This window comes from Halioglobus sp. HI00S01 (genome assembly GCF_001635445.1).
Lineage (GTDB): Bacteria > Pseudomonadota > Gammaproteobacteria > Pseudomonadales > Halieaceae > Halioglobus > Halioglobus japonicus.
Map to the genome: position 1 here is coordinate 1 of NZ_LWEE01000322.1, position 115,343 is coordinate 115,343.

Here is a 115,343-nt window from a genome sequence, read left to right on the forward strand (position 1 = left end):
TGCCCTCGCGGTCGGCGATCCCTATATTCTCAGCATCGCCGACCGCGAGGGCACTCTGGGGCTGGATCTGGGGGTCTACGGCGCCCCTGAAACCTACCTGGTGGATGCCGCCGGTGTTGTGCGTTATCGCCATGTGGGCGTGGTTGATGAGCGGGTCTGGACCACGATTCTGGCGCCCATTTACCGGGAGCTGGGTGGACAGGGAGGCCCTCAGTAATGCGTTTTGTCATCGCCTTGTTGGTGTTTGTCAGTATTGCTGCCCAGGCGGTGATAGAAACCTATGAGTTCAGCGATCCGGCGTTGGAAGAACGCTATCGGCAGCTCAGTGCCGAATTGCGCTGCCCCAAGTGTCAGAACCAGAATATTGCCGATTCCAATGCGCCGATTTCCCAGGACTTGCGCCGGCTGCTCTATGAGCAACTGGAGGCGGGCGCATCCGACGAGGAAATTCTTGAGTACATGGTCGCGCGCTACGGCGAGTTTGTGCGCTATCGGCCCAGCTACGATGGCGCCACCCTGATTCTGTGGCTGGCCCCCTTGGGGTTGCTGGTGCTCGCGCTGGTGGGTGTGGTGGCGACCCTGCGTGGGCGCCGCAGCACGAGTGAGGAAGCGCTGCTTGACCCCGGTCAGCAGCAGCGACTGGATGAACTGCTGGAGCAAGCAGGGCAGGATAAATGACGCTGTTTTTGGCGGGCTGTGTTGCCCTGGTCTTGTTTTCGGGGCTGTTCTACCTGCGCCCGCGCGCCGTTGAGAGCAGTGCCGAGGACCTGCAGCAGGCCAATCTCGAAGCGTATCGCCTGCGCCAGCAGGAGCTGGCCGAAGAGGGTGCTAGCGACCTTTTGGACGACGCCAGGTTGCGCCTGCTGGAAGACGATGAGTCTGCCATCGGCGAGACTGCTACCGCGCCGGACGTTGGGCGTTTTCCCGCCTGGGTCCTACTGCTGGCCCTCGCGGTATTCAGCGGCGGTGTTTATCTCCAGCTGGGTGCCATTGAGGATGTGCAGATCACTAGCGAATTGCGCGGTCTGGGCGATCAGAGTTCGCCGGAGCAAATGCAGGCGCTGATACGCTCCATCGAATCTCGCGCTGCTTCGCGCCCGCAAAATCTGCACTACCGGGCTTTGCTGGGCCGTTATTACATGGGACAGCAGGACTACCCCAAGGCAGCTGAGGTCTACGACGCGCTGTCGATGGCGGCACCCGAGGATGCCCAGGCGCTGGCCTACGCGGCCCAGGCACACTATCTGGCGGCGAATCGACAGCTCGACGACAGCGCACGGATGCGCGCCGAGCGTGCGCTGGCCATAGACCCGCACAATCGCACGGCGCTGGGGCTGTTGGGGATGGCCTCTTACGAACAGGCGCAATACCGTGCTGCCGTGGAGTATTGGCAACGATTGATCGCTGTAGAGCCGCCCGGTTCGGAAACAGCCCGCATGATCGAGGGCATTATCAATCAGGCCCGTGCCAAGCTGGGTGAGCCGGTACTGGAATTGCCTGAGCCAGAGGTCGCGGCAGTATCGGGTGCAGGCGTATCGGTGCGGGTGGTTGCTCCGGAGGGGGCCGGCATTGCCCCCGGTGACAGCGTGTTTGTGCTGGCGCGCAACGCGGAGTCTGACAGCCGTATGCCAATTGCAGTACAGCGTCGCAGTGGCGCTGAATTGCCACTTGAATTGCGCCTGGACGATGGCAGTTCCATGGCTGGACAGAAGCTGTCAGAAGCTGCTTCGGTCGTGGTTGTCGTCCAGGTGTCGCCCTCGGGCCAGCCCGGTGAGGCCAATGCAAGCTGGATCGGGCAGGCCGGACCCCTGGCGCCCAGTGAAGCGGCCGATATGGTCGATATCGTGCTCGCACCCCGGGGCTAGCCCCTGTAGCTATCGCTAAATTTCAGCCTTTTTGCCCTCTGGGCGTAGTGTTGTACCAGCAAAGCCTATACACTATATCTTGTGTTTCCAGGGAAGGGTGCATTTATCCAATTCCCCGGGAAAAGTTATAAAAAACAGCAAGATAGGGCGGGCACCTAAAGTTCTATGAGACTCAAGTCGATCAAGCTGGCAGGGTTCAAGTCTTTCGTCGATCCCACGACGGTGAATTTCCCCAGCAATATGTGCGCTGTCGTAGGCCCGAATGGCTGCGGAAAATCCAACGTAATTGACGCCGTGCGGTGGGTGATGGGCGAGAGCTCCGCCAAGAACCTGCGCGGCGAATCGATGACGGACGTTATTTTCAACGGCTCCGTGAATCGCCAGCCGGTGGGCCAGGCGTCCATCGAACTGGTTTTCGACAATACCGATGGTGGCGTGGGCGGCGAATATGCCAGCTATGCGGAAATTTCCATCAAGCGCCAGGTCAGCCGTGAGGGCCAGTCCGAGTACTTCCTCAACGGCACCAAATGCCGTCGCCGCGATATTACGGACATCTTCCTCGGTACCGGTCTCGGACCCCGCAGTTACGCGATTATTGAACAGGGCATGATCTCGCGCCTGATTGAGTCCAAGCCCGAAGAACTGCGGATTTTCATCGAAGAGGCGGCGGGCATCTCCAAGTACAAGGAGCGTCGCAAGGAAACCGAGAGCCGGATGCGGCGTACCCTCGAGAACCTGGAACGTCTCACCGACCTGCGCGAGGAGCTGGAACGCCAGCTTTCACACCTGAAGCGCCAGGCAGCGGCCGCCGAGAAATACGCTGAATACAAGGAAGAGGAACGCAGCTACAAGGCGCAGCTGCAGGCCCTGCAATGGCAGGAACTTGACGGCCAGGTTCGCGAGATCACCCAGGCGATCGGCGAGTTGGAGGTCAAGCTTGAGGCGGTGCACGCGGAACACCAGAACGTCGATACCTCAATCGAACAGTATCGCGTGGAGCACACCGATCGCACCGACGCCTTTAACAAGGTGCAGGGCAATTACTATGCGCTGGGCTCAGAAGTGGCACGTATAGAGCAGACGATCAAGCACCAGCAGGAACGCAGCAGCCAGTTGCAGGAAGATTTGCAGCAAACGTCCACGAGTTTGCAGCAGGCCGAAGGGCACCTCGGCGAAGACCGCGACAAGCTGGTGGTCTGGGAAGAGGAAATCGAAACACTCAGCCCGGAACTGGAAATGCTCCAGGAAGTGGAAGAGGCCTCAGCCGAGGCCCTGGTGCAGGCCGAGGAGGCCATGCACACCTGGCAGAACCAGTGGGATCAGTTTAACCACACCGCCGCGGCCCCGCGCCAGCAGGCAGAAGTACAGCAATCACGCATTCAGCATCTGGAGCAGGTTTTGCAGCGGCTCCAGGATCGCACCCGTCAGCTTGAGCAGGAGAGGGAGGCGCTCGCCCCGGGCCCTGCGGACGACGAGATCGAGACTCTGGGCGAGCAGATCGCCGAGATCGAGCTGGTCATGGCGGAGCATGAAAACAGCAGCGACACCGTGGTGGAGCAGATTAACAGTAACCGCCAGCGCAGCGGCGAGCTGTCTGGCGAATTGAATGATATTCGCTCCAGCTTGCAGCAGCTGCGCGGCCGCCAGGCTTCCCTGGAAGCACTGCAACAAGCGGCGATGGAAGACGGTAGCGTCGACGTCGGCGAATGGCTGCAGGCCCAACAGGTGGCGGACAAACCCCGCCTGCTGGAGCAGTTGCAGGTCGATGATGGTTGGCAGCTGGCAGTAGAAACCGTGCTGGGCGACTACCTGCAGGCTGTTTGTGTCGACGACCTGGGTGCGCTGGGAACGATGTTGGGCTCACTCGAGCAGGGTCAGCTGGCCCTGGTGGAAGGGGGTGCAGAGGCACCTGCGGGCGGTGACTACCTAATGTCCAAGGTACGCAGCAGTGGCGCGGCCTGGGCCTTGCTTGCCGGCGTGAAGGTCGCCGATGACCTGGCGCAAGCCATGGCTATGCGCGCTGCTTTGACTGCCCAGGAATCTATTATTACCCGCGATGGCGTCTGGGTCGGACCGAACTGGTTGCGTGTCACGCGCCTGAGTGACCAGCAGGGCGGGGTGATTGCCCGCCAGCAGGAGCTGGAAGAACTAGAGCAGCAGATCGCTGCCTCCGATGCGCGCGAAGAACAGGTACAAGCGGAGCTGGCGCGCTGCCAGGAAGAGCAGAAACGCTGCGAAGAACAGCGCGAGAACAGCCAGCGCGAATTGCAGGTGGCCACCCGTCAGCACGCTGAGTTGGGTTCGCAGCTGTCCGCCATGCAGGCCAAAGTAGAGCAGATAAGTGCCCGGCGCGAGCGGCTCAACGCGGATATCGATGACGCCCGCGAGCAGTTTCGCAACGAGCAGGAATCCATTGCCGAGGCGAGGCAATTGCTGTCTGAAGCCATTGAAAGCATGGAGTCAGATTCACAGCGGCGAGAAGACTTGTTGTCGGTTCGCGATGAAACCCGAGGCACCCTGGATACCTGTCGCCAGAAAGCGCGGCATGACAAGGACGCCTCGCATCAGGCGGCCATGCGTCATCAATCCTTGCGCACGCAACTGGATTCCATGCGCGACTCTATCGACCGCACCAATCGGCAGGTGGCCCAGCTGCGTGAGCGGCGCGACCAGCTGCAACAGACCATGCGCGACAATGACAACCCCTTGGACGAACTGCAGGAGCAGCTCGAGGCGCAACTGGAATTGCGCCTGCAATCAGAGGGCGAGCTGACCGAAGCCCGCCAGGCTGTGTCGGAGGTGGAGCACAAACTGCGCGAAGCCGAGCAGCAGCGCGCTGGTATCGAGCACCGCGCCGAGTCGGTGCGGAGCCAGTTGGAGAAGCAGCGCCTGAGCAACCAAAGCCTACAGGTGCAGCGCGAGAACATTCACCAGCAGCTGCGTGATGCCGAGCAGGATCTGGAGGCCGTGCTCAGCGGTATGCCGGAGGAGGCCAATCAGGAAGCCTGGCAGCGCGAGCTGGAGCGCATTGCTAATCGGATTGCGCGTCTCGGCCCGATTAACCTGGCAGCGATTGATGAGTACAACCTGCAGTCAGAGCGCAAGAACTATCTCGACGCGCAGAACGACGATCTAGAAACCGCGTTGAATACCCTGGAAAATGCCATTCGCAAGATCGACAAGGAAACGCGCAACCGTTTCCAGGAAACGTTCGACAAGGTGAATACGGGGCTTCAGGAACTCTTCCCCCGCGTGTTTGGCGGCGGTAGTGCCTACCTGGAGATGACGGGCGAGGATCTGCTCGACACGGGTATCTCCATCATGGCCAGACCACCGGGTAAGAAAAACAGCACTATTCACCTGCTGTCCGGTGGCGAGAAAGCACTGACAGCTATCGCCCTGGTATTCTCCATCTTCCAGCTGAACCCGGCACCTTTCTGTATGCTGGATGAGGTTGATGCACCGCTGGATGATGCCAACACCGGTCGCTATGCGCGAATGGTGAAAGAGATGTCAGAGAAGGTGCAGTTTATTTACATTACCCATAACAAGATCTCCATGGAACAGGCGGATCAACTCATGGGTGTCACCATGCACGAGCCGGGGGTTTCGCGCCTGGTGACTGTAGACGTAGAAGAAGCAGCAGAACTGGCAGCGAGCTGATAAAGCATGGCGATAACTGAACTCACCGTTAGGGACTGGATGGTCATCATTGGCGTACTGCTGATTGTGGCCGTATTGCTGGATGCATGGCGCAGGGTGCGCAGCGAACGTTATTCGCGAGTGACCATGAATCTCGCGGATTCGGAAGACGAAGGCGATGCTCGCGACGAAGAGCTGGCCTGGCTGAAGGAGCTGCCCAATGGCGGTGCCCGGGTCGTGGAGCGGGGAGACTTGTTGCGCGCCGCTGGTCGCCGTGAACCGGAACCGGAGCCTGAATCAGAACCCGTTGCAGAAGCACAGCCCTCGCAGGCAGCAGAGGAGGTCGTCGACGCGCCTGAGGAAGAGGTGCCGTTTATGGCGGGCATGGCAGCCGAAGATGCTATTGCTGAGCCTGAAAATGTGGATTGGCTGGACGATATTGCCGCCCAGGAGCCGCTCATTGAACCGGTTGCACAAGAGGCCCCCGGTGTTTTGCCGAGAGACATCGACCCCGAAGTGTTCATGCTTAATGTTGTAGCGCGTGACCCGCGAGGCTTTCGCGGCGAGGACATTCTGCACATCCTCCTCGCCTGCGATCTGCGTTTTGGCGATATGAACTTTTTCCATCGCCACGAGTTCGAAGCAGGCCGCGGCGCGATTCAATTCAGCGTGGCCAATATGATGCAACCCGGTGTTTTCGATATCGACAACATGGCCGACTTCAATACCCCCGGCCTGGTGTTTTTCCTGACCCTGCCAGGTCCCGAGGACATGATGAAAGCGTTCGACTACATGCTGGAGACTGCCCAGGCGGTGTCCCGTAATCTCGGCGGCGACGTGCTCGATGAATCGCGCAGTGTGCTAACCAAGCAAACCCTGGAACACTGCCGCCAGCAAATCCGTGACCTCGAGCGTCGCATGCTCGCCAGGGCGCGATAGCCGCAGTGTCTACACAGGATTTGCGGGCGGAGCTCGACAGGCTGCGCAGCGAACTGCGCGACTGGAATCATCGCTACTATGTCCTCGACGATCCCAGCGTGCCGGACGCAGAATACGATCGCAGCATGCGGCGTCTGCAGTCGATTGAAGCTGAAAACCCCGACTGGGTCACCCCCGATTCACCTTCACAGCGTGTTGGCGACAAACCCCTCGATCAGTTCTCGCAAGTGGCACATGAAGTGCCCATGCTGTCACTGGATAATGCCTTCGACGCCGCTGAACTCGCAGATTTTGAACGCCGCTGTCTGGACAGGTTGGGTGTCGACGCAGCGCCGCTCACCTATAACTGCGAGCCCAAGCTCGATGGCATCGCGGTCAGTCTGCTTTATCGCGATGGCCTGCTGGAGCGCGGGGCAACCCGCGGTGACGGTACCACCGGTGAGGACATTACCCACAACGTGCGCACCATTGGCTCCATTCCCCTGCGTCTGAGGGGCGAAGGTTACCCAGCCGTACTCGAGGTGCGCGGTGAAATCTATATGCCCCGGGCCGGCTTTGAAGCACTCAATGCACGTGCGCGGGAGCGCGGTGACAAACCTTTTGTGAATCCCCGCAACGCCGCCGCGGGCAGTCTGCGTCAACTCGATGCCAGGCTTACCGCGGAGCGCCCGCTGGAAATGTGCAGCTATGGTGTGGGCCTGGTGGAAGGTGGCGAACTTCCCGAACATCACTCGGCCATCCTCGCGTGTCTCGGCCAGTGGGGTTTACGCACCAACACTGAGACGGATGTCGTGCAGGGCATTGAGGCCTGCGAAGCCTATTACGAGCAGTTGGCCGCCAAGCGTGATCAGCTTCCCTATGACATCGACGGCATTGTCTACAAGGTCGATAGTATTGAGCTGCAAGCGCAGCTGGGTTTTGTTTCGCGGGCGCCGCGCTGGGCCATTGCCCGGAAATTCCCTGCTCAGGAAGAGGTAACGCGTTTGCTCGATGTCGAGTTTCAGGTGGGGCGCACCGGCGCGATAACCCCTGTGGCACGACTTGAGCCGGTGTTTGTTGGCGGTGTCACGGTGAGTAACGCGACACTGCACAACCAGGATGAGATCGAACGGCTCGGAGCAATGATTGGCGATACCGTCGTTGTGCGCCGGGCAGGGGATGTGATTCCACAGGTGGTTTCCGTGGTGACCGAGCGTCGCCCGGACGATGCCGCGGCTATCCGCTTTCCCGATGCCTGTCCGGTGTGTGGTTCGGCGGTAGAGCGCGAAGCGGACGAGGCGGTGCTGCGATGCCTGGGCGGGCTGGTGTGCGCTGCCCAGCAGAAAGCCGCGATTCGGCATTTCGCGTCGCGACGGGCAATGGATGTCGACGGCCTGGGTGACAAATTGGTCGATCAGATGGTTGACGAGGGTCTGGTGGAAAATGTGGCGGGCCTGTACCAGCTCACCTTTGATCAACTGGTGGGGCTGGAGCGCATGGGGCAGAAATCTGCCGACAAGCTCCTCAAAGCGCTTGAGCAGAGCAAGCAAACGACCTTGCCGCGGTTTATTTTCGCGCTGGGTATCCGCGAGGTAGGCGAGGCCACCGCATTGAATCTGGCGAATCATTTCGGCTCCTGGGCTGATCTGGTAGCCGCCCCGGAAGAAGCTCTGTTGGAGGTCGATGATGTGGGGCCGGTAGTGGCCGACCACCTGCGCCAGTTTTTTGATTCTGAAGGCAGTATGGCAGTAGCGAAGGCGCTGTTGGACGCCGGCGTTGAATGGCCGGCCATCGAAGTAAAGAGCGCTGCCGAATTGCCGTTTGCCGGCCAGACCTGGGTGGTGACGGGCAAGCTCGAAGCGGTGGGCCGCAACGAGGCAAAAAGCCTGCTGCAGTCTCTGGGTGCCAAGGTGGCTGGCAGTGTTTCCGCTAAAACCCACTGTGTTGTCGCTGGCCCAGGCGCCGGGTCGAAACTCGCCAAGGCCTCGGAGCTTGGCATTGATGTTATTGATGAGGAGGCATTTCTCGCTTTGCTAGCCAATCACGGAGTTTCCCCATGATACGGATTGTCGCTTTAGTGCTGCTGTTGATACTGTCCGGCTGCGCCACCAGCCCGCCCTCGAATCAAAACAATCTATGTGAGATTTTTCGCGAGAAAAAGGGCTGGTACGACGACGCCGCCGACGCGCGCAAGGAATGGGGTAGTCCCATCTCCGTCATGATGGCCATCATGTACCAGGAGTCGCGGTTTGTGGCGAAGGCCAAGCCGCCGCGCAAGAAGATCTTTGGCTTCATTCCAGGGCCGCGTCCCTCGGACGCCTACGGTTACAGCCAGGCCAAGAAATCGACCTGGAAGGACTACAAACGTAGTTCCGGTAACTACGGGGCCGATCGCGACGATTTCGCCGATGCCATCGATTTCATTGGCTGGTACAACCATCAATCCAACCGCCGCAATGGTATTAGCAAGTCCGACCCCTATCGCCTGTACCTGGCGTATCACGAGGGCCACGGTGGATACAGCCGGGGCAGCTATCGAAGCAAGGACTGGCTGCAGAGTGTCGCACGAAAGGTGCAGAAAAAGACAGATACCTATGGCGCCCAACTACGCTCGTGTGAAGAAGACCTCAAGGACGACGGCTGGTTCTTCGGCTGGTTCTGAATCAGCTGATGATCGCCCTGTCATCTCCCCTTGCTGCGAATCGTTCGCAATAGCTAACAATCTGTGGCGAAAGTTCGCATAAGTAACCGAAAAGTAACGAATATCAGACCGCTTGCGTGGTGAAATAGCGCCGCAGCTGTGCCACACTCTTAGCGCTTTAGGCGCAGCGGACCAAAAGCGCCCAATAACCACACAGAGCTGCTCACGTGAAACAAACTGATACTCAGAACCCGGAGTACTTCCACAAGGTTGTGGATTGCCAGTACGCCTGCCCCGCGCACACCCCAGTGCCTGAATACATTCGCCTGATTGCTGCAGAACGCTATACCGACGCCTACATGGTCAACTGGGAATCCAACGTGTTTCCCGGTGTCCTGGGCCGCACCTGCGATCGCCCCTGTGAACCCGCCTGTCGGCGTGGCCGGGTCGAAGAGGAGCCGGTAGCGATTTGCCGATTGAAGCGGGTGGCTGCGGATAACAAGGAAGATATCTCTGATCGCCTGCCGAAAATTCCCAGCAAGAAGAACGGCAAGCGCATAGCGCTGATTGGCGCCGGTCCCGCGTCGTTAACGGTGGCACGTGGTCTGGCCCCCCTCGGTTACAGTATCGACATCTACGATAACCAGTTTGCTGGCGGTGGTATGATGCGCAGCCAGATTCCCTCGTTCCGCCTGCCGGCGGAAGTGCTTGATGAGGAAGTGAACTACATCCTGGATATGGGTATTAACGCGACCTTTGATACCTACGTTGACAGCCTCAAGAGCATTCTCGATAAAGATTACGACGCGGTATTCGTCGGCACCGGTGCACCCAAAGGCCGCGGTCTGAACCTGCCAGGCCTTGAAGATGCTAGCGAGCACGTTCACCTTGGTATTGACTGGTTGGCGAGTGTTGCTTTCGAGCACCGTGACAGTGTCGACAAGAAAGTCTTGGTGCTGGGCGGTGGTAATACCGCCATGGATTGCTGCCGAACTTCCAAGCGCCTCGGTGGTGAGGACGTTCGCGTGGTTGTTCGAAGTCCCTTTGAAGATATGAAGGCCTCTCCCTGGGAGAAAGAGGATGCCATGCATGAGGGCATTCCCATCTACAACAACCATGTCCCCAAAGAGTTCGTCATCAAGGACGGCAAGTTCTTGGGCATGCATTTTGAAAAAGTAGAGGCCGTTTACGACGAGGCAGGCAAGCGTTCGCTGGTACCTACTGATGAGCCGCTTGTCTTTATGGAAGCGGATACCGTGCTCATGGCGATCGGCCAGGATAACGCCTTCCCCTGGGTGGAGCGTGACCTCGGTATTGAATTTGGCAAATGGGATATGCCGGTGGTTGATCCGGTGACTTTCCAGTCCACCAACCCCAAGGTGTTTTTTGGTGGCGACGCGGCCTTTGGTCCTGAGAACGTGATTACCGCCGTGGCCCATGGGCACCAGGCAGCGATTTCCATCGACCTTTTTTGCCAGGGTAAGGATGTTACCCAGCGCCCGGCGCCGGGCGTGACGCTGTCCAGCCAGAAGATGGGTGTGCACGAGTGGAGCTACGATAACTCGGTAGAGTCTGACCAACGCCACGTTGTACCGCTGGCACCGCTGGAAGTAGCACTGTCTGATCGCAAGGTGGAAGCCGAACTGGGTTTCGACAGGCCCACCGGGTTCAAGGAAGCCGAGCGCTGCCTGAACTGCGATGTGCAGACGGTGTTCGACGCGCCGCGATGCATCGAGTGCGATGCCTGCGTGGATATCTGTCCGACGGACTGTATTACGTTCACTGACAATGGTGAAGAAACCGACCTGCGTGCACGCCTGACGGGCCCGGCCGGTAACCTGGCCCAGGACTTGTACGTGTCCGCCGATCTGCCGACCGCGCGGGTCATGGTCAAGGATGAGGATGTTTGTCTGCACTGTGGCCTGTGTGCCGAGCGTTGTCCCACTTCCGCCTGGGATATGCAGAAGTTCCTCTACAATGTCATGAAGGCGGGGCAGTAATTATGAAACGATTAGAATCCGTTAATGACTTCGTCATCAAGTTTGCGAACGTCAACGGCACCGGCTCCGCCAGCGCCAACAATATGTTCGCCAAGGCCTTGTTCCGCATGGGCCTGCCCGTGTCGCCCAAGAACATCTTCCCCTCGAATATTCAGGGTCTGCCCACCTGGTACGAGGTGCGAGTCAGCGAGAAGGGTTACCTCGGTCGCCGCGGTGGGGTGGATATCGCCCTGTCGGTGAATCCGCAGAGCATGGCCCAGGACATTCAGGAAGTGGAAGAGGGCGGTTACTTCATTTATGACAATACCAAGCCCCTCGATCTGCGTTTGGTGCGCAACGATGTCAATATCATCGGCATTCCTCTGACGCGTATCTGCAACGATGAGTACTCCGATCCTCGCCAGCGCCAGCTGTTCAAGAACGTCATTTATGTCGGCGCGCTCGCCGCGTTGCTCGATATGGACTTCAAGGTGCTGACCGATCTGGTGAAGGACCAATTCAAGGGCAAGGAGAAACTGATCCTGCCCAATATCCATGCCCTAGAACTCGGCCATCAGTACGCGAAGGCGAATCTCGATTGTCCCATTGGCATTCGGGTGAAAACGTCCGACAAGGTCGGCGACAAAATTTTGCTCGACGGCAATACGGCGCTTGGCCTGGGCGCGATATACGGCGGCGCCACCGTGGCGGCCTGGTATCCTATTACGCCTTCGACATCCGTCGTCGATGCCTATGAAAAGTACGTTCGTCGTGTTCGGATTGATCCAGGTACCGGCGAAAAGAACTACGCCATTGTTCAGGCCGAGGATGAACTGTCGGCGATTGGTATGGTGATTGGCGCGAGCTGGAACGGTGCTCGTGCGTTTACTGCCACCAGTGGCCCGGGTGTATCACTGATGAGTGAATTCCTGGGGCTGGCATACTTTGCTGAGATTCCCACGGTGCTGTTTGACGTACAGCGTGCCGGCCCCTCCACCGGTATGCCGACGCGCACTCAGCAATCCGATATTCTGTCGGCGGCCTATGCGTCGCACGGGGATACCAAGCAAGTGTTGCTGTTTCCCTCTACGCCGAAAGAATGTTTCGATTTTGGCGCCCAGTCATTTGACCTGGCCGAACGGCTCCAGACGCCGATCATTCTGATGACAGATCTAGACCTGGGCATGAATGACAATATGTCCGAGCCGCTGGAGTGGGATGATGCACGCCAGTACGATCGCGGCAAAGTCATGACGGCAGAGCAACTCGAGGAGGGCATTGAGTTCGGTCGCTACCTGGATGTGGATGGCGATGCCATCTGCTATCGCACCTATCCCGGCACCCACCCCAAGCGCGGCGCCTTCTTTACGCGCGGTACTTCGCGTGATGAGTACGCGGTGTATACCGAGAAGGGCGAAGAGTATGAGAAGAACATGCTGCGCCTTATGCGCAAGTGGGACACCATCAAGGAATATGTCCCGCAGCCGGAAGTTGTCGAGGCCTCCGAGAAGACCGACGTCGCGGTGCTTTATTACGGCACCAGTGAAGAATCGTCCCGCGAGTCACTCGATCATCTCGCCGGAGAAGGCATTCACCTGAATGCCATGCGCGTGCGGGCTTTTCCGTTCAACGACGATGTGAAAGCGTTCATCGAAGACCACGAGCAGGTGTTTGTGATCGAGCAGAATCGCGATGCACAGCTGCGCACATTGCTAATGGCAGAGTTTGAGTTTGGTCCGGACAAGCTCAAGTCGGTGCTGTGTTTCGATGGCACGCCAATCAGTGCACGTAACATCAGCAAGCAGATTAAGCAGCATCTCAGCGGAGGGGCGATTGAGCCTCTGCACCGCACCAAGATTGCCAGCCAGGCGGGAGAGTCAGCATGAGTTATCAAATTCCGAAGTTTCGCCACCCGGAACTGCCCGTCAACGACCTCGGTTATACCAAGGCCGATTACGAGGGCTCCATTTCCACGCTGTGCGCCGGCTGCGGTCACGATTCGATTTCCGGTGCTATCGTCAAGGCCTGTCACGAGCTCTCTATCGAACCGCACAAGATTGCCAAGATGTCCGGTATTGGCTGCTCGTCCAAGTCGCCCACGTACTTCCTGGGTAAGTCCCACGGCTTCAATTCGGTGCACGGGCGCATGCCGTCCGTGGTTACCGGTGCCGCTATGGCTAATCGCGACCTGATCTACCTGGGTGTGTCCGGTGACGGTGATACCGCCTCCATTGGCATGGGGCAGTTCGCCCATGTCGCGCGCCGCAACCTGAATATGGTGTATATCGTCATGAACAACGGTTGCTACGGTCTGACAAAAGGCCAGGATTCTGCCACCGCGGACGAGGGTTCCGTCAGCAAGAAGGGCGATGCCAACGTATTCAGTGCGATCGACCTGTGTTCCACCGCGCTGCAAATGGGCGCGACTTTCGTCGCTCGCAGCTTCTCTGGGGACAAGGAGCAGCTGGTGCCGCTAATCAAGGCAGCGATCAGTCATCGCGGTTTTGCGCTGATTGACGTGGTGTCTCCCTGTGTGACGTTTAACAACAACGCCGGCTCGACCAAAAGCTACGAGTTTGTGCGCGAACACGCAGAGGCTACAGGCACGGTCGACTTTGTGCCTATGCAGAAGGAAATCACCACCGACTACGCGCCCGGCTCCAGTCATGAGGTGACTCTGCACGATGGCTCTTCCATTCATCTTTACAAGATGAGCGAAGACCTGGATCCCTTTGACCGTACTTCCGCCCTGATGAATATGGAGAAGCACCGTACCGCCGGCGATATCCTGACGGGGCTGATCTATATGGACAAGGATTCCCGCGACCTGCACGACGTTCTGGAGACCTCCAGACGTCCTCTCAACACCCTGGATGCCGAGGATCTTTGCCCCGGCAACCAGATGCTCAAGAACATTAACGCAAGCCTGCGTTAATTCGACACCCGGTGCCCTGTTTAGCCAAAAGCGGGGCAACTGGGCGATTTTATGGCCCTGTTTGTAATTCTTTGGCCGATTGTCATTTTGTTGTCATAATTTCATCATCTAATACTTCCACTCAGGTGAATGAAGGAAATGGGCTGTGATTGGCGAACGTACTGTTCTGGTTGTCGATGATGAATTTGCGATCCGCGATATGCTGCGCATGGCGCTCGAGATCGCTGAATTTCGTTGCCTGGAAGCGCCTAATATTCAGGAAGCGTATGCCGCTGTGGTCGATCATCGCCCCGACATTATCCTGCTCGACTGGATGCTGCCCGGCGGTAGTGGCCTGGAGCTGCTGCGCAGGCTCAAGCGCGACGACACGTTCCGTGAGATACCGGTGATTATGCTGACCGCCAAGACAGCGGAGGATAACGTCATTCAGGGGCTTGATGTTGGCGCCGATGATTACATCACCAAGCCGTTTGCCCCCCGTGAGTTAATTGCCCGGATCAAGGCGCTGCTGCGCCGTACGGTGGGCGGTGAGGAAAATGCCCGGATGGAGGTCAACGGCCTGATTTTGGATGGGGAAAGTCGCAGGGTGTTCGTGGGCGACGACTCCGTCGATATGGGGCCAACGGAATTCAAGCTGCTGCAGTTTTTTATGTCGCATCCGGAGCGCGCCTATACCCGGGGCCAACTTCTGGACCAGGTATGGGGAGCCAATGTGTATGTGGAAGAGCGCACCGTGGACGTCCACATTCGCCGGTTGCGCAAAGCTTTGCAGGGCGCGGATGCCGACCACAGTAATTTGATCCAGACCGTGCGCGGCACGGGCTATCGTTTTTCATCACGCGGGATATAGGGGGCAACGCCGGAACCTATGGAGTGGTTGGCATCGGTATTTCGGCTGATAGGCACGATCGCACTCGCGGCCTTGGCGGGCTTTTACTTCGGTAATCCACTGGTATGGGCGCTGCTTGCTGCAATTGGTCTCCTGCTGTTCTGGTCGCTGCAGTTGTGGCGGCTCCAGGAATGGCTCGCTGACATTAGTAAGGCGCCGCCAGACCTGTTTGGTGTGTGGGGCGAGGTTGTCGCCCGCGTCTACAAGGGTCAGCGCAAGGCAACTGCCACTGAAGAGCGACTGCAGTCGACGGTGGATTATCTCCTGGATTCATTTGCCGCGATGCGCGATGGCGTGGTGATTATTGATAGTCAGGGAGCGCTGCGCTGGTGTAACGATGCTGCCCAGGGCTTGCTGACGCTGCGCTATCCGGACGATATTGGCCAGGCCATATCCAATATCGTGCGCCAGCCTGAGTTTGCCGAGTATCTTACGGAGGGCGACTATGGCGATCCGCTGGTATTTGAGACCAGCGGGCCTATCAAGTTTCACCTGCAGCTGGTGGTTACCCAGTTTGCAGAGGGCGATACCTTGTTGTTCGTCCGGGATGTAACCAATGTGGTGCGCACAGAGCAGATGCGGCGCGACTTTGTCGGCAACGTTTCGCACGAATTGCGTACCCCACTGACGGTGATAAGCGGTTACCTGGGAACGTTCATCGCTGACCCTGGCAACATTCCGCAGCAGTATGTGCGCGCCATGAAACAAATGGCCGGGCAGGCAGATCGGATGGAAAACCTGCTCAAGGATTTGCTCTGGCTGTCGCGTATTGAGAGCACCGAGAGCCAGGCCAAGGGAGAGACTGTCGACGTGGCCACATTGCTGGAGGAGTTGAAGGAAGAGGTGAGCAACACGCATCCGGACAATCCGCTACAATTGGACATACAGAGTCAGGGCAAGGTCTCCGGCGATTATCGGGAATTGTATAGCGCTGTCTCTAATCTGGTGTTCAACGCCTTTAAGTACAGTGATGAGGGTGTTCCTGTCACGGCTCGTTGGCGCCAGGATGAGAATAATTTGATACTGGACATCGTCGATCAGGGGATTGGTATTGATCCCCGTCATTTTGCCCGGTTAACAGAGCGCTTTTATCGTGTGGACGATAGTCGCTCTTCCGAGACGGGGGGTACCGGTCTCGGCCTGGCCATTGTGAAACACGTGGCCGCAGCGCATGGTGCGCAATTGGATATTGATAGCAAACTGGGGTCGGGGAGTACCTTCTCTCTTGTATTCCCTTCGCAAGACTAGAGCCCCGAGGAACAGGATATGCTTAAGCAGGACGATTACAAACAGCACATTTCCGAGAAGTTCAATACTGAACTTGAGGCCATCAAAAATCACTTGCTGGAAATGGGCGGCAAGGTAGAGCAGCAGCTCAGCGAGGCGGTAGAGGCGCTGGTCTCTCGTGACACGGGTGAGGCCGAGACCATTGTGCAGCGCGATCACGAGGTCAACGAAATGGAGATGGCCATCGATGACGAGTGCGCCACTATCCTGGCCCGGCGTCAGCCTGCGGCCAGCGATTTGCGCCTGGTTGTGGCGGTTATGAAGGTAAATACCGACGTTGAGCGCATTGGTGATGAGGCAGCCAAAATCGCCCGCCAGGCCATTCGCCTCGCAGAGGAAAACATCTCGCCGAGCAACTACGTCGAGATTCGCCATATTGGGAGTCATGTGGCCTCTATGCTGCGCAAATCGCTCGACGCCTTTGCTCGCCTGGACCTGGAGCTTGCGGTAGAGGTGGTTAAGGAAGACCGGGCGGTCGACAAGGAGTACGACAGTGCCATGCGCGCCCTGATGACCTTTATGATGGAGGATCCGCGCGATATCGGGCCGATTCTCAACGAAATGTGGGCACTGCGCAGTCTGGAGCGCATCGGCGATCACGCGGCCAATATTGCCGAGCACGTGGTCTATCTGGTGCGCGGACAGGATGTGCGTCATCGCAGCCTGGAAGATTTCATCGAGCAGGTTGGCGATATTTGATTTATCAGGGTAGCTGTCACTGCCAGGCCGTGCGGTTTCAGGTTGAAACCCCGGCAGCGGTGGAAATTGAGCGCTGTAATTGCTCTGTTTGCCGCAAGTCCGGCTACCTGCACCTGATTGTCCCCCGCTCGCGTTTCACCCTGTTGGCGGGCGAGGAGCACATCACCACATACACGTTTAACAGTGGCGTAGCGCAACATACCTTTTGCAAGATTTGCGGTATCAAACCCTTCTATACGCCGCGTTCCAATCCCGATGGCATCGACGTTAACCTGAATTGTCTCGACGAAATGCCGGCGCAGGTGAATATTGTCGAGTTCGATGGCCAGGACTGGGAAAACAACGCTCACAAGCTTGCCCACAAGTCGGTCGAGATTTGACATGAAAGCCCGCCCCAGTAGCCCTTGTTGCCGCTAATTTTCCATATAAAACAATAGGATACGACTGTAATATTCCCGTAACATTTTCGCCATAGACTGCTCCCGAATCCCTGCCAGTTGGCGGGGAAATATCGCCAAGACTCAGGGAGTTCTCAGCAAGTGAAAAAGCAAATTGCAAGTGTCATTGCACTGGCCGCGGCCATCGGGGTTGTGTCAAATGTGCAAGCCCAAGGACGCGATACCGTCAGTATCGTCGGTTCATCCACGGTCTATCCGTTCGCCACCGTCGTCGCAGAGCGCTTTGGTCGTTCCACAGACTTCAAGACTCCCAAAATCGAGTCGACAGGTTCCGGTGGCGGACTGAAGCTTTTCTGTAAGGGCCTCGGTGCCGGTACCCCCGACATTACCAATGCATCGCGCCGCATCAAGAAGAGCGAGTTTGATGATTGCCAGCAGAACGGCGTGACCGATATTCTGGAAGTCCTGGTAGGCTACGATGGCATTGCCATTGCCAACAGCCGCAAGGCCGATCAGATGGAACTTAGCCTGAAAGATATCTACATGGCGCTGGCCAAGGATATTCCCGGCCCCGACGGCAAGCTGATGCCCAACCCATATACCACCTGGAAGGATGTGAACCCCGCACTGCCGGCTATCAAGATTGAAGTGCTTGGTCCGCCCCCCACATCAGGTACCCGTGATGCGTTTGCTGAGCTTGCCCTGGGCGGCGGTGCTCAGGCAGTACCGGCTCTCAAGACCCTGCGTGGCATGGGTGCTGACGATGCGGTAGCCCTCAGGGCAGCCATGGCATCGTTGGGCATTCCTGCCGGTGTTTACGATTCCTATCTTGAGAAGAAAGGCAAAGCACCCAAGGGTAAGGACATCTTCAAGACAGTGGCCTACGCGGTGCGTGAAGATGGTGCCTACATCGAAGCTGGAGAGAACGACAACCTGATCGTGCAGAAGCTGGAAGCCAATCCCAATGCCTTGGGCATCTTCGGCTTCAGTTTCCTGGATGAGAACGGAGACAAGGTTCAGGGCTCGCTGATCGATGGCGTAGCACCTTCCTTCGACACCATCGCGGATGGCGACTATCCGGTGTCTCGCCCCCTGTACTTCTATGTCAAAGCTGCCCACGTAGGTAAGATTCCAGGTATTCAGGAGTACGCTGCTGAGTTCGCTTCCAACAAAGCGATGGGCGAAGACGGCTACCTTCCTGAGCGCGGCCTGATCCCCCTGGGTGATGAGGAATTGGCCCAGGCTCAAAAGGACGTTGCGAGTCTGAAATTGCTGAAGATGTAACGAGGAAATCCGTTACACATGCTGTAAACTAGTGCGCCGCCCTTGAGCGGCGCACGTTATTTTTGAAAGGCCCGTAATGCCCACATCGACCGTTTTTATCACCCTGGTAGCGCTGTGCCTTGTCAGCTTTCTGGTAGGACGGCAGCGCTCCCGAATCGTTGCTACCGCCGCGGGGGGTATGCAAAGCCTGCACTCGCTTCCCAAGCACTATGGATATATGACCGCATTGTGGGCTGGGCTGCCGGCCATGCTGGTGTTGATTTTCTGGGTGGCGCTGGAGGGCTCGGCTATTCGCGGCCTGATCGTTGCAGAGTTCCCTGCAGAAATTCGCGCGCTAAGCGAGAATGAAATCGGTCTTTATTACAACCAGATCGTCAGCTTTGCTGTCAGTGGTGGCGATGCAAGTATGCTTGAGCCGACACAAGTTGCCGCGGCAGACTTTTACAACGAGCTGCTGGTGAGCAGTGGCAAGCTGAAGTTGTTGCTAGTGGTGGTTGTTGCGGTGCTGGGTGGCGCGCTCACGGTGCTTCGGATCCGTCCGGTATTGCGCGCAAGAAACTCGGTAGAGTCAACGTTTACCTGGATTCTGTTTGGCTGTTCCTCGATCGCGGTTCTGACCACACTGGGCATCGTGCTGTCGGTATTGTTCGAAGCGCTGCGCTTTTTCCAGACGATTCCTGTTCAGGAATTTCTGTTTGGCTTGAAGTGGAGCCCGCAGATGGCTATTCGTCTAGATCAGGTCGGAGCGTCGGGATCTTTCGGCTTCGTACCGCTGCTGGTGGGCACGTTGTTAATCTCTGCAGTGGCTATGCTGATCGCGGTGCCGGTAGGGCTTATGTCTGCCATTTACCTGTCTGAATACTCGACACGCCGCTTTCGCGCTGTGACCAAGCCAGTGCTGGAAATTCTCGCGGGTGTTCCCACGGTCGTTTACGGATTCTTTGCCGCCCTGACCGTGGCGCCGTTTATTCGCAATCTCGGTGAGAGTCTCGGCCTGACCGTAGCCTCGGAGAGTGCGCTCGCGGCCGGCCTGGTGATGGGCATTATGATTATCCCGTTCGTGATGTCGCTGTCTGACGATATTATCAACGCGGTGCCGGACAGTATGCGAGAGGCTTCGCTGGGTATGGGCGCCACGATGAGTGAAACCATCCGCAAGGTGCTTCTCCCTGCGGCCTTGCCCGGTATTGTGGGCGGTATTCTGCTTGCCGTATCGCGTGCCATTGGCGAGACCATGATTGTAGTAATGGCGGCGGGCTTGTCCGCAAAGCTGACGGCCAATCCACTGGAGGCCGTGACAACCATTACCGTACAGATCGTCACTCTGCTGGTCGGTGACCAGGAGTTCGACAGCCCGAAGACGCTCGCGGCATTTGCGCTGGGTCTGGTGCTGTTCTTCGTCACCCTGTTACTGAACATTATCGCGCTGTATGTCGTGCGCCGTTACCGAGAGCAATATGAGTAAGCGAAGCTTCAAAAACACCGAGCTGATACAGGCGTCACTGAAGAAACGCTACGCCCGCGAAAAGCGCTTTCAGTGGTACGGCCGCTTGGCGGTAATGCTTGGTTTCGTATTTCTGTTTATTTTGTTGTTCGATATCGTCAGCAAAGGCACGCCCGCATTCACCCAGAAATATCTGTTGGTGCCAGTCCATTTTGATGCCGACAGGATTGGGGTAACACCGGAGTCTGATGCCAAGCAGCTCAGGGCAGGGGACTATGCTGGTCTAGCGAAGGCCTCGATGCGCGATTTGTTTCCCGATGTCACCGGGCGCAAGGACAAACGCCAGCTCTATCGCTTGCTCAGCCTCGGCGCGGAGTATCAGTTGCAGGATATGGTGATGACCGATCCCAGCCTGCTGGGCCAGACTAAGGATGTATGGCTGCTGGCACACTCGGAAGCGGCCAGTTATCTGAAAGGGCAGGTGACCCGGGATCAGCCCGAGGATGAGCGGCGTGTTAAGAACCTGCAAATGGACTGGCTCGATCGGCTCGATAGCGAGGATCGGACGCAAACCCGCTTTAACGTGCTGTTCTTCACCGAAGGTGATTCGCGCGAGCCTGAACTCGCCGGTATTCGCGCCGCTCTGCACGGCTCTTTCTTTACCTTGATAGTGACCTTTGTGCTCGCGTTTCCAATTGGTGTATTTGCCGCGGTATACCTTGAGGAGTTCGCCCCCAAGAATCGTATTACCGACTTAATCGAGATTAATATCAATAATCTCGCGGCCGTGCCCTCGATTGTCTTTGGTCTGTTGGGCCTGGCGGTATTTATCAACTTTTTTGAGCTGCCGCGCTCGGCGCCGCTGGTAGGTGGTATCGTATTGTCGCTGATGACGCTGCCGACCATTATCATTACCTCCAGGGCCGCTATTCAGGCCGTGTCGCCATCCATTCGTGAAGCCGCCATGGGTGTGGGTGCCTCAAAGCTGCAAACCGTGTTTCACCATGTCCTGCCCGTGGCTATGCCCGGCATTCTGACAGGTTCGATTATCGGTATGGCGCAGGCACTGGGCGAGTCAGCGCCCCTGCTGATGATTGGCATGGTGGCGTTTATTATGGATGTGCCCGGTGGGGTCACCGATCCCGCAACGGTATTACCGGTGCAGATCTTCCTGTGGGCTGACAGCCCGGAGCGAGGTTTCACTGAAAAGACATCAGCCGCCATTATGGTGCTGATGGGCTTCCTGATTATTATGAACGCGCTGGCTATTTACCTTCGCAAGCGCTTCGAACTGAAATAGAAAGAGCATTAAACATGGAAGAGTCTGCGAAAATGACTGCAATTCCTGAAGCGGCCGGCAGCGACACGCCGGCGTTGGATATTCACCAGCACAGCGATGTCAGCGGCTACGAAACAGTCGGCGAGCCGTTTGTCGAGAACGCCAAAATGTCAGCGCGCAATGTCAATGTCTATTACGGCGACAAGCACGCGATTATGGATGTGTCGCTGGATATTGCCGAGAACGAGGTGATCGCCATGATCGGCCCCTCTGGCTGTGGCAAGTCGACTTTTCTGCGCACACTCAACCGGATGAATGACATCATTCCCATTTGTCGGGTGGAGGGGGATTTCTCTCTGGACGGGGAAGATATTTACGGTGCCAGCCAGGACACCGTTTTGCTGCGCGCCCGGGTCGGTATGGTGTTCCAGAAGCCTAACCCGTTCCCCAAATCGATCTATGAGAACGTCGCCTATGGGCCGCGTATCCACGGCCTGGCCCACAGCAAAGCTGAGCTTGATGAGATTGTCGAGAAGAGCCTAAAGCGTGCAAGCCTCTGGTCGGAAGTAAAAGACGTGTTGGACAAGCCGGGTACGGGTCTGTCGGGTGGTCAGCAGCAGCGTCTGTGTATTGCCAGGGCCATTGCCGTTAGCCCCGAGGTCATCCTCATGGACGAACCCTGTTCGGCGCTGGATCCGATTGCCACCGCGCGCATTGAAGAGTTGATCGATGAGCTTAAGGCCCGCTACACCATTGCCATTGTGACCCACTCCATGCAGCAGGCTGCCCGGGTATCCGATCGCACGGCGTATTTCCATCTGGGCAAATTGATCGAAGTAGGGGATACCAAAGAGGTGTTCACGATGCCGAAACACACCTTGACCGAGAACTATATTACCGGACGCTTCGGTTAATCTGATAAGCGATGGCTGCCTGCTACGGCGGCCGTCGTTACTTGCAAGCGTAGGCAACCCTGTCAGGGGCGCCTTTTCACCGCTGGATTAAGCCTCCTCATCCTTGTCGTCGAACTGCCCCTGCTTCTCAGCGGCTTTGACGGTGTCCTTAATCAGCTTTGTCACCCAGTTGGACAGTGAACGGCCGTCGGCTTCGGCGAGCTTTTTCGCCTTTTTCTTCAAATCGGGGTCGATACGGACGTTGAGAATCTTGGTTTTTGACATTCGAGAAAAGCTTAAATGCGACAAAGAAGCGGTACTTTAGCACAGCCTTCCGGCTTGGCCACGGCTCATTTATTGTCTATTATATGTATATACAAATGATGTCGATTGAGTGGAGGGTGTGTGTGAACTTGCGTGCGGCAAAAAATGAACTGCGTAAACCGCCCAGGGTAGGGCTCCCGTTGCTGTTGGCAGAGGCCTGCGGTCTGTTGCTGGTCAGCTACCTTTGGGTGGGCTGGATCGCCTGAATCTACACCCCTGTCATAAAGCTGCCACAATCGCAGTTCGATTGTGGCAATAGTGCCTTTTTTTCCGCGTAATTCTCCGTCTCCTGTAACACAACTGTCACATTAACTTCGTATTCTGCGCCCGAACACGACAAAACGGCCATTTGGTGGCCAAATTCGAGGCTAGGAAATATGAACAAATTGTTAAGTGTTGCAGTGGCTGGTGTGCTCGCAAGTGGTGCAAGCATCAGTGCCCAGGCTGCTATTCCGGAGGCTGAGTGGGAGCAGTTCAAGGCCCAGTTTGCCGCGATGGCTGCCCGAGTAGAGGCTCTGGAAGCAGAGAACGCAGCGCTGAAATCCGGCGCGACGGTCCCCGAGGAAGATCTCTCAGTTCTGCAATCGGACATAGCCAGCCTCAAGGCGCAGAACGAGTCCAGCGCCTGGGCCGAGAAGCTCTTCTGGAAGGGCGATTTCCGCTACCGCTACGAAGACATTGACGATGGTGGCAACGACCGCCAGCGCAGCCGTATTCGCGCGCGCGCCGAACTTGGCGCCAACGTGAGCGATGCCATTACCATTGGCCTGGGTATTGCGACAGGTGGCGACGACCCTGTGTCCACTAACCAGACCCTGGGCGGCGGCGGTTCCACCAAGGACGTGCGCCTGGACAAAGCCTACTTCCGCTATCAGCCTAACGAATTCTGGCTGTCTGGCGGTAAGGTCAGCAACCCGTTCTACAACCCCGCCAAGAGTGGATTGATCTGGGATGGTGATTACCGTCCTGAAGGTCTGTTTGCCGGCTACGAGGGCAAGCACTTCTTTGCAAACGCATCCTACTCTCACCTGGAGAGTGATACCCGCAACGGCCTGGACGAGTCGTTCTGGGGTGCCCAGATCGGCAGCGAGTTTGGTCCTGTGACAGTAGCCGCAGGTTATCTGGATTTCCCGATCAAGGGGCTCCCGGCGTTCTACGATGACGCGCTGTTCGGTAACTCCGCCGACGAGATGGGTAACTATCTCTACAATTACGAGTTGGTTTTCGTAGGTGCGGACGCCAGCTTTAACATCGGCGACATGCCACTGTCTGTGTACGGTGATGTCGTGCAGAACCGGGACGCAGATGATTTCGATACGGGTTACATCGTCGGCGCCAAGCTTGGCAAGGCCAAGGCTCAGGGTACCTGGCAACTCCAATACCAGTACCAGGACCTGGAAGCGGACGCGACTGTGGGTCTGTTGACAGACTCGGACTTCATGGGTGGCGGTACCGATGGCAAGGGTCATAAGTTTAGCGGCGCCTATACCATTGTCGACAAGTGGGTGCTGGGCTTCACTTACTTCGACGGTGAGAAGTGCACCGACAGCCTGAAGTGTGATGTGCGCGACTACGATCGCCTGATGATCGACGCCAAGTTCAAGTACTAGGCCTGGCGAGTAGGAGAGGGCGCTTCGGCGCCCTTTTTTATGCCTGTATGACAGAGATGCAGCGAAACTGAACAAGGAATAATCAGTGTGAACTTTTTATGTCGAATTCGCCCTCAGGGTGTTGCAATGCCCGGCCTGTTCCTTATAATGCGCGTCGTCTGGTCGAGGCCAGTACAACGTCCCGTTCGTCTAGTGGTCTAGGACCCCGCCCTTTCACGGCGGTAACAGGGGTTCGAACCCCCTACGGGATGCCAACACCAAAAGCCCGGCTCTTTGAGCCGGGCTTTTTTTATGCCTGCGCCGTCTGTCCTGTTATTGACCTGAACGGCACTGTCGCGATCGCGCCTGCGCTGCTCGATATCAGGCGGCGATATTGGCGACACCTCTGCGCAGCTCGGTTACACTGCCTGTGATTTGTTTGGAGAGTCAGATTTTATATGAGCCGTTTTTGGAGTGACCTCGCCAGCCAGTTGACCCCGTATGTGCCCGGGGAGCAGCCTAAAGCAGAGCGCCTGGTTAAACTGAATACCAATGAGAATCCCTATGGCCCGTCACCGGCGGTGCTGGAGGCGATTGCTGGCACCTCTGCGTCGGAATTGAAGCGCTACCCGGATCCCGATTCCAGCGCGCTCAAAGCGGCTTTCGCCGAGCGTGAGGGGCTTACCCCGGAACAGGTGTTCCTGGGTAACGGCTCAGATGAGGTGCTTGCTCACACGTTTCAGGCGCTGCTGAAGCACGACAAGCCGCTGTTATTTCCCGATATCAGTTACAGCTTCTACCCTGTATGGAGTGAACTGTATCAGGTGAACTATCAGCCGGTGCCGCTGTGCGACGATTTCACTATCGACGTAGACGCCTATAGCGCGCCTAATAGCGGGATTCTCATTCCCAATCCCAATGCTCCCACCGGTGTGCTGTTGCCGCGAGAGGACATTGTACGGCTGCTTGGCGCACACCCGGAGTCGGTTGTGGTCATTGATGAGGCTTATATCGACTTTGGCGGCGAATCTGCCACGGCACTGATTGCCGAACATGACAACCTGCTGGTGATTCAGACGGTGTCAAAGTCGCGTTCCCTGGCGGGCATGCGGGTAGGCGCTGCGTTTGGACAGGCGCCGCTTATTGAGGGCTTGGTGCGGGTGAAGGACTCATTTAACTCCTACCCCATCGATGTAGTTGCCCAGCGCGCGACACTGGCGTCGCTGGCTGATGAGGCGTGGTTCAGGCAGTGTTGTGACAAGGTTGTGGCGACCAGGGAGCGCACCGATAAGGTGTTGCGCGATCTGGGATTTGCAGTACTGCCTTCGGCGGCCAATTTCGTATTTGCCCGCCATCCGGGGCACGACGCGGCGCAGATCGTTGCCGCCTTACGCCAGCGGGGCATTATCGTGCGCTATTTCAGTAAGCCGCGAATCGACCAGTTTCTGCGCATTAGTATCGGCACGGACGAAGAAATGGACGAGCTCTTTGCCGCACTGACAGAGATTCTGGCCATGTAGCCACTACCTTTTCGCAGGCCAAAAAAAGCCCCGGACATGGGGCTTTTTTTGGGGGGTGAGGTGCCTACACCTTCTTCAGCACTACGCTGCCGATTGAGTAGCCGGCCCCAAAGGAACACAGCACGCCAAGCTCACCAGCGGCAAAGTCACTGCGATGCTTGTGAAAGGCGATAACGGAGCCCGCTGAGCTGGTATTGGCGTATTCGTCCAGAATCGTCGGCGCCTCCTCAGGACTCGCCTCGCGGCCCAGCACGCGCTTGGAAATCAGTTGGTTCATGCTCAGGTTGGCCTGATGTAGCCACATGCGCTTGAGCTGGTCAGCGGGGATGCCCAGAGCGTCGAGCTGGGTGCTGATCTGCTTGGCAACGGCTGGGCACACTTCTTTGAATACTTTGCGTCCCTCCTGCACGAACAGCTTGTCGGCCTGGTTGATGCCGGATTCGTCGCCGCGATTGAGAAAGCCAAAGTTGTTGCGGATATTGTTGGAGTAAATGGTCTGCAGGACGCTGTCGACGATCAGGTACTGGTGGGCGCTGCTGGCCTGTTCGGCCCGTTCAACAATCACCGCCGTGCACACATCACCGAAAATGAAATGGGAATCGCGATCGCGGAAATTCAGGTGTCCACTGCAGATCTCCGGATTCAGCATTAGCACGCAACCGGCGCTGCCCGCGGCGACCATGTCCCGGGCCTGCTGGATGCCGAAGGTGGCTGAGGAGCAGGCTACGTTCATGTCAAAGCCGAAGCCGGTGATGCCCAGGGCATCCTGGATTTCGACCGCCATGGCGGGGTAGGGGCGCTGCATGTTCGAAGCGGCGACGATGACAGCGTCGATATCAGCAGCGGTTTTGCCGGCCTGTTCCATGGCTTCACGAGCCGCTGCGATAGCCATTTCGCACTGTATGGACGGTGCATCGTCCGGGCGCTCAGGCAGCGAAGGCACCATGCGTTGGGGGTCCAGGATGCCGGATTTGTTCATTACATAGCGCGACTTGATGCCGGACGCCTTGTGGATGAATTCTGCCGAGGAGGGCTGCAGAGGCGCCAGTTCGCCGGCTTCAATGGCAGCGGCGTTGGCGGCGTTATTCGCCTCAACATAGGCATTAAAGGAAGCAACGAGTTCGTCATTGCTAATGGATTCTTGCGGGGTGTAGAGGCCGGTGCCGCTGATGACAATATCGGTCATGCTTCAGGTCCAAAAATTATTGATTGCATATTCTACTCACAAAAAAAGCCGCAGTGCGGCTTTCTTGTTTGGTAATTGTGGGTGCGATTTGCTGTCGCGCTCGCCCCCACATGCCTTAGCGGTCCTCGAGGGGTACGAAGTCGCGCTTGTCGTGGCCGGTGTACAGCTGGCGGGGGCGACCGATGCGGTAGCTGCCGCTGATCATCTCGTGCCAGTGGGCAATCCAGCCAATGGTGCGGCCGACGGCAAAGATCACGGTGAACATGCTGGTGGGAATGCCTATCGCCTTGAGGATGATGCCAGAATAGAAGTCGACGTTGGGGTAGAGCTTCTTCTCAATGAAGTACTCGTCTTCCAGGGCGATTTCTTCCAGGCGCTTGGCGATAGCCAGCAGCGGATCGTTTTCCAGGCCCAGTTCCGCAAGCACTTCGTCGGCGGCTTTCTTCATTACCTTGGCACGCGGGTCGAAATTCTTGTATACGCGGTGGCCAAAGCCCATCAGGCGGAACGGATCACTCTTGTCTTTGGCGCGAGCTACGAATTCGTCGATGCGCGAGACATCGCCGATTTCCTGCAGCATATCCAGTACCGCTTCGTTGGCGCCGCCGTGCGAGGGGCCCCACAGCGCAGCAATACCTGCAGCAATACAGGCGAAGGGGTTGGCGCCAGAGGAGCCGGCCAGGCGTACAGTGGAGGTGGACGCGTTCTGTTCATGGTCGGCGTGGAGCAGGAAAATCTTGTCCATGGCATCGGCCAGTACCGGGCTGATGTTGCTCTTTTCACAGGGTACGCCAAACATCATGTGCAGGAAGTTCTCTGCATAACCCATGCTGTTATCGGGGTACATGAAGGGCTGGCCGATGGAGAACTTGTAGCTCATGGCGGCCAGGGTAGGCATCTTGGCGATCAGGCGGAACGCCGCTACTTGACGGTGCTGCTCATCGGAAATGTCAAGTGAGTCGTGATAAAAGGCGGACAGGGCGCCGACAACACCACACATAATGGCCATGGGGTGGGAGTCGCGACGGAAGCCGTTGAAGAAGTGAGCCAGCTGCTCGTGCACCATGGTGTGGTTGGTGACAGTGTTGACAAACTGTTCCTTCTGTTCTTTCGTGGGGAGCTCTCCGTACAGCAGCAGGTAGCAGGTCTCGAGGTAGTCTGAGTGCTCGGCCAGCTGCTCGATGGGGTAGCCGCGGTGCAGCAGAACGCCCTTACCACCGTCGATGTAGGTGATCTGGGATTCACAGGAAGCGGTTGAAACGAAGCCAGGATCGTAGGTGAACATGCCTTTGCCAGTGAGGCTGCCAACGTCCACAACGTCCGGACCGATGGTTCCGGAGTAGATGGGCAACTCGACTGCCTCATCCATTCCATCGATCGTGAGGGTGGCTTTTTTGTCGCTCATAAGGAAGTCCTGCATTGAGATATCAGTAGGGTGGCCCACTATAGTGATTCAGCACTTTTTGTCAATCAATCAAGGACTAATGTCGCCTATCGTGTGCGCAGTTTGGGCGTAAAATCGGCAAACGGGTTTTTCGATGATCGACGCAGATAGGCGCAAATCGTGAAATTGCCCCACGGGGGGCGACGGGTTTGTAATTGGCGCCCTAAGTCCATATAATTTCGCGCGTTTTGGGCTTGCTGACTGTCTGGGTGGGCGTCCAAAGCTGGCTTCACGCCGTACACATTAATCGTCTTGTGGCGCAACAATGGTATTCAATGTGAAAGACAATCGTCCTGTTAGTCTGGACACCGGTAACCAGCGGATTGCTATCTCCTCCGCGCAACCGTCCTTTTTACTTCGCGTCTATGGCGCTGCTCACCCCGTTCAGGGGACCCAGATCCTCAAGGGTTAAACACTATGTCCGGAATTCGCACAATCTCTTTTGACGGCGTTATCGTCGGCGGCGGCGGCGCTGGTATGCGCGCTGCTCTGCAACTTGCCCAGTCTGGTTACAAGACTGCGGTGATCTCCAAAGTATTTCCCACGCGCTCTCACACGGTGTCCGCCCAGGGCGGCATTACCTGTTCCATCGCCTCGTCTGACCCCAATGACGATTGGCGCTGGCATATGTATGACACTGTCAAGGGCTCAGACTATATCGGTGACCAGGACGCCATTGAGTATATGTGCTCCGTCGGACCCGAGGCCATTTTTGAGCTTGAGCACATGGGCCTGCCGTTCTCACGCACCGAGGAAGGCCGTATCTACCAGCGTCCTTTCGGTGGCCAGTCAAAGAATTTCGGTGAGGGCGGTCAGGCTGCCCGCACCTGTGCTGCGGCCGACCGCACCGGTCACGCGCTGTTGCACACCCTTTACCAGGGCAACATGAAGAACAATACCGTGTTCTTCAACGAGTGGTACGCCACCGATCTGGTGAAGAACCAGGACGGCGCGGTAGTGGGTGTCATCGCTATCTGCATGGAAACCGGCGAAACCGTCTACGTAAAATCCAAGGCGACCGTCTTTGCTACCGGTGGTGCCGGGCGTATCTATGCCTCTACCACTAACGCCCACATTAATACTGGTGACGGTATTGGTATGGCCCTGCGCGCCGGTTACCCCGTGCAGGATATCGAAATGTGGCAGTTCCACCCCACCGGCATTGCCGGCGCGGGTGTATTGGTCACCGAAGGCTGTCGCGGTGAAGGTGGCTATCTGGTGAATAAAGATGGCGAGCGCTTTATGGAGCGTTATGCCCCGAATGCCAAAGACCTGGCCGGCCGCGATGTGGTGGCCCGCTCCATGGTCATGGAAATTATTGAAGGCCGCGGTTGTGGGCCCGAGGGTGATCACGTGTTCCTAAAGCTCGATCACCTCGGCGAAGAGGTGCTTGAGTCGCGTCTGCCCGGTATCTGTGAGTTGTCGCGCACCTTTGCCCACGCAGACCCGGTGAAAGAACCCGTACCCGTGGTACCTACCTGTCACTATATGATGGGCGGTATCCCGACCAATGTTCACGGCCAGGCCCTGACCCAAGACGCCAACGGCAACGACGTGATCATTCCGGGCCTTTACGCCTGTGGCGAAGTGGCCTGTGTATCAGTGCACGGTGCCAACCGTCTTGGCGGCAACTCGCTGCTAGACCTAGTGGTGTTCGGCCGCGCCTCTGGCCTGTTTATCGAGAATGCCCTCAAAGACGGCATTGAGATGAGCGACGCCTCCGAGACCGATATTGAGCAGGCCATGTCCCGCCTCGATAAGCTGAACAATTCCACCGGTGGCGAGAAGGTCGCCGACCTTCGCAAAGAATTGCAAAGCACCATGCAGAACCACTTCGGCGTGTTCCGCAACGGTGAATTCATGGCTGAAGGCATTGAGAAGCTGGCTGACCTGCGCGGCCGCATCGAAAATATTCACCTCGAGGACAAGAGTCAGGCCTATAACACGGCCCGCATCGAAGCCCTGGAGCTGCACAACCTGTTTGAAGTGGCAGAAGCGACCGCGATTACTGCTGAGGGGCGCAAGGAGAGCCGCGGAGCGCATGCTCGCGACGACTTCCAGGAGCGCGATGATGAGAACTGGCTGTGTCACTCCATGTACTACCCCGGCGATAAGCGTGTGGGTAAGCGTGATGTGAACTTTGAACCCGAGACCGTTGAAGCATTCCCGCCCAAGGCACGGACTTACTAGGAGTTTTGATCGATGTTGAATGTAAGTATCTACCGCTATAACCCTGAAGCCGACTCAGAGCCAAAAATGGAGGAGTTCCTGGTAGAGACCGGTGGTAAAGACCTGATGGTGCTCGACGTACTGGAACTGATTAAGTCCCAGGACACGTCGGTTGCCTACCGCCGCTCCTGTCGTGAAGGTGTTTGTGGCTCTGACGGCCTTAACATGAACGGCAAGAATGGGTTGGCGTGCATTACGCCGCTATCTGAGACTGTGAAGAACAACAAACTTGTTATTCGCCCGCTGCCCGGCCTGCCGGTGGTTCGCGACCTGGTGGTCGATATGACGCTGTTCTACAGCCAGTACGAAAAGGTTCAGCCCTACCTGCTGAATGAAACTGAAGCACCTGGTATTGAGCGCCTGCAATCACCCGAAGAGCGCGAGAAGCTCGACGGTCTGTACGAGTGTATTCTGTGCGCCTGTTGTTCTACCTCCTGCCCCTCATTCTGGTGGAACCCCGACAAGTTTGTGGGCCCCTCCGGCCTGCTGCAGGCTTATCGTTTCCTGGCGGACAGCCGCGATACCGCTACCCGTGATCGCTTGGCCAACCTGGACGATCCGTTCAGTGTATTCCGCTGCCACGGCATTCAGAACTGTGTAAACGTGTGTCCCAAGGGTCTGAACCCGACCCGCGCCATCGGGCATATCAAACATATGCTGCTCTCTCGCAACCGCGCATCCTGATATCGCGCCAATCAGTGACCGCCTTTGTGGCATAAGTCACTGTAATAGAGAGCTATTTGTGTTTTAGTGTGCCGCTGCCGATGCAGCGGCACATTTTTTTATGGGGCTGGACCTTGGGTCTTATCGGCGACCTTGGTCAGTCACTGCTAAACTCTGGATATATCTGCCCAATGACGGGCATTAACCTCCTCTCCGGAAGGGCTGAAATGCAAGAGAGCTCAATGGAACTCCTATGGCGGAGTTCTCATATTGCTGGTGGCAATGCCACCTATGTAGAAGACCTTTACGAGTCCTATCTCAAGGACCCGAACGGCGTGCCTGAACAGTGGCGCGAATATTTTGACAAGTTGCCCCGGGTGGAATCCGATCACACCCAGATTGAGGACATACCCCACTCAGTCGTGCGCGATCGTTTTGCCCAGATCAGCAAGATGCGTGTACGCACCGAAGCCACCGTGCAGCACGATTCCCAGGCCACCGAATACGAGCGCAAGCAGGTTCGCGTGGTGCAGCTGATTTCCGCCTACCGTCAGCGCGGTCACCAGAAGGCGGACCTCGACCCACTGGGTATTGCGGAACGCGAACATGTGCGCGACCTCGAGCTGTCCTTCCACGAGCTGTCTGAAGCCGACTTCGATACGGTCTTCCAGACCGGCAGCCTGCACATCGGCAAAGCGGATGCCACCCTCGGTGAAATCCACGATGCCCTTGAACGCACCTACTGTAAGTCCATCGGGGCTGAGTTTATGCACATCGTTAACACCGATGAGCGCCACTGGATTATGACCCGCATGGAGTCAGTGCGCAGCGCGCCTGATTTTGGCGCCGAGGTTCAGCTCACGCTGCTGCGTCGCCTGATCAAGGCAGAGGGCCTGGAGAAGTCACTGGGGTCGAAATATCCCGGCACCAAGCGCTTTGGCCTAGAAGGCGGCGAGAGCCTGATTCCCATGCTGGCCGAGATGATCCAGCGCTCCGGCAGCTACGGTGTGCAGGAAATTGTGATCGGCATGGCCCACCGCGGGCGCCTGAATGTACTCGTAAACACCTTCGGTAAGAACCCGGCAGACCTGTTTGACGAATTCGAAGGTAAAGCCGAGTACGAGAGCTCTGGCGACGTGAAGTACCACCAGGGTTTCTCCTCCAACGTGATGACCTCTGGCGGCGAGGTGCACCTGGCCCTGGCCTTTAACCCCTCACACCTGGAGATTGTATCTCCGGTAGTGGAGGGCAGTGTGCGAGCACGCCAGGAGCGTCGCAACGATACCGACGGCGACAAGGTCGTGCCGATTGTGATTCACGGCGACGCTGCATTCGCCGGCCAGGGTGTGGTCATGGAAACCTTCCAGATGTCCCAGACCCGCGCTTACAAGACCGGTGGCACGATTCATATCGTACTGAATAACCAGGTGGGCTTTACCACCAACCGTCGCGAAGATGCACGCTCTACTGAGTACTGCACCGACGTAGCGAAGATGGTTCAGGCGCCGATTTTCCACGTTAACGCGGACGACCCCGAGGCGGTGCTGTTTGTCACCCAGATGGCGGTGGATTATCGCACCGAGTTCCAGAAGGACGTGGTCATCGATCTTATCTGTTACCGCCGTCGCGGTCACAACGAAGCGGATGAGCCCTCGGTGACCCAGCCGCTCATGTACCAGACCATTCGCAAGCACAAGACCACTCGCGACCTGTATGCCGCCAAGTTGATTGGCCAGGGTGTTTTGAGCAAGGAAGAAGACGATTATCTCGTCAACGGCTTCCGCGATTCACTCGACCGGGGCGAGCCGCTGGTCAGTAGCCTGGTGTCAGAGCCTAACAAGACCCTGTTTGTCGACTGGTCGCCCTATATCGGCCACACCTGGACCGATGAGGCAGATACTACAGTGGATATGCAGCGGCTGCAGACCCTGGGTCAGGAGATCAACGCAGCGCCGGAGAATTTTCCGCTACAGCGCACCGTCAACAAGATTATTGAAGACCGGCGCAAGATGGCCGCCGGCGCAGCGCCTGTTAACTGGGGTTTTGCGGAAACCATGGCCTATGCAACGCTGCTCGAGGACGGCTATCCGGTTCGCTTGACGGGCCAGGATGTGGGGCGCGGCACGTTCTCGCACCGCCACGCAGTACTGCACAATCAGAAGGATGAAAGCTGCCACGTGCCGCTGCAGCATATCGATGAATCCCAGGCGCCTTTTGTGATTCACGATTCACTGCTGTCTGAAGAGGCGGTGCTGGCTTTNGAATATGGCTATGCCACCACCATGCCCAAGGGCCTGGTCATTTGGGAGGCGCAGTTTGGTGACTTCGCCAACGGCGCCCAGGTAGTAATTGACCAGTTCATTACCTCTGGCGAACATAAATGGCAGCGCCTGTGCGGCCTGACCATGCTGCTGCCTCACGGCTATGAGGGGCAGGGCCCCGAGCATTCGTCGGCGCGTCTTGAGCGATTCCTGCAGCTGTGTGCGGAACACAATATTCAGGTGTGTGTGCCCAGTACGCCAGCCCAGGTATTCCATATGCTGCGCCGCCAGGCCATCCGCCCGCTGCGCAAGCCGCTCATCGTCATGTCGCCGAAGAGCCTCCTGCGGCACAAGGAAGCGATCTCCACCCTGGAAGATCTGGCCGAGGGCTACTTCCATAACGTGCTGGACGAGACCGATGATCTGGACAAATCCAAGGTAGAGCGCGTGATTATGTGCAGCGGCAAGGTTTATTACGACCTGCGCGCAGCGCGTCGCGAGCGCGAAATCGACAATATTGCGATCATCCGCATTGAGCAACTGTACCCGTTCCCTGAGCAGGACCTCGTAGAAGTACTGGCGCAGTACCCGAACATCAAGGACGCGGTCTGGTGTCAGGAAGAGCCCATGAACCAGGGTGCCTGGTACTCCAGCCAGCACCACATGCGCCGAGCCATGTTCAAGCACAAGCAAGACGTGTACCTGCACTACGTCGGTCGCGACAGTTCAGCGTCACCGGCGGCGGGTTACATGGCCCTGCACCTGGAACAATTGGAAGCATTTATCAACAAAGCCCTGGCGCCCGAGACGCCCTGGGAACACTAAGCGCGAAGGAAAAGAGATGGCGATTGAAATCAAGGCACCGGCCTTTCCCGAATCCGTAGCAGACGGCGAAGTAGCCGCCTGGCACAAGCAGGAGGGTGAGGCTGTTTCTCGCGACGAGCTGATTGTCGAGATCGAGACAGACAAGGTAGTCATGGAGGTGGTAGCACCGGAGGACGGTGTTATTACCAAGATCCACGCTCAGGAAGGCGATACCATCGAGTCTGAGCAATTGCTGGCGAGCCTGGAGCAGGGTGCTGCTGCGTCCGCGCCTGCGGCCGCCGCGAGCGACGCACCTGCCGAAGCTGCCGCGCCGGCGGAAGCTGTCGAAGACCTCGCTGCGCTGCTGGGCCCGGCTGCGAGGCAGCTGGTTGAAGAGCATAAGCTCGATATCTCCCGCATAACTGGTACCGGCAAGAACGGCCGTATTACTAAAGAAGATATTCTCATGTACATAAAAAGTGGCGATGCCGCTGCTGCCAGTGCGCCTGCCCCGGCCGCTGCTCCTGCGCCTGCCGCAGTNCCCGCCACGCCTGTTGCGCCCACAGGCGAGCGGATCGAGAAGCGCGTGCCGATGACCCGCATGCGCGCCAAGATTGCCGAGCGCCTGCTCAATGCCACTCAGGAAACCGCGATGCTGACCACCTTTAACGAGGTGAACATGGCGCCGATGATGGCTCTGCGCAGCAAGTACAAGGAGCAGTTCGAAAAGACCCATAACGGTACGCGCCTTGGCTTTATGGGCATGTTTGTGAAGGCCGCCTGTGAGGCGCTGAAGCGATTCCCCGAGGTCAATGCGTCGATTGACGGTAACGACATTGTTTATCACGGCTACCAGGATATCGGTGTAGCGGTATCCACCGAGGGTGGCCTGGTGGTACCGGTGCTGCGAGACGCTGACTTTATGAGCGTGGCTGACGTGGAAGCAGCCGTCAAGGATCTTGGACTGCGCGCACGCGACAACAAGCTGACGATTGAAGATATGACCGGTGGCACCTTCACCGTGACCAACGGTGGCGTGTTCGGCTCATTGATGTCGACGCCTATTCTCAATCCGCCGCAGACCGGCATTCTCGGTATGCACAAGATCCAGGAGCGCCCCATGGCAGTTAATGGCGAAGTGGTGATTCTGCCCATGATGTATCTGGCACTGTCTTACGATCATCGTCTGATCGACGGCAAGACAGCGGTACAGTTCCTGGTGGCGATCAAGGATTTGATTGAAGATCCTGCGCGTATCCTGCTGCAACTGTAATTCTAATGATTAAATGGCCCCGCCGCGGCGGGGCCTGACCTGGACTTGATACGAGAAAACAAATGTCTGAGAAATTCGATGTAGTGGTAATTGGCGCGGGCCCCGCAGGCTATGTGGCTGCAATCAAGGCGGCGCAACTGGGGATGTCCACCGCCTGTGTCGAGCAGTGGCTCGATGACAAAGGCAAGATCAAGCTGGGCGGAACCTGCCTGAACGTCGGCTGTATTCCCTCCAAGGCACTGCTGGACTCCAGCCACAAGTTCCACGAAGCAAAAGCTGACTTTGGCCTGCACGGCATTTCCGTGGGTGAAACGGCGATCGATGTGCCCGCCATGCTGGCGCGTAAGGAAAAGATCGTCGGCCAGCTGACCGGCGGTGTGGCCGGCCTGTTTAAGCACAATGGCGTTACCACCCTGCAGGGCACCGGCAAGCTGCTCGCCGGTACCAAGGTTGAGGTGACGGACAAGGACGGTAACGTCCAGGTCGTAGAAGCGAGCAATGTGATCATCGCGGCCGGTTCACTGCCCATCAACATCCCCCCTGCGCCGGTAGACGGTGACGTCATCGTAGATTCTACCGGTGCTCTGGAATTCTCCGAAGTACCCAAGCGCCTCGGTGTCATCGGCGCCGGTGTGATCGGCCTGGAGCTGGGCTCGGTCTGGGGCCGCCTCGGCGCCGAGGTTGTGGTACTGGAAGCGCTGGACGATTTCCTGCCCATGATGGACCAGCAGATTTCCAAGGAAACGGCCAAGATTTTCAAGAAGCAGGGCATGGATATTCGCCTGGGTGCGCGAGTGACCGGCACCGAGGTCAAGGGCAAAGAAGTGGTCGTGTCATACAGCACTGCCGATGGTGAGCACAGCGAAACATTCGACAAGCTTATTGTCGCAGTCGGTCGTCGCCCGCGTTCAGAAGAGCTGTTCAGCTCCGATTCCGGCATTACACTCGATGAGCGTGGCTTTATTTTCGTCAACGACTTCTGTGAGACAGAAGCCCCCAACGTCTACGCGGTAGGCGATGTCGTGCGCGGCCCGATGCTGGCGCACAAGGGATCGGAAGAGGGCATCATGGTCGCCGAGCGTATTCACGGCAAGCCAGCCCAGATGAACTACGATTGCATTCCGTCGGTGATTTACACCCACCCTGAGGTTGCTGCCGTCGGTAAGACCGAGCAGGAACTCAAGGCCGAAGGTGTACCTTACAAGGCGGGCACCTTCCCGTTCGTGGCCAATGGTCGCGCACTGGCCTCCAACGACTCCGATGGTCTGGTCAAGCTCCTGGCCCACGAAGAGACCGACCGTATCCTGGGTTGCCATATTGTCGGCCCTTCAGCGGCTGATCTGGTCCAGCAGGTGGTCATCGCCATGGAATTCGGCTCCAGCGCAGAAGATCTGGCGCTGACGGTGTTTGGTCACCCGACCCTGTCAGAGGCGGTACACGAAGCTGCACTGGCTGTGGATGGTGGGGCGATTCATATCGCCAACAGGAAGAAACGCAAGTAGAATTCGCCCGCGCACGTAACAATAAGACCAATCGCCGTCGTGCACAGGTACACAGGGGGCTTGATGGGGAAACTCATTGGGCCCGTTAATTAAGCAGCAATAGCTATTTAGAGAAAAGCAGGACAGCACATGAATCTTCATGAGTATCAGGGCAAGCAACTGTTTGCCGAATACGGACTGCCGGTATCCAAGGGGTACGCAGTAGACTCCCCTGAGGATGCGGCAGAAGCGGCGGATCTGATTGGCGGTGATATGTGGGTGGTTAAAGCCCAGGTACACGCAGGTGGTCGCGGCAAGGCCGGCGGCGTAAAGTTGGTCGAGTCCAAGGATGAGATCAAGGACTTCGCCTCCAACTGGCTCGGCAAAAATCTGGTGACCTACCAGACTGATGAAAATGGTCAGCCGGTAAGCAAGATCCTGGTGGAATCCTGCACTGATATTGCCGAAGAACTGTACCTCGGTGCAGTGGTGGATCGCTCCACACGTCGTATCGTGTTTATGGCGTCTACCGAAGGCGGTGTTGAAATCGAGAAGGTGGCCGAGGAAACTCCCGAGAAAATCCTCAAGGCGACCATCGATCCTCTCGCGGGTCCGCAGCCCTACCAGGGCCGTGACCTGGCGTTCAAGCTCGGCCTGACCGGTGTTCAGATCAAGCAGTTCGTTAAAATCTTCATGGGCCTGGCCCAGATGTTCATCGAAAAGGACCTGGCGCTGATCGAGATCAACCCGCTGGTGATCACCGATGAAGGCAACCTGCACTGCCTGGACGCCAAGATCGGCGTCGACAGTAACGCCCTGTACCGTCAGGCGGATCTGCGTGAAATGCACGATCCCTCACAGGAAGACGAGCGCGAAGCGCACGCTGCCCAGTGGGAACTGAACTATGTGGCCCTGGACGGCAACATCGGCTGCATGGTCAACGGTGCTGGTCTGGCCATGGGCACCATGGACATCGTTGCACTGCACGGTGGTTTCCCGGCCAACTTCCTGGACGTGGGTGGCGGCGCTACCAAGGAACGTGTTTCCGAGGCGTTCAAGATCATTCTGTCTGACGACAACGTAAAAGCGGTACTGATCAACATCTTCGGCGGTATCGTACGCTGTGACCTGATCGCAGAAGGCGTGATCGGCGCGGTCGAAGAAGTTGGCGTGGAAGTGCCCGTCGTTGTGCGTCTGGAAGGCAACAACGCCGAACTGGGCAAGAAAGTACTGGCTGAGTCCGGTCTGAACATCATCGCTGCAGAGAGCCTCACTGACGCTGCTCAGCAGGCAGTTAAAGCAGCAGGAGGAGCGGCATAATGAGCGTTCTGATTAACAAGGATACCAAGGTTATCTGTCAGGGCTTCACTGGCTCCCAGGGTACTTTCCACTCTGAGCAGGCGATTGAGTACGGTACTAAAATGGTTGGCGGTGTGACCCCCGGTAAGGGCGGTCAGGAACACCTGGGCCTGCCGGTATTCAACACGGTTGCCGAAGCGGTAAAAGCCACAGGCGCAGAAGCGTCCGTTATCTATGTGCCTGCACCGTTCTGTAAGGACTCCATCCTTGAAGCAGCCAACGGCGGCATCAAGCTGATCGTATGCATTACCGAAGGCATTCCCACGCTGGATATGCTCGATGCGAAAGTAAAATGTGACGAGCTGGGCGTACGCCTGATCGGCCCCAACTGCCCGGGCGTTATCACACCGGGAGAGTGCAAAATCGGCATCATGCCGGGTCACATTCACCTGCCGGGTAAGGTAGGCATTGTGTCTCGCTCCGGTACCCTGACCTACGAAGCGGTCAAGCAGACCACAGACGCGGGCTACGGCCAGTCTACCTGTGTCGGCATCGGCGGCGACCCGATCCCTGGCTCCAACTTCATCGACATTCTGGAGATGTTCCAGAACGATCCTGCGACTGAAGCAATTGTGATGATCGGTGAAATCGGCGGTACTGCGGAAGAGGAAGCGGCAGCCTACATCAAGGCGAATGTCACCAAGCCGGTCGTATCCTACATTGCCGGTGTTACTGCACCGAAAGGCAAGCGTATGGGACACGCGGGCGCCATCATCTCTGGCGGCAAGGGCACAGCGGACGAGAAATTCGCTGCTCTGGAAGACGCTGGTGTTAAGACAGTTCGCTCTCTGGCGGACATCGGCAAGGCACTGGCGGAGATTACTGGCTGGTAATCTTGTTGGCTTACGCTGATCTAGAGGGGCTCATCATTTGATGGGCCCTTTTTTGTTGTATCTGGCTCGGGTTGCTATATCGGCGGTTCCGTGCATCTGTGTGCCGTCTATGTTGGGTTCACAGCTATACCGATATCTGTTCGACTGACAGTCCTGACGGGGACCGCCAAACGGTGTCGTCAGGGACAGGCTTGGGCTGCGCCATCCATGGCTCCGCACATCCCCGTCAGGGCTGTCAGTCGTGCAGATATCTTTGTTGGACTCTTGAAATCGATTGTTTTTGCCCCATATCTGAGGGAAGCATTTTTTTTTAGTCAGTTAGCACTCGAGGAAACGTAATGACTGCCGACGCCAACAAGGAAACCCTGGGCTTCCAGACCGAGGCGAAGCAACTGCTTCACCTGATGATTCACTCCCTGTACTCCAACAAGGAAATCTTCCTGCGGGAGCTGATTTCCAATGCCTCTGATGCGATCGACAAGCTGCGTTTCGCCGCGCTGTCCGATGACGGCCTGCTTGAAGGGCAGGGCGATTATCAGGTGCAGGTCGATGTCGATAAGCACGCCAACACGATCACTATTTCCGATAATGGCATTGGCATGAATCGCGACGAGGTAATTGAGCATCTGGGAACGATTGCCAAGTCTGGCACCGCGGCATTCCTTGAGAGCCTGACGGGTGATCAACAGAAAGATTCGCAGCTGATTGGTCAGTTTGGTGTGGGCTTTTACTCGGCATTCATCGTGGCCGATCGAGTTGCAGTCCATACCCGTAAGGCGGGCGAGGCGGCCGATACGGGCGTTGTCTGGGAATCCGCGGGCGAGTCTGAGTTCTCGGTGGAAGCGCGTGACAAGGCGGATCGTGGCACGAGCATTACCCTGTTCCTGAAAGAGGGCTGTGAGGAGTTTGCTGAGGACTTCCGCGTGCGCAGCGTGATCAAGAAGTACTCAGACCACATCGCTGTGCCGGTCATGATGCTTAAGCCGGCCATGCCTGCGGCTGAAGATGAAGAAGAGACGGTTGTCGAGGCGCCTGAGTACGAGGCGGTCAACGAAGCGACGGCGCTGTGGACTCGCAGCCGCGCGGAAGTGTCGGATGAGGAATACAAGGAATTCTACAAGCACATCTCCCACGACTTTGAAGAGCCCCAGACCTGGAGCCATAACAAGGTCGAGGGCAAGCTGGAATACACCAGCCTGTTGTACATCCCCAAGAAGGCGCCCTTTGATATGTGGAACCGCGACATGGCGCGCGGTCTCAAGCTCTATGTCCAGCGCACCTTTATCATGGATGAGGCTGAGCAGTTCCTGCCGCTGTACCTGCGCTTTGTAAAGGGTGTTATCGATTCAAACGATCTGCCGCTAAACGTTTCGCGTGAGATTTTGCAGCAGGAAGGATCGGTGGATTCCATGCGCAGTGCGCTGACCAAGCGCGTGCTGGATATGCTGGGTAAGCTGGCCAAGAAAGAGGGCGACGACTACGCCCAGTTCTGGACTGAGTTTGGCCAGGTGATCAAGGAAGGTCCGGCGGAAGATTTTGCCAACAAGGAAAAAATTGCCAAGTTGCTGCGCTTTGCCACCACTCACACTGACGCGGAGGCGCAGGACCAGTCTCTGGAAGATTACGTGTCTCGGATGCCCGAAGGGCAGGACAAGATCTTCTACGTGGTAGCGGAGAACTTCAATACTGCCAAGAGCAGCCCCCACCTGGAGGTGTTCCGTAAGAAGGGTATTGAAGTGCTGCTGCTGTCTGATCGCGTAGACGATTGGCTGATGAATCACCTGCAGGACTTTGACGGCAAGGCGTTTCAGGATGTGGCGCGCGGCGCGCTGGATCTGGCCACGGATTCCGAGGAAGAGAAAGCCGAGCAGGAGAAGGTTCAGAAGGAAGCGGAAGGCTTGGTTGAGCGTCTGTCAAAGGTGCTCGACGACAAGGTTGCCGAGGTTCGCGCCACGTCGCGTCTGACCGATTCACCGGCCTGTCTGGTTGTGGGTGACTTCGATATGGGTGCGCAGATGAAGCGAATCATGGAAGCGGCGGGGCAGGCGGTGCCCGAGTCCAAGCCTATTCTGGAGGTCAATCCATCGCATCCGATGCTGGAGATGCTCGATAGTGAGCAGGACGAGGATCGTTTCGCTGATTTGGCGGGCATTGTCTTCGACCAGGCGAACCTCGCAGAGGGCGGTCAACTCGACGACCCTGCGGCGTATGTCTCCAAACTCAATAAATTGCTACTGGCCCTCGCGGGTCGCTAGCAACAGCGCTACACGGGAAAGCGGGCTTTATAGCCCGCTTTTTTGTTAGACTGCGGCGCTGCCTATAAAAGCATAACAGGATATATATGGATCGAATGTACCGGGTTGCCGTTCTCGGCGGTGGTAGTTTCGGAACCGTCATCGGCAACATGATTGCCGAGAACGGTCACGAGGTACGTCTCTGGCTGCGCAATACCGCGCGCGCGGCACAAATAAACGCTGAACGTGAGAACCGGGAGTATCTTCCGGGCTATACGCTGAGCGATTACCTGCAGGCTTATGCGGAACTGGAGCAGGCGGTAGAGAACGTAGATCTGGTTTTTGTTGCGGTACCCAGTGCATCGTTTCGCGAGGTGGTGGCGGACCTGCAGCACCGGGTGACGCCCGACACGGTCATTATCAGCCTGACCAAAGGTATCGAAGCTTACGGCTTCAAGCTAATGAGCCAGGTCCTGCGCGAGGAAATGCCCGGGCATCCGATCGGAGTTCTGTCCGGCCCGAATCTGGCTCGTGAAATTGCTGCCGGGCATATATCAGGTTCAGTTATCGCCAGCGAGCTGCCAGAGGTGACCCGGCTTGTACATGATCTGCTGCATTGTCGCTCATTCTTGATTTTCAGCTCACATGACATGTTCGGTGTGGAGCTGGGCGGCGCCCTCAAAAATGTCTATGCGATTCTCGCGGGCATCGGCGCGTCACTGTCGTTTGGCGAAAATACAGTGGGTATGTTGCTCACCCGCTCACTCGCGGAAATGTCACGTTTTGCTGTGCACATGGGGGCGAACCCAATGACCTTCCTGGGTCTTTCCGGTGTAGGCGATCTGGTGGTGACCTGTTCATCGCCTTTGTCACGTAACTACCGTGTGGGCATGGCGCTTGCCGAGGGCCAGGGCCTTGAGTCCGTGCTCGCTGGTATGGATCAGGTGGCAGAGGGCATTAATACCCTGGCGCTGTTAAAGCGTGAAGCCGACCGCCGTGAAGTGGAGATGCCGCTGGTTCAAGGGCTGTACCAGATGCTGCATGAGAAGCAGCCGGTCGAAGCGGTGTTCAATGCTATGATGAGCACAGAAGAAGCGCAGGACGTTGAGTTCGTAGTGCGCTGAGATAGAGGTTAAGCATGTACCTGACGATAATGCGCCACGGTGAAGCTGGAATGGCTGTTACCGATCGCATGCGCGAGCTGACCGAGCGCGGTGTTGCGGACGTTGGTCTCGGGGGGACGCTGCTGCTGCTCTATTGCACGCAGCGACAGCTGCCGCCGCCACAGGTGTTGCTCTACAGTGAATGGGTGCGCACTGCCCAGACGGCGATGATCGTCGCTGAGGCGCTTCCTGGGTCTCAGCTCGCTGCCGAGCAGGCATTGATACCCGGCCGGCAGCCTGGCGATATAGAGCCGGCGCTGGCCCAGCGTTTCGGTGCCGAACTGCCCGAACATGTGCTGCTGATTTCTCACCAGCCGCTGGTCTCGCGGCTGGTCGACGCTTATCTCGGTGTTCCGGGGCGTCTGCCGGGATTGGTGCCGGGTGGATTTGCAATACTGGAAATGGCCTACCCGGGTCCCGATGGCGCTACCCCGGTAATGTGTGCCCAGCCACCGGATTACGAGGTTTTGATGTGAGCGGAGAAGCGCTGAACTGGCAACTGCATGGGTTAAATTATGCAGGGCTCGCCTGGGGCGACCCCACCCATCCGCCGCTGTTGGCCCTGCATGGCTGGCTCGATAACGCCACCAGCTTCGAGCGCCTGGCGGAGCAATTGGCGAGCGGCTACTACGTTGTCGCCCCTGATCTGTCTGGACACGGTCTTTCTGACTGGCGTTCCGCCGATGCCACCTATCATATTTACGACGATGTGCCGCAGTTACATGCGTTGGTCGAGCACATGCAGTGGGATAGCTTCACTCTGATGGGCCACTCTCGCGGCGCGGCGATCAGCGTAATGTATGCCGCTGCATTTCCAGAGCAGATTACGCGTCTGATATTGCTTGATGGGGCGACGCCCACGCCACTGGACGCCAGTGAATTTGCGCATCAGCTGCGCAACTTCGTCCTGGAGAAGCGGCGCCTGCAGGGACGTCAGACCCGGGTGTATAGCGATCGTGAAGCGGCAATTACGGCTCGTGAAGAGCAGGGTCTGGATCGCGAGGAGGCCGAGTTGATAGCAAGCCGCAACCTACATGCCTGCGAAGGTGGCTATACCTGGCACACCGATCCACGCCTGCGCGGCGGGTCTGCCATTAAACTGACCTGGGGCCACATCGAGGCCGCGCTTGGAGCCTTGTCGATGCCCACGTTGCTGCTCCAGGCAGAACGCGGCATGATGACAAGACACGAGGGCTATAGTGAGAAAATTCGCGCTATGATTCCAAGACCGACCCTTGCCCAATTTCCAGGCGGCCACCACTTTCACATGGAGGCCGGTGCGGAGCACTTAGGTACCGAGATTATCCGATTTTCCACCGAGGAGGGGGCCAATGCGTAGTTCAGCAGGGGGCGTCCATTGGTCGCTGTTGGCAGTGTTGTTACTGATGACCTTGCAGGCGAGGGCGGAGCCACCTCACACACTGCTGGAGACATTGGACGCGTCGCCGCATATGCAGCAGGTCAGTCATAGCAGCGATGCGGTGATCGAACACGAGATCGGGCTCGGCGCCATGCAGAAAATTCGCGGCAGTTGGCGCTTCAAGGGCAGCGAGCGTGTCACTGGCGAGCGAGTACGCTACACCTGGCAAGTGCGCGATGGCTTTACGTCCAATGAAGTGCTGGATGGGCTTGAAGCGCAGTTGAACAGTGAAGGTGTGCTGTTTGCGTGCGAGGGGCGCAGCTGCGGTCAGGGTGTACAGTGGGCTAACAGGGTGTTTGGCGAACGGGTGCTGTACGGCCGCGATGATTTACAGCGTTATCGTGTATACGATCTTGCTGACGCCGATCAGTCATATCGGTTGGTCTTGTTCAGCTCTGCGCGTACGGCCGATCGCCAGTATCTGCACGCGGAGCTATATCGCATCGTGACGCCATAGCGCACCTGTCCTAGGTGCTTAATCGCAACAGTTGCAGAAATTCCTCGCGAGTCACCTGGGATTTCCTGAAACTGCCCAGCATGGCAGAGGTTTTCATGACGGAATTCTGTTTCTCTACGCCGCGCATCATCATGCACATGTGACGTGCCTCGATAATAACGCCGACACCTTCAGCGCCGGTGACTTCCATGATCGTCTCGGCGATCTGGGTGGTCAGGGACTCCTGAATTTGTAAGCGGCGGGCAAATACATCGACGATACGCGCCACCTTGGAAAGCCCCAGAACCTGCCCGGTGGGTATATAGGCGACATGGCATTTGCCGATGAATGGCAACAGGTGATGCTCGCACAGGGAGTAAAGTTCGATATCCTGCACCAGCACCATTTCGCTCGAGTCTGAAGGGAATAGGGCGTTATTGACCACTTCCTCGACGGATTGGTGGTAGCCCCGGGTGAGGAATTCAAAGGCCTTGGCGGCCCGTTTGGGTGTGTCTACAAGTCCGGGGCGATTGAGGTCCTCGCCAATCGCTTCGATGATGCTAGCCCAGTTTTTTTCCACGGAATATTCCTCAAATTGGGGCCAGCGATAGTAACAATCGGCCCATTGCATGGCAAACAAGCGCCGGCGCACCTACACTTGGTGCATGACTGATATGACTGATATGACTGTAGGGCAGGCCATCGACCACTGCCATGATGCGCTGTTGGCGAGTACCGTATTTTATGGGCATGGAACGGACAATCCCTGGGATGAAGCCGTGCAGCTGGTGCTGGCTGTCGCCGACCTGCCTGCGGATGCTGACGAGAGTCATCTTCCGCATCCCGTCAGTGACGCTCAGTGGCGGCAGATCAGCCAATTGCTGAAACGGCGTATCGACGAGCAGATACCGTTGCCTTACCTGCTTGGTCGAGCCTGGTTCGCGGGCCTTGAATTTATCTGTGATCATCGCGCGTTGGTCCCGCGATCACCGCTGGCAGAGTTAATCCTGCACGATTACCAGCCCTGGTACAGTGGGCCCGCTCCAAAGCGCATTCTCGATTTGTGTTGTGGTGGTGGCTGTATTGGGCTGGCGGCTGCCTACTACACACCGGGTGCCAGTGTGGATTTACTCGATCTGGACCACGATGCGCTGGCGCTGGCGAAAGAGAATATTGATTACATGGGATTCGGAAACCGTGTCCGGGCGCTTGAGTCAGATTTGTTTACCGCTGCCGACGGTCAACAATATGACCTGATCCTCAGTAATCCTCCTTACGTCGATGCCAACGATCTTGCCGCCATGCCGGTAGAGTTCAGTCACGAACCCGCTATTGCCCTGGGTAGTGGCGCCGACGGCCTCGATCTGACCCGACAGATTCTGGCCCAGGCGGCCAATTTTCTGACCCCTTCAGGGCTGCTTGTGGTGGAAGTTGGCAATAGTTGGCCAGCGCTGGAGCACGCCTATCCGCGAGTCCCGTTTACCTGGCTTGAATTCGAACACGGTGGCCATGGCGTTTTTGCCCTGACTGCGCAGGAATTACAGGAATATGCCGCCAGTTTGCGCCCAGAATCGGTATAATGCCCCGGTTTTAATCCTCAGGCGCAGCTGCACATGTCCGGCAATACCATAGGTAAACTGTTTACCGTCACCACCTTTGGCGAAAGCCATGGCCCGGCTCTGGGCTGTATTGTCGATGGGTGTCCTCCCGGACTGGCGCTGGATGCTTCAGATCTGCAGCGTGACCTTGATCGACGCAAACCCGGCACGTCGCGGTTCACGACGCAGCGCCGCGAAGCCGATGAGGTACGTATTCTGTCGGGCGTGTTTGAAGGACAAACCACCGGTACATCTATTGGCATGCTGATTGAGAACACGGATCAGCGCTCCAAGGACTACTCCAATATTGCGAATACTTTCCGCCCGGCGCACGCCGATTACAGCTACAACCAGAAATACGGGTTTCGCGACTATCGTGGTGGTGGCCGCTCATCTGCGCGGGAAACGGCCATGCGCGTTGCAGCGGGCGCTATCGCCAAGAAGTATCTGCTGACCCGATACGGAATTGAAGTGCGCGGCTACCTGTCCCAGCTTGGTCCTATTCGTGCCCAGACGTTGAATTGGGATGTGGTCGAGACCAACCCATTTTTCTGCCCCGATCCGAATGCCGTACCGGAGATGGAAGCCTATATGGCGGCGCTCAATAAGGAGGGTAACTCCATTGGCGCACGCATTAACGTGGTTGCCAGTAATGTTATGCCCGGCCTCGGAGAGCCAGTGTTCGATCGACTCGACGCGGATATCGCCCACGCGATGATGGGCATTAATGCGGTCAAAGGCGTGGAGATCGGCGCCGGATTCGATAGTGTGGAACAAAAAGGCACGGAACATCGCGATGAACTGACTCCGGAAGGATTTATCAGTAATCACGCCGGCGGTGTGCTGGGCGGTATTTCCAGCGGTCAGGATATTTTGGTGAGTATTGCGCTGAAGCCGACCTCCAGTATTCGTCAGCCTGGCGCGACGATTGATACCGAGGGTAATCCTATGGATATGGTGACTCACGGTCGACACGATCCCTGTGTGGGTATTCGCGCCACGCCAATCGCCGAGGCCATGCTGGCGATTGTGCTCATGGATCATCTGCTCAGGCATCGTGGCCAGAATGCGGATGTGCAGTGTGATACCCCCGTTATCTCCGCTAGTCGTCCTGAGTAAGCCTTGAAGAAAGCCAATCGAAAGTACTACCGCACCATCTTTCTAGGGGTGGCCGCTATGGCAACCCTTATCTGGGCGGCGGTGGATCAGTTTGGCATTCCCTGGGAGGATATGCTTGACCTGCTGTTGGCGTCGCTGCTGATGATGCTCGCGATTATCGTCGCAGCCGCCGTCTGCTTTGGACTGGTTGTGGGTCTGCGAAGGTTGATTCGCGGGCCCCGGGAGTAGTTGGGGCCCCAGGCCCCATGATTAGTCGAGATCGATGTCCAGGGTCATCTTATTGGCGACAGATTCAAGCGCACTTTCGAGTGCATCCCGGTCGGTCTTTTCAGGAATTTCCGCGTCGATTTTTGCCCGGAACATGGGTTCGCCGCTCATTGCCGCGCTTTCTACCTGGCTGTCCATCTCCACGACGTTAATGTCATGGGAGGCAAGTTCACGGGAAATTTCTTTGATGATGCCGGGCCGGTCGGGTCCCAGCACTGAAAGCGCAATGGGTTTGCCGTGGGCGGTGTCCGCAGCGCTGGCGGGCGAGACTCGTACACTCAGACCACTGCTGGAAAGCGCTTTAAGCTCCGCCTGGAGCGTGTCCGCAGCAGATTCAGGCAGGCTGACCAGAATGAGACCGGCAAACTTGCCACCCAACTGCGAGAGCCTGCTCTCCTGCCAGTTACCCTGGTTCTTCTCGATAGTGCTCGCGAGTGCCTCCACGAGGCCGGGGCGATCATCGCCAATAAAGGTGATGATGAAAGAGGTTTCCACGATGGTGTCTCCACTTTGGGCTAAGCAACGCTTATATTAACCCGCATCGCGTCAATGCAGAAGGAACAGGGTGCAAATGTCTGGCTATTTAGAAGTCCCCCCCGGTCGATTGTCTCAGGAGGTGTTACAGGCCGTGCTGGAAGAATTTGCCAGCCGGGATGGCACAGACTACGGCGAGCGGGAGTTGACCCTGGATGAGAAGGTAGGCAACCTGCGCCGCCTGTTGGATACGGGAGAATTGTGTATCCTGTTTCATTCTGAAAGTGAGGCCTGGGACCTGGTGAGTCGGGAGCAGGCGGAAATCCTATTGAGCGAATAATGGCATGTCACTAGAGCCTGATCACATTCTCGACGCCAGCGGGTTGTTCTGCCCGGAGCCTGTCATGTTGCTGCACAACCAGGTGCGCGATATGCAGGTGGGCGAGGTGGTGCAGGTGTTGGCTACCGATCCCTCCACACAGCGTGACATTCCCAAGTTCTGCACCTTTCTCGGCCACGAACTGTTGCAGCAGGACGAGCAGGATGGCCAGTATCGCTACTGGTTGCGAAAACAGGGCGACACCTGAATGAATGTGGCGCTGCAGTTTACTGCATATGAGTGCAGCAGGCTTGAACACGTTTTTGCGCGATGTTTTGAGGCCACTGAACAAACGCTGCTCGCGGGAGGAGCCAGCGAGCCCTACTACCGGCCCGCCGACTCCGCACAATCTCAACACCTGCTGTATTACCGGGAAGATTTCTTCGCGAGCGCATTACATGAAATTTCCCACTGGTGCCTCGCCGGCATCGAGCGGCGCCAGCTGCCCGATTTTGGCTATTGGTATGCGCCGGAGGGTCGCACTCCCGAGCAACAGCGTGCATTCGAGCAGGTCGAGATAAAACCTCAGTCTATTGAGTGGTGCCTCTCCCGGGCCTGTGGCTACCCGTTTCGTGTCAGTGTCGATAATTTCACGCCGGACGGCACACTCCCGGATACGCGCTGGTTCCGCGCGCAGGTGTTGGCCCAGGCCCAGCATTGGCAGTTGCACGGGCTTCCCACTCGGGCACAGCAAATCTATGCAGCGCTGTGTGATGAGTTCGGTACCACCACGGCGCTCCCGGATCAGCGTTTCACAGCAGCAGATCTGGATTGACCATGGAGCGGCGTAGCTGGCTTGTAGACGCGAGCATTTATATTTTCCGGGCCTGGTTTTCCATGCCCGATCGTTGGCATACCGATGCGGGGATGCCGCTTAATGCCGTGTATGGCTACGCCGGGTTCCTTGTTGACCTGTTGTCCCGGGTGCAATATGGCGACGCCGTGGCAGCCGCCTTTGATGAGAGTCTCGGCAGCTGTTTTCGCAATGAGGTGTATCCCGACTATAAGTCAAGCAGGGCACTGCCTGACGAAGCCCTGGCGTTTCAGTTGCAGGCCTGTCGCGAATTGACCGAATGTGCGGGCATTGCCTGTTTTGCCAGTGAGCGCTACGAAGCCGATGACTTCCTGGCAACCCTGGCAAGGCTGTCCGCAGAGCAGTCGACCCCATTTTCCGTGGTCACCAGAGACAAGGATTTGGGGCAGCTGCTGTTGCACGAAGGCGCACTGTGGTGGGATTTTGCCGCCGATCAGCAGCTGGGCGCAGCGGATTTTTTCGAGCGATTTGGCGTGCGTCCATGCCAGTTCGCAGATTACCTGGCCCTGGTCGGGGATACGGTGGATGACATTCCGGGGGTACCTGGGGTCGGCCCAAAAACGGCTGCCGCGTTACTGGCAGAGTTCGGTTCCCTGGAAGCTATTGCCGCTCGTTTTGAGGCAGTGGCTGATTTACCTGTGCGCGGCGCGAAAAAACTGGCAGAAAGGCTTCCCGCTCACTGGGAGCAGGTGAGGGTTTCACACCAGCTGGCCACCCTGGAAGACAGGGTGCCGGGCGTCGATGCACTGCCGAAATATACGTTGCTACGCGAGCATGTTGCTGCGGTCTGTGAGTATCTGGATGCGCTGGGCCTGGCTGGCCCGATGCAGCGACGCTGGCAGCAGCTGCCCACAGGGGGCTTGCAATGACACTGAGCGTTGTCGCCGACGAGAATATCCCTGGAGTAGAGGCGCTGCTGGGGGCGGGCGCTGAAGTAACCCGGGTCAACGGCAGGTCGCTTCAGCCAGAGCAGCTGCGTACGGCCGACGCGCTGTTGGTGCGTTCGGTGACTCGCGTCGACGCAGCGCTTATCGCGAACACCAAGGTGCGTTTTGTTGGCACGGCAACCGCTGGTACGGACCACATCGACCAGCAAGCGCTGGCGTCGCTGGGCGTGCGTTTTTGCAGTGCCCCAGGGTCCAATGCCAATGCTGTGGTTGAGTATGTACTGGCCGCCATAGCGCAGTCTGAACAGTTTCTGGAGTGCCTGCTCAGCGGCGGTGTCGCCGGAATAGTCGGCTTCGGTCATGTTGGCCGTCTGCTGGCCAGGCGATTCGAGGCTCTGGGTATTCGCTGGCAGGCCTACGATCCCTGGCTGGACGAGAGCGATATCCCAGCAGCGGCGGGCTTTGCTGAGATTCTTCACAGCGACGTGATCTGTGTCCATGCTGAGCTCACCGATGCACAGCCATGGCCGAGTCGCCACTTGTTTGATCAAGCGGCATTAGCGGGGTTGACGTCGAGCCAGTTGCTGATTAACGCAAGCAGGGGGCCGGTGGTGGACAATCAGGCGTTACTGCGACGTTTGCTTGAAGACGCAGCTCCCCATGTTGTGCTCGATGTCTGGGAGCGGGAGCCGCAGGTGGATCCGCAGCTGCTGGCGAACGTGGCTTTCGGCACCGCACACATTGCCGGCTATAGTCTCGATGGCAAACTGCTGGCTACCCGGATGCTCCTCGATGCCATGGCCGATGAATTTCATATTGAGTTGTCTGGCGGGCCCGGGACGGCGGCACCATCGCTGCCCCTCGTCGCTCCCATTGCGCCAGAACGCGCTGCGGCTGTGCGTGAACTGTTGGCACAGGTTTACCGTATCGAAGAGGACGACACACTGCTGCGCAAAGCCGTGGCCGAGGCACCCGAAGCGATAGCCACTGCTTTTGATGGGCTGCGCCGCAGCTATCGTGTGCGACGCGAACTGACCTCAGCCACGCTGCAACTGCTGCAGCATGATGCGCTGGTTGCGACGACCGCCAGGGCTTTAGGAATCACATGCACATAGGATTACTGATCAACCCCCTGGCAGGATTGGGTGGTAGTCGCGGCCTCAAGGGCAGTGACGGCAGCGCTTTACGTGAGCTGGCGCTTGCCCTGACCCCCGAGGAATTGCGTCGCTCCCAGGAAAGAGCCGAGCGCGCCCTGAAGCTCATTGCAGGGCTCCCGAATCTGATCGTTAGCACCTATGGTGGGGCCATGGGCGCGCAGGTATGTGAGCAGTTGGGGTTGAGCGCACGCACGCTGGGTGAGCCCGAGGATTATCCGAGTGCGCCTCAGGATACGCGTCGTGCCGCGACACTGCTGCGCGACGCGGGTGTCGATGTGCTGGTGTTTGCGGGTGGGGACGGAACAGCGCGGGATGTGTATGACGCCGTGGGTGCCAGCCTGCCTGTGCTCGGCATTCCCGCCGGGGTGAAAATGCACTCAGGCGTGTTTGCGGTGTCCCCCGAAGCCGCCGGTGAGCTGTTGCGTGAACTGGGGCAGGGCGGCCTGGTGGGGCTTCGCACCCAGGAAGTGCGGGATATAGACGAGGAAGCTTTCCGCGAGGACGTGGTGCGCAGCCGTTTTTACGGCGAGATGCAGGTGCCCGGGGAAGGCCGGTTTCTGCAACACACCAAGATAGGCGGTCGCGAAAGCCAGGAGCTGGTGGCGGCAGAAATTGCCGAGTGGGTTGTGGAACAGCTCGATCCTGACACGCTGTATTTCATAGGCCCGGGCTCAACCACGGCGGCAATCATGGATACCCTGGGTCTTGAGAACACGCTGTTGGGCGTCGACGCGTTGCGAGCGGGACAGTTGCTGGGCAGCGATCTGGACGAATCAGCGATACTGGCGTTACTTGAGCGTGAGCAGGCATCTGCCAGTATTTTCGTCACTGCCATTGGTGGCCAGGGGCATATTATTGGTCGCGGCAACCAGCAGCTCAGCCCCGCCGTGTTGCGCAGGGTGGGTCTTGAGAATCTGAAGATTGTTGCGGCAAAATCCAAAATAACGGCGCTGCAGGGACGTCCGTTGCTGGTGGACAGCAACGACCCGCTGCTAGACAAACAAATCAGCGGTTACCGCGAGGTAATAACCGGCTATGATGATCGAATTCTGTATCTTGTAGCCACATCGGTAGAAGGAATAAATGCATGAAAGATGACGAGTATTGGCGCGACAAACTGACGGCCGAGGAATACGAGGTGTGCCGCGAGAAGGGCACCGAGCGCCCCTTTACCGGTGAGTACTGGAATACCACTGACGAGGGCGTATACAACTGCCGCTGCTGTGGAGAGCCGCTGTTTCTCTCTGACAGCAAATTTGACGCAGGCTGCGGCTGGCCGAGCTTTTTCCAACCCGCTGACGGTGGCGCTATCGAAGAGGCCCCGGACCACACCCTGGGCATGACACGCACGGAAATCATGTGCAAGAAGTGCGGCTCGCACCTCGGGCACGTCTTCGAAGATGGCCCTAATCCCACAGGCCTGCGCTACTGCGTGAACAGCCTTTCGGTCAAGCTGGAGAAGGCCGACTGATCACGATTGCACTGTGACTGCCGGAGCAGAGTGCTGCTTCGGTGGCGCGTGGGTGGAAAGGAAATTGGAGCGGGAAACGGCCGGGGTGGCGACCCACTTCGAGCATCTCAATCTTCAAGACTGAGGAAATCGGAAAGATTCTGAGAGAAATTGGAGCGGGAAACCGGGTTCGAACCGGCGACCTCAACCTTGGCAAGGTTGCGCTCTACCAACTGAGCTATTCCCGCTTAGGAATGTACGTTTTACCACCGCCGTGGCGCCGTGCTTGGCGATACTCGCACTGAGTGGCGTCCCCTGGGGGGTTCGAACCCCCGTTACCGCCGTGAAAGGGCGGTGTCCTAGGCCACTAGACGAAGGGGACAAAGCCGGTCTCAATCGAGAAGGCGCGCATTTTAGGGACCGCGCTGCAGGGCGTCAAGCCCGCGGGGAAGATTTTTTCCCGCTGTTTTTTGCTGTAACTTCAGCAGCTTAGTAAGGCTTCTCGGAAGGAGTGACAGGTGAAGATTTACGGTGACCGGCGGTCGGGCAATTGCTACAAATTGCAGCTCGCAGCGAGTCTTCTGGGTATCGACTACCAGTGGGTGGATGTCGATATTCTGTCCGGCGATACACAGGCGCCAGCGTTTGCGCAGCTTAATCCCAATCGCAAAATTCCGGTGATGGAGCTCCATGATGGCCGCTGTCTGACGGAGTCCAATGCCATTCTCAATTACCTTGCACATGGTTCGGCCTTGCTGCCGGAGGACCCTTATGCCCGGGCCCTGGTTGAGCAGTGGCAGTTCTTTGAGCAATACAGTCATGAACCGTATATTGCAGTGGCGAGGTTTATCGCCGTGTACCAGGGTATGCCAGCAGAGCGAGCGAAAGAGTTCAGGGCCAAACAAGCAGGTGGACACAAGGCGCTGGCGGTCATGGAGCAACAATTGGCTCGTACGCCGTTTCTGGTCGGTGAGCAACTCAGTACGGCCGATGTGGCACTGTATGCCTACACCCATGTCGCCCCGGAAGGCGGTTTTGAGCTGGAGCAATATCCGGCCATAGGCGCATGGCTGGCCCGAATTGAAGCGCTACCGAATTTCGCAGCAATGGATAAAGTCTGAGCCTGATAATGCACTTGAAACGTGTATCGGCCCGTGCAGTTACGACAATAACAAGGAGAAGATCATGAAAAAGACATTGCTCACCTGCCTGCTGCTGGCGGCCAGCGCTAGCCATGCCGAACCCATTCTCAAGGCGACCACCTCCTGGGATGACGGCGCGATCGCCTATCCGGATGGCCAGGCAGAAATCACGTCGATTATTTTGCGTATTGAGGAGGGGCAGGAACCTCCGTTCCACTGTCATCCGGTACCTACCATGGGCTACATGCTCAAGGGCAAAGTGCGCGTCGATACGGTGGAAGGCAAGAGTGTCGTGCTGACGGCCGGCGATCCGCTGGTAGAGGTGATGAATACCGTGCACAGGGGGATCGCTCTGGAGGGGCCAGCTGAAATCGTGGTGTTCTATGCCGGCGCTGAGGGTGTGCCGGTAACCGTCAAGCCGGAGGACGATCCCGACGGCAAGTACTGCAAGCAGTAAATCGCCCTGGCGCTACTGCAAGCGCCCCAGGCTCTCGCGAGCCTGTTGTATATCCAGCACTTTGCCCTGCTCGGCGGCTTCATGGCGCAGCTCGTCCAGTTGCTGGTAGCGATTGATTTCTTCATCGGGCATGTAGTGCAGGCATTCGCCGCCGAGAAACCACAGCAGGTCGCGCGGCAGGGTGGGCGCGAAATCAGGGTAGGTTGTGAACAGGCGGGACACCAGCCCCGGACCATCGCTGTACAGGTCCCTCTCTCCGTTCGCCAGCGCTGTGAAAGCAGCGGCAAGTTCCCTGAGACTATCGTTTTCACCCAGATCGGCGGTGCGCTTTTCAAGCGTTGCGGCGAACTGAGCCATCTGGTCGCGGCAGTAAGTGGCGTATTGAGTATCGTCCATGGTGTCTATCGTCTGGCAACAAGAATGCGGTTACAATAACGCGCCTTTCTGACAGCGCATTGAGCCCGCATGATACCAGCACTTTACATCGAAAATCTCTCGAAGGTTTACGGCAATGGCTTCGAGGCCCTCAAGGGCGTGAGCCTTACCGTGGAGCAGGGCGACTTCTATGCCTTGCTGGGCCCCAACGGGGCTGGTAAGTCGACGACCATCGGTATTATCTGCTCTCTGGTCGCCAAGAGCGGCGGTCGCGTGCAGGTGTTCGATGCAGATATCGATAGCGATTTCGCGGCGGCGAAGAAGTACATCGGCATCGTGCCCCAGGAATTCAACTTCAACATGTTTGAACGCGTGCTGGATATTGTCGTTAACCAGGGCGGTTACTACGGCATGTCGCGTGCGCTGTCTGCAGAGCGGGCTGAAAAGTATCTTAAGGCGCTCGGCCTGTGGGAAAAGCGCGACGATGCGGCGCGCAATCTGTCCGGTGGGATGAAACGCCGGCTGATGATTGCCCGCGCCCTGGTGCACGAGCCGCGGCTGTTGATTCTCGACGAACCCACCGCCGGCGTCGATATCGAGATGCGCCGGGCGATGTGGGAGTTTCTGCAGAAAATTAATGCCGAAGGCACGACGATTATCCTCACCACACACTACCTGGAAGAGGCGGAGGCCCTGTGTCGGCACATCGGTATCATTAACCATGGTGAGATCGTAGAGAACACCTCGATCAAGGAACTGTTACGGCGCCTGCATCGCGAGGTCTTCATTCTCGACAGCGTGGAGGACCTGCCCGAGCAATTGGACGTGCCAGGGTTTGTGGTCAGGCGCATGGACCTGCACAGCATGGAGGTAGAGGTGGAGAAGGGGCAGCACATTAACGACGTCTTTGCCGCCCTCGATCAGCAGGGTATTCACGTGAGCAGTATGCGCAATCGAGCAAATAGACTGGAAGAAATGTTTGTCAATCTGGTGGAGGCTGCATCGTGAACGCACAGGAACAGTATCGCGCTTTCATGACTATCCTGCGCAAGGAAGTGCGCCGCTACATGCGCATTTGGACGCAGACACTGCTGCCCTCGGCCATTACCATGTCGCTGTATTTTGTTATTTTTGGCTCACTCATCGGTTCGCGTATCGGCGATATGGGTGGGTTCAGCTACATGCAGTTTGTGGTGCCGGGCCTGATTATGATGGCGATTGTCACCAACTCCTATGCCAATGTGGTCTCGTCATTTTTCGGTTCCAAGTTTAATCACAGCGTCGAAGAGCTACTGGTATCCCCCACGCCCAACTACATTATACTCATGGGCTATGTCGTGGGCGGTGTAACCCGTGGTTTGCTCGTGGCGCTGGTGGTCACGATCGTCTCGTTCTTCTTCACTGGCATGCAGATTCACAGTGTTCCGATCGTGATTGCCATCGTGTTAATGACCTCGACCTTGTTCGCGTTGGCTGGGTTTATCAATGCAGTGTATGCAAACAGCTTCGATGATATTTCGATTGTTCCCACGTTCGTACTCACACCCCTGACGTATCTGGGGGGCGTGTTTTACTCGATGGACCTGTTGCCTGAGTTCTGGGCAAATGTGTCCAAGCTGAACCCGTTGGTGTATGTGGTTAATGCATTCCGCTATGGCGTGCTTGGAGTCTCTGATGTGAGTGTTGGATTCGCTTTTGGCATGATCGCGGTGTTCACAGTGCTGGCATTTGCCTACTGCATGCACTTGTTGAACACTGGCAAGCGCTTGAGGCAGTGACCGATGGCTGATGAATTGGAAGGCCTGTTGTTGGGCAAGACCACGCCTGTTGTCGATACCTACAGCCCCGAATTACTTTTCCCGATACCGCGCAGCCAGGGCAGGGCGGCGATTGGCGTGGCCACCCCGTTGCCGTTCCACGGTGCGGATATCTGGCATGCTTACGAGGTTTCCTGGCTTAACGATCGCGGTGTGCCCCAGGTCCGGGTGGGCAAGTTCAGGATTCCCGGTGAATCGCCTAACCTGGTGGAATCGAAGTCCTTCAAGCTTTACCTGAATTCGCTCAACAGTACCCGTTACGCGTCTGAGGAGGCCGTGTGTGAAGTGATAGTGCGCGATGTCAGCGCAGCCGCAGGTGCCCGCGTTTATCTGGAGCTTCTGGGTCCCGATAACCACGCGCTTGCCGGGACAAGTCTTGAGGGCAGCTGTATCGATGATTCCCCGATTGACGTGGTCGCCGGCGAACCCGATCCGACCCGATTGAAGGTAGGGCAGTGCGTCATTGAAGAACGTCTCTACAGCCACTTGCTGCGTTCACTGTGCCCAGTCACCGGACAGCCCGACTGGGCGACCGTCTGGATCGACTATACAGGGCCAACTCTGGATCGCACAGCGCTGCTTGAGTACATCGTGGCGTATCGCAATCACCAGGAATTTCACGAGCAGTGTGTTGAGCGTATGTTCATCGATATTCTGGCCCATTGCCGGCCGCAGCGGCTACAAATACAGGCGTTTTACACCCGCCGCGGCGGTCTGGATATCAACCCGTTTCGCAGCACTGAAGCCGGCGCTCAGCCCCTGCCCAGGCTCAACCGCCAGTAGCCCAAAATTTCGTTTGCCAGGGACTGGAAACTGCCACGGCTTGTGTTATGATGCGCGCCCTCAACGGTGAGGTGGCCGAGTGGTCGAAGGCGCACGCCTGGAAAGTGTGTAACGGGAAACCGTTCGAGGGTTCAAATCCCTCCCTCACCGCCATATCCTGAAGGAGCCTATTCGGCTCCTTTTTTATTGCCTGGAATTTGACCGTGAAAAAAATTCTCGTTATCGCCCTGGTACTCTTCGCATTGCCACTCATTGCTCTGCATCGTTTGGGCATAAGCCCGCTCGGCCTCGGCGAGGCCATGACCATGGGTACGGGCATGACGGCCAAGCTTGGGTGCTCTGGAATACATCTGTCCGGCTTCAGTGACGATGAAATTCTCTATGACCTGGCGAGCTATTCACCGGCGGCCAAAGCGATTTCTTTGCGACGCATTGATGCGACAACGGTAGAGGCGGATATTAACGGTATGAGTGTTACGCGGGCCCGGTATATTCCCGGTCTCGGGTGTGCGCTTGAGCTACCGGGTATGATTGATCGAGACGCTCTTGCCGTTCCTGTTATAGCAGCTACTGAAGGGCCGAAGCAGGCCGTTGATACGCAACTGCAGTCTATTGTGGATGCGGTTATGGCCGAGGACAACGTTGCAGGCCTGGATACCCGTGCGCTCTATGTGCTGCGTGATGGCGAGCTGGTGGCCGAGGCCTACCGTGATGGCATTAGCGCGGCAACGCCGCTGCTGGGGTGGTCCATGGCCAAGAGCGTGACCGCGATGATGCTGGCTAGAATGGAAGCGCTGGGGCTGGCGGCGACCTCATCCGCAAACCTCTTTCCCGAGTGGCGCGACGACGAGCGGCGCGACATTACCTTGCTCAATCTCCTGCAGATGTCTTCCGGCCTCGCCTTTGAGGAGGTTTATGGGCCGGGTTCTGACGCCACTCGCATGCTATTTACCGTGGTCGACGCGTCGGCTGTTCCCCTGGCTCAGCCGCAGGAGCATCCCCCGGCAAGCCATTTCGCTTATTCCTCGGGCACCACCAATCTTCTGGCGCGCTATGCCCAACTCCAATTGGGGGCAGACCCCCAGGCTGCTATTGATTTCTGGTCAACGCAACTGGCCGGGCCTCTGGGGCTGGCAGGGACTACCTTTGAAATGGACCCCTCGGGTGTTTTTGTGGGCAGTTCCTACCTGTACGCACCTGCGCGGGATTGGGCGCGCCTGGGGCAGCTGATGCTGGATGATGGCAGGCTGGGCGATCAACAATTATTGCCCGCGGACTGGGTGGCCAGAGCCACGGCGCCTAACAGCAGCAGCAATGATCCTCGTTATGGCTACCAGTTCTGGCTTAATCGCGGTACCAAGGAGCCTCGCTGGCCCGCACTGGAGCCCGGCGCTTACGCCATGATGGGTAATCGCGGCCAGGTTGTCATGATGCTGCCTGAGCACAACGCGGTGGTAGTGCGGCTGGGTTGGAGCGCCACCGAATATCCCTACAGTCAGCAACTTGGGCGTATTCAGGCGGCGCTCTGAGGCGCGTTAGAGTGCGAGTTCGGCCATCTCGCGCAGGAAGTTCACATCGCCGTTTACGAGCATGGTGGTCACCGGGGAGTTTTCCCAGTCCACCAGTCGCTCCTTGATCCGGTCTTTCGGGCCGGCCAGGGAAATGTCGTCGGCGAACTGGTCCGGGACAGCGGCGATAGCTTCGTCTCGCTTACCTTCCAGGAACAGGCGCTGAACCTCGTCAGCCTCATCTGGAAAGCCCATTCTCGCCATCAGTTCTTTGTGGAAATTGCGTTTGGCTGAGCCCATACCGCCGATGTAGAAGCCGAGCATGGCTTTAACCGGATACAGGGCCTGTTCCATATCGTCGTTGATGTTCACCAACACCGTGGGGCAGATTTCGAAGCCCGGCTTAGCCGCGGTCAGCTGATCGGCGTAGACATCCTGGCGATAGGGCGAGTAGTACAGGGGCAGCCAGCCGTCGGCAATTTCGGCGGTCTGGGTGACGTTCTTCGGGCCCTCAGCGCCAATGAAAATTGGTACGTCCTTGCGAATCGGGTGGGTAATCGGTTTCAGCGGTTTGCCCATGCCCCAGGAACCAGGTCCATCATAGGGGAGCGGATAGAACTCGCCATCGCTGGTCACGGGCGCTTCGCGCGCAAGAATCTTACGGACAATGTCGACATACTCGCGGGTGCGGGTGACAGGCTTCGAGTAGGGCTGGCCATACCAGCCTTCAACCACCTGCGGGCCGGAAACACCCAGACCGAGGCTAAATCGGCCACCAGACAAAGCATCAATTGCCAGGGTTGCCATGGCGCAGGCCGCGGGCGTGCGCGCGGAGAGCTGGGCGATCGACGTGCCCAGACGAATGGTTGAAGTCTGGGCACCAATCCATGCCAGAGGCGTAAAGCAGTCGTTGCCCCAGCTCTCGGCCATCCAAACTGAATCGTAGCCGAGGCGCTCGGCCTCCTGAGCCATAACGGTGTGGTTTTCGCCGGGGCACAATGCACCCCAGTAGCCGAGGTTAAGTCCTAGAGAGATTTTTGCCATGTTCGGTGCTCCTTTTGAGAAATGCCACTGTATGCGATACGCGCTCAAAGTTATAAGTATTTCGAGGCCAAATTGCATGGTCTAAATGCTCAAGGGGCTGGTAGACTCTGCCGTCGGCTCGCTTCTGGAATAATTATGGTAAATCTTACCCACATCAATGATCAGGGTGCCGCTCACATGGTAGATGTGGGTGACAAGCGCGAGACCCAGCGGGTGGCCGTCGCCAGCGGCCGCGTGCTGATGTCTGCCGAGACGCTGGGCCTGCTGCGCGACAACAGTTTTGCCAAGGGGGATGTACTCGCAGTTGCGCGCATCGCCGGTATCCAGGCGGCCAAGAAATGTGCCGATCTGATTCCGCTGTGCCATCCATTGATGTTGAACGCCGTCGAGGTCAGCTTTGAACTCGACGAGGCCGCAGGCGCAGTGAATATCGAAGGGCGCTGCAAGGTGTCCGGTAAAACCGGGGTGGAAATGGAAGCCCTGACGGCAGTCTCAGTCGCGGCACTGACGATATACGACATGTGTAAAGCCGTCGACAAGGCCATGATCATCGATAGCGTTTGCCTCCAGGAGAAGCAGGGCGGTAAATCCGGCGACTGGATCCGACAGCATGATTAAAGTGCTTTTCTTTGGTCGCGTGCGTGAATCCCTCGATTGTGCAGAGCAAGCGGTGCCGTTTACGTCGGGTCTCGATCTGGATGCGCTGCAGCAGGCGCTGATTGAGAAAGGTGGCCCCAGCTGGGGCGACGTGCTGACGGAAGAAAACATGATTCGCGCGATTAATCACGAGGTTGTCGATGGCAATCCCGAGCTGGCCGAAGGCGATGAAGTAGCCTTCTTTCCACCGGTAACCGGGGGGTAATGGCGTGCCTCACTTGAGTGTGTCAGTCCAAACTGACGACTTTGATGTCCGCCAGCTGCAGCGTGACCTGTTGGCCGGCGCCAATGCGGAGGGTGCTGTCGCGACATTTACCGGCTATGTGCGCGCAGAGAATGTTGCCAGGGATGTGCACGCCATGGAGCTCGAACACTATCCAGGTATGACAGAAAAAAGCATTCGCGACATTCTCGAGCAGTCCTGTAAGCGCTGGCCAGTGATGTCGGCGAGTGTGGTACACCGGGTGGGCAAACTGATGCCTGGGGAGCAAATAGTGTGGGTGGGTATTAGTTCGGCACACCGTGAAGCCTCGTTTGCGGCCTGCGAATTTGCCATGGATTATTTGAAGACCAGAGCTCCGTTCTGGAAACGGGAGCTGGGTCCCGATGGGGCGACCTGGGTTGAGGCACGAGCGTCCGATAGTGCCCGGGCAGGGCGCTGGTAACCGAAACAGGGGATGCGGTTGGGCGGCGACTGCGTTCCAATAGTGACTTTTATTACACAATATCGACATTAAGGAGCAGTGGATGAGCCTGGACGGACGAGAACTGAGAAATGCACTGGGGCGCTTTGCAACCGGAGTGACCGTGGTGACGGCACTGGATGCACAGGGCAGGGCGGTGGGCATGACCGCCAATTCGTTTTCGTCAGTATCGCTGGATCCGGCACTGGTACTTTGGAGCCTGCAGAACAACTCCGACATGTATGACACCTTCGCCAATCCGGGTAGCTTTGCGATCAATGTCCTGGCGCTGGACCAGGAGGGGCTATCTAATCAATACGCCAAAAAAGGCGACCACCTGATGGATGAGGCGCACTATTATATGGGCCGTAACGGGGCACCGATTCTGCGTGGCGCGCTGGTCAGCTTTGAATGCACACTCCACCAGACGCACGAAGGCGGCGATCACCTGATCATTGTCGGTAAGGTCGAAGACGTCGTAAGCCGGCCAACCGGAGAGCCACTGTTGTTCCACGCCGGGCGCTACGCGGAAATTCGCTGATACCTCGCCCCCACTGCGGATAAGCTCTATACTCCTCGGCGTTTATCGAAGCTAATGGCCCAGGGGCGGTCAATATTATGAATTTCTGTACCAGTTGTGGCAGCAAGGTAGCGCTGAAGATCCCCGAAGGGGACGACCGCGAGCGCTTTGTCTGTGTCAGCTGTGAAACAATCCATTATGTTAATCCGCGCGTAATCGTAGGCTGTGTGCCGGTCTATCAGGGCAAGGTGCTGCTCTGCAAGCGCGCCATTGAACCGCGCTATGGCTACTGGACGCTGCCCGCAGGCTTCATGGAAAACGGTGAGACTACCCCCGAGGGCGCCGCCAGAGAAACCTGGGAAGAGGCCCGGGCACGTGTCAGTGGGCTTGAGCTCTACCGCGTTTTTGATGTGCCCTACATCAGTCAGGTCTATATGTTTTACCGCTGTGAGATCGATGACGGCGCGTTTGGCGTAGGTCCGGAGAGCCTGGAGTCGGCACTGTATAGCGAGGCTGAAATTCCCTGGGATGAAATCGCTTTTCCCGCGGTGAAGGAAACCCTTCGTGAGTATTTTCAAGATGTGGCCGAGGGCCGCTTTCCGGTGCGCGTGTCGGCTATCGAATACAAGCGCCGTAACAAGGAGTAATTCATGGCATTCCCTAAAATCGGCAACATGGCGCCGGCGTTCACCCTGTTGGACCAGGATGGCAACAAGGTCAGTCTTAAGCAATTTCGCGATGAAAAGAACGTCGTGGTGTATTTCTACCCCAAGGCCATGACCCCGGGCTGTACAGTCCAGGCCTGTGGTATTCGCGACAGCAAGAAGGCGCTGGCAAAGCTCGATACGGTGGTACTGGGCGTGAGTCCTGATCCTGTGGCCCGATTGGGGCGTTTTATCGATAAGCAGGATCTCAATTTCACACTGCTGTCGGATGAAGATCATGCCATTACCGAAAAATACGGCGCCTGGGGGCTCAAGAAATTCATGGGTCGCGAGTTCATGGGTGTACTGCGCACCACATTTATTATTGGCAAGGACGGCAGGCTGAAGCACGTTATGGACAAGGTGAAGACCAAAACCCACCACGATGACGTCATGGCGCTTATCCAGGAACTCGGTCTGTGAGTTACGACCCGTGCTGAGTTACCCGTTTGAGGCCGCGCCCGAGCATGGCGAGCTGTGCGAAGTCGCCCCCGGTGTTTATTGGCTGCGCATGCCGCTGCCACTGGCTCTGGATCACATCAATCTCTACCTGTTGGAAGACGAGGACGGGTGGTGGATTATTGATTCCGGCATAGCCCTGGGCCCCACCGAAGAAATCTGGGAGCAGATTTTTACCAACCAGCTGGGCGACAAGCCGGTTAAGGCGGTGGTTGCCACGCACTGGCATCCCGATCACACCGGCATGGCGGGTTGGCTGTGCGATCGCTGGCAGGTGCCTTTCTACTGCACCCAGGGCGAATATCTCACTGGCCTCGTGTATACCCGAGCCACCTCGGAGCACTTCGGCTGGACGAATGAACAGCATCAGATTCGGGCCGGAAGAGGGCAAGTTGGCGCCGATGCCGCGCGCAAGAGCATGGGCGGTGCCGGGCACATTACCCGTTCCCTGCCCACCTCATATCGTCGTCTGGAAGAGGGCACACGGCTGACGATTAACGGTCAGCGCTGGCGCGTCGTGGTTGGTAGTGGCCACTCCCCGGAGCACGCCTGCCTGTATGGCGAATCCCTCAATGTCCTTATCTCGGGTGACCAAGTTATCCCGCGTATCACTTCCAATATCAGTGTTTCCGGTATTGAGCCCGAGGGGAATCCGCTGCGCGAATGGCTGCAGTCCCACGAGCGGTTCCTCCAGGTGTTGCCGGATGATGTCCTGGTGCTGCCCGCACACAATTTGCCGTTCTATGGTTTGCATCATCGCCTGCGCTACCTGATCGAGCACCATGAAGATCACTTGCTCGCGCTGGAAGAAGCCTGCTCCGACATCGCGCAGACGGCTGTCGAATTGCTGCCAGTGCTGTTCAAGCGGGAGTTAAGTGACAGCCAGATCGGGCTCGCCCTCGGAGAGTGTATTGCGCATCTCAATTATCTCTATCACCGCGGTCAGCTGGAGCGCAGTGTCGATGATGAAGGTCGTTATCGCTATCTGGCGGTGGATGACACACTGCCGATGCGCCTGCGCAAACGCCAGCACCAGGCGGATATCGAGCTTCCTTTTCAGGTTTAACAATTAAAACAGATATTTAGGCGCGATATTTAAAGTGATATCGCGGTTCTACTGTGCCCGACGAGAAGACTTTGCCCATTGCAAACGGCCGCTCTGGACACCTCTACCCGTTGATCTTTGATTTAGACTAATTACTATTAGCCTGTAGCTCACAGCGGATAACTAAAAAGGAGTACTGTCGTGACCGGTTGCCCTCATATTAACCTCACAAACCCCGAGACATTTCAGGGAGGCCTGCCTCGCGAGGTCTTTCGCTACCTACGCAGCGACGAGCCTGTGTACTGGCACGAAGGTGAAGACGGTGCCAGCGGTTACTGGGTGGTCAGCCGCCAGCAGGAGCTCGATTACGTTTCCAAGAACCCCATGTTGTTTTCCTCTGCAGAGCGATCCTGCCTGCTCAATGAAATGGAAGGTGACGAACTCGCCATGGTGCGCACCCAGCTCATCAACATGGACCCGCCCCAGCATCTCAAGTACCGCCGGATTGTGCGCAAGGCGTTCACTCCCAAAATGGTCGATAGCTATGAGGCTCGTTTCCGTGAGATTGCTCGGGAGCTCGTTGAAGCGTCCATTGAGGGCGGGAAGTGTGAATTTGTGCAGGATGTCGCGGTGGATCTGCCCCTGGTGGCAATCTGTGAACTCATGGGTGTGCCTCTCGAGAAGCGCCAGCGCCTGTTCGAACTGACCAATATCATGCTCGGCATGGACGACCCGGATCTTTCGACCTCCAAGGAAGACGGCGTTAATGCGGCCGCCGAGATGTTCATGATGGCTATGGAGATCGCCGCCGATCACAAGGCTAATCCACAAAACGACATCGTCAATGTACTGTTAAGTGGCACCGTGGAAGATGAACCTCTCAGCGAGGAAGATTTCTGCAACTTTTTCCTGATGCTGATTGTGGCGGGGAATGAAACCACCCGGACAGTTACCAGCCACGGTATGCGTTTGTTGATGGAACACCCGGCACAGTACCAGGCACTGGTTGACGATCCCTCGCTCATCGATGACGCCATCGAGGAGTTCTTGCGCTACAACCCGGCGGTCATTGCCTTCAATCGTACGGCCATGGAAGACCTGGAGCTGGCGGGCGCGCAGATCAAGAAGGGCGACCGGGTGCACTTGTACTATGGATCGGCTTGTTCCGACGAGGCAGTGTTCAACGACCCGGATACCTTTGATATCACTCGTAACCAGCGTGAAGACGTGCGCAACGAGCACCGTGCGTTTGGGATTGGCCAGCATTTTTGCCTGGGATCACACCTTGCACGGCTTGAATTGCGGGTGATTTTCGAGGAAATTACCCGTCGTATTCGTAACCCTCAGATGGATGGCGAGATTCAGTGGCTGCGTTCCAACTTTATCAGTGGCATTAAATCCATGCCCATCAAGTTCGAGGTGGCAAACGGCTAACACCAGCGGAGGCCCTGGCCGTATGAGTGACGATTGTATTTTCTGCAAGATTCTCAGCGGCGAGGCGCCCTGTTACTCGGTGCATGAAACCCGGTACACGAAAACCTTTCTGGATATCTTTCCCGCTGAACCCGGGCACTGTCTGATCGTGACCAAGGAACACTTCACTGACATCTTTGAAGCGACGCCGGAGGCTGTGGGGATGGTGGGGCATGTATCCACACTCATCGCCCACACGCTGCGCGAGGAGCTGGGCTGCGATGGCGTGGGCATTTACCAGCTCAACGGAGATTCTGCCGGGCAGAGTGTGTTCCACTACCATATGCATGTCATCCCCCGCTGGAAAGGTACAGAGCTGAACATTCACTCGCGCGTACCCGGCGATCCCGCTGAATTGGAGGCGCTGGCACAGCGCCTGCATGAGCGGGCCTATTCCATGCGAATCGACGACTGAACCAAGGACAAATAATGCTCTCCCAGCAAGAAATTTCCGATCGCTTTGAGATCCAGGACCTTCTCTATCACTACGCGGATCTTATCGATAAACAGCAGATTGATGAGCTGCGAAACAGTGTTTTCACGGCAGATGCGCAGGTCGACTATTCTGCAGTCGGTGGCAGCGTGGGCGACCTGGACATCACGCTTGAGTTTCTCAAGGCATCCCTGACCCGCGAGCTGTTCCCCAATTCGCAGCACCTCAATGCCAATCTCCAGATTCGTGTGGACGGCGACACCGGTCAAGGCCGTGTTATGTGCTTCAACCCTATGGAAATGCGGCTTTCTGAGAGCGAGACGCAAACCTACTTTATCGGTGTCTGGTACGTCGATGAGTATCGCCGCACCGAGGCGGGGTGGCGCATTTGCAGCCGGCGCGAGGAGAAAAGCTGGGTATTTAACGCCCCGGACTTTATGAACCTCTAGTCCTGTTCGGCGGTCCAGGATTCGGGCAGGTATTCCAGCTCCAGTTTGTCCACCACCTGGCGTAGCTGAGTTTCCAGCGCGGTGAGTTCCTCGGCGCCGACACGCTCGCGGTAGTGGGCGTACACCTCATCCACAATTTTCATGCTGTCGACCGCCAGCTGGATGCCCTTATCGGTGAGGCGAATCTCTTTGGCACGCTTGTCGGCGCTGTCGATGTCGCGGGCGATAAAGTCCAGTCTCTCCAGCTCCTTGAGCATTTTTCCCATGGCTTGCTGCGTCACCTGTGCTCGCTCAGCGAGATCCGACACACGCACAGAGCCCATACCGAGGTTGGCGAACACCTGGACGTGCGCGGGGCGGATTTCCGGGTAGCCCTGCTCGTTGAGTTGTCGCCATATGCGTCGCTCAAAGTCCTTGCTGAATTCGCGCAGTAACCGCGCCAGATTGTTGGAGAGGCGATAGGCGATATCCTTGTTGGCCTCAGCCGTGGACTTGCTCACAGTGAACTCCTGAGTGGGGCGTCCGGCCCCTGTACTTATAATTGGCCGGATATTCTAGCGTAAGCTGACCATTTGAATAGGCTTGCAGGTCTAACAAACTGTGCAATTCGCCACAAAATTGGATACTCGTCAGGTGGCGCGTTACACTTCGGCGCCTTACCTGAGGGAGTCGAATTTTGGCCAAGATTATTACTGTAAATACCAACGGGATTCGCGCTGCTGCGCGCAAGGGTTTTTTCGACTGGCTGCCCAAGCAGGATGCGGATGTGGTCTGCATTCAGGAGACCAAGGCCCAGGTGGATCAGCTGGAAGATCCCGTGTTTCATCCCCAGGGCTATCATTGCTATTACAACGATGCGATTAAAAAAGGCTATAGCGGCACTGCTGTTTATAGCCGCGTGAAGCCGCGCAAGGTCATATCAAGCCTCGGTTGGGACCCGGCTGACTCCGAAGGGCGCTATCTGCAAGCTGATTACGACGGCCTCAGTGTTATTTCCCTGTACATGCCCTCCGGTTCCAGCAGTGAGGCGGTGCAGGCCAAGAAGGATCGTTTCCTGGAGCTATTCCTCGACCATCTCAAAGTGCTGCGTCGCAAGCGCCGCGAGTTTGTGATCTGCGCCGACTGGAATATCTGCCACCGCGAAATCGACCTCAGAAACTGGAAGAGTAACCAGAAGAATTCCGGCTTTCTGCCCCACGAACGGGCCTGGCTGGATACACTCTATGACGAGGTGGGCTATATCGATTCGTTCCGGCTGATCAACCAGGATCCCGACCAGTACACCTGGTGGTCGAACCGTGGCCAGGCCTGGGCAAATAATGTGGGTTGGCGCCTGGACTACCAGGTCATTACCCCGAAGCTGGCTGATAAAGTGCTTTCCGCGGATATTTACAAGGACGAGCGTTTTTCAGACCACGCGCCGCAAATCATGGAGTATGACTTCGACATTAAAGGCTGAACGCACTTCATTGCGGGGGATGCGGAAACCGGTTACATTAGCGCGGCCTCACGCTCCCGCAGGGAGCACCATGAAAACAGGAATTTTTTGCATGAGTTTGTTTATTGCCAGCGCCCACGCCCAGACGGCGGGCGGTCAGCCTCCCGCCGGTGGCGAGTTGTTCCAGATCGGCTTTCTTGTACTGCTGTTCGTTCTCTTCTACTTCATTGCTATCCGGCCCCAGCGCAAGCGCCAGAAAGAGCACGCGGAAATGGTCGGTGCGCTCTCCAAGGGCGATGAGGTCGTTACCAGCTCGGGCATTCTCGGCAAGGTGACCTCGCTGGATGACAACTACATGGTGCTGAATGTGGCCAATAATGTGGAAATGAAGTTCCAGCGTATCCATGTGCACGCCGTGCTGCCCAAGGGCACGCTGAAGTCCATCAGCTGATACTCTCCGGGCCAGGCCATTGCTGAACTATCCGCGCAAAAATGACCTGGCCCAGATTCCCACGCCGCTCGTTCCCATGCACCGCGCCAGTGAGCGCTGGGGCAGTGGCCATCGTTTGTGGGTTAAACGCGACGNCCTTACCGGCAGTACCCTAAGCGGCAATAAGGTTCGCAAGCTCGAATACATCACCGCCTATGCTCAGGATCACGGCTACGACACGCTAATCACCTGTGGTGGTATCCAGAGTAATCACTGCCGGGCCACGGCATTTGCCGGTGCGCAGCTTGGCATGCCGGTCCATCTCATTCTGCGTGGTACCGATGAGGGGCCTCGTCAGGGCAATTTATTGCTCGATTACCTTGCGGGCGCCGCGGTCAGCTGTTATCCCGTGCGCGAATATGTCACCGGGCTTGAGTCGCTGTTTGAGCATTGGCAACAGCACTACGCATCCCAAGGGCGCAAGGCGCTGGCGATTCCCACCGGCGGCAGTGACGGTATTGGTCTTTGGGGCTATATTGCCGCCTGCGAGGAATTGCGGTCAGACTTTGCCGCAGCCGAGATTGGGCAGGCGCATATTGTGAGCGCGACAGGTTCTGGCGGCACCCAGGCAGGGCTCACCCTGGGTGCGGCATTACACCAGCTGGATGCCCAGATCTGGGGTGTCAATGTCTGTGATGACGAGCAGTATTTTCTCGATAAAGTCGACCAGGATATCGCGCATTGGTATGCGCTCTATCCCGATGCCCCGCCCGTGGACTACACCACACGTGTGCTCGATGGCCATGTCGGAGAGGGCTATGGTCGGGCTAGCGAGGCGGTATTTGATACCATTGCCGAACTCGCGACCCTGGAGGGTCTGGCCCTCGACCCGGTCTATACTGGCAAGGCTTTCCACGGCATGGTGCAGGAAATACAGGCGGGCCGCTTCGCCGGCTGTCAAGATATCGTATTCATGCATACAGGCGGAATTTTTGGTCTGTTCCCCCAAGGGGAAGGGTTCCGCTGGTAAACTTTCGTCTTTTGAATAAAAGGATTTTGCACACATGGTAGACCTGATTAATACCGTTAATGGGTGGGCATGGGGGCCAGTGACCCTGGTGCTCTTGCTGGGTACGGGCCTGTACCTCAGTGCAGGCCTGAAGTTCGCCACGATTCGCAAAATTCCCGCTGGCGTGCGCCTGTTACTGTCCGGTCGCAAAGGCGAAGGTAAGGGCGATATCTCACCGTTCAGTGCCTTGATGACATCGCTGTCAGCCACGATAGGTACCGGCAACATTGCCGGTGTAGCCACGGCCGTCGCCCTCGGCGGGCCGGGGGCGCTGTTCTGGATGTGGATTACCGCGCTGGTGGGCATGGCGACCAAATTTGCCGAGGCGGTGTGCGCCGTGCATTTCCGCGAGCGGGATGACAAAGGCAATTTCAGTGGCGGCCCGATGTACTACATCAAGAACGGCCTGCACAAACGCTGGCACTGGCTGGCCTACGCATTTGCCCTGTTTGGCTCCCTGGCGGGCTTTGGCATTGCTAACACCGTGCAGTCGAACTCTGTCTCCCAGGTATTACACGATGCTTTCAGCGTGCCGCCACTGGCCACCGGTCTGGTACTTATGGTGCTGGTCGGGGCAGTCGTGCTTGGCGGGATCAAGCGGATATCCAGTGTGGCGAGCCTGTTAGTGCCCATGATGGCACTTGCCTACATCATGCTTAGCCTTGTGGTGATCCTGCTCAATATCACGGCGGTGCCGGCTGCTATTGCCACTATCGTTGATAGCGCGCTGACTGGCTCAGCGGCCGCGGGCGGTTTCGCAGGCGCAACCGTCTGGGCAGCGCTGCGCTTTGGTGTAGCGCGGGGGATCTTCTCCAACGAGGCTGGCCTGGGTAGCGCGCCGATTGCTCACGCAGCGGCCAAGACAGATCAGCCAGTGGAGCAGGGTATGATTGCTATGCTGGGAACCTTTATCGATACCCTGATTGTGTGCACCATGACCGGTCTCGTCATCGTCATCATGGACGTGCTGCCCACAGGCATCTCCGGTGCCAGCCTCACGTCGCTGGCCTTTGGAAATGCCTTCCCGGGTGGCGAGTACATCGTCACGCTGGGCCTGTGCCTGTTTGCATTTACGACCATGATTGGCTGGTCGTTCTACGGCGAGCGCTGTGTGGTGTTCCTGTTGGGTACCCGCGGTATTGTGCCATTTCGGATCTTGTGGGTTGTCGCCATCCCGCTAGGCACCGTGGTGCAGCTGGACCTGGTGTGGTTGATCGCCGATACACTCAACGCATTTATGGCGATTCCCAACCTGGTCGCCTTGCTGCTGCTCGGGCCGCTGGTGTTCAAGCTGACCCGCGACTATTTCAATAAGCGCGCCTGATGCCTGTCGTGCAGTCGGCTCACCGGGGGCTGGCTGCGCTACGCTAGTCAGTCAGCCCCCGGTGAGCCCAGTCTAGAGGGACGTTGAGTGAGCCAGATTGTTGCCAGTGTAGAGGAGTGTGTTGATCAGGCGATTGCCCGGGTCGGCAAGCACATTGTGCTGGGTGCGCCGCTGGGTCTGGGCAAGCCGGTGCAACTGATCAATGCATTCTACCAGCGGGCAGTGGACGACCCCTCACTGTCGCTCAGTATCTACACCGCGCTGTGCCTGGAGGTGCCGACGCCCGCAAGCCATATCGAGAAGGGGCTGGCGGGTCCTATTGTTGCGCGCCTGTTCGGCGACTATGAAGAGCTGTCTTTTATGCAGCCGCTGCGCCGCGGCGAGCTGCCCCCGAATGTTTCTGTCTCCGAGCTGTATTTCAAAGCGGGCGCCATGAAGAATGTGCCTGAGGCACAGCAGAACTATATTTCGAGCAACTACACGCATATTGCCCGGGATATGCTCGGCGCTGGCGTTAACGTTATGGCCCAGATGGTGGCCGCGCGCGATATCGATGGTGAGTTGCAACTCAGCCTGTCCAGTAATCCCGACATTACCCTGGAGGTGTTTGACCGCATTGAGGCAGAGTCACTCGATGTGTTCTGTGCCGCACAGATTCACGCTGATATGCCGTTCATGGAGCACGACGCGCAGGTCAGTGCAGACCGATTCGACAGCATTGTCCGCAATGGCAGGTATGACCGGTGCCTGTTTGCCGTGCCCAATGCCGCGGTACCGGTGCAGGATTATGCCGCCGCGATCCATGCCAGTTCTCTGGTGTGCGACGGCGGCACACTGCAAATTGGGATTGGCGCGCTGGGTGATGCGCTCGCTCATGCCTGTATTCTTCGCGATCAGAACAACAGCGCCTACCGTGCTCTGCTGGCGGATGTGACCCGGTTGCCGCACAGTCCGGCAGGCGATCCTGCGCCTTTTCAGCAGGGCTTGTACGTCTCTACCGAGATGTTCGTCAACGGCATGATGGCGCTGATTGATGCTGGTATCGTCAAGCGCCGGGTCTATGATCACCTGGAGTTGCAGCAAGGTCTCAACAGTGGCGAGATGAGCGAGCAGGTGGACACGGCGATGTATACCTATTTGCGCCGGCGCGATATTATGCCGCGCAATCTCGACACTGCGTCCATTAGTGATTTCAAGTATTGGGGGATCTTGCCCGCAGAGCTTGAGATAGATGAGGATGGGCTGAAGCTGGCGGACGTTACCCTGGCAAATGACCTGGATGAGCCGCAGACCCGCGCCGCCTTGCTTACCCGGGTCGAGGGTGGCCAACTGCGTCATGGCCGCGTGCTCCACGGTGGTTTTTTCCTGGGGCCACGCAGCTTTTACCAGCGGCTTAGGGAGATGCCTTCGGATCTGCATGCACAGATTTGCATGACCGGCGTGCGGCGCACCAATCAACTCCTGCTGGATTATCCGTTGTACTGCGCCCAACGCACCCAGGCACGTTTTATCAACACCGGCATGATTGCGTCACTCAATGGCGCCGTCGCTTCGGATGCCCTCGAGGACGGCACGCAAATCAGCGGTGTTGGCGGGCAGTACAACTTTGTGGCCATGGCGCATGATTTGCCCGGTGCTCGCTCCGTGCTGTGTGTGCGCAGCACCCGCGGCCAGGGCAAAAAGCTCAAGTCTAATATAGTGGCCGCTTATGGCTACACCACCATACCCAAGCATTTGCGCGACATTATCGTCACCGAATACGGTATTGCTGATCTGCGCGGCAAGAGCGACGCCGAGGTGGCAAAGCAGATGCTCAACGTCGCCGACTCGCGTTTTCAGCGGGAGCTGCTTGAAGCGGCCAAACGCCAGGGCAAACTGCCGGCCGACTACGAGATTCCCGCTCACGCGCGCGACAACACGCCTGAGCACCTGGCGGAGCGACTTAAGCCCTACCTGGAGGCCGGTCTGCTGCCGGATTACCCATTTGGTACAGACTTGACGGAGCAGGAAATTGCTCTCGGTGCCAGCCTGCGCAAAATCAAAGCGCTCAGTGAAGAACCGACGCAATTCATTTCTTCGGCCTTCAAGGCCTTGCTCCACCACGCTGATGAAGAAGCCGCCAGGCCGCTATTGGAACGGGTCCATCTCGATCATCCAGAAACGCCGCGGGAATTCATTGTGCAGCAATTACTGATGATGGAGCTGGAGGAGCGGGGGCTGTTAAAAGTCAGCTGAGTCTGTATTCTGTCACCATGCCATCTACGCTTGAAGACAAACTCGTTATCGCGATATCTTCCCGGGCCCTGTTTAACCTCGACGACAGTCATCGGGTTTATCAGGAGGAGGGATTAGAAGCATACTCTGCCTATCAGGTCGAGCGTGAGGAGCAACCCCTCGAGCCGGGTGAGGCGTTTCCGCTGGTGCACAAGCTGCTGCGACTCAACGAGCAGTTGGGCGGCGACCAACAGGTGGAAGTGGTGTTGTTGTCACGCAACAGCGCCGACACCGGTTTGCGGGTATTTAACTCCATTAAACACTACGACCTGGCGATCTCGCGGGCGGCGTTTTGCGGCGGCGAAAGTCCCTGGCGATATATCAACGCCTTTGGCTGTCAGCTGTTTCTGTCCAGCGAAGCCGAGGATGTGCGCTACGCGCTCGATTGCGGCGTAGCTGCCGCAACGCTGGTGTCGAATAAGGGCGGTGCAGGCAAGGCGGGGGAGCAACTGCGTTTTGCGTTTGATGGCGATGCGGNGATTTTCTCGGATGAAGCCGAACAGGTCTACAAGAGTGAGGGCCTGGATGCTTTCACTGCCAGCGAGGTCGCCGCTGCCAAGCGACCACTGGCCGGCGGACCATTCAAGCCGTTTCTTGCGGCGCTGCATCGATTGCAGCAGGCTTTCCCTGCCACAGAAGCACCTATTCGCACGGCCCTTGTCACCGCGCGCTCAGCGCCCGCTCACGAGCGCGTCATTCGCACGCTGCGCGCCTGGGATATCCGTATTGATGAGTCGATCTTTCTCGGCGGCCTGAATAAGACCGATTTCCTGAGAGCCTACCAGGCGGACGTTTTCTTTGACGATCAGCAGTCTCATTGTGAATCCGCCAGTCCGCATATCGCCACCGGCCATGTGCCCCACGGGGTCGCAAATCCACCCACCTGAGTGGGATTAATCGCCCGTACAGGGTTATTCCTTTTTAATTTGGCATAACCTCGGGTTAATGGCTATTCTTCATAAGAGTTGGGGCCCATTCGGCGCCTGAAATAGCCTGGAGCCACCGGAGGCAGGGATGAAGCTGCAGCAATTGCGCTATATCTGGGAAGTCGCCCATCACGATCTCAATGTGTCGGCCACTGCCCAGAGTTTGTACACATCGCAGCCCGGTATCAGCAAGCAAATTCGCCTGTTAGAGGACGAATTGGGCGTTGAGGTCTTCGCCCGCAGCGGTAAACATCTCACCCATGTGACCCCGGCCGGTGAGGCTATTCTCGAGGCCGCCGGCGAGGTGCTGCGCAAGGTTGAGAGCATCAAGCAGGTTGCCCAGGAGTATTCCAACGAGCGCAAAGGCAGCCTCTCGATCGCCACGACACACACCCAGGCCCGATATGCCTTGCCCGCGACGATTAAAGCCTTCATTGAACGCTATCCTGAAGTGTCCCTGCATATGCATCAGGGTACACCTGTCCAGATCTCCGAAATGGCCGCTGACGGTTCAGTGGACTTTGCCATTGCCACCGAGGCCCTGGAGCTGTATTCAGACCTGATCATGATGCCGTGCTATCGCTGGAATCGCTGTATTCTGGTGCCTCGCGATCACGCTTTGACCCAGGTGTCTGAGCTGACACTTGAGGATGTGGCCGAGCATCCGATAGTCACTTACGTGTTTGGTTTTACCGGGCGTTCCAAACTCGACGAGGCCTTTGTCGAACGCGGCCTGGTGCCGCGGGTGGTCTTCACTGCTGCCGATGCCGACGTCATTAAAACCTATGTGCGGCTCGGGCTGGGTATTGGCATTGTCGCGGGAATGGCCCACGACGAGGAGGTGGACCCGGACCTGGTGGCCCTGGATGCCAGCCATCTGTTCGCCAGTAGTGTCACCCGCATCGGCTGTCGCAAGGGGACGTTCCTGCGTGGCTATATGTATGAGTTCATAGAGGATTTCGCCCCCCACCTGACGCGCGATGTGGTCACCGAGGCCTTCTCCTGCAATACCAAGGCGGAACTCGAGGAATTGTTTTCGCACCTGGAGCTGCCGGTCTACTGATTTTTACTCCTGGGGCTTGTCTCGCCAGGGCCAGGTGGTTAGATTGTTGCGCTCTCGCTCAGCCACCTAAGGAGTAGAACATTGGAACTGGCCTGCCTGGACCTGGAAGGGGTCCTTGTCCCTGAAATCTGGATTGCGTTTGCCGAGAAAACCGGCATCGAAGAATTGCGCGCAACCACCCGCGATATCCCCGATTACAACGTGCTCATGAAGCAGCGTCTCGATATTCTCGATCAGCACGGACTGAAGATCGATGATATCCAGGAGGTGATTGCCACCCTCGAGCCACTGCCCGGTGCAATCGATTTCGTCAACTGGCTGCGGGAGCGCTTCCAGCTGATTATCCTCTCAGATACCTTTTACGAATTTTCCGAGCCGCTGATGCGTCAGTTGGGGTGGCCCACGCTATTCTGTCACCGTTTGGTAACAGACGATGAGGGCAGGGTGGTCGACTACAAGCTGCGCCAGGAAGATCCCAAGCGCGCTTCGGTGAAGGCGCTGCACACTCTGAACTACCGGGTGATTGCCGCCGGCGATTCCTATAACGACACCACTATGCTGGGAGAGGCGGATGTGGGCATTCTTATTCACGCACCGCAGAACGTGAAAGATGAATTCCCCCAATTCCGTTCGGTGGATTCTCTGGCCGATCTCAAAGTGGCCTTCCTCGAGGCGTCCAATCGAGAGCTGAGTCTCTAGTAGCGAGGCGGGCCCTGGTGTCGAGCACCCGGGCCTGCAACGTAAGCCTCACAGTGCTTCCAGTGCTGTGAGGAATTTCCCCACCTTGTCGAAGGTTTCCTGGTATTCCTGCTGCCACTGCGAGTCAGCGACAATGCCGCCACCACCCCAGCAGCGTATCTGATTGTCACTGCACAGCAGGCTGCGAATGGCGATATTGCTGTCCATGCGTCCATCGGCGCTGATATACATCAGAGAGCCGCAGTAGGCTTCCCGCGGATCCGGTTCCAGTTCGGTAATGATCTCCATGGCGCGGCGTTTCGGCGCGCCGGTGATCGAGCCTCCTGGAAAAGAGTCGCGCAGTAACTGGTAGGCCGTACGCTCCGGGCTCAGCTCCCCACTAATGGTACTGACCAGGTGGTGTACGGTGGGAAAACTCTGTACCTCAAACAGCGCGTCCACGTGAATGCTGCCCGGCACACAGCTGCGCCCCAGGTCGTTGCGCAACAAGTCCACAATCATCAGGTTTTCCGCACGATCTTTTTCGGCGCGGCGCAGTTCCGCGGCAGCGAGTTGATCAGCCGCCGGGTCGTGGTGCCGTGGGCGCGTGCCTTTAATGGGTGAGGTCTGTACATGGTGTCCCTGTAACGACAGAAACCGTTCCGGAGACAGGCATAGCAGTGCGTCTTCATCGCCCAGGGTCAGGAAGCCGGAGAACGGCGCTGCGGCGACCAGGCGCAATTGTCGGTAAGCCTGCCAGGGGTCGCCCTCGTAGGTGCTTTGGAAGCGCTGGGCGAGATTGACCTGGTAGCAGTCCCCGGCCTGAATATAGGCCTGGATGCGATGAAATGCCTCGCGATATTCCGTCTCGGAGAGGTTGGATTTGAATGGCGCCTTCAGTCTGAATGCGCTGCCGGGCGTATCACTGCGCCGGCGCAGTCGGCTCAGGATATCGCGCTGGGTGGCGGCGGACACAGTGCGCTGGGTAACTACCACTGCACGCTGCAGCAAATGATCCTGAATAACCGCCCAGTCATAGGCGGCCAACCCTGCACTTGAGTAGTCGCCCGTGGAACCCTCGACCTGGTTGAGGGGATTACCCAGGTCATAGGCCAGGTAGCCCAGTATCCCGCCACAGAAGGGGAGGTCCTGGGCCACGCCCTGGCTGGCGCCGTAACGATCGCGGTGAAAGTCAGCCAGGTCATCGAAAAAGTTGCGCCAAGTGGCGCTATTGGTACCTGTTGGCGGAAGCGGAGCGGCGCAAGCTGGGTTTGCTGCCAGAATGTCGTACCGGCCGCTCTGGGTGTAGGGATAACTCGAATCGAGCAGCGCGGCACCGGGCAGATCGCGCAGACACTCAAACAGCTCGCAGCTGTCGGGAGAGTAGCTAATTTCTTCGATCGAGACGGTTTTGTTCATGTGCGGGCGTGCGGCCTTATTTCGCTGGGCTGCGAAGTGACAAATGTTGACACCGATAACACCGCAAAGCAAATGTCTTGGAAAGTCTATTCGGTTGTTCGGTATTGTAAACTAATGTCCTAAACCGTGCTTCAGGTCGGTTTATTTGCTGTGAAAACATAGTCTTACGCGTTTCGCTTAATTGACTTTGACCAACCCGGCACTTAATGTAACACGCCGAAATTCTGGTGAGTGCGCTGTTTGGACGCTGCTCGCCTGTCACGTCTTGCACACGAAATCTCTGAGAAGATTCCGCAAGCTCTCCCAGGCCCGCGGGCCTATTATTGGATCAAGGATTATGACAAAGAACAGCAGCAATGATCTGATTGCATCTCTGGACAACCCGTTCTCGACGAATGAAGAGCAGGAGTTCAAGGTGCCGGGCCAGGTCGCCGCAGAGCCAGGTCTTTATGAAGAAGCTCTGAAAGCGGGTTGGGAACTGCAGCAGCGCCCTTATCGCGCCGCGGGCGTCAAAAATACCCAGCGCCAGCACCAGAAGAAACGGATGACCATCTGGGAGCGCATCGACTGCCTGGCCGATGACGAGCCCACGGTATTGTTTCAGAACTGGGGCCCCAACCTGGATGGTGCTTCACTGGTCACTGCCCTTATCAAGGTCAACGGCCGCGATGTGGCGATTTACGGCCACGACTTCACCGTGCGTGCTGGCTCAATGGATGCCACCAACGGTAAGAAACTTGCGCGCCTATTTGAGCTTGCCGCCAAGCGCAAGATTCCTCTCGTAGGCCTCAACGATTCCGCGGGCGCCTATATTCCCGCCGGTGTGGGCGGCCTCGACGGCTATGCCGATGCCTTTACCGCTCTGCGCAAGATCTCCGGTGTCGTGCCCAGCATTATGTGTATGTTTGGTTTCAATGCGGGCGGCGGCTCTTACCTGCCTCGTCAGGGCTCTTTCCTGATCCAGCCCAATGAGACCTTCTTTGGCCTGACCGGCCCCGGCGTGGTCAAGTCGGTGCTGGGCGAAGATGTGACCCCCGACGAGCTGGGCGGCCCCGGCGTGCACAGCCAGAGCGGTGTGACTGACTTCGTGGTACCCGATGAAGTGGCAGCGCTGCGCAAGGTGCGCGAGCTGCTGAACTACCTGCCGGCGCATAACGGTGAGCTTGCCCCTCACCAGCCGTCGTCCGACCCGGTAAACCGCAAAACCTGGGACATCGACATTCTGCTGAAGAAAGCCTTTAACTCACCGACCGGTTTTAACACCCCGGTTGATATCAGTATTCTGATCCAGCAGTTGTGCGACCACGGCGACTTCCTGGAGATCCAGCCCGAGCGCGCCAGGAATACCATTACTGCATTGGGACGTATGGGCGGCAATGTTGTGGGCTTTGTAGCCAACAACTCAGCCGTGGCGTCCGGCCAGATTGACATTGACGCGGCGTATAAGAACGCCCGCTTTATTCGTTTCTGCAACCTGTACAACATTCCGATTATCTTCCTCGAGGACACTACGGGCTTCCTGCCGGGGCGCGAGCAGGAGCGCAGGGGAATTGTGCAGGCCGGACGAGCTATGCTGGATGCGATCGTCGATCTGCGCACACCGCGCTTCCTGGTGCTGGTGCGCAACGCCTTTGGCGGCGCCTATGCCTCCTACAACAACTACCCCACGGGTGCCGACTTCGTGGTGGCGCTGCCCACTACACGCGTGGCTGTTATGGGCCCGGCGGGTGTTGAGTACGTCTACAAAGACGAGCTCAAGAAAATTCGCGGTTCGGTCAAGGCCAAGGTGGCCAAGGAAACCGAAGCACAGCTGGCCGCAGGTCTCTCTGAGGAGGCCGCTGTTGAAGCCGCAGAAACATTGGTAGCAGATTGGGTGAAAGCGGAAGAGCAACTTCTCGCCCAGCGCTATGAGCGCGAGCTGATGAATCCGAATGAGGCGCTTAGCCTCGGTTCGATTTCACAGATTGTCATGCCATCAGATCTGCGCCAGGTACTGGCCGAGCAGATGGATTTCTGTCTGCGTCACTACGAGCCCAGCCCGCTGCAGTCCGTGCAGCGCGAGTTCCACTAAGCCCCGGCCAAAAGAATTACAGAGGAATTTCCCGTGTCCAACGAACACTATCTGCACAACCCGCTGATCCACCGCGACCGTCGTCTGGGGCGTCGCCACACTGAATGGGTCAACCAGTTCGACTGCACCCATATTCGTCCGCTCATTATCTGCCGTGGTCCTATCCGTAAGGAGGCCATGGACGTGTTCAGCGAAATGGGCATTACCGATTTCGGTATTCTGCTGTCCGAGAAAGACTCCATTGTCTATCAGGATGCACTTGCCCCCGAACTGCGCTCACTGACCGATCCTAATCGCGTTCACCGCGTGCCTGATTACACCGGCGCAAACAAGGAAGAGCGCGATCAGCGCATAGCCCAGATTATCAATATAGCCCGCGAGAACGGCTACAACTCTATTTTCGCCGGCTACGGATTTATGGCCGAGGACGAAACCATGGTCGCCGCCATGGAAAAAGCCGGCCTGAATTTCATCGGCCCCTGCTCGCGTACGGTTCACGATGCAGGCCTGAAGGATGAGGCCAAGCGTACCGCACTCAAGCACGGTGTGTCGGTCACTCCCGGTATCGACAATGGCACCGCTCTTACGCTGCTTAAGAAGCACCCCGATGCAGCCGCGTTAAAAGCCCTTGCGGCCGAACACGGTCTCACAGTTGATGAGGTTAAGCTGGATGACGACAGCATTGAGCTGGCTGACAAGGCTGACCTGGTGCTGGCCGCGTCCTATGAGAAAGGCGTTGATATCTACACGGTTGATGAACTCTGTGAAACGCTGACCGAAGCGGTACAGGAGATGGCAGCTGAGTACCCCGAAAACCGGGTGCGCCTCAAGGCTATTTCAGGCGGCGGCGGCAAGGGGCAGCGCATTCTCGGTATTGGTGAATCTGCGCGCACCCCGGAGCTGGTGCGGGAGATTCTCAATGAGGTCAAAACCACCGGTGTTGGTGACAACAAGAATGTTCTGGTTGAGCTGAATATTGAAACAACGCGTCACCAGGAAATTCAGGTGCTGGGCAACGGCGAGTGGTCCATGACCATGGGCGGCCGCGACTGCTCACTGCAGATGCATGAGCAGAAGCTGCTCGAGGTGTCTGTAACTGTTGAGTCGCTGGAGGCTTCTATCGAGCAAGCCAAGGCATCTGGTAACGCGACTGAGCAACGCGTACTTGAGCAAGACCTGAAAACCCTGATTGCCATGGAAGATGAGGCGACTCGTTTTGGTGAGGCTGTGGGCCTGGACTCTGTCTCTACGTTCGAGTGTATTGTCGATCGCGACAAGCACTTCTTCATGGAAATGAACACGCGTATTCAGGTGGAGCACCGGGTAACCGAGCTGTGTTACTTATTGAAGTTCACTAACCCGGAAAACCCCGATGACACGTTTATCGTGGAGTCGCTGGTAGAACTGATGGTATTGCTGGCGGCGCACGGCCCCAAGCTGCCCAAGCCCGAGCGTATTTTGCGCCACAACGATTCGGTTGAAGCACGTCTCAACGCCACCAACCAGGCGCTGCAGCCCAGTGCCGGCGGTGTCATCGAGTATTGGTCCGACGCCGTCGAAGGCGAAATTCGTGACGACCAGGGGATTAGCCTGCACAACCCCGACACCGATGTCTTTATGAAGTACACCCTGGCGGGCGCCTACGATTCCAATATCGCGCTGCTGCTGACTGTTGGTGATACACGCCTTGACACCTATGAGCGTATGGCGGAAGTGATTCGCCAGACCAACATGCGCGGTAAGGACCTGGCGACCAATCTGGAGTTCCACTACGGTCTGGTGAACTGGTTTATCGGCCAGAACATTAATGCCCGACCCACCACGCGCTTTATCGTGCCTTACCTGACGGCGGTAGGTGAACTGAAGCAGCGGGCCAACAACCTCGACGTGGACTACGCGTGGAAGCAAGTCTGCAAGGCTCAGTTGGCGGGCGCCACAGGCGATAGCGCCAAGGCCCTGAAAACGACCCTGGAGTTGAAGCAAACGCTGTTGCTGCGGCCCCTGCAAACACTGCTGGACGAGCCGCATATTCTCGCCGGTTGGCTGAGTGTTAACCGCGACAGCTACACCATGGTAGACGGTAAAATCAGCTGGAATGAAAACCCGATCGAGCTGCTGGACGATACCTATCACTTCCTGAACATGGATTATGTCGAAGGTGAGCCTGCTTCCAGCATGATCTGGGATCACGACAATGACATCCTCGACGACGCCCTGGCGTTCTATCAGGAGCTCAATAATCGTCTCGATGCACAGGACTGGATTGAATTGCAGTCGGTGCTGGATTCCGCCGATGCGCCAGAAGGTATCAGTGCGTCAATGTGGGGCGAGATTCGTGGCGCCCACGCAGGCTTCCAGGCCGGTGTCGACATCCTGGCGGTACTGCCCAACATTGCCGAAGCCACGTCTTACTACAGCCTGTGTGTGAACGAAGACCTGACGATTAATATTCCCGAGCGTCTCGAAGATACCGAGCTTCAGGAAGCAATGGCGAAAGTATTGGTGCCGCCGCCGGTTGCCAAATCCGACGAAATTCTCGCTGAGAGCGGCGGCATGTTTTATGGCCGCGAAACACCGGAGCACGACGTGTATGTGAAGCAGGGCGATCACTTCGAGGCGGGTGACCCACTGTTTATTGTTGAAGTGATGAAGATGTTCAACAAGGTGTATGCGCCGTTCTCGGGGACTATCGAAGAGGTGCTGGTCGACACCGATGGCGTGATCATCAGCAAGGGCCAGCCGATTTTCAAAATCACTCCGGACGAGGTGATCGTTGTTGAATCTGCCGAGGAGGTGGCTGCGCGCCGCCGTGGTGTGACCGACGAATTCCTTGCCCAGCTTGTATGAGGACTATCCGATGATTACCGCACTTGATCATATCGCCATTGCCGTACCGGACTTCGAGAAGGCGATTAAGCGCTTTATGGAAGACTTTGGACTAACCTTCAATGGCACGGAAGACGTTGTGGCGGCAAAGACCAGCACGGCCTTTTTCCCACTGCCGGAAACCCAGATCGAACTGGTGCACCCCTTGAATGGTGAAGGGCCGATAGCTGGTTATCTGGAAAAGAAGGGCGGTGGTCTGCATCACTTGTGCTTCCGCTCCGACAATATTGAAGAGGACGTGGCGCGCCTGAAGGAAAAGGGTTATCAGTTCCTGGGCGATGCACCTACGCCGGGTGCACATGGCTCGAAGGTGATTTTTATTCATCCCAAGAGCTGTGATGGTGTGCTGATTGAGATTAATCAGCCCGCCGAGGACCACCACTAAGCGGTGGGCCAAGAGCTATAACTGGGGCGTCGCCGATACTGCTAACAGGTGACGCCGACAGCGATTACACGCGAGACACACGATCATGAGCAACGACAAGATATACGACAAGAACACCGCCACTCCCGACGCCTGGGCTGAGCTTGCCACCAAGCAACTGCGCGGTAAGCCGCTGGATGATCTCACCTGGCAGACACCTGAAGATATCGATGTGAAGCCATTGTACACGGCTGCCGATACCGAAGATCTCGAGTATGCGGACACCATGCCCGGCATGTCACCCTATATTCGCGGCCCGCAGGCGACAATGTATGCCGGGCGCCCGTGGACCATTCGTCAGTACGCGGGGTTCTCAACCGCCGAAGAATCCAACGCCTTCTATCGCAAGGCACTGGCCGCTGGTGGTCAGGGCGTGTCGGTGGCCTTCGATCTTGCCACCCACCGAGGCTACGATTCCGACCATCCCCGTGTCTCCGGTGATGTGGGTAAAGCGGGTGTAGCGATCGACTCCGTGGAAGACATGAAGATTCTGTTCGACGGCATTCCCCTGGACAAAGTGTCGGTGTCTATGACGATGAATGGCGCGGTTCTGCCGGTACTAGCCGGTTATATCGTGGCTGCTGAAGAGCAGGGCGTAAGTCAAGATAAACTCGCGGGCACGATCCAAAATGACATTCTCAAAGAGTTCATGGTTCGCAATACCTATATCTATCCGCCCGCACCGAGCATGAAAATCATCGGCGATATTATCGCCTACTGTTCCGGCAACATGCCCAAGTTCAATACCATCTCAATCTCGGGATACCATATTCAGGAAGCGGGAGCGAACGCAGCGCTGGAGTTGGCTTACACCCTGGCAGATGGCAAGGAGTATATTCGCACAGCCCTGGCCGCCGGCCTCGATATCGATCAGTTTGCACCGCGTCTGTCCTTCTTCTGGGGCATTGGCATGAACTTCTATATGGAGATCGCCAAGATGCGGGCAGCGCGTTTGCTGTGGGCCAAGATTGTCGGCGAATTTAACCCCGGTAACCCCAAGAGCTCAATGCTGCGTACACACAGCCAGACCTCCGGCTGGTCGCTGACAGAGCAGGACCCTTACAACAACGTGGTGCGCACCACGATTGAAGCGATGGCCGCCGTTTTTGGCGGTACTCAGTCACTGCACACCAACGCACTGGACGAGGCCATTGCTCTGCCCACCGAGTTCTCGGCACGTATTGCCCGTAACACCCAGCTCATCATTCAGGAAGAGAGCGGTATCACCAACGTTGTCGATCCCTGGGGCGGTTCCTACATGATGGAGAGCCTCACTCAGGATATCGCAGACAAGGCCTGGGAATTGATTGAGGAGATCGAGGAAGCCGGTGGTATGGCCAAGGCCATCGAGACCGGCTTGCCCAAGCTTAAGATCGAGGAGGCTGCCGCGCGCAAACAGGCGCGTATCGACCGCGGCGATGACGTGATCGTCGGTGTCAACAGGTACACCCTCGACCAAGAAGATGCGATCGAAACCCTGGAAGTCGACAACCAGGCAGTGCGCGAATCGCAGTTGGCCAGGCTCGCCACAATCAGGGGGTCTCGTGATGAGGCTGCGGTTGAAGCGATTCTGGAAGACATTTACCAGGCCGCGGTCAGCGGCGAAGGCAACTTGCTGGCCCTGGCCGTAGAGGCGACTCGTCGCCGCGCCACGGTCGGCGAAATTTCCTTTGCCATGGAGCGTGAGTTCGGCCGCTTCAATGCCCAGGCACAGACCGTGTCAGGCGTTTACGGATCAGCGTTTGCCGAAGACGAAGAATGGCAGGGTATTAGCAAGGATATCGACGACTTTGTGGATCATCACGGCCGCCGTCCGCGGATGCTGGTGTGCAAAATGGGTCAGGACGGTCACGACCGCGGCGCTAAAGTGGTTGCCACTGCCTTTGCTGATGTCGGCTTTGATATTGATTTGTCGCCTATGTTCTCCACGCCGGAAGAAGTGGCGCGTCAGGCGATTGAGAACGACGTGCATGTGGTAGGCGCATCATCACTCGCCGCCGGCCATAAGACCCTGGTGCCGGAGTTGGTTGAAGAACTCAAGAAGCAGGGCGCTGACGATATCGTCGTCATTGCCGGCGGTGTGATTCCGCGCCAGGACTACGACTATCTCTACGGTGCTGGCGTGAAGTGTATCTTCGGCCCGGGCACGCCGATTCCCGCTTGCGCACGTGAGGTGCTCGACGCGGTGAACTCGCAACAGGCCTGATCAATCAACGGGGCGAAGTGTCATAAGGCACTCCCCGGTCGCTGCTCTGATGATATTTGACCTAGAAAAGCTCTTATCCGGCAATCGCCGGGCACTGGCCAAGGCGATTACGCTGGTGGAATCCAAACTGGATACACACCGGGTGGAAGCCCAGCACATTCTCGAACAGGTGCTGCCGCACTCCGGCAACAGTATTCGCATCGGTATTACCGGTGTCCCCGGTGTTGGCAAATCCACCTTTATTGAAGCTTTTGGCCTGTACCTGATTGCGCAGGGCAAGCGGGTAGCTGTGCTGGCGGTAGACCCAAGCTCTCCGATCGCGGGCGGTTCGATACTGGGCGACAAGACGCGCATGGAAGAATTGTCGCGCAGGGAAGAGGCCTTTATCCGGCCCTCACCATCAGAGGGCGCGCTTGGCGGCGTGGCTCAGAAAACCCGTGAAACCATGCTACTTTGCGAAGCCGCTGGCTACGATGTGATCTTGGTGGAAACCGTGGGCGTCGGCCAGAGCGAATACCAGGTCGCTGGCATGGTTGATTTCTTTATGGTGTTGATGCTGCCGGGCGGCGGAGATGAGCTGCAGGGCATCAAAAAGGGAATAATGGAACTGGCGGATGCTTTGGTCATCAATAAGGCCGATGGCGACAGCGAGAGGCTTGCCACGCTGACGAGACAGCAGTACACCAGCGCCATGAACCTGTTGCGCCACACCAGTTTCTGGACACCTCAGGTCATGACCTGTTCGGCGCTCAAGAATATCAATATCGACGCCGTGTGGGGCATGCTGGTTGACTACCAGATCAAGGCTCGCCAGAAAGGCGCCTTTGACGCCAAACGCGCCCAGCAAAACCGTGACTGGATGCATCAGCTGGTGAACGAAATGCTGCATTTAAAGCTGTCCCAGAACACGGAGGTACAGCAGTTAATGCCCACTCTGGAAGCGGGCGTGGAGAGCCACCGCCTGACGGCTTACGCGGCGGCGCAGCAGATTCTCGAAAAGCTCTAGGGCGATCCTGCCCTCAGGAAGGAGTGGCGGCGTCAGCGCGCTTTGAGGACACTGCACGCAGGGTTGGTACGCCGCCATTGCGGCGTATATCACGCTGGTGATTACGCATGAACTTCTCGAATTTCATGGCATTTAGGGGGCGGGACCAGTAGTACCCCTGGGCCTGGTCGCAGCCGAGCATAGACAGCGCTTCCGCCATTTTCTGGTTCTCCACGCCCTCTGCCACAACCTTGATATTCAAGCGAGAGGCGACCTGAATAATCGCCTCGACAAGAATGCGACTCTGCTCGGCTTCGAGAATACGGCTGATGAAGGAGCGGTCGATTTTCAGTACGCTAACCTCGAATGCCTTGAGATAGCCGAGATTGGAATAGCCGGTGCCGAAGTCGTCGATAGCCAGTTCAACACCCATCCGGCGCAGTTGTAGCAGTGCGCGCTTAATGGAGGTGCTGTTATCAATCAAGAGGGATTCAGTGAGCTCGAGTTCCAGCTGATCAGCATCCAGCCCGCTCTTCTTGAGCACGTCGCTCACCACTTTGGTAATTGAACCCCGGGCGAACTGTACCGGCGAGATATTGACGGCCATAGTGAATCCGCTGTCCACCAGCCCCAGGTCGAGGCACTGTTTACAGTAGCGGCAGGCTTCTTCCATGGCCCAACTGCCCATTTCTTCGATCAGACCTGATTGTTCGGCAACGCCGATAAATTCGGCGGGGGCAATCAGTCCGCGCGTAGGATGGTGCCAGCGAATCAGCGCCTCGGCGCCAATGACACGGCCGGATTCGAGGTCAATTTTGGGCTGATAGAATAGTTCAAATTGACGTTGACTGAGCCCTTCGTAGAGGTAGGACAGGATATTGAGGCGGTCCTGCACACGCTCGTGCATTTTCTCGTTAAAGAAATGGTAGTTATTCCGGCCGCTGTCCTTGGTGTGATACATGGCGATGTCGGCCTGACGGCAGATAGTGTCGAAATCCTCGCCGTCGTTGGGTGCAATGGCGATGCCAATGGAGGCGGTGACAACAATGTCCGAGCTGCCGATCGATACCGGTTTTTTGACTTCCTGGAGAATTTTGCTCGCCACGCTGGTCATGAGTTCGGCGTCGTCGACGGACTCGAGAATAATCAGGAACTCGTCGCCACCCAGACGCGATACGCAATCCGTCGCCCGCACGGTACTCATCAGGCGCAGCGCCGTCTCCTTGAGAAACTCGTCACCGCCCTGGTGGCCAAAGGAATCGTTGACGTGTTTGAAGTCGTCAAGATCCATGAACATCAGACACACCTTGGTGCCATTGCGCTGGCTGACCGCCAGGGCGTGTTCGAACTGCTCCCGGGCCAGCAACCGGTTGGGTAGACTGGTCAGCGCATCGTGGTGGGCGAGCTCGCGGATCATGAACTGCGATTCATTCACCCGTTCTATTTCGCGGCTCAGTCGATTCATACTCTCGCGCATGTCTTCCGCGAACAGCCACACCGCAAAGCCTGTAACCATCAGGATCACGATAATAAAAGAGGCTGTGGTCAGATTCCCGGGCGACAACTCGTGGACATGCAGGCCGGTGGTATTGGTGAGCCCGATGAGAAATACCGTGAAGATAGATGAGACGGTGACCGCCATAAACAGCCAGCGGCTGCCCACCACGGCGGAGAACAGGATCAGCGCAGGGATGGCGATCACTGCTTCATCGTGTAGCCCCTTATGCATCCACATCAGGCCAAATACAGGAATGGTGAGAATGATAATGAGCGCATTGACCGCGATATCGGGCCTGCCAAGTTTTTTCAGGATGGGGATGCAGCACAACGCAACTGCCAGGCCAGCCAGTACGGCTGCCAGGTCGTAGCGTCCGAGGATGACCTGGACGATAAACAGGGCAAATAATGACCACTCCAGTGCCCAGAACACTGTCGTCAATCGGGAGAATCTATAACCTTCGGTTATATCTCTCTGGGGGGCACCTGCGGATAGTGGGCGCTTGGAATCTTCCATGAGCGGATGAAGCTTTCCTCACGGTTGCTTATTCTTTTGAGTCGTTATGACGTGAGTATACCTTGCTGGGCGGGTTTGGCTATGGCCGAAGGTACAATAAAGACGCCGGCTGGCCCGGCGCGTGAAAACCGGTTAGTCTCGCTGGATATCTCGCGATCGAGTCTCTTTGTATGCGCTTTTTGCCACTGGAAAAGTTGATCAACCTGCACGACGGCTATAGCTGTACCTATAAAATCGACCAGCATCAGCTGTTGCTCCTGCAGAGCGACGGGCAGCGCTACCTGATAGAGGCTGTCTGCCCTCACCGCGAGCATCCCCTCGACCTGGCCTCTATTGGCGGCGGCGAAATTCAGTGTGCCGCCCATCACTATCGGTTTGCGCTGGATGACGGGCGCCTCCTGCAGCATACCGAGGAACCCTGCCGAGGCCTGCGTACCTGGGAACTGGTCTATGAAGGCAATGAAGTGGGCGTGATCATAGCTGCGGGGCCGGGCAATGAGTAAGGGGCTGCCGCCGGAGGAAGAACGCCTGGAATTGCCCTCCGGGTCGATATTCTCCGACCGGTTCGAGTTGCGCCTGGTGACGTACCGCGACCTGCAGGCACTCCTGAAAATTCATCGGGTCGAGGAGGTCAATCGCTATCTGCCGTTTGAAACCTGGCAGGGTATGGAAGACGCCGAGATCTGGTATGAGCGTGTGAAGCAGCGCCACCAGGACCGCGAAGCAGTGCAATGGGTGATTTGCGAACGCAGTGCGGGCCAGGTCGTGGGTAGCTGCATTATGTTTGGCTACGAGCACGATCATGCGCGCCTTGAAATCGGTTATGGCCTGGGGCGAGATTACTGGGGCAGGGGCATTGCCCGTGAAGCCGTTGGCCGGCTGGTCAGTTACGCCTTTGATAACATGCAGATCCGCCGCCTGGACGCGCGGGTGGACCCGCGCAATGACGGCTCGAATGCACTGCTGAAGGCCCTGGGTTTTAGCCTTGAGGGCTGCCAGCGGGAGCGGCAGGTGCTCAAGGGCGAGGTGGTCGACGTCAATCTCTGGGGACTGCTGCGGTCTCAGTGGATACCGGTCCAAAAATAAGCACTTTCGGCGAAATTCAACGCCATTCACCGCAGGTATTCCGCCAATTTCCTTGAGAAATACTGTACAATGTCGCCCGTTTATTTCGCCGCGACCGCTCGGTTGTGCGACGTCATTCACCCGATCAGAGGACACTATGTCAAGCAACGCTAATACGATTTACTACACGCTCACGGATGAGGCACCTTCTCTGGCTACCTGTTCTCTGCTACCCATTGTGCGCACCTTCACCAGCGCCGCAGGTATCGACGTAAAAATCACCGACATATCTCTCGCCGGCCGTATTCTCGCCGGTTTCCCAGACTACCTGGCTGAAGAACAGCGGGTTCAGGACGGTCTGGCATTCCTGGGCGAGCTGACCCAGGATCCCGGCGCCAACATTGTTAAGTTGCCCAATATCAGTGCCTCGGTGCCACAGCTGAAAGACTGCATTGCGGAATTGCAGGGGCAGGGCTATCCGCTGCCTGATTATCCCGAGAATCCCGAATCTTACGAGCAGAAAGACGTTGCCGCGCGCTACGCGAAAGTACTGGGCAGTGCGGTTAACCCGGTGCTGCGTGAGGGTAACTCCGACCGCCGCGCACCCGGCGCGGTCAAACAGTTCGCGAAAAAATTTCCGCACTCTATGGGTGCCTGGAGCAAGGCGTCACGCTCGCATGCAGACTATATGCGCGGCGGCGATTTCTACTCCGCCGAGCAGTCTTTCACCATGGAGCAGGCCGGCACTATCCGCATTGAATTCGTCGCGCCCGACGGCACAGTCACAGTCAAGAAAGAGTTGGCACTGCTTGAGGGCGAGGTAGTCGACAGCATGCGCATGAGCGCTGCCATGCTGCGCGAATTCCTCGAGGAAACCATGCAGGACGCCAAAGACTCCGGCGTTATGTGGTCTCTGCACGTGAAGGCCACCATGATGAAGGTGTCGCACCCCATTGTTTTTGGTCACGCCGTGACCGTCTTTTACAAAGACCTGTTCGAAAAGCATGCCGAGTTGTTTGACGAGCTGGGCGTAAACCCCAACAACGGCTTGTCCAGCGTTTACGAAAAAATTCAGTCTCTGCCGCGCTCCAAGCGCGAGGAAATTGAGCAGGACATCCACGATTGCTACGAGCACCGTCCCGAACTGGCCATGGTGGATTCCGTAAAGGGTATTACCAACCTGCACGTTCCCTCTGACGTGATTGTCGATGCCTCCATGCCTGCCATGATTCGTAACGGCGGCAAAATGTGGGGCCCCGACGGCAAACCCAAGGACACCAAGGCTGTCATGCCCGAGAGCACGTACTCCGTGCTGTACCAGGAGATGATCAACTTCTGTAAGACCAACGGCGCCTTCGATCCCACCACCTGCGGTACTGTGCCAAACGTTGGCCTGATGGCGAAAAAGGCCGAGGAATACGGCTCCCACGACAAGACCTTTGAGATCGAGGAAGTGGGTACCATGCGCGTGGTCAGCGAGGCTGGCGACGTGATCATGCAACACGAGGTGGAGCCAGGTGACATCTGGCGCGCCTGCCAGACCAAAGATGAAGCGATCCGCGACTGGGTGAAGCTTGCGGTAACGCGCTCTCGCCAGTCCGACACGCCGGTTATCTTCTGGCTTGATCGCAATCGCGCTCACGATATTGAGCTGATCAAAAAGGTGAACACCTACCTGACCGAGCACGACACTGAAGGCCTGGATATTCGTATCATGACCTATGTCGAAGCGATCCGTCGCAGCATGGAGCGCATGCTTCGTGGTCGCGACACCATTTCTGCCACTGGTAACGTGCTGCGTGACTATCTGACCGACCTGTTCCCGATCATGGAACTCGGCACCTCAGCCAAGATGTTGTCGATCGTGCCCATGCTCAAGGGCGGCGGCATGTACGAAACTGGCGCCGGCGGCTCTGCGCCCAAGCACGTACAGCAGCTCCAGGAAGAGAACCACCTACGCTGGGATTCCCTCGGTGAGTTCCTGGCCCTGGCGGTCTCATTGGAAGACATGGGTCTGAAGCAGAACAACGGCAAGGCGGCTATCCTCGCCAAGACTCTGGATGCGGCCACCGGCAAGTTGCTCGAAAACAACAAGTCGCCGTCGCGAAAAGTGGGCGAGCTCGATAACCGCGGCAGCCATTTCTACCTGGGCCTGTACTGGGCGCAGGCCGTTGCGGCGCAAACCGAAGACGCCGAACTGGCAGCCAAGTTTACGCCTTTTGCCAAAGCCCTTGAGGAAGCCGAAGCAACGATTGTAGCGGAGCTTGAAAAGGCCCAGGGCAAGCCTGTTGAGGAAGAGGGGTACGGCTACTACCACGCCGATCGCGCTGCGATTAAGCGCATCATGCGACCCAGTGCAACGCTCAATGCAGTATTGGCGGACGCCAACGCCTGAGCAGCGGTGGAATGACAAGGCGCCTTCGGGCGCCTTTTTTGTATCTACAGCGACAGTGTTCGCAGGTTTGGGTCTTCTTCGCTGAAACGCCAGAGCTCCTGAAACAACTCGTAGTGACGCTCGGTCGAGGCCCTTGAATCCGGTTCGTAAAAGCCGTCTTTGTTGGCTTCACCAGGTTTGAATAACACCCCGTCCCGATCGCGTATCACCAGGGTCTGGCCGTGCCAGTCCGGGTGGTCGGTCAGCTTGCGAATGCTCACCGAGCTGGGCATGCGCCGCGCCAGCACCAGCAGCGGGTGGCCGCGACTGACCATAGCGCGACTGTCTTTGATGAGTATGCGTACCTGGGTCTGCTGACTGCTGCGCGCCAGGCCGCTGATAGCGCTCTCCAGGGCGTTGCTACCAAAGGCATCGTGATCCAGAGCAGGGCTAAGTATATGGAGATATCGGGAAGCGCTTTCAGCCAGTTCGATGGCAAGCTCGGCAAACGGTTGAGGATAAGCCACACCGCTGATAAATGAATCATCACTCGACATAGGCACAGCCGGTTGCGAGCAGATAGCATAGCAGTTCGCATTGCTCAGCATTGTCCCGGGCGCTGGCAAACATGACGTCTCGTAATTCCCATTCGCCACACACGGTTGTGATCAGTTCGAGAATGCCCGCGCTAAACGATCGACTGGCGCCATTAGCGAACACATCGATTCCGTTGTCGGTTGCCTGCCAGGCCAGCTTGCTCTCGGGGGCGAGAAACAGCGCGGTTGCACCGGCATGCAGTGTGTGAAGCGATTCGGCCAGTTCGTCCTCTGCCGGCATGGCATCGTAGCGGGGTTCTGTCACCAGTTCACCGAACCAGCGCTCGTCGACCGCCTGGTCCAGCGCCGCCCGCAACTGGGCGCGCATGCGGGCAATATCCTGGACACGGATCTCGCCGGGGCGCGCGGCAGCTTCCAGGTTGCTGTCGCGGAAAAACGCCTCACCCTGTGCATGGGTCGCAAGGAGCGCATCGGCAAATCGAGCCACCAGATCGTCGATACGCGGGGCACGAAAACCAATAGAGAAGGTGGTGCATTCACCTTCGGCAATCCCCCAGTGCGCGACGCCGGGGGGCACATAGAGCATATCCCCAGGCTCCAACACGTACTCCGCCTGCACGTCAAAATCGCACAGAATATGCAGGTCGTCCTGTGGGAGTCTCGGAGTGTTGGCATCGCAATGCTGGCCGATCTGCCAGCGGCGCCTGCCTTCGCCCTGCAAAAGGAAAACGTCGTAGTTATCGTAGTGGGGGCCGACACTGCCGCCGTCTACCGCATAACTGACCATGACATCATCGACTCGCCAGCCCGGTATGAAATCGACCAGCTTGCGCAGTTGCGCGACCTCAAGAACATAGTGATCCACGGCCTGGACCAGCAGGGTCCATGGATTAGGTCGCGTGTAGTCGCTCTCGGAGAAGGGGCCGTGAAAGAGTTGCCAGTTGCCGCCGACAGATTCAATGATACGCGACTCGACGGACTCTTCAAGCGCCAAGCCGGCGAGTTCGTCGCTGGAAACAGGGGGGACAAAATTTGCCACTGCCTGGCGTATCAGCAGTGGCTGTTGTTGCCAGTAGCGGGCCAGGAAATCGTCCGTGTCGAGATTCATCGCTGCACCCGCTGTCATCGACATTTATTCGATGGCCTGCGCCTGGCTGATAGCGTTGCCAATGTAGCTGGCAGGCGTCAGTGCAAGCAATTCCTGCTTGGCTGTGTCGGGGATATCCAGCTTGCTGACAAAGTCCTGAATGACTGCCTTGCTCATATCCTGGCCGCGGGTCAGTTCCTTCAATTTTTCGTAGGGCTGCTCGATGCCGTAGCGGCGCATCACCGTCTGGATCGGCTCAGCGAGTACTTCCCAGCTGTTGTCGAGATCTTCAGCGAGTTGCTGCTCGTTAAGCTGCAGCTTGCCGATGCCTTTCATTGAGGCCTGATAGGCAATGAGTGAGTAGCCTGCGCCGACACCCATATTGCGCAATACGGTGGAGTCGGTCAGGTCGCGCTGCCAGCGGCTGATCGGCAGTTTTGCCGCAAGGTGACCAAACACGGCATTGGCCAGCCCCAGGTTGCCCTCGGAATTTTCGAAATCGATTGGGTTGACCTTGTGCGGCATGGTCGAGGAGCCCACCTCACCGGCGACGGCCTTCTGCTTGAAATAGCCCATTGAGATATAGCCCCACACATCGCGGTCAAAGTCGATCAGGATCGTGTTGAAGCGCGCGATGGCGTCGAACAGCTCCGCCATGTAGTCGTGTGGTTCGATCTGGGTGGTGTAGGGGTTCCAGCTCAGGCCCAGGGAGGTGACAAAGGCGTCGGCGTTGGCCTGCCAGTCCACCTCGGGATAGGCGGACAAATGCGCATTGTAGTTGCCTACGGCGCCGTTGATCTTGCCTAGGTATTCCACTTCGCCAATCAGCTTGAGCTGTCGACGCAGACGTGCCACCACGTTGGCCACTTCCTTGCCCATGGTAGAGGGGCTGGCAGTCTGGCCGTGGGTGCGTGACAGCATGGGTACGGCGGCAGCCTCGGTGGCCAGCGCGGTCAGCGCGCTGACAATGTTGTTCATTTCCGGCACCAGCACAGCGTCGACACCGTCGCGCAGCATCAAGGCGTGGGACAGGTTGTTAATATCCTCAGAGGTACAGGCAAAGTGCACGAACTCAGAGACGGCTTCCAGCTCCTCGTTGCCGGCAAAGCGTGCCTTGATGAAGTATTCAACGGCTTTGACATCGTGGTTCGTGGTCGCTTCGATGTCCTTGATGCGGCGGGCGTCCAACTCGGCAAATTCGTCGACAATACTATCAAGCAGCGCGTTGGCGGCACCTGAAAGTGTGGGTACCTCTGGAATCCCCGGATGCGCGGCCAGGCACTGCAACCAACGAACTTCAACCAGCACCCGGCGCTTGATCAGGCCGTACTCGCTGAAAACATCGCGTAAAGCGGCGGTTTTACTGCCGTAGCGACCATCGACGGGCGACACTGCAGTCAGGGCTGATAATTCCATGAGGGGCTCCAAAGATAATGGGGTGCGAATTCTACACCAGGCTTATGCCACGTGATAGCTGCTGGCTGGCTTCCAGTAGCTTGCGACGCTGAAATAACAGCTTCCAGCGATGGCCGCCCATTTGCCGCCACAGGTAGGCAGAACGAATGCCGGCCAGTAGCAAGGCGCGAATAATATCGGCGTTGGCATCATCCTGCAGGTGCTGGGCGCTGCCAGTCACTTTTATGCGAAACTTTAGCTTGCTCAGGGTGTCTTGATAAATGCCGGAAACACTGTGGCAAACCTCGCCTACATGGCCGGTAAAGTGCTCGGCCTTGAACTGGGTATGTTCGAGACGGCTGCGCACCACCGACATCATCTCCTGCCTGGAGGAGAACTGCCTTTCCAGATATAGCATGCCAAAGACATAGCGCACGACATCGCGATGTTCGTTGGCGTCGCGATTGGCGAGCAACGCGCTCAAGTTGTTCAGACCGAGCTTAACGCCGGCCACACCACCGTAGACGCCGGCGATGTCAGATGCGTCGAATTCGAACAGGCTGTGGATTGACGACTCGAGGAATTCAATGGGGTAGGTGCCGGTTTTCGACACCTGGTCGACCATGCGGGCAACCTGAGCAACACCGGCGAGGGCTAGTGCCTGCTTTTCAATTCCGGTGAGCGATTTACTCATACGAATGTTCGCTCGATGACGCCGCCGCCGAGGCAGATGTTATCGTCGTACAACACTACCGACTGGCCCGGGGTGACGGCGCGCTGTGGCTCGTCAAAGTCGATGCGATAGCCTGCGCCGTCTCGGGACAAGGTGCAGGCCTGGTCAGACTGACGGTAGCGGACCTTGGCGTGACAGTGCAGGGGCAGGGCTGGCGGTGTGCCGGCGACCCAATAGATATCGCCGGTTGTCAGAGAAGATTTGAACAGTGCAGGGTGATCGTTGCCCTGCGCGACGAGCAGGCGATTCTGCTCGAGATCTTTATCGACCACGTACCAGGGGGCGTCCGAGTGATTGGCCAGGCCGCCAATGCCGAGCCCCTGGCGCTGGCCGATCGTGTGATACATCAGGCCCTGGTGGCAGCCCAGATGCTCGCCGTCCAGGCTGTATATATCGCCGGGCTGCGCGGGCAGGTACTGCTGCAGGAAGTCCTTGAAACGGCGTTCGCCGATAAAGCAGATGCCGGTTGAATCTTTCTTGCGGGCCGTGGCGAGCTCGTATTTCTCGGCCAGTGCCCGAACTTCGGGCTTTTCGATTTCGCCCACAGGGAACAGCGTGCGAGCCAGCTCCTCATGGCCGACGGCATGGAGAAAATAACTCTGGTCCTTGTTGCCATCGAGGCCTTTGAGCAGCGCTGCCTTGCCGTCGACATCGCCGCGCCGGGTGTAGTGGCCGGTCGCGATTTTGTCAGCGCCGAGCATTAGCGCGTAATCGAGAAATGCCTTGAACTTGATTTCCCGGTTACACAGGATATCGGGGTTGGGTGTTCTGCCGGCGCGGTATTCTTCCAGGAAGTGTTCAAACACGTTGTCCCAGTATTCAGCCGCGAAGTTGGCGCCGTGCAATTTAATGCCCAGCTTGTCAGCGACGGCCTGGGCGTCGGCAAAGTCCTCTTTGGCGGTGCAGTACTCGGTGCCGTCATCTTCGTCCCAGTTCTTCATGAACAGGCCTTCCACGTCATAGCCCTGCTCTTTGAGTAGCAGAGCAGAGACAGACGAGTCGACGCCGCCGGACATGCCGACGATCACTTTAGTGGCGTGGTTCATGCTTATCAAACCTGAGGTTCATCGATGTACACAAAATCCAAGGGATAGAGGTGGCCCTTGCGATACCGCTCTATGGTGGGCAGTACCAGAGGGCTGCGCATTCTAGCAGAATTGGCGAGTAATTCCTCGTAGCTCAGCCAGTGCACACGGTGTATATCGGGGTCGATCACTGCATTTTCAAGAGCCCTGACAGGGCGAGCCGCAAAGCTCGTACGGTAGTAGGTAATGCCATTGGGCGCGGTCGCAAACGAAACCCCGATCACACTGGTAAGCTCCACTTCCCAGCCGGTTTCCTCCAGCGTCTCACGCAGCGCGGCAGCCAGCAGTTTTTCACCGGGGTCGACGTGCCCCGCAGGCTGGTTGAAGACCAGGCCGCCCGCCAGATCGTCCTGCTCCTCGACCATCAAAAAGCGGCCGTCCTGTTCAACAACGGTGGCAACGGTGACATGTGGCGGCCAGCTATGATCGTCGGACATGGTATTAGCGTCTCCTGCGAGATGGGGGGCGCGGTCTTCGCGGTTTGGTCGATTGGGCAACGTGTACGTCTATGGTACGAAATTCGCCGGGTGCCAGACCTGCGAGGTCCCAGTCGCCAATCTGGCGCCGGATCAGTCTCAGAGTGGGAAAGCCCACTGCCGCTGTCATGCGGCGTACCTGGCGATTGCGTCCCTCGCGGATCGCCAGCTCCAGCCAACTGTCAGCCACGGATTTACGTTCGCGTACGGGCGGGTGGCGGGGCCAGATATCAGGGCTGCGAATACGCCGCGCGCGAGCGGGCAGGCTCGGCCCATCCTTCAGCGCAACGCCTTCGCTGAGGGCTGTCAGGGCGTCGTCGCTTATTTCGCCTTCCACCTGAACCAGGTAGGTCTTCCACTGTTTGTGTTTGGGGTTGGCGATCTGCTGTTGCAAGCTGCCGTTGTCGGTCAGCAATAACAGGCCTTCCGAGTCGTAATCCAGACGGCCGGCAGCGCGATAACCGGGCGCAGAGAGGTAATCAGCCAGGGTTTCACGCCCCTCGGTATCGCTGAATTGACTGAGTACCCGAAAGGGTTTGTTGAACAGAATGACTTTGGCCATGGCGGTGAGATGGTCGACTAAAAAAAGAAGCGGGGCAAGGGCCAATTTGGGCAGAACTGCTAAACTTTGAGCGTCCCCCGGCGGTGCGCCTGCGCCGCTGTTATTCAACACATTGCAGGAGAAATCCCATGGGCTATGTGCATATTAAGGTGCCCGATAGCGGCGCTAAGATCACCGTGAACGACGATAACAGCCTGAATGTTCCGGACAATCCCATTATTCCCTATATTGAGGGCGACGGTATTGGGGTTGATATCAGCCCAGTCATGATCGATGTGGTGAATGCCGCGGTTACCAAGGCCTACGGCGGGGCCCGCCAGATTTCCTGGATGGAAATCTACACCGGTGAAAAAGCGGCGGAGTTGTACGAGGGGGACTGGTTTCCTGAGGAGACGCTGGAGGCCATCAAGGCCTACTCCGTGGCGATTAAAGGCCCGCTGACCACGCCGGTGGGGGGCGGTTTCCGCTCCCTGAATGTGGCTTTGCGTCAGGAGCTCGATCTTTACACCTGTTTGCGCCCGGTGCGTTGGTTTGAGGGAGTTCCCTCGCCGGTGCGCGACCCCGGTGCGTGCAATATGGTCATCTTCCGCGAGAACTCTGAGGATATTTACGCCGGTATCGAATACGCCGCCGGAACCGCCGAGGCACAGGAGGTTGTGGACTTCATTATCAATGAAATGGGTGCCACCAAGATTCGGTTCCCGCACAACGTGGGCATTGGTATCAAGCCAGTATCGGAAGAGGGCACCAAGCGCCTGGTGCGCAAGGCGATTCAGTATGCCATCAACCAGGATTTGCCGTCGGTTACGCTCGTCCACAAAGGCAACATTATGAAATTCACCGAAGGCGCGTTCCGCGACTGGGGGTACGAATTGGCGCAGGAGGAATTCGGCGGCGAATTGCTCGATGGTGGGCCCTGGGTGAGCATCATTAATCCCAATACGGGCGGAGAGATTGTCATTAAGGACGTGATCGCAGATGCCATGCTGCAGCAGGTACTTACCCGGCCAAAGGATTACAGCGTCGTCGCTACACTGAATCTCAATGGTGACTACCTGTCAGATGCCCTGGCAGCTCAGGTAGGCGGGATTGGTATTGCACCGGGGGCTAATTTGTCCGATAACGTGGCGCTGTTTGAGGCCACCCATGGGACAGCGCCCAAGTATGCGGGGCAGGACAAGGTCAATCCGGGTTCCTTGATCCTGTCGGCGGAGATGATGCTGAGACATATGGGGTGGAATGAAGCCGCCGACCTGATCATCAAGGGTATGAACGGTGCCATTCAGGCGCGCACGGTCACTTATGATTTCGAGCGTTTGATGGAAGGGGCGACCCTGGTGAGTTGCTCGGAATTTGGCGAGGCGATCGTCGGTGCTATGTAGGGCATAGGAGTGTAAAAAACCCGGGCATTGCCCGGGTTTTTTTTGTCTGGGATGGCATTACATTCGCAGAATATACTTTCGAATGACCACCTAAGTAATTGAATATTATAGGCAAAAATATTCTTTCACAATTGTATTGGCGGTGGAGTAAAAATTTCACGTCAGCTCTTTACATGAAATTAAACTTTCAAATAGGATTAACCCATGAAAAATAACGACGCAAAAACAAGCGCTATAGGGAATGCGGGCACATCGGCGCGGGACAAGCTGCTGGCGTCTGCAGCCACGCTCTCGCGGCAGCAGCAGGTCGTTGCTGATTTTTTGCTTAACCACTTGCAGGAAATTCCGTTTCTCTCCGTCATGGAGGTCGCGGAGCGCACCGGCACCTCTGAGGCGACCGTCGTCAGATTAAGCCAACGCATCGGATACGACGGCTACGCCCAGCTGAAAATGGCCCTCGTCGAGATGTTGCGCGATGACATCAATGACGGCGCAGCACCTTCGCGAGGCCACGCTGATCTCGACCTGGGCAAGGATGTTCTGGCGGCGATGTCGAGGCTGGAAATTCAGAACATCGAGCGGACACTCCAGCGCATCGATCGCCGCGACTTTGACGCGGCAGCTGCGATCCTCGCCGATGCCGATCACGTCTTCACATTCGGGCTGGGCATCTCGGCGCATCTGGCGGGGCTTGCGTCCTATTTATTTACGGAGCACGGCGTGCGCAGCACCGCACTGGACGCCCGCTTCACATCACCGCGTGAGCAGCTGGTGGTATTGCGCCCTGGGGATGTGGTGCTGGGTATGTCTTTCCCTCCGTATTCCCAGGAAACCATCGAGGTATTGCAGGAGGCGAGGGCGCGTGAGCTGCAAACCGTCGTGATCACGGATCGCGCCACTGCACCTGCGGCGGCATTTGCCAGCGCGCCCTTATTAGTGGCTTGTGATGGCATGACCTTTACCAATACCACCGCTTCCGTCGATGTCGTGCTCAATGCCCTGGCGGTCAAAGTCGCGTCCGCGCAACAGGACCAGAGCATGGAGGTGATCGGCCGCATTAACGAGATCCTTGCTGAAGAGGGTATGCGGGGGAGCCGTGACTGATCAGCCTGTGACTACCTTGCCCACCCGAATGCCAGACACCTATCTGGTGATCGGCGCCGTCGCGCTGCTGGTGTTCGTACTATCACTGTTAATCGATCCCGGGGTGTTCGATGTTCGCGAAGTCGCCGTCGGCGACAGCATCCGCGAGGTTATTGACCCCGACAGTTTCCGCCGTGTGCCCGAGGCGGGCGGGGCGAGTCTATTCAGCACCGATGATCGACCGGGCCTGTTCAACGCACTATACGAAGGGCTGGTTTCAGGCAGTCGTATGGGCGGCGCCGTGGGTATCATGGCGTTTATTCTCATCACCGGCGGCAGTTTTGGTGTGGTGATGGCTTCAGGTGCAATCCACCGCGGTTTGGGGCGAATCATCGCCGGTCAACGACTGACTGGCGGGGCATTCATCGCCGTCCTGTTCGTGATTTTTTCCCTGAGTGGCGCTGTCTTCGGTATGGGTGAGGAAGTAATTCCCTTCGTGCTGATGTTGCTGCCTGTAATGCTGAGCATGGGCTACGACCGGGTATCCGTCGTGCTGGTGACCTACGTGGCGACCCAGATCGGTTTCGCGACATCCTGGATGAACCCGTTTAGCGTGGCGATCGCCCAGGGCATTGCCGATGTGCCGCTGTTGAGTGGTATGCCGCTGCGCATGGGTATCTGGTGTCTGTTCACAGGGCTGGGGCTGGCGTTTTGCCTGCGCTATGCCGGTGCTCATCGCGTGGCGCCGCAGGCCGCTGGTGCAGATGAGCAGACCGCGCCAACACTCTCCCTGGGCGATCGCCTGGTACTGCTGGCGCTACTCGGGACCGTGGTGTGGGTCAGTTGGGGGGTTATCGCCCAGGGCTACTACCTGCCGGAAATTGCGACCCAGTTCGCCATATTAGGTGTTGCCAGTGGGGTTATTGCGGTGGTGTTCAGGCTCGATGGCATGACGGCCAATAGCGCGATGGCAGCGTTTCGTAAAGGTGCTGCAGATTTGCTGCCGGCCGCCCTGGTTGTCGGCTTTGCCCGCGGTATTGTCTATCTCATGGGGGGCGATGATCCTGCGACTCCCAGTATTCTCAACACCCTGCTGCACGCTGGCAGCGTTGCGCTGGCAGGGCTGCCCGACTGGCTCGCAGCCTGGTTCATGCTGCTCGGTCAGAGTGTGTTCAACTTTTTCGTGACCTCAGGCTCCGGCCAGGCGGCGCTGACCATGCCGTTAATGGCGCCTATGGCGGACTTGCTCGGTATTGAGCGCCAGGTGGCCGTGCTGGCTTTCCAGCTTGGCGATGGTCTGACCAATATGCTGGTGCCTACTTCTGCGGCACTCATGGGCTGCCTCGGTGCCGCCAAACTCGACTGGCTCGACTGGGTCCGCGCGGTTGCGCGACTCTACGGATGGCTGCTGTTACCCGCCAGCGTCAGTGTCATCGGCGCCGTGCTCTTCGGATATCAATAGGAATTTTCATGCTCACGCTGATTCGCGATGCAGAACTTTACACTCCCGAAGCCCTTGGGCGGCGGGACATCCTTATCGCACGCGAGCGTATTGTCGAAATCGCCGAACGTATCGAGCTGTCAGGTTCTCCAGTGGACGTGATTGATGCGGGCGGTCGGACGGTATGGCCTGGTTTTGTAGATGCCCTGACGCACCCCGCCGGTGGCGGAGGTGAAGGAGGCTACGGGAATCGGACCAGGGAAATCGACGCCGAGAGTTTTATCGCCGCCGGTATTACCACGCCTATCGGTGCCCTGGGCACCGATGCGGTGACGCGCTCGCTCGACGTACTTTTTGGCAAGGTCATGGAGCTGCGCGCCAAGGGGCTGGCGGCGTTCATGTACAGTGGTTCTTACCGCTTGCCCGCAGTGACACTGACCGGTGATGTGGTTCGAGATCTGGTACTGATTGAACCTGTGATTGGTGTAGGCGAGGTGGCCATCGCCGATCATCGAGGTTCACAGCCGTCTGTTGCGGAACTGCGCCGACTGGCGGCGGATACCCGCCTAGGTGGCACCATCAGCGGCAAGGGTGGCACGGTTATGTTGCACCTGGGCGATGGCCCGGGGCGACTGCAGGTGATGCGAGCTGCGCTGGAGAACAGTGATCTCGCTGCCCACAGTTTTTATCCTACCCATTGCAACCGCAGCCAGGCGTTACTCGAGGAGAGTTTTCGCCACGCGGTTGCAGGTGGTTGGATCGACCTGACTGCATCAACCATTCCCGAGTTTATTGAGGCCGGCGAGGTGTCTGTCCTGGAGACGCTGTCGCAGGCGTTGGAGCAGGGCGTACCGCTAGACCGGCTGACGGTGTCATCGGACGCAGGGGGTTCACTGCCGCACTACGAAGGCGACCAGCTGCTTGGCTCAAAGGCGGCGTCGCCGGGGGTATTGCTGGAGCTGGCGCTACAGACCTTTAACGACGGTCAGTCACTTTTTTCTGCACTCCTGCCTGCGTTGACCGCAAACCCTGCCGCTGCGCTGGGGCTGACTGATCGCGGTGCGCTCGTCGCCGGCGGCTTCGCCGATTTATTGCTGCTCGACACATCCGGCCGCTCCCTGGCTGGCGTGATGGCTAATGGCCGTTGGCTGCAGACACCTGATTCTTTTTAAAAAACACCACACTTCTCTGAGGACACACATTCATGAAACGCGCTTTCGATTTCTATAAACGGCGTCCACTCAGCCTTGCCTGTGCAAGTGCTGTTGCATTACTAATCCAGAACCCTGCCTCCTGGGCGGAGGAAGCCGTGGAGGAGGTGCTGGTTACCGGAACCCATATCAAGGGCCTGGACTTGAAAGGCGGCACTCAGGCGGTGCAACTGACGCGTGAGGATATTCTGGAGTCTGGCGCACAGCGCATCGGCGAGTTAATGCAGGATCTGACCATTACCGGTGGCGGCACGGGAACATTTACAACATCTACCGCAGGCGCGCTGTCAGGGGATACACCTGTTGGCGCCTCTGCTGTGTCACTGCGTGGTCTTGGAACCGGTTCTACACTCACCCTGATCAACGGGCGCCGCTCATCGGTGAGTGCATTTGCCAATGGCCAGGCATCCTTTATTGACGTGAACTCGATTCCCGGATCGGCTATCGAGCGTGTCGAGATTCTTCCCAGCGGCGCGTCCGCGACCTACGGCGCAGATGCGGTAGCAGGCGTCGTCAACTACGTGCTGCGTGAAGACTATGAGGGCTTCGAGATTTCCGGTTCTTACGGAGATTCCACCGAGAGCACTGACGAGGGCCGCTACAACCTAAATATGGTGTTTGGCGGTGGGAATGAGCAGCATCGCTTTATGGGTATTGTTGACTACTACAAGCGCAATGCCATGTACGATCGTGACCGCGATGTGGGTGCGGAATCATTAAGGCCCAGCCAGCAGGGCTTCCACCCCTCATTTAACGACCTGTTCTGGATGTTCTACGACCAGACCGAAGAACCCCAGGATGGCGGCTGTGCTGCCGATGATTTCGGTTTCGGCAATTTTGGTGAGTTCTGTGAGGTGAATACCAATGCGTTTACCTCGGTGATGGACAACTACGAAAGCGTGGGCGGCGTATTCACCTACCAGTTCAATATCAACGATTCGACAACCTGGTTTAACGAAGTGCTTTATCAGAGCACCGAATCTGACGGCACCAGTTCGCCGGCCAACTTCTCGCGCGCACCATTTGACCCTGAGAGCCCTCTGTGGCCCCAGGCGCTGATCGATGACATGGTAGAAGAGGGCAGCTTCGAAGGGCTGGAAGACTGGACCGACTTCTACGGTTTCCCGATTTATGGCTGGGGCAAGTTCCCCGAGCCCCGTGCTGTCAGTGTGGAATCGGAAACCTATCGGATTGTATCCGGCATAGAAATGGATTTTGACTCCGGTTGGAATCTTGAGTCTGCGCTGACCTACGGCTCTAACGAATCCGAGCAAAAGGGCAGTAGTGGTCTGTTTGTGTCTGAAGCTTTCTACGACGCCAGCTTGGGCAATCTCTGTGCGGATGGTACTCGCGTGAATCGTTGGGATGTAAACCCCGCACGGCCGAGCGCTTCCTTTGTTGGCGACACCTGCGAAGACATCGGCAAAACCACCCTGTGGTACAACCCCTTTGGTGGCCAGACCAGTCAGGCTGAGGGTATCGACGAGTTCATTCGGACCGAGGCAGAGCGCAGCGGTGAGTCAGAAATGTACGCCATCGATCTGGTGACCTCTGGGCCGCTGTTCGATTTCAATGGTCGCGAAGTGCAGGGCGCCTTCGGCGCAGAGTGGCGCCATGAAGAAGTGAAAGACGTTCCCGCGGGGATTGCATTGGCGACTACCGGCAACCCCGAACCCATACTCGGGTTCAGTTCCACCTCTGCGGATGCGGAGCGTGATCAATGGGCCCTGTTTGCGGAATTCTACATTCCCCTCACAGACAACCTCGATCTGACGTTGGCGGGTCGCTACGACGACTACGATAGCTTCGGTGACGACTTTAACCCCAAAGTGGCACTGCGTTGGCAGCCTGTTGACAGCCTGATCCTGCGCAGCAACTACTCCACCTCGTATCGCGCGCCCTCGCTTGCGCAGGTCGGTGCAGGTACGCTGCTGAGTTCATTTACCGTAGATTGTGCTGAAACACCCGCAGCCTGCGGAGGTGATGCCAGCGCCGATGGTGAGAACCTGCTCTCTGAAGAGGTCGCCAATGACAACCTGAAGCCCGAGACGGCCGATACCTGGGGGGCAGGCTTCGTGTGGACTCCCACGGATAGCATTGATATCACTGTCGACTACTGGGATATCAGCTACGACGATGTTATTGGTATCGACGAGGACGACTTTATCCGCAGAGCCCTTGGCGGTGAGTTCCCCGTTGTTGGCGAGGGTGAGCTACCCACCGGTACCGCGGGTCTGGAAGTCGAGGGTGACTTTGTTATCGATGCGCACTTTGAGCTGACCAACCTGGGCTATGAAGATGTTCGTGGCGTGGACCTTACATACACCCAGTCGCTGGATGTAGGACCGGGTGTCTTGACCCTGATTGCCGACGCAACCTACCTGCTCGAGTACGAGCGCCGCGCCTCTGAAGCCTCGCCCGTCATCGATGAGGTGGGTGATTTCCGCTACCCGGAGTGGCTGGCGAATGCCAAGGTGCGCTACAGCATGGATCGTTGGGGCGGGTCACTGGGCTTGCGCTACACCGATGGTTACAAGGATGATCCCTCCAATCGCACGCTGGAGGCCGTCGGTCTTCCCGCAGACGCCACTGTGGATGTGGATTCATGGACCGTGTTTGACCTCAACCTGTACTACGATGTGAACGAACATAACTATCTGCAGTTAACCGTGCGCAATATGTTCGATGAAGAACCGCCAGAGGTGCTCGGCCTTAGCTCGAACGTGGATTACATCAATCATGACTCCCTGGGTCGCTATGTTACCTTGCGCTACACCTACGTGTTCTGAGGGGTAGCCGCGTGAAAACATTGCTATCAATGTGGGTTCTCCTGCTGTGCAGTTTGCCTGTGGCGGCTGCACCGGCAGAGGCTAATGCCAACAAAGGGACGTTGGTCATCGCCGGTGGTGCCGTCAGGGCGGATAACGCTGATGTGTTTGGCGCGTTTATCCGCGCGCTGCCGGCCAATGGCCCGGTTGTCATTGTGCCCGCCGCCAGTGGACAGCCTTCGCGCTCGGCTCGCGACGTTGCAGACAGTCTCACAGCCTTTGGCGTGAGCGCCGACCGGCTGACGGTGTTTCCCGTGGCCCTGCGCGATGACTCCACTACAGAGGATGTGGACGAGAGTCGATGGCAGGAGCACGCCTGGGACGAGCAGCGGGTTGCGCTGGTGCGCGACGCTGCCGGGTTCTGGTTTACCGGCGGTGACCAGATGCGCATTGTCTCATTGCTGCGCAGCGAGAGCGGACAATTGTCGCCTCTATTGAGCTTAATTCATCAGCGCTTGCAGGCCGGCGCTGTGGTGGGAGGAACCTCTGCCGGCGCCGCCATTATGAGCGAGCGCATGATTACCGGTGGCGATAGCTTTACCGCACTGATCGAGCCGGGCCCGGTGGATTATGAAGCCATAGAGGAGCAGGAAAGCGGCCACCTCAGTATGACGGCCGGTCTTGGTTTTCTCAGCCAGGGATTGGTCGATCAACACTTTGATCGCAAGGCGCGTCTGGGGCGCCTGGTCCGCGCCCTGGATCTCGCGGACGCAGCATGGGGGTATGGTGTCGATGAAGATACGGCGATGGTGGTTGAGCTTGCCAGCGGCCGCGCCTTGGTGGTGGGCAGCGGTAGCATTACCGTGCTCGACGCGGGCAACGCCCGTTATCACTGGCCGGGGCCGCAGTTGGCCCGCACCCTGCAGTTGAGCCTGTATCCCGCTGGGAGTACGTTCGACTTGGCAACCGGGAAGCCGCTGACGATTGTCGGTGACCCGACAGTCGGGGAGGAATATTTTGGTCACAGCCTGCGCGCAGGCGGTGGTATGGCATTCCCCAATCAGACACTTGAACAAATGTTAGGCAACGATTTGCTGGATAACCGGGCCGCACAGGAACTGCGCCGCTGGAGCATCGATGCTCGGGGCCAGGCGTTGGTCTACGTATTTCGCCAGACGGCTCAGAGCGCAGGTTACTGGGGCAGGGTAGCCGGTGCCAGCAGATACACTATTACCGCGGTCGACTTCAGTATTGACCGCATTCAGGTGACCGCGCCCACCGATTGACCGATTTGAACGCTCCAGTGAGGTCTTTTTGAGGCCTCACTTTCCCTCCCATCCAGCTACACTGAGTCTCATTGCTACCCCTTGAAAAGGCGAGTATTGTATCCATATCCAGTAGTTGAAAACGCAACAACAGTAGTGAGCAGTATCTTGGAGTACATTCGGAACAACACGGCCATACGCATGGGTGAGGAGCAGCACGATTCCGACGGCGGTCTCGCGCTCGAAGAGAGTAAACCGGAACTTAAGCGCCCGCCGCTGTTCAAAGTTGTCCTGATTAATGACGATTACACGCCGATGGAATTTGTCGTGGAAGTCCTGGAGACCTTCTTCAGGATGAACCGCGAACAGGCCACACACGTAATGCTCACTGTGCATACCCAGGGAAAAGGGGTATGCGGTATTTTCACCCGCGACATTGCCGAGACCAAGGCGGCGCAGGTGAATCAGTACGCCAGGGAAAATGAACACCCCCTGTTGTGCGAGATCGAAGCATCTGAAGGTTAGGAACCCGGGAGAGATATATGCTGAGTAATGACCTGGAACAGTCACTGAATGACGCTTTCCGCAGTGCGCGGTCCAAGCGGCACGAGTTCATGACCGTAGAGCATTTATTGCTGGCGTTGCTGGACAACAACGACGCCATCCGGGTGTTAAAGGCCTGTGGCGCCGATATCGGTGGGCTGCGCGGCGACCTGGTAGAGTTTGTCGATGCAACTACACCGCTGATTCCAGAGGACGAGGAAGACCGCGACACGCAGCCAACGCTCGGCTTCCAGCGCGTCCTGCAGCGCGCCGTTTTCCATGTGCAGTCATCCGGTAAGAGTGAGGTCACCGGGGCCAATGTGCTGGTGGCGATCTTCAGTGAATCTGAAAGCCAGGCCGTGTTCTTCCTGAAAACCCAGAACGTGGCGCGCCTGGATGTGGTCAACTACATCACCCACGGTATTTCCAAGGTCGAGGGCGAGGGTGATTCCTCGGAGGCTGAACATTCCACCGGTGGCGAAGAGGCCATCGGCGAAGAGGCGGACAGCAACCCCCTGGACAGCTTTGCCACCAACCTCAACAAGGAAGCGGCCGAAGGACACATCGACCCTCTGATCGGGCGCGCACCGGAAGTGGAACGAGTGGCCCAGATTCTGGCCCGGCGGCGCAAGAACAACCCGCTGTTGGTGGGGGAGTCGGGCGTGGGCAAGACCGCGATTATCGAGGGTTTGGCCAAGAAGATTGTCGACGGTGAGGTGCCGGAGACTTTGAAAGATGCGGTGGTCTATTCCCTGGATCTGGGCTCACTGCTGGCGGGCACCAAGTACCGCGGCGATTTTGAGAAGCGCTTCAAGGGTTTGCTTGCGGAGCTGAAAAAACGCGATCACGCGATTCTGTTCATCGATGAAGTACACACGATTATCGGCGCTGGCGCCGCTTCTGGTGGGGTGATGGATGCCTCGAATCTGCTTAAGCCGCTGCTGACTTCCGGCAAGTTGCGCTGTGTGGGCTCAACCACCTTCCAGGAGTACCGCGGCATTTTCGACAAGGACAAAGCCCTGAGCCGTCGCTTCCAGAAAGTCGACGTCATGGAGCCCTCTGTCGAAGACGCCTACAAGATTCTCAAGGGACTCAAGTCCCGGTTTGAGGAGCACCACGGGCTGCGCTACACCGACAAGGCACTGAAGGTCGCCACTGAACTCTCAGATCGCTATATTACCGACCGTTTTCTGCCGGACAAAGCCATCGATGTAATAGACGAGGCGGGGGCCTATCAGCAACTGCAAAGCGCTTCCAAACGCAAGAAAGTGATCGGCGTGGGCGACATTGAGTCAGTGATTGCCAAGATTGCCCGTATTCCTCCCAAAACCGTGTCGTCTGACGACAAGGAAGTACTGCATAAACTGGAGAAGAATCTGCAGATGGTAGTGTTCGGTCAGGATCAGGCGATCTCCAGCCTGGCCACTTCGATCAAACTCGCCCGGGCCGGGCTCAAGGCTGCGGACAAGCCAATCGGTTCTTTCCTGCTGGCCGGTCCCACCGGTGTGGGCAAAACCGAGGTGACGCGCCAGCTGGCAATGCAGCTGGGTCTGGAGTTAATCCGCTTCGATATGTCCGAGTATATGGAGCGCCACACTGTGTCGCGGCTGATCGGTGCGCCTCCCGGCTATGTGGGTTTCGACCAGGGCGGGCTGTTAACTGACGCCGTCACCAAGAATCCTCACGCGGTAGTGCTGCTTGATGAGATCGAAAAAGCACACCCGGAAGTGTTCAATCTGCTGTTGCAGGTGATGGACCACGGTTCGCTGACCGACAATAACGGTCGCAAAGCGGATTTCCGCAACGTTATCCTGATTATGACCACCAATGCCGGCGCAGAGAATATCAGCCGCCGTACTATTGGTTTCACCCAGCAGGATCACAGCACGGATGGCCTCGAGGCGATCAACCGGATGTTTACCCCCGAATTCCGCAACCGCCTGGACTCCATTGTCCAGTTCGAGCCTCTCGATGAAGCGGTGATTCTCACGGTGGTGGATAAATTCCTCACCGAACTGCAGGGCCAGCTGGATGAGAAACGCGTGACTATCGATGTCGATGAAGATGCGCGTTTGTGGCTGGTCGAAAAAGGCTACGACCGGAATATGGGCGCGCGTCCCATGGCCCGCATTATCCAGGAACATATCAAGAAGCCCCTGGCGGAGCTGGTCCTGTTTGGCGAACTCGCTCAGTCAGGCGGCACTGCGCTCGTCCGCCTGAATAAGGCGAACGATAAGCTGGATGTTCTGGTAGAAGAGGAAGAGGTGGAGCTGGCTGAGAGTTGACATGCCTCAGTCAGCGACCTGATTAACGCTCGCGGTAGGTAATGCGGCCTTTGGTCAGGTCATAGGGCGTCAGTTCTACGCGAACCTTGTCGCCGGTGAGAATGCGGATGTAGTTCTTGCGCATTTTGCCGGAGATGTGTGCGGTTACCACGTGACCATTTTCCAGTTGGACCCGGAACGTGGTGTTGGGAAGGGTGTCGATCACCTCGCCTTCCATTTCAATCTGGTCTTCTTTCGCCATGCGGCAGTATTCCTCGGATGAAAATAAGGGGCGCATTTTGCCTCAAAGCCAGGCAATGCGCCACCGCAAAAAGCGTGAAATTGTTTCCGGGAATCGTGATAGGGCGCGCGGGTGCGAACCCGTGGCCTGCCTCAGGTAAGCAGGCTCCAGCGGCCGTTGAGATAGAGCTCCAGAGGGCGATACTCCGACTTGTAGCTCATCTTGCGGCAATTCTTGATCCAGTAGCCCAGGTAGAGGTAGTCCAGGCCGAGTTCCCGGGTGCGCTCTATCTGCCACAGAATCGCATAGCGCCCCAGGCTGCGGTCGACCAGGTCGGGGTCGAAGAACGTGTAAATGGCCGATAAGCCATCCAGTAACTCGTCCACGACCGAGATCGCTGTGAGTTGGCCGCCGTGGTAAAAGCGGTAGTAGCGTGTGCATTCCCAGGCATTGTCGAGAAATGACTGATACTGTTCGCGATCGGGCGGATACATATCGCCGTCGGCGTGACGCTGTTCGATGTAGCGCTGGTAAAGCCCGAAGGCTGAGTGATCGCGGATATCGCTGGTGACTTCCACTTCCAGGTCGGTATTGCGTTTCAGGGCCCGCTTCTGGTTCCGGTTGGGCTTGAAACGCTTCACGGGAATGCGCGCGGGAATACAGGCATCGCAGCTGGAGCAGTGAGGACGGTACAGGTGATTGCCGCTGCGCCTGAACCCCAGTACCGACAGGTTGCTGTAAAGACCTTGATCGATCTCCTGGCGCGGGTCTACGAACAACGTCGTAGCCTCCTGTTCCTCCAGGTAGCTACAGCTGTGGGGGTAGGTCGTGTAGACCTTCAGGTCCCGCAGGGAAGACGTCACAACAATTCTCCACAAGTTGCCGGTAGGCGCCAGATCTCCGGATCATGGGCGACGTCTATAGTGTCCCTAAGCCGCTGTTCGAAGTCCAGTCTGGGCATATTGAATGCCCCGAGACTGTTCAGGTGTTCGCTCTCTACCTGGCAGTCAATCAATTCAAAGCCGCCCCGTGTCAGAATGTTGACCAACCCCACCAGGGCAACTTTGGAAGCGTCCGCCTCCAGACTGAACATGGACTCGCCAAAATACGCCCTGCCGATGGCAATACCATAGAGGCCCCCCACCAGTTCACCGGCGGGGTTATATACCTCGACAGAGTGGGCGTGGCCGATGTGGTGCAGGTCGGAGTAGGCCGCCAGCATATTGTCGCCTATCCAGGTGCCCAGGCCGTCGCCGCGCAGCTGCGCACAGTGGCGCATCACTGATTCAAAGTGCAGGTCGACCGACAGCCGGAACCGATTGCGACGTAGGGTTTTGCGCAGCGAGCGCGAGATGTGCAGTTGCCCGGGCAGCAATACAGAGCGGGGATCTGGCGTCCACCACAGCACCGGCTGGGGTTCTTCGTACCATGGGAATATACCGTGCCGGTAGGCTTCCAGCAGCCGCATGGGCGACAGATCACCGCCCACTGCGAGCAGACCGTTGGGGTAATCCAGGGCCTCGCCCGTGGGCGGGAAAGGCTCGTTGTCGGCAAGTTGGCTGATAGCGCGCATACACGCATTATACGCGCCCGTGACTTTGCGGGGCATGAAGTCACAAAAAAGGGCCGCAGAGGCGGCCCTTTTTGACGAAACACAGGCTGTTAGAGGTTGTCGAGATACTTCTCGGCATCCAGCGCCGCCATGCAGCCGAAGCCCGCAGAGGTGACGGCCTGGCGATAAACGTGATCGCCGACGTCGCCTGCGGCAAAGACACCCCGCACGCTGGTGCTGGTGGCGTTGCCATCCAGACCGCTCTTGATGACGATGTAGCCGTCTTTCATGTCAAGTTGGTTGACGAACATGTCCGTGTTGGGCTTGTGGCCAATGGCTATGAACACGCCCGCCAGGTCGATGTCCTGGGTGCTGTCGTCTTTCACTGACTTGATACGCATGCCGGTTACGCCGGAATCGTCACCGAGGACTTCATCGAGAGTATGGTCCCACATAATGGTGACCTTGCCTTCTTTCTCCTTGGCGAACAGGCGGTCCTGCAGCACTTTCTCGGAGCGCAGGGCGTCGCGGCGGTGAACCAGGGTGACGTGCTCGGCGATATTGGCCAGGTACAGCGCTTCCTCTACAGCGGTGTTGCCACCGCCAATCACTGCAACGTTTTTGCCGCGGTAAAAGAAACCGTCACAGGTGGCACAGGCGGATACGCCTTTCCCCATAAAAGCTTCTTCGCTGGGCAGGCCCAGATACTGGGCGGAGGCGCCGGTGGCGATGATCATTGCGTCACAGGTATAGCTGGAGGTGCCCTTGAGCACCATGGGGCGCGCTTCCAGGTCGACCTCGTCGATATGGTCGAACACGATTTCCGTGTCAAAGCGCTCAACATGCTCCTGCATGTTCTGCATCAGTTCGGGGCCCTGCAGGTGCGCGTGGCCACCGGGCCAGTTCTCTACCTCGGTGGTGGTGGTCAGCTGGCCACCTTGCTGCATACCGGTAATCACGACGGGATTGAGGTTTGCGCGGGCGGCGTAGACTGCGGCGGTATAGCCGGCGGGGCCACTGCCAAGGATGATCAGGGGAATATGTCTGGCTTCGCTCATTACTGCTGGTCCTGGATTGAGGTTGTGTTGGTTTCCGAAATGGGGGCGGACTATGGTAATTTAAAGGCAGGCGTCGGGCAAAGGCTCGGAGAATTCTAAAAGATAAACATAAGCCTTTGAATTAAATGAATAATTGAGCGACAATTAGTTGTCGCTATAGCATTTATAGCAACGCTTCATAGAAAAGCGTGGGCACAGGTACCAGGGACAATAATTACGTGGCAGAATCCACCGACAGCGAGACCTTTATGGGGCCAAGACTGCGCGAAGGGGCTTTTATTGGCGTGAGCGCCGTGTGCCTGTATCTGTTGCTGGCACTCGCAACTTACAGCGGCACTGATCCCGGCTGGTCAGCCAGTGGCAACGGCGGCGCTATCTCCAATCTTGGCGGCCCCACTGGCGCGTGGCTGGCAGACGTGTTTTTCTCCCTGGTTGGCTATGCGGCTTACCTGTTTCCCATTCTGCTGGCTTATCGCGCGCTAATCCTGCTGCTGGAGCGCAATAATCCCCATGGTTTCGACTGGGTCACGTTCGGCATTCGCACCCTGGGGCTAGTATTGGTCATGATTGCGGGCACAGCCCTGGCAGCCATGAACGATACCGGGCAGTCGTCCTTGCCGCAGGGCGCCGGCGGTATTCTCGGGCAGGCCATTGGCGGATCTTTTACCGTCGCGTTCAGTGCGGTTGGCAGCCGGCTGATTCTACTGGCAGTGCTGTTATTCGGCATGACCATATTCACCGACCTCAGCTGGCTCAAGCTGATGGACAAGCTCGGCTCCTGGGCGATTGCCGGTTTTGAGAAAAGCCGCGCGTCGGTCACCAAAACCTACGACGGGATTCGCGACAAGCGCGAGCGGGACAAGGCCGTGGAAGCGCGCAAGGTCGTCATTGAAGAGCACGTCGAAAAAGAGAAAAAGCGCAAACCGCCCAAGATCAAGCCGCTCAAGCCCAAGGCCGAAAAGTCCGAACGACTTGAGAAGGAAAAGCAGCAACCCCTGTTTGATGCGCCTGCCACCGGCGAATTGCCGCACCTGGAACTGCTGGACGCAGAGATCAAAGACCCGAATAAGGGCTATTCCAAAGAGGCGCTGGAGGCACTGTCGAAGCTGCTCGAACTCAAGCTCGCCGATTTCGGTGTCACCGCAGAGGTGACGGCGGTATACCCTGGGCCAGTGATTACACGCTTTGAAATCCAGCCGGCACCCGGCGTAAAGGTGTCGCGCATCTCCAATCTGGCCAAGGACCTGGCGCGTTCGCTGGCGGTTATATCAGTGCGGGTAGTGGAAGTGATTCCCGGCAAGTCCGTGGTGGGTATTGAAATCCCCAACGAAGACCGCGAGGTTGTGAATTTCCGCGAGGTGCTGTCTTCCAAGGCCTTTGATCAGTCCAAATCGCCGCTCACCCTGGCGCTGGGGCATGATATTTCCGGGCAACCGGTCTGTGCCGACCTGGCCAAGATGCCGCACCTGCTGGTGGCGGGCACCACCGGTTCGGGTAAATCTGTGGGCGTCAATGCCATGCTGCTCAGCCTCCTGTACAAGTCGGGTCCCGAGGACGTACGGCTGATTCTGGTCGACCCGAAGATGCTCGAACTCTCGGTTTATGACGGTATTCCACACCTGCTGACACCGGTGATTACCGACATGAAAGATGCGGCCAATGGTCTGCGGTGGTGTGTGGCTGAAATGGAGCGCCGTTATAAGCTGATGGCGGCCCTTGGGGTGCGCAACCTCGGCGGCTACAACCGCAAAATAGATGACGCCAAGAAAGCCGGCACCGAAATCCCCGATCCGCTGTGGACGCCGGATCCCATTTTTGCCGAAACCGACGAAGAGCAAACACCGCCGAACCTCGATCGTCTGCCCTCGATTGTGGTGGTGATTGATGAATTCGCCGACATGATGATGATCGTCGGCAAAAAAGTTGAAGAACTGATCGCGCGAATTGCCCAGAAGGCGAGGGCGGCCGGCATCCATTTGATTCTCGCCACGCAACGCCCCTCAGTGGATGTGATTACCGGCCTGATTAAGGCTAACGTGCCCACGCGTATCGCTTTCCAGGTGTCCTCGAAAGTGGATTCGCGCACCATTCTCGACCAGGGCGGGGCAGAGCAGTTGCTGGGTCACGGTGACATGCTGTACCTGCCGCCGGGTTCCGGTGTGCCCAATCGCGTCCACGGAGCATTCTGTTCCGATGAAGAAGTGCACCGGGTCGTCGCGGACTGGAAGAAGCGCGGCGAGCCGCTGTATATCGATGGACTGCTCGATGAGGGTGGCCAGACGCCGGTCACCGCCGGGGAACTCCAGGCCAATTCGTCAGACGGAGATAAGGAGGGTGACGCGCTTTACGACGAGGCGGTTCACTACGTGACCCAGAGTCGTCGCGCGTCGATATCCAGCGTTCAGCGCAAGCTGCGCATTGGCTATAACCGCGCTGCACGCCTGATTGAGTCGATGGAGGCCGCGGGTGTCGTGAGTGAAATGGGTACCAATGGTCAGCGCGAAGTGCTCGCGCCGCCGCCAGTAGAAGACTAAGACATGATAGCCACACGCGTTCTGGCAATTGCCGTATTGGGCCTGTGCTTTGTAGCAGGCATTGTTCGTTCCGAGGAAGATCCCGCTGCGGCGCTCACTGCCCAGTTAAAGGGGCTTACCCAGATGACCGGTCAATTTGTCCAGGACCAGTACGGCCCGGGCTCAGACGAGTTGATCAGTGTTAGCAAAGGCAGCTTCAGCTTGTTGCGGCCAGGTTACTTTGCCTGGGATATTCAATCGCCCGACAGCCAGTTGATCATTGCCGATCTGGACTACGTCTGGCATTTCGATCGAGATCTGGAAACGGTCACCCGCAGACCGGTGGACACCGGCGCTACCGCTTCACCGCTGCAGGTCCTCGGTGGCGATATAGAAACGCTGCGCCAGAACTACAGCATTGCCTCGCTCCCTGACGGCGTGTTTCGCCTGGTTCCCCGGGACGATCAGGCAGGATTCAAGGCGTTAACCCTGAGTCTGCCAGGCGGCGCGCTACAGGGCATGGTGGTCGTCGATGGCCTCGGCCAGCGGCTGGATATCCGCTTTAGCGAGCTCACTACCGAAGCTGGCCTGACACCGGCAGATTTCGCGTTCACGCCGCCTGAGGGCGTGGACCTTTTCTATCATGAGCAATGACCTGTTTGCTGCAACCGAGGATCCCGGCTATCAGCCTCTGGCCGCACGACTGAGGCCTGTTGATCTCGAGACCTACGCCGGGCAGACCCACGTGCTCGCGCCAGGTAAGCCGCTGCGGCGGGCGATCGATCAGCGCCACCTTCACTCCTGCATCTTCTGGGGCCCGCCGGGCGTGGGTAAAACCACCTTGGCGCGTATTGCTGCCCAGCAGGCAGATGCGCACTTCCTGCAGATTTCGGCGGTGTTATCCGGCGTTAAGGAAATTCGCGAGGCGATTGCCCAGGCGAGGCAGCACAAGGCCTCCGGCAAAGACACGGTGCTGTTTGTCGACGAGGTGCACCGCTTCAACAAGTCCCAACAGGACGCGTTTTTGCCCTATGTGGAGGACGGCACCGTTATTTTTATCGGTGCAACAACGGAAAACCCTTCCTTTGAACTCAACAATGCACTGCTGTCGCGCTCGCGGGTCTACAAGCTGCGCTCCCTGGACAGTGGCGAATTGCTCGGTGTGCTGCAGCGAGGTGCTGCGCTACTCGGTGACGACATCCAGGTGTCGCAAGCCTGTCTCGAGCTCATTGCAGCACAGGCGGACGGCGACGCCCGCCGGGCCCTCAATCTGCTGGAGCTGGCCGCTGATCTGGCCGATAACGGGGTTATTACCGAGGAAACCCTGGCGGAAGTGCTACAGGCCTCGCTGCGGCGTTTTGACAAGGGCGGCGACCTTTTTTACGACCAGATCAGCGCGCTGCACAAGGCGGTGC

Annotated in this window: 105 protein-coding genes, 4 tRNA genes and 1 pseudogene (1 of these 110 running past the window's edge); 87 read left to right on the top strand and 23 right to left on the bottom strand. The window is 57.6% G+C overall.

What is annotated here, in order from left to right:
- The 18 genes and pseudogenes from A3709_RS19720 to pstB all read left to right on the top strand — a co-directional run.
- Positions 1-217 (top strand): annotated as a pseudogene (locus tag A3709_RS19720) (DsbE family thiol:disulfide interchange protein); the annotation flags it as partial.
- Positions 217-678, top strand: a complete 462-nt coding sequence (locus tag A3709_RS19725) for a cytochrome c-type biogenesis protein (protein WP_066058716.1) — start codon at positions 217-219, stop codon at positions 676-678. The pseudogene A3709_RS19720 and the gene A3709_RS19725, both read left to right, overlap by 1 nt.
- On the top strand, positions 675-1,865 hold the full coding sequence (gene ccmI, locus A3709_RS19730; protein WP_066058718.1) for a c-type cytochrome biogenesis protein CcmI: 1,191 nt from the start codon (positions 675-677) through the stop codon (positions 1,863-1,865). The genes A3709_RS19725 and ccmI overlap by 4 nt, the downstream gene beginning before the upstream one ends.
- A 165-nt stretch (positions 1,866-2,030) precedes the next feature.
- Positions 2,031-5,528 (top strand): chromosome segregation protein SMC, encoded by a 3,498-nt coding sequence (gene smc, locus A3709_RS19735; RefSeq protein WP_066058722.1) that lies wholly within the window; start codon positions 2,031-2,033, stop codon positions 5,526-5,528.
- A 6-nt stretch (positions 5,529-5,534) separates the two neighbouring features.
- On the top strand, positions 5,535-6,446 hold the full coding sequence (gene zipA / locus A3709_RS19740) for a cell division protein ZipA (protein WP_066058725.1): 912 nt from the start codon (positions 5,535-5,537) through the stop codon (positions 6,444-6,446).
- A 5-nt stretch (positions 6,447-6,451) separates the two neighbouring features.
- Positions 6,452-8,485 carry an NAD-dependent DNA ligase LigA gene (ligA, locus tag A3709_RS19745; RefSeq protein WP_231871260.1) on the top strand — a complete coding sequence of 678 codons (2,034 nt, stop codon included), beginning with the start codon at positions 6,452-6,454 and terminating at the stop codon, positions 8,483-8,485.
- Complete coding sequence (locus A3709_RS19750) at positions 8,482-9,087, top strand: transglycosylase SLT domain-containing protein (protein WP_066058730.1); 606 nt, start codon at positions 8,482-8,484, stop codon at positions 9,085-9,087. Before ligA ends, A3709_RS19750 begins: the two co-directional genes overlap by 4 nt.
- Positions 9,088-9,293: 206 nt before the next feature.
- Entirely contained in the window at positions 9,294-11,066 is a 1,773-nt protein-coding gene (locus tag A3709_RS19755; protein ID WP_066058732.1) for an FAD-dependent oxidoreductase, read from the top strand.
- 2 nt (positions 11,067-11,068) lie between these two features.
- Complete coding sequence (locus A3709_RS19760; protein WP_066058735.1) at positions 11,069-12,931, top strand: 2-oxoacid:acceptor oxidoreductase subunit alpha; 1,863 nt, start codon at positions 11,069-11,071, stop codon at positions 12,929-12,931.
- Positions 12,928-13,980 carry a 2-oxoacid:ferredoxin oxidoreductase subunit beta gene (locus A3709_RS19765; protein ID WP_066058737.1) on the top strand — a complete coding sequence of 351 codons (1,053 nt, stop codon included), beginning with the start codon at positions 12,928-12,930 and terminating at the stop codon, positions 13,978-13,980. The genes A3709_RS19760 and A3709_RS19765 overlap by 4 nt, the downstream gene beginning before the upstream one ends.
- A 148-nt stretch (positions 13,981-14,128) precedes the next feature.
- Complete coding sequence (gene phoB, locus A3709_RS19770) at positions 14,129-14,830, top strand: phosphate regulon transcriptional regulator PhoB (protein ID WP_066059315.1); 702 nt, start codon at positions 14,129-14,131, stop codon at positions 14,828-14,830.
- Positions 14,831-14,848: 18 nt separating this feature from the next.
- Positions 14,849-16,117: a phosphate regulon sensor histidine kinase PhoR gene (gene phoR, locus A3709_RS19775; protein WP_066058740.1), complete on the top strand. Its 1,269-nt coding sequence runs from the start codon at positions 14,849-14,851 to the stop codon at positions 16,115-16,117.
- Between the two features lie 18 nt (positions 16,118-16,135).
- Positions 16,136-16,855, top strand: coding sequence for a phosphate signaling complex protein PhoU (phoU, locus tag A3709_RS19780; protein WP_066058743.1), 720 nt, complete (start codon positions 16,136-16,138; stop codon positions 16,853-16,855).
- Positions 16,852-17,235 (top strand): GFA family protein, encoded by a 384-nt coding sequence (locus tag A3709_RS19785; RefSeq protein WP_066058746.1) that lies wholly within the window; start codon positions 16,852-16,854, stop codon positions 17,233-17,235. Before phoU ends, A3709_RS19785 begins: the two co-directional genes overlap by 4 nt.
- A gap of 159 nt (positions 17,236-17,394) precedes the next feature.
- A complete protein-coding gene (locus tag A3709_RS19790; RefSeq protein WP_066058749.1) occupies positions 17,395-18,537 on the top strand; it encodes a substrate-binding domain-containing protein in 1,143 nt (380 codons plus the stop codon).
- Between the two features lie 76 nt (positions 18,538-18,613).
- Positions 18,614-20,002, top strand: coding sequence for a phosphate ABC transporter permease subunit PstC (pstC, locus tag A3709_RS19795; protein WP_066058752.1), 1,389 nt, complete (start codon positions 18,614-18,616; stop codon positions 20,000-20,002).
- Positions 19,995-21,281: a phosphate ABC transporter permease PstA gene (pstA, locus tag A3709_RS19800; RefSeq protein ID WP_066058757.1), complete on the top strand. Its 1,287-nt coding sequence runs from the start codon at positions 19,995-19,997 to the stop codon at positions 21,279-21,281. The genes pstC and pstA overlap by 8 nt, the downstream gene beginning before the upstream one ends.
- A gap of 146 nt (positions 21,282-21,427) precedes the next feature.
- A complete protein-coding gene (gene pstB / locus A3709_RS19805; RefSeq protein WP_231871267.1) occupies positions 21,428-22,174 on the top strand; it encodes a phosphate ABC transporter ATP-binding protein PstB in 747 nt (248 codons plus the stop codon).
- A gap of 87 nt (positions 22,175-22,261) precedes the next feature.
- Here pstB and A3709_RS22840 read toward each other — a convergent pair whose 3' ends face one another.
- Complete coding sequence (locus A3709_RS22840) at positions 22,262-22,438, bottom strand: DUF6364 family protein (protein ID WP_082850255.1); 177 nt, start codon at positions 22,436-22,438, stop codon at positions 22,262-22,264.
- A gap of 416 nt (positions 22,439-22,854) precedes the next feature.
- On the opposite strand from A3709_RS22840, the gene A3709_RS19810 reads away from it, so the two are divergent.
- The 3 genes from A3709_RS19810 (at position 22,855) to hisC (ending at position 25,586) form a co-directional block, all read left to right on the top strand.
- On the top strand, positions 22,855-24,087 hold the full coding sequence (locus tag A3709_RS19810; protein WP_066058760.1) for a putative porin: 1,233 nt from the start codon (positions 22,855-22,857) through the stop codon (positions 24,085-24,087).
- Between the two features lie 178 nt (positions 24,088-24,265).
- Positions 24,266-24,341: transfer RNA gene (locus A3709_RS19815), tRNA-Glu, on the top strand.
- Positions 24,342-24,524: 183 nt separating this feature from the next.
- A complete protein-coding gene (gene hisC / locus A3709_RS19820) occupies positions 24,525-25,586 on the top strand; it encodes a histidinol-phosphate transaminase (protein ID WP_066058763.1) in 1,062 nt (353 codons plus the stop codon).
- 64 nt (positions 25,587-25,650) lie between these two features.
- Here the strand turns inward: hisC and A3709_RS19825 are convergent, their stop codons facing one another.
- Both A3709_RS19825 and gltA read right to left on the bottom strand, forming a co-directional pair.
- The gene (locus A3709_RS19825; RefSeq protein WP_066058767.1) at positions 25,651-26,772 is read right to left on the bottom strand and encodes a beta-ketoacyl-ACP synthase III; all 1,122 of its coding nucleotides are present in this window, start codon (positions 26,770-26,772) and stop codon (positions 25,651-25,653) included.
- Between the two features lie 115 nt (positions 26,773-26,887).
- Positions 26,888-28,177 carry a citrate synthase gene (gene gltA, locus A3709_RS19830; protein WP_066058770.1) on the bottom strand — a complete coding sequence of 430 codons (1,290 nt, stop codon included), beginning with the start codon at positions 28,175-28,177 and terminating at the stop codon, positions 26,888-26,890.
- Positions 28,178-28,633: 456 nt separating this feature from the next.
- On the opposite strand from gltA, the gene sdhA reads away from it, so the two are divergent.
- The 12 genes from sdhA to A3709_RS19890 all read left to right on the top strand — a co-directional run bounded on the left by sdhA (position 28,634) and on the right by A3709_RS19890 (position 44,393).
- A complete protein-coding gene (gene sdhA, locus A3709_RS19835; RefSeq protein ID WP_066058773.1) occupies positions 28,634-30,406 on the top strand; it encodes a succinate dehydrogenase flavoprotein subunit in 1,773 nt (590 codons plus the stop codon).
- Between the two features lie 12 nt (positions 30,407-30,418).
- Positions 30,419-31,129 carry a succinate dehydrogenase iron-sulfur subunit gene (locus A3709_RS19840; RefSeq protein ID WP_066058776.1) on the top strand — a complete coding sequence of 237 codons (711 nt, stop codon included), beginning with the start codon at positions 30,419-30,421 and terminating at the stop codon, positions 31,127-31,129.
- Between the two features lie 221 nt (positions 31,130-31,350).
- Positions 31,351-34,194 carry a 2-oxoglutarate dehydrogenase E1 component gene (locus A3709_RS19845; protein ID WP_082850256.1) on the top strand — a complete coding sequence of 948 codons (2,844 nt, stop codon included), beginning with the start codon at positions 31,351-31,353 and terminating at the stop codon, positions 34,192-34,194.
- 16 nt (positions 34,195-34,210) lie between these two features.
- Positions 34,211-35,446 (top strand): 2-oxoglutarate dehydrogenase complex dihydrolipoyllysine-residue succinyltransferase, encoded by a 1,236-nt coding sequence (gene odhB, locus A3709_RS19850; protein ID WP_066058784.1) that lies wholly within the window; start codon positions 34,211-34,213, stop codon positions 35,444-35,446.
- A 62-nt stretch (positions 35,447-35,508) separates the two neighbouring features.
- Positions 35,509-36,948: a dihydrolipoyl dehydrogenase gene (gene lpdA / locus A3709_RS19855; protein ID WP_066058787.1), complete on the top strand. Its 1,440-nt coding sequence runs from the start codon at positions 35,509-35,511 to the stop codon at positions 36,946-36,948.
- Positions 36,949-37,077: 129 nt separating this feature from the next.
- Complete coding sequence (gene sucC / locus A3709_RS19860; protein ID WP_066058790.1) at positions 37,078-38,247, top strand: ADP-forming succinate--CoA ligase subunit beta; 1,170 nt, start codon at positions 37,078-37,080, stop codon at positions 38,245-38,247.
- Positions 38,247-39,119: a succinate--CoA ligase subunit alpha gene (gene sucD / locus A3709_RS19865; protein WP_066058793.1), complete on the top strand. Its 873-nt coding sequence runs from the start codon at positions 38,247-38,249 to the stop codon at positions 39,117-39,119. The genes sucC and sucD overlap by 1 nt, the downstream gene beginning before the upstream one ends.
- A 338-nt stretch (positions 39,120-39,457) precedes the next feature.
- A complete protein-coding gene (gene htpG, locus A3709_RS19870; protein ID WP_066058796.1) occupies positions 39,458-41,374 on the top strand; it encodes a molecular chaperone HtpG in 1,917 nt (638 codons plus the stop codon).
- A gap of 86 nt (positions 41,375-41,460) precedes the next feature.
- Positions 41,461-42,477: an NAD(P)H-dependent glycerol-3-phosphate dehydrogenase gene (locus A3709_RS19875; protein WP_066058798.1), complete on the top strand. Its 1,017-nt coding sequence runs from the start codon at positions 41,461-41,463 to the stop codon at positions 42,475-42,477.
- Between the two features lie 14 nt (positions 42,478-42,491).
- Positions 42,492-42,992: a histidine phosphatase family protein gene (locus tag A3709_RS24190; protein WP_066058800.1), complete on the top strand. Its 501-nt coding sequence runs from the start codon at positions 42,492-42,494 to the stop codon at positions 42,990-42,992.
- Complete coding sequence (locus tag A3709_RS19885; protein WP_066058803.1) at positions 42,989-43,855, top strand: alpha/beta fold hydrolase; 867 nt, start codon at positions 42,989-42,991, stop codon at positions 43,853-43,855. Before A3709_RS24190 ends, A3709_RS19885 begins: the two co-directional genes overlap by 4 nt.
- A complete protein-coding gene (locus A3709_RS19890) occupies positions 43,848-44,393 on the top strand; it encodes a DUF4892 domain-containing protein (RefSeq protein WP_066058806.1) in 546 nt (181 codons plus the stop codon). The genes A3709_RS19885 and A3709_RS19890 overlap by 8 nt, the downstream gene beginning before the upstream one ends.
- A 10-nt stretch (positions 44,394-44,403) precedes the next feature.
- Here the strand turns inward: A3709_RS19890 and folE are convergent, their stop codons facing one another.
- A complete protein-coding gene (gene folE / locus A3709_RS19895) occupies positions 44,404-45,003 on the bottom strand; it encodes a GTP cyclohydrolase I FolE (protein WP_255359762.1) in 600 nt (199 codons plus the stop codon).
- Positions 45,004-45,046: 43 nt separating this feature from the next.
- Here folE and prmB point away from each other — a divergent pair, with 43 nt between their 5' ends.
- Genes prmB through A3709_RS19910 form a run of 3 tightly spaced genes read left to right on the top strand, consistent with a single transcriptional unit; the run spans position 45,047 to position 47,317 of the window.
- Complete coding sequence (gene prmB / locus A3709_RS19900) at positions 45,047-45,952, top strand: 50S ribosomal protein L3 N(5)-glutamine methyltransferase (RefSeq protein WP_231871261.1); 906 nt, start codon at positions 45,047-45,049, stop codon at positions 45,950-45,952.
- Positions 45,953-45,985: 33 nt separating this feature from the next.
- On the top strand, positions 45,986-47,089 hold the full coding sequence (gene aroC, locus A3709_RS19905; RefSeq protein WP_066058808.1) for a chorismate synthase: 1,104 nt from the start codon (positions 45,986-45,988) through the stop codon (positions 47,087-47,089).
- Between the two features lie 3 nt (positions 47,090-47,092).
- The gene (locus A3709_RS19910; RefSeq protein WP_066058811.1) at positions 47,093-47,317 is read left to right on the top strand and encodes a hypothetical protein; all 225 of its coding nucleotides are present in this window, start codon (positions 47,093-47,095) and stop codon (positions 47,315-47,317) included.
- Positions 47,318-47,338: 21 nt separating this feature from the next.
- Here the strand turns inward: A3709_RS19910 and A3709_RS19915 are convergent, their stop codons facing one another.
- Entirely contained in the window at positions 47,339-47,851 is a 513-nt protein-coding gene (locus A3709_RS19915; protein WP_066058814.1) for a glycine cleavage system protein R, read from the bottom strand.
- Positions 47,852-47,927: 76 nt separating this feature from the next.
- On the opposite strand from A3709_RS19915, the gene A3709_RS19920 reads away from it, so the two are divergent.
- Genes A3709_RS19920 through msrB form a run of 7 tightly spaced genes read left to right on the top strand, consistent with a single transcriptional unit; the run spans position 47,928 to position 52,538 of the window.
- Positions 47,928-48,170, top strand: coding sequence for a YheU family protein (locus A3709_RS19920; RefSeq protein ID WP_066058816.1), 243 nt, complete (start codon positions 47,928-47,930; stop codon positions 48,168-48,170).
- A gap of 4 nt (positions 48,171-48,174) precedes the next feature.
- A complete protein-coding gene (gene tusA, locus A3709_RS19925) occupies positions 48,175-48,417 on the top strand; it encodes a sulfurtransferase TusA (protein WP_066058819.1) in 243 nt (80 codons plus the stop codon).
- Entirely contained in the window at positions 48,418-48,984 is a 567-nt protein-coding gene (locus tag A3709_RS19930; protein ID WP_066058822.1) for an elongation factor P hydroxylase, read from the top strand. It abuts the gene before it with no gap.
- A gap of 2 nt (positions 48,985-48,986) precedes the next feature.
- Complete coding sequence (locus A3709_RS19935; RefSeq protein ID WP_066058825.1) at positions 48,987-49,892, top strand: 5'-3' exonuclease H3TH domain-containing protein; 906 nt, start codon at positions 48,987-48,989, stop codon at positions 49,890-49,892.
- Positions 49,889-51,025: a 4-phosphoerythronate dehydrogenase gene (locus A3709_RS19940; protein ID WP_082850258.1), complete on the top strand. Its 1,137-nt coding sequence runs from the start codon at positions 49,889-49,891 to the stop codon at positions 51,023-51,025. The genes A3709_RS19935 and A3709_RS19940 overlap by 4 nt, the downstream gene beginning before the upstream one ends.
- Entirely contained in the window at positions 51,016-52,158 is a 1,143-nt protein-coding gene (locus tag A3709_RS19945; RefSeq protein WP_066058827.1) for an ATP-NAD kinase family protein, read from the top strand. The genes A3709_RS19940 and A3709_RS19945 overlap by 10 nt, the downstream gene beginning before the upstream one ends.
- A complete protein-coding gene (gene msrB / locus A3709_RS19950) occupies positions 52,155-52,538 on the top strand; it encodes a peptide-methionine (R)-S-oxide reductase MsrB (RefSeq protein WP_066058830.1) in 384 nt (127 codons plus the stop codon). The genes A3709_RS19945 and msrB overlap by 4 nt, the downstream gene beginning before the upstream one ends.
- Positions 52,539-52,689: 151 nt before the next feature.
- Here the strand turns inward: msrB and A3709_RS19955 are convergent.
- Positions 52,690-52,765: transfer RNA gene (locus A3709_RS19955), tRNA-Gly, on the bottom strand.
- A gap of 58 nt (positions 52,766-52,823) precedes the next feature.
- Positions 52,824-52,899: transfer RNA gene (locus A3709_RS19960), tRNA-Glu, on the bottom strand.
- Positions 52,900-53,035: 136 nt separating this feature from the next.
- Here A3709_RS19960 and A3709_RS19965 point away from each other — a divergent pair.
- Positions 53,036-53,638 carry a glutathione S-transferase family protein gene (locus A3709_RS19965; protein ID WP_066058833.1) on the top strand — a complete coding sequence of 201 codons (603 nt, stop codon included), beginning with the start codon at positions 53,036-53,038 and terminating at the stop codon, positions 53,636-53,638.
- A gap of 64 nt (positions 53,639-53,702) precedes the next feature.
- Positions 53,703-54,116 carry a cupin domain-containing protein gene (locus tag A3709_RS19970; RefSeq protein WP_066058836.1) on the top strand — a complete coding sequence of 138 codons (414 nt, stop codon included), beginning with the start codon at positions 53,703-53,705 and terminating at the stop codon, positions 54,114-54,116.
- A gap of 12 nt (positions 54,117-54,128) precedes the next feature.
- Here A3709_RS19970 and A3709_RS24195 read toward each other — a convergent pair whose 3' ends face one another.
- The gene (locus tag A3709_RS24195) at positions 54,129-54,512 is read right to left on the bottom strand and encodes a PA2817 family protein (protein WP_066058839.1); all 384 of its coding nucleotides are present in this window, start codon (positions 54,510-54,512) and stop codon (positions 54,129-54,131) included.
- A 69-nt stretch (positions 54,513-54,581) separates the two neighbouring features.
- On the opposite strand from A3709_RS24195, the gene A3709_RS19980 reads away from it, so the two are divergent.
- The 5 genes from A3709_RS19980 (at position 54,582) to A3709_RS20000 (ending at position 58,620) form a co-directional block, all read left to right on the top strand.
- Positions 54,582-55,499 (top strand): ABC transporter ATP-binding protein, encoded by a 918-nt coding sequence (locus A3709_RS19980; protein ID WP_066058843.1) that lies wholly within the window; start codon positions 54,582-54,584, stop codon positions 55,497-55,499.
- Positions 55,496-56,269, top strand: a complete 774-nt coding sequence (locus tag A3709_RS19985) for an ABC transporter permease (RefSeq protein WP_066058845.1) — start codon at positions 55,496-55,498, stop codon at positions 56,267-56,269. Before A3709_RS19980 ends, A3709_RS19985 begins: the two co-directional genes overlap by 4 nt.
- Positions 56,270-56,272: 3 nt before the next feature.
- A complete protein-coding gene (gene queF, locus A3709_RS19990; RefSeq protein WP_066058847.1) occupies positions 56,273-57,091 on the top strand; it encodes an NADPH-dependent 7-cyano-7-deazaguanine reductase QueF in 819 nt (272 codons plus the stop codon).
- A gap of 65 nt (positions 57,092-57,156) precedes the next feature.
- A tRNA-Ser gene (locus A3709_RS19995) sits at positions 57,157-57,244 on the top strand.
- A 50-nt stretch (positions 57,245-57,294) separates the two neighbouring features.
- Complete coding sequence (locus A3709_RS20000; RefSeq protein ID WP_066058853.1) at positions 57,295-58,620, top strand: serine hydrolase; 1,326 nt, start codon at positions 57,295-57,297, stop codon at positions 58,618-58,620.
- Between the two features lie 6 nt (positions 58,621-58,626).
- Here the strand turns inward: A3709_RS20000 and A3709_RS20005 are convergent, their stop codons facing one another.
- A complete protein-coding gene (locus A3709_RS20005; RefSeq protein WP_066058856.1) occupies positions 58,627-59,643 on the bottom strand; it encodes an LLM class F420-dependent oxidoreductase in 1,017 nt (338 codons plus the stop codon).
- Between the two features lie 135 nt (positions 59,644-59,778).
- On the opposite strand from A3709_RS20005, the gene moaC reads away from it, so the two are divergent.
- From moaC to A3709_RS20055, 10 genes are all read left to right on the top strand, one after another.
- On the top strand, positions 59,779-60,261 hold the full coding sequence (gene moaC, locus A3709_RS20010; RefSeq protein ID WP_066058859.1) for a cyclic pyranopterin monophosphate synthase MoaC: 483 nt from the start codon (positions 59,779-59,781) through the stop codon (positions 60,259-60,261).
- Complete coding sequence (locus A3709_RS20015; RefSeq protein ID WP_066058861.1) at positions 60,254-60,505, top strand: MoaD/ThiS family protein; 252 nt, start codon at positions 60,254-60,256, stop codon at positions 60,503-60,505. Before moaC ends, A3709_RS20015 begins: the two co-directional genes overlap by 8 nt.
- 19 nt (positions 60,506-60,524) lie before the next feature.
- A complete protein-coding gene (moaE, locus tag A3709_RS20020; RefSeq protein WP_255359763.1) occupies positions 60,525-60,965 on the top strand; it encodes a molybdopterin synthase catalytic subunit MoaE in 441 nt (146 codons plus the stop codon).
- Between the two features lie 82 nt (positions 60,966-61,047).
- Positions 61,048-61,524: a flavin reductase family protein gene (locus A3709_RS20025; RefSeq protein ID WP_066058871.1), complete on the top strand. Its 477-nt coding sequence runs from the start codon at positions 61,048-61,050 to the stop codon at positions 61,522-61,524.
- Positions 61,525-61,601: 77 nt separating this feature from the next.
- The gene (locus A3709_RS20030) at positions 61,602-62,150 is read left to right on the top strand and encodes an NUDIX hydrolase (protein ID WP_066058873.1); all 549 of its coding nucleotides are present in this window, start codon (positions 61,602-61,604) and stop codon (positions 62,148-62,150) included.
- 3 nt (positions 62,151-62,153) lie between these two features.
- Complete coding sequence (gene bcp, locus A3709_RS20035) at positions 62,154-62,630, top strand: thioredoxin-dependent thiol peroxidase (protein WP_066058876.1); 477 nt, start codon at positions 62,154-62,156, stop codon at positions 62,628-62,630.
- 10 nt (positions 62,631-62,640) lie between these two features.
- The gene (locus A3709_RS20040; protein ID WP_197484316.1) at positions 62,641-63,732 is read left to right on the top strand and encodes an MBL fold metallo-hydrolase; all 1,092 of its coding nucleotides are present in this window, start codon (positions 62,641-62,643) and stop codon (positions 63,730-63,732) included.
- Between the two features lie 180 nt (positions 63,733-63,912).
- A complete protein-coding gene (locus tag A3709_RS20045) occupies positions 63,913-65,145 on the top strand; it encodes a cytochrome P450 (RefSeq protein WP_066058881.1) in 1,233 nt (410 codons plus the stop codon).
- Between the two features lie 22 nt (positions 65,146-65,167).
- On the top strand, positions 65,168-65,599 hold the full coding sequence (locus A3709_RS20050; protein WP_066058884.1) for an HIT family protein: 432 nt from the start codon (positions 65,168-65,170) through the stop codon (positions 65,597-65,599).
- A 14-nt stretch (positions 65,600-65,613) separates the two neighbouring features.
- Positions 65,614-66,066, top strand: coding sequence for a nuclear transport factor 2 family protein (locus tag A3709_RS20055; protein WP_066058887.1), 453 nt, complete (start codon positions 65,614-65,616; stop codon positions 66,064-66,066).
- Here A3709_RS20055 and A3709_RS20060 read toward each other — a convergent pair.
- Positions 66,063-66,566: a MarR family winged helix-turn-helix transcriptional regulator gene (locus tag A3709_RS20060; protein ID WP_066058890.1), complete on the bottom strand. Its 504-nt coding sequence runs from the start codon at positions 66,564-66,566 to the stop codon at positions 66,063-66,065. The genes A3709_RS20055 and A3709_RS20060 overlap by 4 nt on opposite strands.
- Before the next feature lie 176 nt (positions 66,567-66,742).
- Here A3709_RS20060 and A3709_RS20065 point away from each other — a divergent pair, with 176 nt between their 5' ends.
- The 8 genes from A3709_RS20065 (at position 66,743) to thrH (ending at position 75,289) form a co-directional block, all read left to right on the top strand.
- The gene (locus A3709_RS20065; RefSeq protein ID WP_066058893.1) at positions 66,743-67,525 is read left to right on the top strand and encodes an exodeoxyribonuclease III; all 783 of its coding nucleotides are present in this window, start codon (positions 66,743-66,745) and stop codon (positions 67,523-67,525) included.
- A gap of 91 nt (positions 67,526-67,616) precedes the next feature.
- On the top strand, positions 67,617-67,955 hold the full coding sequence (yajC, locus tag A3709_RS20070; RefSeq protein ID WP_066058896.1) for a preprotein translocase subunit YajC: 339 nt from the start codon (positions 67,617-67,619) through the stop codon (positions 67,953-67,955).
- 19 nt (positions 67,956-67,974) lie between these two features.
- A complete protein-coding gene (locus A3709_RS20075; protein WP_066058899.1) occupies positions 67,975-68,964 on the top strand; it encodes a 1-aminocyclopropane-1-carboxylate deaminase/D-cysteine desulfhydrase in 990 nt (329 codons plus the stop codon).
- Positions 68,965-68,998: 34 nt separating this feature from the next.
- The gene (locus A3709_RS20080; RefSeq protein ID WP_066058902.1) at positions 68,999-70,327 is read left to right on the top strand and encodes a sodium:alanine symporter family protein; all 1,329 of its coding nucleotides are present in this window, start codon (positions 68,999-69,001) and stop codon (positions 70,325-70,327) included.
- Positions 70,328-70,414: 87 nt separating this feature from the next.
- Positions 70,415-72,562, top strand: a complete 2,148-nt coding sequence (locus A3709_RS20085) for an acetyl-CoA hydrolase/transferase C-terminal domain-containing protein (RefSeq protein WP_066058905.1) — start codon at positions 70,415-70,417, stop codon at positions 72,560-72,562.
- 17 nt (positions 72,563-72,579) lie between these two features.
- Complete coding sequence (locus tag A3709_RS20090) at positions 72,580-73,488, top strand: 5'-nucleotidase (RefSeq protein WP_066058908.1); 909 nt, start codon at positions 72,580-72,582, stop codon at positions 73,486-73,488.
- A gap of 127 nt (positions 73,489-73,615) precedes the next feature.
- Positions 73,616-74,590, top strand: a complete 975-nt coding sequence (gene cysB / locus A3709_RS20095) for an HTH-type transcriptional regulator CysB (protein WP_066058911.1) — start codon at positions 73,616-73,618, stop codon at positions 74,588-74,590.
- Positions 74,591-74,671: 81 nt separating this feature from the next.
- On the top strand, positions 74,672-75,289 hold the full coding sequence (gene thrH / locus A3709_RS20100) for a bifunctional phosphoserine phosphatase/homoserine phosphotransferase ThrH (protein WP_066058914.1): 618 nt from the start codon (positions 74,672-74,674) through the stop codon (positions 75,287-75,289).
- Between the two features lie 48 nt (positions 75,290-75,337).
- Here thrH and pabB read toward each other — a convergent pair whose 3' ends face one another.
- Positions 75,338-76,687 (bottom strand): aminodeoxychorismate synthase component I, encoded by a 1,350-nt coding sequence (gene pabB / locus A3709_RS20105; RefSeq protein ID WP_066058917.1) that lies wholly within the window; start codon positions 76,685-76,687, stop codon positions 75,338-75,340.
- Positions 76,688-77,024: 337 nt separating this feature from the next.
- Between pabB and A3709_RS20110 the strand changes: the two genes are divergently transcribed.
- The 5 genes from A3709_RS20110 (at position 77,025) to meaB (ending at position 85,280) form a co-directional block, all read left to right on the top strand.
- Positions 77,025-78,758 (top strand): acyl-CoA carboxylase subunit beta, encoded by a 1,734-nt coding sequence (locus tag A3709_RS20110; protein WP_066058920.1) that lies wholly within the window; start codon positions 77,025-77,027, stop codon positions 78,756-78,758.
- 33 nt (positions 78,759-78,791) lie between these two features.
- A complete protein-coding gene (locus tag A3709_RS20115) occupies positions 78,792-81,605 on the top strand; it encodes a biotin/lipoyl-containing protein (protein ID WP_066058923.1) in 2,814 nt (937 codons plus the stop codon).
- A gap of 10 nt (positions 81,606-81,615) precedes the next feature.
- Positions 81,616-82,029: a methylmalonyl-CoA epimerase gene (gene mce, locus A3709_RS20120; protein ID WP_066058926.1), complete on the top strand. Its 414-nt coding sequence runs from the start codon at positions 81,616-81,618 to the stop codon at positions 82,027-82,029.
- Positions 82,030-82,114: 85 nt separating this feature from the next.
- The gene (scpA, locus tag A3709_RS20125) at positions 82,115-84,274 is read left to right on the top strand and encodes a methylmalonyl-CoA mutase (RefSeq protein ID WP_066058929.1); all 2,160 of its coding nucleotides are present in this window, start codon (positions 82,115-82,117) and stop codon (positions 84,272-84,274) included.
- 49 nt (positions 84,275-84,323) lie between these two features.
- Complete coding sequence (meaB, locus tag A3709_RS20130; RefSeq protein ID WP_066058932.1) at positions 84,324-85,280, top strand: methylmalonyl Co-A mutase-associated GTPase MeaB; 957 nt, start codon at positions 84,324-84,326, stop codon at positions 85,278-85,280.
- Between the two features lie 13 nt (positions 85,281-85,293).
- On the opposite strand, the gene A3709_RS20135 is transcribed toward meaB, so the two are convergent.
- A complete protein-coding gene (locus A3709_RS20135) occupies positions 85,294-87,189 on the bottom strand; it encodes a bifunctional diguanylate cyclase/phosphodiesterase (protein ID WP_231871269.1) in 1,896 nt (631 codons plus the stop codon).
- Positions 87,190-87,443: 254 nt separating this feature from the next.
- On the opposite strand from A3709_RS20135, the gene A3709_RS20140 reads away from it, so the two are divergent.
- From A3709_RS20140 to A3709_RS20150, 3 genes are all read left to right on the top strand, one after another.
- Positions 87,444-87,776, top strand: coding sequence for a Rieske (2Fe-2S) protein (locus A3709_RS20140; RefSeq protein ID WP_066058938.1), 333 nt, complete (start codon positions 87,444-87,446; stop codon positions 87,774-87,776).
- Complete coding sequence (locus A3709_RS20145) at positions 87,769-88,359, top strand: GNAT family N-acetyltransferase (protein WP_066058940.1); 591 nt, start codon at positions 87,769-87,771, stop codon at positions 88,357-88,359. The genes A3709_RS20140 and A3709_RS20145 overlap by 8 nt, the downstream gene beginning before the upstream one ends.
- Before the next feature lie 136 nt (positions 88,360-88,495).
- A complete protein-coding gene (locus A3709_RS20150) occupies positions 88,496-90,733 on the top strand; it encodes an NADP-dependent isocitrate dehydrogenase (protein ID WP_066058946.1) in 2,238 nt (745 codons plus the stop codon).
- Positions 90,734-90,777: 44 nt separating this feature from the next.
- Here the strand turns inward: A3709_RS20150 and A3709_RS20155 are convergent, their stop codons facing one another.
- Genes A3709_RS20155 through A3709_RS20185 form a run of 7 tightly spaced genes read right to left on the bottom strand, consistent with a single transcriptional unit; the run spans position 90,778 to position 96,607 of the window.
- Complete coding sequence (locus A3709_RS20155; protein WP_066058951.1) at positions 90,778-91,269, bottom strand: hypothetical protein; 492 nt, start codon at positions 91,267-91,269, stop codon at positions 90,778-90,780.
- Positions 91,259-92,401 (bottom strand): cupin domain-containing protein, encoded by a 1,143-nt coding sequence (locus A3709_RS20160; RefSeq protein ID WP_066058954.1) that lies wholly within the window; start codon positions 92,399-92,401, stop codon positions 91,259-91,261. The genes A3709_RS20155 and A3709_RS20160 overlap by 11 nt, the downstream gene beginning before the upstream one ends.
- Positions 92,402-93,772, bottom strand: coding sequence for an adenylosuccinate lyase (purB, locus tag A3709_RS20165; protein ID WP_066058957.1), 1,371 nt, complete (start codon positions 93,770-93,772; stop codon positions 92,402-92,404). It abuts the gene before it with no gap.
- Positions 93,773-93,803: 31 nt separating this feature from the next.
- Positions 93,804-94,445: a high frequency lysogenization protein HflD gene (gene hflD / locus A3709_RS20170; RefSeq protein ID WP_066058960.1), complete on the bottom strand. Its 642-nt coding sequence runs from the start codon at positions 94,443-94,445 to the stop codon at positions 93,804-93,806.
- Positions 94,442-95,530 (bottom strand): tRNA 2-thiouridine(34) synthase MnmA, encoded by a 1,089-nt coding sequence (gene mnmA, locus A3709_RS20175; RefSeq protein ID WP_066058963.1) that lies wholly within the window; start codon positions 95,528-95,530, stop codon positions 94,442-94,444. The genes hflD and mnmA overlap by 4 nt, the downstream gene beginning before the upstream one ends.
- 5 nt (positions 95,531-95,535) lie before the next feature.
- A complete protein-coding gene (locus tag A3709_RS20180; protein ID WP_066058966.1) occupies positions 95,536-96,006 on the bottom strand; it encodes an NUDIX hydrolase in 471 nt (156 codons plus the stop codon).
- A 4-nt stretch (positions 96,007-96,010) separates the two neighbouring features.
- A complete protein-coding gene (locus A3709_RS20185; RefSeq protein ID WP_066059330.1) occupies positions 96,011-96,607 on the bottom strand; it encodes a pseudouridine synthase in 597 nt (198 codons plus the stop codon).
- A gap of 128 nt (positions 96,608-96,735) precedes the next feature.
- Between A3709_RS20185 and icd the strand changes: the two genes are divergently transcribed.
- The 8 genes from icd to clpA all read left to right on the top strand — a co-directional run bounded on the left by icd (position 96,736) and on the right by clpA (position 108,585).
- Complete coding sequence (gene icd / locus A3709_RS20190) at positions 96,736-97,989, top strand: NADP-dependent isocitrate dehydrogenase (RefSeq protein ID WP_066058969.1); 1,254 nt, start codon at positions 96,736-96,738, stop codon at positions 97,987-97,989.
- Positions 97,990-98,193: 204 nt separating this feature from the next.
- Positions 98,194-99,093, top strand: coding sequence for a MurR/RpiR family transcriptional regulator (locus A3709_RS20195; protein ID WP_066058970.1), 900 nt, complete (start codon positions 98,194-98,196; stop codon positions 99,091-99,093).
- Positions 99,086-100,534 (top strand): putative basic amino acid antiporter YfcC, encoded by a 1,449-nt coding sequence (yfcC, locus tag A3709_RS20200; RefSeq protein WP_231871262.1) that lies wholly within the window; start codon positions 99,086-99,088, stop codon positions 100,532-100,534. Before A3709_RS20195 ends, yfcC begins: the two co-directional genes overlap by 8 nt.
- A gap of 8 nt (positions 100,535-100,542) precedes the next feature.
- Positions 100,543-101,685, top strand: a complete 1,143-nt coding sequence (iadA, locus tag A3709_RS20205; RefSeq protein WP_066058973.1) for a beta-aspartyl-peptidase — start codon at positions 100,543-100,545, stop codon at positions 101,683-101,685.
- A gap of 32 nt (positions 101,686-101,717) precedes the next feature.
- The gene (locus A3709_RS20210; RefSeq protein WP_066058976.1) at positions 101,718-104,513 is read left to right on the top strand and encodes a TonB-dependent receptor; all 2,796 of its coding nucleotides are present in this window, start codon (positions 101,718-101,720) and stop codon (positions 104,511-104,513) included.
- 11 nt (positions 104,514-104,524) lie between these two features.
- Positions 104,525-105,778, top strand: a complete 1,254-nt coding sequence (locus A3709_RS20215) for a cyanophycinase (protein ID WP_156507877.1) — start codon at positions 104,525-104,527, stop codon at positions 105,776-105,778.
- 180 nt (positions 105,779-105,958) lie between these two features.
- Positions 105,959-106,282, top strand: coding sequence for an ATP-dependent Clp protease adapter ClpS (gene clpS, locus A3709_RS20220; RefSeq protein WP_066058981.1), 324 nt, complete (start codon positions 105,959-105,961; stop codon positions 106,280-106,282).
- A 17-nt stretch (positions 106,283-106,299) separates the two neighbouring features.
- Positions 106,300-108,585: an ATP-dependent Clp protease ATP-binding subunit ClpA gene (gene clpA, locus A3709_RS20225; protein ID WP_066058984.1), complete on the top strand. Its 2,286-nt coding sequence runs from the start codon at positions 106,300-106,302 to the stop codon at positions 108,583-108,585.
- A gap of 22 nt (positions 108,586-108,607) precedes the next feature.
- Here clpA and infA read toward each other — a convergent pair whose 3' ends face one another.
- The 4 genes from infA to trxB form a co-directional block, all read right to left on the bottom strand.
- On the bottom strand, positions 108,608-108,826 hold the full coding sequence (gene infA, locus A3709_RS20230) for a translation initiation factor IF-1 (RefSeq protein ID WP_027948202.1): 219 nt from the start codon (positions 108,824-108,826) through the stop codon (positions 108,608-108,610).
- 131 nt (positions 108,827-108,957) lie between these two features.
- Positions 108,958-109,668 carry an arginyltransferase gene (locus A3709_RS20235; RefSeq protein ID WP_066058988.1) on the bottom strand — a complete coding sequence of 237 codons (711 nt, stop codon included), beginning with the start codon at positions 109,666-109,668 and terminating at the stop codon, positions 108,958-108,960.
- Positions 109,665-110,414, bottom strand: a complete 750-nt coding sequence (gene aat / locus A3709_RS20240) for a leucyl/phenylalanyl-tRNA--protein transferase (protein WP_369795166.1) — start codon at positions 110,412-110,414, stop codon at positions 109,665-109,667. Before aat ends, A3709_RS20235 begins: the two co-directional genes overlap by 4 nt.
- A gap of 53 nt (positions 110,415-110,467) precedes the next feature.
- Positions 110,468-111,415 (bottom strand): thioredoxin-disulfide reductase, encoded by a 948-nt coding sequence (trxB, locus tag A3709_RS20245; RefSeq protein ID WP_066058992.1) that lies wholly within the window; start codon positions 111,413-111,415, stop codon positions 110,468-110,470.
- Positions 111,416-111,663: 248 nt separating this feature from the next.
- On the opposite strand from trxB, the gene A3709_RS20250 reads away from it, so the two are divergent.
- The 3 genes in view from A3709_RS20250 to A3709_RS20260 are tightly spaced (at most 3 nt apart) and all read left to right on the top strand, a layout consistent with a single transcriptional unit that may run on beyond the window.
- The gene (locus A3709_RS20250; protein WP_066059340.1) at positions 111,664-113,949 is read left to right on the top strand and encodes a DNA translocase FtsK; all 2,286 of its coding nucleotides are present in this window, start codon (positions 111,664-111,666) and stop codon (positions 113,947-113,949) included.
- 3 nt (positions 113,950-113,952) lie between these two features.
- Positions 113,953-114,582 carry an outer membrane lipoprotein chaperone LolA gene (gene lolA / locus A3709_RS20255; protein WP_066058995.1) on the top strand — a complete coding sequence of 210 codons (630 nt, stop codon included), beginning with the start codon at positions 113,953-113,955 and terminating at the stop codon, positions 114,580-114,582.
- Positions 114,572-115,343, top strand: the 5' portion of a protein-coding gene (locus tag A3709_RS20260; protein WP_066058998.1) for a replication-associated recombination protein A. It continues 545 nt past the right edge of the window; only the first 772 of its 1,317 coding nucleotides appear in the window; its start codon is at positions 114,572-114,574; its stop codon lies off the right edge, out of view. The genes lolA and A3709_RS20260 overlap by 11 nt, the downstream gene beginning before the upstream one ends.

Bases quoted from the DNA above. Each gene is read 5' to 3' on its own strand.
- pstC (WP_066058752.1), top strand. From the start codon at position 18,614: ATGCCCACATCGACCGTTTTTATCACCCTGGTAGCGCTGTGCCTTGTC.
- gltA (WP_066058770.1), bottom strand. From the start codon at position 28,177: ATGAGCGACAAAAAAGCCACCCTCACGATCGATGGAATGGATGAGGCA.
- A3709_RS19935 (WP_066058825.1), top strand. From the start codon at position 48,987: ATGGAGCGGCGTAGCTGGCTTGTAGACGCGAGCATTTATATTTTCCGG.
- cysB (WP_066058911.1), top strand. From the start codon at position 73,616: ATGAAGCTGCAGCAATTGCGCTATATCTGGGAAGTCGCCCATCACGAT.
- A3709_RS19760 (WP_066058735.1), top strand. From the start codon at position 11,069: ATGAAACGATTAGAATCCGTTAATGACTTCGTCATCAAGTTTGCGAAC.
- phoU (WP_066058743.1), top strand. From the start codon at position 16,136: ATGCTTAAGCAGGACGATTACAAACAGCACATTTCCGAGAAGTTCAAT.
- phoR (WP_066058740.1), top strand. From the start codon at position 14,849: ATGGAGTGGTTGGCATCGGTATTTCGGCTGATAGGCACGATCGCACTC.
- A3709_RS20050 (WP_066058884.1), top strand. From the start codon at position 65,168: ATGAGTGACGATTGTATTTTCTGCAAGATTCTCAGCGGCGAGGCGCCC.
- A3709_RS20180 (WP_066058966.1), bottom strand. From the start codon at position 96,006: ATGTCCGACGATCATAGCTGGCCGCCACATGTCACCGTTGCCACCGTT.
- A3709_RS19930 (WP_066058822.1), top strand. From the start codon at position 48,418: ATGAATGTGGCGCTGCAGTTTACTGCATATGAGTGCAGCAGGCTTGAA.
- folE (WP_255359762.1), bottom strand. From the start codon at position 45,003: ATGCAATGGGCCGATTGTTACTATCGCTGGCCCCAATTTGAGGAATAT.
- A3709_RS20005 (WP_066058856.1), bottom strand. From the start codon at position 59,643: ATGGCAAAAATCTCTCTAGGACTTAACCTCGGCTACTGGGGTGCATTG.
- A3709_RS19810 (WP_066058760.1), top strand. From the start codon at position 22,855: ATGAACAAATTGTTAAGTGTTGCAGTGGCTGGTGTGCTCGCAAGTGGT.
- A3709_RS20250 (WP_066059340.1), top strand. From the start codon at position 111,664: ATGGGGCCAAGACTGCGCGAAGGGGCTTTTATTGGCGTGAGCGCCGTG.
- infA (WP_027948202.1), bottom strand. From the start codon at position 108,826: ATGGCGAAAGAAGACCAGATTGAAATGGAAGGCGAGGTGATCGACACC.
- purB (WP_066058957.1), bottom strand. From the start codon at position 93,772: ATGGAATTATCAGCCCTGACTGCAGTGTCGCCCGTCGATGGTCGCTAC.
- A3709_RS20110 (WP_066058920.1), top strand. From the start codon at position 77,025: ATGACAAAGAACAGCAGCAATGATCTGATTGCATCTCTGGACAACCCG.
- tusA (WP_066058819.1), top strand. From the start codon at position 48,175: ATGTCACTAGAGCCTGATCACATTCTCGACGCCAGCGGGTTGTTCTGC.
- A3709_RS20160 (WP_066058954.1), bottom strand. From the start codon at position 92,401: ATGTCGATGACAGCGGGTGCAGCGATGAATCTCGACACGGACGATTTC.
- aroC (WP_066058808.1), top strand. From the start codon at position 45,986: ATGTCCGGCAATACCATAGGTAAACTGTTTACCGTCACCACCTTTGGC.
- A3709_RS19940 (WP_082850258.1), top strand. From the start codon at position 49,889: ATGACACTGAGCGTTGTCGCCGACGAGAATATCCCTGGAGTAGAGGCG.
- moaC (WP_066058859.1), top strand. From the start codon at position 59,779: ATGGTAAATCTTACCCACATCAATGATCAGGGTGCCGCTCACATGGTA.
- sucC (WP_066058790.1), top strand. From the start codon at position 37,078: ATGAATCTTCATGAGTATCAGGGCAAGCAACTGTTTGCCGAATACGGA.
- iadA (WP_066058973.1), top strand. From the start codon at position 100,543: ATGCTCACGCTGATTCGCGATGCAGAACTTTACACTCCCGAAGCCCTT.
- A3709_RS20145 (WP_066058940.1), top strand. From the start codon at position 87,769: ATGAGTAAGGGGCTGCCGCCGGAGGAAGAACGCCTGGAATTGCCCTCC.
- A3709_RS19840 (WP_066058776.1), top strand. From the start codon at position 30,419: ATGTTGAATGTAAGTATCTACCGCTATAACCCTGAAGCCGACTCAGAG.
- queF (WP_066058847.1), top strand. From the start codon at position 56,273: ATGGCTGATGAATTGGAAGGCCTGTTGTTGGGCAAGACCACGCCTGTT.
- A3709_RS20210 (WP_066058976.1), top strand. From the start codon at position 101,718: ATGAAACGCGCTTTCGATTTCTATAAACGGCGTCCACTCAGCCTTGCC.
- A3709_RS20080 (WP_066058902.1), top strand. From the start codon at position 68,999: ATGGTAGACCTGATTAATACCGTTAATGGGTGGGCATGGGGGCCAGTG.
- lolA (WP_066058995.1), top strand. From the start codon at position 113,953: ATGATAGCCACACGCGTTCTGGCAATTGCCGTATTGGGCCTGTGCTTT.
- A3709_RS20055 (WP_066058887.1), top strand. From the start codon at position 65,614: ATGCTCTCCCAGCAAGAAATTTCCGATCGCTTTGAGATCCAGGACCTT.
- sdhA (WP_066058773.1), top strand. From the start codon at position 28,634: ATGTCCGGAATTCGCACAATCTCTTTTGACGGCGTTATCGTCGGCGGC.
- clpA (WP_066058984.1), top strand. From the start codon at position 106,300: ATGCTGAGTAATGACCTGGAACAGTCACTGAATGACGCTTTCCGCAGT.
- pstA (WP_066058757.1), top strand. From the start codon at position 19,995: ATGAGTAAGCGAAGCTTCAAAAACACCGAGCTGATACAGGCGTCACTG.
- A3709_RS20140 (WP_066058938.1), top strand. From the start codon at position 87,444: ATGCGCTTTTTGCCACTGGAAAAGTTGATCAACCTGCACGACGGCTAT.
- ccmI (WP_066058718.1), top strand. From the start codon at position 675: ATGACGCTGTTTTTGGCGGGCTGTGTTGCCCTGGTCTTGTTTTCGGGG.
- mce (WP_066058926.1), top strand. From the start codon at position 81,616: ATGATTACCGCACTTGATCATATCGCCATTGCCGTACCGGACTTCGAG.
- A3709_RS19945 (WP_066058827.1), top strand. From the start codon at position 51,016: ATGCACATAGGATTACTGATCAACCCCCTGGCAGGATTGGGTGGTAGT.
- pstB (WP_231871267.1), top strand. From the start codon at position 21,428: ATGTCAGCGCGCAATGTCAATGTCTATTACGGCGACAAGCACGCGATT.
- A3709_RS22840 (WP_082850255.1), bottom strand. From the start codon at position 22,438: ATGTCAAAAACCAAGATTCTCAACGTCCGTATCGACCCCGATTTGAAG.
- zipA (WP_066058725.1), top strand. From the start codon at position 5,535: ATGGCGATAACTGAACTCACCGTTAGGGACTGGATGGTCATCATTGGC.
- A3709_RS20015 (WP_066058861.1), top strand. From the start codon at position 60,254: ATGATTAAAGTGCTTTTCTTTGGTCGCGTGCGTGAATCCCTCGATTGT.
- hflD (WP_066058960.1), bottom strand. From the start codon at position 94,445: ATGAGTAAATCGCTCACCGGAATTGAAAAGCAGGCACTAGCCCTCGCC.
- meaB (WP_066058932.1), top strand. From the start codon at position 84,324: ATGATATTTGACCTAGAAAAGCTCTTATCCGGCAATCGCCGGGCACTG.
- sucD (WP_066058793.1), top strand. From the start codon at position 38,247: ATGAGCGTTCTGATTAACAAGGATACCAAGGTTATCTGTCAGGGCTTC.
- bcp (WP_066058876.1), top strand. From the start codon at position 62,154: ATGGCATTCCCTAAAATCGGCAACATGGCGCCGGCGTTCACCCTGTTG.
- A3709_RS19890 (WP_066058806.1), top strand. From the start codon at position 43,848: ATGCGTAGTTCAGCAGGGGGCGTCCATTGGTCGCTGTTGGCAGTGTTG.
- mnmA (WP_066058963.1), bottom strand. From the start codon at position 95,530: ATGAACCACGCCACTAAAGTGATCGTCGGCATGTCCGGCGGCGTCGAC.
- pabB (WP_066058917.1), bottom strand. From the start codon at position 76,687: ATGAACAAAACCGTCTCGATCGAAGAAATTAGCTACTCTCCCGACAGC.
- A3709_RS19725 (WP_066058716.1), top strand. From the start codon at position 217: ATGCGTTTTGTCATCGCCTTGTTGGTGTTTGTCAGTATTGCTGCCCAG.
- A3709_RS20195 (WP_066058970.1), top strand. From the start codon at position 98,194: ATGAAAAATAACGACGCAAAAACAAGCGCTATAGGGAATGCGGGCACA.
- hisC (WP_066058763.1), top strand. From the start codon at position 24,525: ATGAGCCGTTTTTGGAGTGACCTCGCCAGCCAGTTGACCCCGTATGTG.
- clpS (WP_066058981.1), top strand. From the start codon at position 105,959: ATGGGTGAGGAGCAGCACGATTCCGACGGCGGTCTCGCGCTCGAAGAG.
- A3709_RS19970 (WP_066058836.1), top strand. From the start codon at position 53,703: ATGAAAAAGACATTGCTCACCTGCCTGCTGCTGGCGGCCAGCGCTAGC.
- lpdA (WP_066058787.1), top strand. From the start codon at position 35,509: ATGTCTGAGAAATTCGATGTAGTGGTAATTGGCGCGGGCCCCGCAGGC.
- icd (WP_066058969.1), top strand. From the start codon at position 96,736: ATGGGCTATGTGCATATTAAGGTGCCCGATAGCGGCGCTAAGATCACC.
- yajC (WP_066058896.1), top strand. From the start codon at position 67,617: ATGAGTTTGTTTATTGCCAGCGCCCACGCCCAGACGGCGGGCGGTCAG.
- A3709_RS24195 (WP_066058839.1), bottom strand. From the start codon at position 54,512: ATGGACGATACTCAATACGCCACTTACTGCCGCGACCAGATGGCTCAG.
- scpA (WP_066058929.1), top strand. From the start codon at position 82,115: ATGAGCAACGACAAGATATACGACAAGAACACCGCCACTCCCGACGCC.
- A3709_RS19765 (WP_066058737.1), top strand. From the start codon at position 12,928: ATGAGTTATCAAATTCCGAAGTTTCGCCACCCGGAACTGCCCGTCAAC.
- prmB (WP_231871261.1), top strand. From the start codon at position 45,047: ATGACTGATATGACTGTAGGGCAGGCCATCGACCACTGCCATGATGCG.
- smc (WP_066058722.1), top strand. From the start codon at position 2,031: ATGAGACTCAAGTCGATCAAGCTGGCAGGGTTCAAGTCTTTCGTCGAT.
- A3709_RS19980 (WP_066058843.1), top strand. From the start codon at position 54,582: ATGATACCAGCACTTTACATCGAAAATCTCTCGAAGGTTTACGGCAAT.
- A3709_RS20150 (WP_066058946.1), top strand. From the start codon at position 88,496: ATGTCAAGCAACGCTAATACGATTTACTACACGCTCACGGATGAGGCA.
- trxB (WP_066058992.1), bottom strand. From the start codon at position 111,415: ATGAGCGAAGCCAGACATATTCCCCTGATCATCCTTGGCAGTGGCCCC.
- A3709_RS20025 (WP_066058871.1), top strand. From the start codon at position 61,048: ATGAGCCTGGACGGACGAGAACTGAGAAATGCACTGGGGCGCTTTGCA.
- A3709_RS20030 (WP_066058873.1), top strand. From the start codon at position 61,602: ATGAATTTCTGTACCAGTTGTGGCAGCAAGGTAGCGCTGAAGATCCCC.
- A3709_RS24190 (WP_066058800.1), top strand. From the start codon at position 42,492: ATGTACCTGACGATAATGCGCCACGGTGAAGCTGGAATGGCTGTTACC.
- msrB (WP_066058830.1), top strand. From the start codon at position 52,155: ATGAAAGATGACGAGTATTGGCGCGACAAACTGACGGCCGAGGAATAC.
- htpG (WP_066058796.1), top strand. From the start codon at position 39,458: ATGACTGCCGACGCCAACAAGGAAACCCTGGGCTTCCAGACCGAGGCG.
- A3709_RS19920 (WP_066058816.1), top strand. From the start codon at position 47,928: ATGTCTGGCTATTTAGAAGTCCCCCCCGGTCGATTGTCTCAGGAGGTG.
- A3709_RS19875 (WP_066058798.1), top strand. From the start codon at position 41,461: ATGGATCGAATGTACCGGGTTGCCGTTCTCGGCGGTGGTAGTTTCGGA.
- A3709_RS19825 (WP_066058767.1), bottom strand. From the start codon at position 26,772: ATGACCGATATTGTCATCAGCGGCACCGGCCTCTACACCCCGCAAGAA.
- A3709_RS19750 (WP_066058730.1), top strand. From the start codon at position 8,482: ATGATACGGATTGTCGCTTTAGTGCTGCTGTTGATACTGTCCGGCTGC.
- aat (WP_369795166.1), bottom strand. From the start codon at position 110,414: ATGCCCCGCAAAGTCACGGGCGCGTATAATGCGTGTATGCGCGCTATC.
- A3709_RS20155 (WP_066058951.1), bottom strand. From the start codon at position 91,269: ATGTCGAGTGATGATTCATTTATCAGCGGTGTGGCTTATCCTCAACCG.
- A3709_RS20185 (WP_066059330.1), bottom strand. From the start codon at position 96,607: ATGGCCAAAGTCATTCTGTTCAACAAACCCTTTCGGGTACTCAGTCAA.